The following is a 115,343-nucleotide window of genomic DNA, read 5'->3' as shown; positions in this document are numbered from 1 at the left end:
TGATCCCCGCACGGGGCGTCCCGTGAACCATGCATTAGCATCGGTTACGGTTGTGAGCCGCATGTGTATGACCGCCGACGCACTCGCGACAGCACTGTTAGTTTTAGGGCCAGAGGACGGTTACCGATTTGCGGTCGCAAATGATGTAGCGTCGCTCATGGTGGTGAGGCAGCCCGACGGTAGTGGTTTCGAATATCGCTCTACACCAGCTTTCGAGCGCGTACTAAGCGGTGGAGGTGTAGAATAGCGCCGATGGTCATCTTCCTCTTGACGACTCTCGTCATAGGTGCGGCCATGCTTGTAATGGCCGTTGGTGTTTTACTCAGCAACCGCTGTCTGCGCGGTTCGTGCGGTGGACCAGAACTCCTGAGTGCAGATGGAGAGTCGTTGCTGTGTGAGACCTGCCCGAACCGCGACAAAGTTTCCTCAACCGAGTTGTCGGCTTAGCTCTTCGGTGGTTGAATTATGCTGTTAGGCTGCCGAGTGCTCTAGCGAGCATCTCATCCTGCTCGGGCAGAACAGTCCGAAGGTCTAGTACAACTTGGCCTTGCTCAATCCGTCCAATGACGGGCGGCGTGAGGCGCCTTAACGTGGCCGCGAGATCTTTGGGCTGAATCGTTGATGATTTCATTGCCAGTAAACGGGTCGATAGTTCGCTGCCCGGAGCGCTCCCGCCGCCAATCGTGGAGACGCCATCGATAATCTGTACTTCGATGGTTGATGTGGCAATAGCGGCGGCCGCAACTCGTGCCCGTCGTTCAATCTCATCCTGCTGTGCCTTGATCATGCGAATTACCGGAACCGTATCTGGAGTCCGTCCGAAGGCATACTCTCGTAGCGTAGCGTCCATGGCGGCATAGGTCAGCTTGTCGGCACGCACCGCTCGCATAAGCGGATGAGTGCGAACCCTTTGAAGTAGCTGGTCGCGACCAACGATGACGCCCGCTTGGGGACCACCGAGCAGCTTGTCCCCACTGAAACAGATGACGTCAACTCCTGCCTCGACACTCGCCCGGACTGTTGGTTCTGCCGGCAATTCGTCGTGACTCACTAGATAACCACTTCCGAGATCTTCGACCACTGGCACGCCGAAGCGTTGGCCAACTCCGACCAGCGACTCAAGCGACGGACGCTCTGCGAAGCCTTCGATCCGGAAGTTTGAAGGATGCACCCGCAGCAAGAGACCGGTACGGTCATTAATCGCTGCTGCATAATCGTCCGCGCGGGTGCGATTCGTAGTCCCAATTTCCCGCAGCTGGGCACCGGACTGCGCGAGTACGTCAGGAACGCGAAACCCACCACCGATCTCCACTAACTCACCACGCGACACGATGACCTCACGTCCTGAGGCCAGCGCGCTTAGTAATAGTAGTGTTGCTGCGGCGTTATTGTTAACGACTACGACGGCCTCAGCACCAGTGAGCTCGCGAAGCCAGTATTGAACGTGCGTATCCCGTTGACCGCGGCCACCGCTTTCGACGTCATACTCTAAATTCGTGAAGTGTGGCGCAATGGTGGCAATCGCCTTAACCGCTGAGTCCGCAAGTGGTGCTCGACCGAGATTCGTATGAATAATTACACCGGTGGCGTTGATGACCGGTTGCAGCGATGACATAAAACTACGAGTCAGGTGCATCGCTGCCTCGGATTCAAGGTGCTCCGCAGCTTCTAATACCTCAACCCTAACTCTGTTGGATGAGCCTGGACCTTCGAGTTCAGTGCGCAGTTTCTCAGCAGCTGCCCTCAGCGCTTTGACCGTGGCGGTTCGGCCGTATGTTTGCAGTAGTACCTGCACGCCGCTACGCTGAAGTAGTTGTTCGATCGATGGAATTATTCGTGACTTCGACATTGACTGACGCTGATCTGATTCAGTTCCCTTGTTGGTCCCCGGGATTCAGGATACCATTACAGGCACATCGGTCGGCTACTGATGACATGAGCAAGACCGCTAAGTCGAACCACACCCCGGACGATGCTTCTGATGCCACGCTGCAGCACGGACCGGTAGAGAGTTTCTGGCCCTACGTGGAACCGGCGTCACAACCCTCGGCCGAGGAACTCGCGGAACTCGATCCTGACCTACGGGCGGCACTGTTTGGGGATGACTTTCATCCCTTTTCAATTACTGTTGTGTTCCCGAAACTGAAGGACGTTAAGGCTTACGAAACGGCCGTTAGGCTTGCGCGGCAGGCTTCGGAGTACCGCGAGGTGGGGAGTGGGCCCACCCTGCGGCACCGAGCACGGTATTTTCCAGCAGAAGCGTTGGCACTACACGACCTGTTTGGCATCGTAGGCGAAGATGATGCTTGCGAAATACTGATTGATGACCGACCAGTACCCTACGGGCGTGAATTGTGGCTACCATTGGTCTGGTTTCTCATTCAGCGCTGAGAAACGTGACTTTGAGGCCACTCCGCTGTCGGAAGTGGATGTAAGCGAAAGAGTTGTCCCCGCAGTGTTTACTTTCGGCTTGCGACGCTTTTGGGTCGAATACGAGTGGTATTTTTTACGTTGTTGTTCACTGTGGCCAGCGGTTAAGCTGGCCACAGCGGCAAGGGTGAAACTCAGCTGGCGGCGGTCACATTTCCAGCCTGTGGTCCTTTGGGACCGTCGACGATCTCAAACTCGACTGATTGACCTTCTTCGAGGGTCTTGAAGCCATTTCCTTCGATTGCTGAGAAGTGAACGAATACATCACTCCCCGATTCCTGCTCGATAAAACCGTAACCCTTGCTGTTATTGAACCACTTAACCTTGCCTGTGATGCGCATCGTGCCTATCCTGTCTTACGCCTGAGACGGCTGCCGTTCTACCTTGCCTATCCATTACCGCAAACTCGATTAGCACGCACGCCTAGGGACAAAAAAAAGACCGCGAGTGCGGCCTCGTGAGACGGCGCCGCCCGAACCGACGCCACGGCAATGCTAGTCACGGGTCCATCCTTTGTCAAAACAACCAAGAAAGGGTTCTTCGATGCGGGCACTCCTGAGTGTGTCGGACAAAACTGGTGTTGTGACTTTGGCCCGTAGCCTTCTTGCTCTGGGGTTCGAGCTCGTTTCGACGGGTGGTACTGGCCAAGCGCTGCGCGATGCAGGTCTATCCTTCACATCTGTTGGGACCGTAACTGGGTTACCCGAGATGATGGACGGACGGGTGAAGACGTTACATCCCGCTGTGCATGCTGGGATCCTCGCACGTCGCGACCGGGAGGATGACCTGGAGGTGTTAAGACGGCATGCCATCGAAACGATTGATGTTGTGGTTGTGAATCTGTATCCCTTTGCTAATGCTGCCAAGAGTGCGAGCACCCCATTTGACCATCTCATCGAAGAGATCGACATTGGTGGGCCGACGTTGGTGCGGGCTGCTGCGAAGAACTTCCGTGATGTGCTGATCCTGATTGATCCAAACGATTACGATTCGGCAATTCGTGAGCTTAGTCAGCCGGGAGGGCCGAGTTCGGATTTCAGATTCGGTCTTGCACAGAAGGCCTTCCACCACACGGCAGAATACGATCGGACAATTTCTGACACTTTGGAGCGTGTTCGGGTTTCTCAATCGGGCTTTGAGCGTGAGGCATCGAAACCAGAATTAACGGTGCCGTCGTCTCTGACAGTATCGCTCTCTAAGCTCAAGGCGTTACGGTATGGCGAGAATCCGCATCAAGAGGCTGCTTGGTACAGCGAGCAGGACGAGGTGGGTCTCAGTGGCGCACAGGTGCTACAAGGGAAGGAGTTGTCCTTTACGAACCTCCTTGACCTCGATGCTGCCACACGGCTTGTGCTCGAGTTCGAGGAACCTGCGGCGGCTGTTCTGAAGCACACCACCCCGTGTGGCGTTGCCACGGCTGCCTCGATTGTTGAGGCATACATTGCGGCACGTGAGACCGACCCGCTTTCGGCGTTTGGTGGGATTGTCGGTTTGAACAGGCCGATAGACGTCGCAACTGCTACGGCCATCACCTCGACGTTTATTGAAGGCGTTGTGGCACCTAGTGTAGACAGTGAAGCGGTCGGGATTCTATCTAAAAAACAAGCGATGCGTGTCCTTGTGGTTGACCTTTCCTCCGTTCGGGAGGGCCGTGTTGGACGAAGGGATGTCAGGTCGATCCTTGGTGGTTGGCTCTTGCAATGTCGAGATGTCGTTGATGAAGCGGCTCAACCCTGGAACGATGGTGTTTCCAAGCCGTTGCTCCGCGTTGTTACCAAGCGGGTCCCTTCCGATGACGAGTGGCGTGCGCTGCGATTTGCTTGGAGGGTCTGCGCCCACGCAAAGTCGAACGCCGTCATTTTTGCACGCGGTGACCGGACTGTTTCACTCGGTGCGGGTCAGATGAGCCGAGTCGATGCTGTAAACATGGCGGTTCTTAAGGCTGGCGAGAAGCTCGGAGGCACAGTCGTCGCGTCGGATGGTTTCTTTCCATTCAGGGATGGTCTTGATGCAATCGCTAAGGCTGGTGCCACGGCAGTGGTGCAACCCGGCGGATCAAAGCGGGATGCTGAAGTCGTTGCGGCTGCGGACGAACATGACATCGCGATGGTGATGACTGGCCGGCGTCATTTCTGGCACTGAATCCGAATTGGTTGCTAGTAATGGTTGGAATGGCTTGACCGAAATGTCAGAAATTATTGATTTGTGCATGCCTCAAGAAGTTCTTCAGCCGACACGGTTGCTGGACCGAACTTGGCCACGGCGAGACCGGCGGCCTGGTTGGCCAGTTGTGCAGCCTCGGTCAGCGTTGCACCAGCTGCAAGTCCGAGCGCCAGTGTAGCGATTACCGTATCACCTGCACCGGTGACGTCTGAAACTTCGCGTGCTACGGCCGGCAAAGCTTTTTCTCGTGGCTCCGCGGCACTGCCAGAGCCGTCCAACAGCCACAGTCCATGTTCGCCGCGTGTTATGAGTACGCTCTCACATCCCAATCTTGACCGAAGGCTACGTGCAGCCTGTTGTGCCTCCGTGTCGGTGTGAATGACAGAGTTAGTTGCAGTCGAAGCCTCGTGATGATTCGGTGTCAATAGTGTGCATCCGGTGTAGAAGTCGAGGTGGGGTATTTTCGGGTCGACCAGGATGGGAACCCCTCGCGCACGGCTCGCCGACAGTGCCTGTGTCATGAGTTCCGAGGTTATGACGCCCTTTAGGTAATCGGACACAACTATGATGTCGGCCTTCGCGGTAGCTTCGGACTGATGGGCGAGCAGCTCCTGAGCGTATTTGGGTGCCAGTGCTCTCTCGGTTTCGAAATCAATTCGCGCAACCTGCTTATTTCGACTGGCTACGATACGCAGCTTCCGGGTGGTTGGACGATCGGAAGCAACGATGATACCTGTGGCATCGATGGCAGTGGAACGAAGCTCGGACAATAGCCGCTGACCAGGTTCGTCTTCGCCGATGGCGCCAACGAGCGATACACGGCCACCTAGTGACCTGACATTATTTGCAACGTTAGCCGCTCCACCGACCCGGTACTCCTCGTGGTCAAATGCCATCACCGGTATCGGCGCCTCGGGAGAGATGCGCTCAACTTGACCAATTAAGAAATGGTCGATCATTACATCGCCCACGACGAGGACGGTCAGTGGCTCAAACCGCTCGACAATAGCACGTGCGCGGGTAGGCGATAGATCGGTCACGCCGGTTCTGTAGTTGGCTGGTCGCTAGTGATGGGCTCTGCCTCCGCGGCAAACGGCAGAGTGACCAATACGAGCCACAGCATCAGAAATTCAGAGTCGCCAAAGTTGTATTCGAACATGCCAGCGGCAAGCATGCTGCCAACGGCTGCCAGGCCCCCGGCTGGTAGGGACCGGTAAGAGCCGGTTCGCAGCTGGTGGACTAGGCTTCGTGTTACCGCCACAATCAGTGCGATCCACACCAGAAGTGCAGGGAGGCCTCGCTCGGCTGCGATTTGAATCGGGACGTTGTGTAAGTGAGGATTTGATTCCTGTATGGCTGCCGGGTCTCGGTAGTCGGCATAGACACCTTCCACCATATCTGGACCGACACCCATCAGTGGGTAGTCGCGTACTAGGCGAACGCCAGTCCGCATCATTGCGATCCGATCTCGCACGGTCTCATTCTGTGGATCGAAGGTCGAGTATAGGCGGGCAGTTATCTGTTCTGGGGCCGCGACTATGAAAAGGCCGGCGACGATCGGCGCCAGTAACAGTAACCGGAGGTCTTTGAGTACGAACAACAATCCAATTCCAACACAGGTGCCTACCATGGCGCTTCGCGTGAAAGTGAGAGCAAGTGCGACGAGCAAGGCCGGCATGACCAAGGCTGGCCAAGTTCGGTCGCGTCCATGGAAGAGTAGTCGCGCCGCCGCCATCCCCGACACTAACATCAACAAGCCCGAATAGGTCATGTAGTGGGTCAATGATCCCTGTGGTCGGCGTCCAAGGTTGTCGTACTCAAAAATGCCATATTGTGCGATCCCGATAATCGCGCTGGCCGCGCCTACCGAAATGATCACGGTTGCGATCGTGAGAGCTCTCTGGCCTCGTGCGAGACGATAAACACCCGGAACGATTAAGAACAGCAGTAGTTGCTTGGAGTCGATAACGCTGGTGATCGGTACCAACGATGTCACGGAAGACATCAACGTCAGAGCGGCGTAGGCCAGGAGAAACCAAAACCACTGTGGCACCGTGACCCGCTCCTGTTTCTTGATCAGCAATGCTAACCACAGCACGCCGGTAACGGTTAATAGAATATTGGCTAGGGCAATCGATATCTGCAGTGCTGCGACAAACGTGGCGAGTGCAATAAATGCTGCACGCTCAAGGCGGGGAAGTGTCGTTTCTGGGTTGAGGGACATAAACGTCAATTCAGCAGGGTGTCCGTGGTCCCGGCGAGGTTAACGGAGGTCCTGTTATCTAGCACAACTGTTTATCCGACATCCTTTAATCTTCAATGGTCGCCTCATCAACGAGCATGATCGGGATATCATCCCTGACTGGGTAGACTCGACTGCACTGTAGGCATTTAAGGCCCGCGCCCTCTTTTACTGGCTCGACAGGTGTTTTACAACTCGGACAAGCAAGAATTTCGAGTAATTCAGGGTCGACCGCCACGGTATATCTCCTGAAAAAGATGGCTTCTTTAACCGAACTATACCAGAAGCCTTCGGGTCACCTTGTGAATCACCGGCAAGCTTGCTGGCTTACTGGCCGTGTGGAACAATCGCACTGAATTATGGATATCCGCTTGGTGGGTGGCGTGGCCATTATCGTGTTCAGCGTGGCTGCTACTGGTGCGGCAGGTCAACTACCGGGTAATTCGTCGGAACCGTTGCAGGAGTACGAAGACCGGGCTCAGTCCTACGAGCTTTTTATTCAGTCGCTTCGTCTAGAAGATTCTGGCGATGTAGTTCATGCAATTGACTTATTGAGTCGTGCTTCGGAATTGGATCCAGGCGCGGCTGCCATTCCAGCAGCTCAGGCGGCTCTGTATGCCCAGATTGGGCAGACGACAGATGCCATTAGGGTAGCGGAACGTGCCCTTACCTTGGACGCTGAATACGGCGAGGCACACCGCGTGTTAGGACTCATTTTCGCCACACTCTCAGAACAAACGCACGAACAACGTGATGGCCGAAGCTCGTCAGAGGCTGAAGTATATCGAGGGCGGGCGCTAACACACTTGGAACAGGCAGTTGTTGCAGGGGAACTCGATGGGCGAATCACTTTCATTCTGGCGAGGCTGTACGTGGAGACCGGTGCCGTTGACAAGGCAATAGTGACGCTCGAGCCGTTCGTTCGTGATCGCCCAGGATTTGTTGACGGGTTGCTGCTTCTTGTCCGCGCGTATGTTGAAGGTGGTCGCCTTGCTGAAGCTGTAGAGACCCTTGAAGAAGCCATAGGAAGTCGTCCTCGGTCAGTTCGTATGCTGAACGCTCTGGCCGAGCTCTACGAGTCTATCGGACGTTGGCGTGAGGCCGCAGATACCTATGAGCGGGTGGTCTCTAGGCGTCCGAGCGATACCGAGCTGAAACGACGTTGGGCTGTATCGTTGCTCAACGCCGGAGATCGAGAGGGTGCGCGCGACGTAATCAAGAAGATCGTTGAGGTGAGGCCAACAGACGCACTGACGCTTTATCTGTTGTCTGAAGTCGAGCGCCAGTTGAAGAACTTCGATGCCGCGGAAGCTGCAGCGCAGCGGGTGATAGAGCTTGAGCCTAGTGGCACTCGCGGTATCTATGCGTTGGTCCAGGTGTATTTAGAGCAGGGACAGCAAGTGGAGTTGGTCGATGCTGTCGAATCTTTCGTGAAGCGTCTTCGAGAGAACGGGCAGGCACCGCACGAGTTAGCGATGCTTCTGTTGGAGAGCGGTGTTACGTATCAAGCGTCAGGAGATGACAGTGCGGCGGTTGCTGCGTTCGAACTGGCTCGTGACGTAGCACCAAGCGATCCCACGCCAGAAGTGTATCTCGGGCAAGCCTATCTAGAGAGCCGACGGGTCCACGATGCTGTCAAGAGTCTGTCGGTTGCACGAGAGCGTCATGTCGGCAATCTCCAACTCGACGGGATGTACGCCCACGCCTTAGTGTTATCTGGCCAAACCGATCAGGGCATAGTTGTAATGGAAACCGCTCTCTTGGACCATGCCGATGAACCCGTTGCACACATTGGCATGGCGAATCTGTTGGTTGAAACCGGGCGTGTACAAGATGCGGTGGAGACACTAATAGATGCTGAACGGAGATTCCCAGCGGACTCGTTGATTCCATTCCAGCTTGGGGTGATTTTCGAGCAACAAGCCCAGCACATCGATGCTGAACTTGCATTGCGTGCCGCGCTCGAACGGGATCCGTCCAATCACATGGCATTGAACTATCTTGGTTATATGTTGGCTGATCGGGGCGAACGCCTCCATGAATCGGTCCAGTTGATCCAACGAGCGCTTGAATCTGACCCTCATAACGGTGCCTACCTCGACAGCCTTGGATGGGCATACTTCAAGCTTGAGAAATGGGATTTAGCGGAAACCCATTTGCGCCAGGCCAGTGAGCAATTGAGGCAGAATTCTGTCGTTCAGGATCACTTCGGCGATTTGCTTTTCAAACGCGGCCGCTACACTGAAGCTATCGAAACGTGGGAGAGAGCAATTGTGGGCGATGCTGAATCGATTGACCTGCCGACCGTCGAACGTAAGATTAGGGATGCTAGGGAACGCGTTGAGCGCTGACGCCCGCGGGTGCCTGGATGCCCTTCATGGTTGTTCAAGAGATTAGAATCCCGACTCGCCGACTGCGGGTGCTTGGAATTGTCCTCCTGGCTTCCTGGACCGGGGCCTGTGCTTCGCATCGGCAAACCTTACCCTCAGGACCAGGCTCACCGTTTCCGGATTTTGAAGAAGCATTCACTGAAGTGATCACGCGGTATTGCAATTTGAATACTGTATTAGCCGAACTGAGACTATCGGGACGGGTGGGCGACAGTCGGCTACGTGGGCGGGTGCTGGCGGGCCTGGCCGAGCCCGGTGCTGTCCGTCTCGAAGGGCTGGCGCCGTTTGGCCAACCAGCGTTTATCTTCGTTGCGCAACCCGGGCGTGCGGCGTTGTTGATGCCGCGGGAATCCCGTGCTCTTGTTGGACAGTCTGCAATTGATATCGTTGATGCGTTGACCGGTATTGCCTTGACACCAGATGACCTTCGTTACGTGCTTAGCGGTTGCCTACCGGAAACGGTGCAGGCCCGCACCGGTGTGTCCTATGGACAAGATTGGTGGATGATTGAGACTTCTGACGGCAGTTTTGTTTATCTGCGGCTAGTTGGGGATGTTCGACGAATTGTTGCGGTGCGTCGTTCTGGCTGGCTCAGCGAGTACAGTGAATTATCGGGTCGAGTACCTGCTCAAGTCCGTCTGACCTCCCTGAACTCAGCGTCGGGCGCGGTGGACCTCACAGTGTTGCTGTCACAAGTCAGAATTAATACGACCTTGGACGCTGGAACCTTTGTGCTCGACATCCCCCCCGATGCTGTTCCGATGACTCTGAACGAACTTCGCGCTCGAGGACCACTTCGGGCATCGGTCGAAGGGGCCGACCAGTAGATTTATTCAAGTTGGGTTTTCCATGAGACGTCAACGGTTCGTAACTCGAGCCCACGCAAAACTCAACCTTGATCTAAGAGTCATAGGACGTCGAGCCGACGGACTTCATGAGTTACGGACGATCTATCAATCAATCGAACTGGCAGATTGTCTGACAGTCACCGTTCGTCCTGGTCCCTTCGAACTTCGATGTAATGACCCGTCTGTGCCGATCGGCCGGGACAACCTAGTGTGGGAGGCCGCCGTCCGGGCCTTCCGCATAGTGGGCCACGGTACGCCACGCGATCTCTCGGTCGTAATCGACAAACGGATTCCTCTCGAAGCGGGTCTGGGTGGCGGCAGTAGTGATGCCGCCGCAATGCTCCGCGCGCTGGCGGCTCTCTGGCCTGATGAGTTGAGTGTTTCGGTTTGCCATCGCGTTGCGTCTAGGATTGGCGCCGATGTTCCTTTCTTTCTCCTCGGGGGGACTGCACTTGGGCTGGGAGCTGGAGACGAGCTGTTTCCCCTCGTCGATCTGCCCAAGCATTGGGCGGTACTCTTAATCCCCGACTTCGGTGTTTCAACAGCGGCAGCCTACGGCTGGTTTGATCTAGCACCGCGGCGTAAGCGACCAGTGGAATCGCGAGAACCGCTTGCTCCGCGGGCGGCCGACCTGTCGAGAGTGGCTAAGCTGGTCAACGATTTGGAGCCTGCCGTGCTTGCCAAATACCCTGAAATACGGCGCATGAAGACCGCACTGCGACGAGCGGGAGCTACACATCCCTCTATGTCGGGTAGCGGTTCCTGCGTGTTCGGACTGTTTTCGCGTAGACGTGATGCCGCAGCAGCTGCGGCGGCACTACGACGCCGAGAATGGCGTGTCATTCTGACGAGGACATTGACTCGTGGGGACGTAACCTAATTGTGAGACTACACTCTAGGACCAGGGTGTGAAGATGGTTGATTCCAGCTCGAGGGTTGGGGATTCAGATGCTAGAATGGCATAAAGCATTCTCTTGTGCTTGCTTGCAGGGGGCGGATCCATCGTATAGACTCGGGATTTGCGCCAGTGTTTTCTTGCCAGCCCTAGAGTGTTAGCCTTTGCCATTTTCGTTGGTGTGTGTCGTCCTTACGGCTCGGCGGCTTTACCGCGGGTCCGTTAGGGGCGAGGCCGGTTGACGCCTCAGCGACTGGTGACGAAGATTGGGGCGTCGCCAAGCGGTAAGGCGCGGGCCTTTGGAGCCCGTATTCGAAGGTTCGAATCCTTCCGCCCCAGCCAAGTGGTGTTAGTAGAGGACCATGGGTAGCGGACAACTTAAGTTGTTTTCGGGGTCGGCGCATCCGGCGCTTGGTCAGGAGATTGCCGAGGTTTTGGGGATTCCTATGGGCCAAGCTAGGCTTCGGCGGTTTCCTGACAGCGAGGTCTCTTTTCAAATCGACGAGAACATCCGTGGCACAGATGTATTCGTTGTTCAGCCGACTTGTAAATCAGTTGACCACCATCTAGTTGAACTATGCGTAATGATCGACGCTTTCCGCCGCTCGTCAGCCTCGCGGATCACGGCGGTCATGCCGTACTACGGCTATGCGCGTCAGGACAGGAAAGACAAGCCGCGCGTGCCTATTTCAGCCAAACTTGTTGCGAATCTGCTTGGCGCCGCCGGTACCAATCGCGTTCTAACGATGGACCTGCACAAGGCTCAAATTCAGGGCTTTTTTGATATTCCGGTCGACCACCTGTTCGCAGCGCCGATTATCATTGAATACTTGTCGACTCTTGACGAGTCTGAGTTGACCCTAGTCTCACCAGACGCTGGCGGTGCTGAGCGTGCTAGGGCCTATGCCAAGAGGCTCGGCGCTGATTTGGCAATTGTTGATAAACGGCGATCGGACGATGGAACGGCTGAGGTGATGAATGTTATTGGCCAGGTTGGGGGCCGCGTATGCATCATTCAGGATGATATCGTCGATACAGCAGGAACACTCTGCAATGCGGCTCACGCGCTCGCTGACGCTGGGGCTAGAAGAGTTCTGGCATGTGCAGTACACGGCGTTCTTTCTGGACCTGCATTGGATAGGATCGAGCAATCACCGCTGGAGGAGTTGATTGTAACCAACACCATTCCGTTGGGTGAAGCTCATACAAAATCCGACAGGCTTCGCGTTCTTTCGGTGGCAAAATTATTGGGCAAAGCAATACAAAGTATTCACGAAGAGACGTCTGTGTCATCATTATTCGTTTGAGCGGTGCGTGAGTCGATGAACTCTACGCCCTGACAAAGGCACGTACTTATGGAAGCAACTTTGGAAGCGGTTACGCGGCAGACATTTGGTAAGAACGAAACACGTCGGCTTCGTCGAGACGGACGAATTCCTGCGGTTGTTTACGGAGGCGTCGGGAAGAATGGGAGTGGAACGCCAATTTCGCTCGATCCTAAACTTTTGATGCGGATTATTAACTCAGAATCTGGTATCAACACCATCATTGGCCTAACGGTTGATGGTGGAAAGGCGACGCAGGTGCTGGTGAAGGAATACCAACTCGATCCGATAGTGAATCACCTCTTACACGTTGATTTTTATCGAGTTGCGATGGACCGTGTCATTAAGGTATCGGTGCCTGTGACTCTCAAGGGCGAGGCAGTTGGTGTGAAGCAAGAAGGTGGACTCTTGGATTTCGTGAATCGAGAAGTTGAGGTTGAGTGCCTACCGGCTGATATTCCAGAGCATTTAGAAGTTGATGTAAGCGAGTTGATGATTGGCCAAGGTGTCCGGCTCCGTGAAGTGATCGAAGGGGTCAAGTGGACGCCGGTTAGCTCTCCAGACGTTCTACTCGTTCATGTGGTGGCACCGAAGGCCGAAGTTGAAGAGGAGCCTGAGGTAGTGGCTGAAGGTGAGGCAGGCGCTGAGGGCGAAGCCGCCGAGCCTGAGGTAATCAAGAAGGGCAAGGCTGAGCAGGAGGAGAGTGGCGAGGAATCCTCCTCGTAATCTTGCTACTCCGACCTTGACTGAGCGTGCGACTGATTGTTGGGCTGGGCAATCCTGGCCGTAAGTATCAAGGCACACGGCATAACGTTGGCTTCGATGTGGTGGGTGAAGTAGCGACCCGACATTCGCTTGAGTTTGAGTCAGCGCCAACCGAGGCCGTCATAGCGAGAACTCGGGGTGTCGACCCTGGACTGCTGGTGGTTAAGCCCTTAACATTTATGAACCGAAGTGGATTGGCCGTTGCCGCCTTGGTTCGTTACTATCGGATTACACTTGACGATGTGCTTATCGTGGCAGAGGATGTGGAGTTGCCCCTTGGGCGTTTGCGGGCTCGAGCAAGTGGTGGAGACGGGGGGCACAACGGCCTGGCGTCGATAATCGACGCGCTTGGAACGGAGGGGTTTTCTCGTCTTCGGGTTGGTGTGGGACGCGGGGATGTGCGGCGTGACCTCGCAGCCCACGTACTGTCGAGATTCGAAACTTCTGAGGAAACGGCTATTCGCGACTCAATCGCGAGAGCCGCTGACGCCGTCGATGCGTTCGTTGGTAATGGAATCGGATACGTTATGAATCGTTTCAATGGTCCGGAACCTGAATCGTCGGTTGCGGATAAGGAGAACAGTGAACACTCTTAGTAGTCAGGTGCGTAAGTAGCGCACTCGAAGCGCTTAGGATAATCGACGCGCGAGTCCCTAAGACTCCTTGCCACCTGTGGCGTGGCCGTCAAGTCCAAAAGGAGCTCTATGTCAACACTCAGGCAGTACGAACTAGTCTACATCGTGTCGCCAAGCGCGACTGATGAAGTCGTGGCGGAGTTGCATACGCAGGTTGAAGCGATTGTGGGAAAATTCGACGGACGTATTGAGAAGACTGAAAACTGGGGCAAACGAAGGTTGGCTTATGAGGTCAATCACTACAAAGAAGGGACGTATGTGCTTGAGCTTCTGTCGGGTTCAGGCGAAATGGTGACCGAGCTAGAGCGGCGGCTTCGAGTGGCAGAAGACGTAGTCCGCCATTTGGTGGTGCGAGTGGACGAAGAGCTTCACGTCGCCGAGCGCACTGCAACCAGACGAGCCGAAACGCGTAAGCGCCGTCGGGCTGGGCGTGGATTACCGCCGGAGGCCCCAGCTGCGCGACCTCCCGTAGAGGCAGCGGCTGAAGAAAAGGAATAAGGGGAGTTTATGGTTGGAAAACGAAGTGGTCGTGGTGGTCGCAAGGACAGCAAAAAGAAGGATGACCGTGGCGGCCGAAAAAGCGGTCTGTTTCGCCGTAGAAAAGTGTGTCGGTTTTGTGTCGAAAAGGTCGATTACATTGACTATAAGGATGCGCGGATGCTGATGCCGTTCATCCCTGAGCGTGGCAAGATCCAGCCGCGTCGCCTTTCAGGGACATGCGCGACGCACCAACGAAAATTGCAGACGGCAATTAAACGTGCTCGTCAGTTGGCGCTCATACCCTACGTAACAGATTAGGGTCTGCAGGCTGGTCGGTTACTGAGGGCACTGGGCCGTCGGAGTGAATGCATGGATATCATTCTTCGGGAACACATCGATAACCTTGGGCGGCGTGGTGATGTTGTCAAGGTCGCAAGGGGCTACGCTCGGAATTACCTCCTACCGCGGAAGCTAGCCTTGCCGGTAACGGAAAATAACCGTCGACAGATTGAACGCGAGCGGAAACTCGCCGAGGTCCGTGAAGCGGCCGATAAACAAACGGCAGAGGCTTTCGCAGCGAGTTTGGGTTCGGCCGAGTGTGTTATCGCGCGGCGTGTGGGTGAGCAGGACACCTTATACGGTTCGGTCACCGCAGCTGATATTGCGGAGAGTCTGGCGGCTCAACAGATCGATGTGGACAAGCGCAAGATTCAATTGGGTGAGCCTATTAGGGAGCTAGGTGAGTTTTCCATTCCGGTGAAGGTACACCGCGAAGTAACGGCGCAGGTCGCACTCAAGGTCATTAAAGAAGTCGTAGACGAGTAAGGAGTTAGGGAAACGTCTTCTCTCCCTCGCTGTCTTTGGTAAACTGCGTGGCTCACGGCGCTTGGCCTATACGGCTTCGTGCTAAAAGGTTCAGTGTGACCCTCATAACGGTATCTGGTGGGGTAATCGCACCGGGCAGCGACGGACACGTTAGCTATGCCTGAGACACCTGTATCTGAGCGGTCACTTCCTCACAATTTAGAGGCCGAGAAGGCCGTACTCGGAGCCGTGCTCATTGACAACGAGCAATTTAATCGTGCGGCCGAGCTAATCGATTCTCCAGATTTCTATCGGCATGCCCATCAACAAATCTTTGACAAGATGGTCAGTCTTTTTGAGCGCGATGAAGTTATTGACCTCGTTACGCTCAAGGAAGAGCTGAACCGCGCGGGTAACTTAAATGAGGTAGGTGGCCCAGCTTACATTGCAGCGCTCGTCGACGGCGTACCAAAATCAACAAACGTTGAGTACTATGCAAAAATCGTTAAGGAAAAAGCGACTCTCCGCAGCCTCATTGGCTCCGCCAACAAGATTCTCACAACGGCCTACCAGGCTGAAGTTGAGCCAGAGGTCCAACTGGACCAAGCGGAATCAGAGATCTTTCAGATTGCTGATGGTCGGCTAACAGAAGGTTTTCAAAGCCTTCGTGATCTTGTCCCGGGCGGTCTTGAAACCCTTGAAAAGCTCGAGAATCAACAAGGCTTTCTTACGGGCGTCCCAAGTGGCTTCACAGACCTCGACAGGTTGACGTCTGGGTTTCAGCCGTCCGATTTGGTGATCATAGCGGCGCGGCCGTCAATGGGTAAGACCAGCTTGGCTCTGAATATCGCGCAACACGTGGCCACCAAAACCGAAAAGACGGTTGGCGTGTTTAGCCTGGAGATGTCGAAGCAGGCGTTATTCCTTCGGATGCTCACTTCTGAGGCCAGAATCGACGCACACAAGTTCCGCGGTGGTTTTCTCGGTAGTGAGGAATATAAGAAGTTGTCGGAGGCCCTCGGAGTTTTGGGGGAGGCCCGCGTGTTTATCGATGACTCGACGTCACTTAGTGTTCTTGAGATGCGCGCTAAAGCGCGCCGACTGAAGTCAGAGCACGGTCTGCACCTGCTGATTATCGATTACCTTCAGTTGATGCAAGGTCGCGGGCGGTTCGAAAACAGGAACTTAGAACTGGCGTCGATTTCTCGTTCCCTAAAGGGTTTGGCAAAGGAGCTTGAGGTCCCAGTTGTTGCCTTATCGCAACTCAGCCGAGCGCCGGAGTCGCGTTCTGAACACCGCCCTCAGCTTTCAGATCTTCGCGAGTCGGGCGCGCTTGAACAGGACGCTGATGTAGTGTTGTTCATTTACCGTGAAGATGTGTATGACCGTAAGCCCGAGAATGAGAACACTGCTGAAGTAATCATTGGTAAGCAACGGAACGGTCCGACCGGCACAGTGCGTTTAGCGTTTCTCAAAGAAATCACGCGCTTCGAGAACCAAACGACGACACATCATTGAGTCGGCGATCGTCACTAATGGACGACAGCGTGCAGGTGGTGTGCGAAGAATGAAGTCCCGTACCTGCTTTGTGTGTCAAACCTGCGGTGCCCAGGAGTCAAAGTGGCTTGGAAGGTGTCCGGGTTGCGACGCATGGAACTCTTTCGTTGAGGAACGGGTCGGTCCAGCACCGTCGGATGACGAGGCCAGACTGGGCCTCACGTCAACGGAAGGCGCGCGTCTATATGCCGATGTCGAAATGGCCCAAATGGACCGTTTGTCACTTGGTATTAATGAGCTCGATCGAGTACTTGGTGGTGGCGCAGTACCCGGGTCGTTGGTTCTCCTTGGAGGAGAACCCGGGATTGGTAAATCGACCCTACTTTTGCAGGCGGCGGCTCGTGTTGCGGCCGTGAGCGGGCCGGTGCTCTATTGTTCCGGGGAAGAATCAGAGCATCAAATCAAAGTTCGGGGCGAACGCCTGGGTATAGGCCAGGCCCCGCTTTTCTTATTTGCTGAAACCTGTCTGGAACGGATTCTGGAGGAGATTGCACGCCGACAGCCAGCGCTCATCGTCATTGACTCTGTGCAGACTGTGTTTTCGCCCAAGTTGCAGTCGGCACCTGGAAGCATTGGTCAAATCCGCGAAGCGGCCACCCAGTTGCTGTTCAGTGCCAAGAGCCATCACATTCCAACATTTCTCGTCGGTCATGTCACCAAGGACGGCGCACTCGCCGGACCCAAGACGCTAGAGCATATCGTTGACACCGTGTTGTACTTCGAAGGGGAGCGGTATCAGTCCCATCGGATAGTTCGTGCTGTAAAGAATCGGTATGGAGCTGTGAGCGAGCTCGGCGTTTTTGAAATGACTGACGGTGGACTTCGGCCAGTGCCCAATCCTTCGCAGCTGTTTCTCGCGGAGCGGTCCGCTGGCGCACCGGGCTCGGCCGTCCTTTGTTGTGTAGAGGGCTCTCGACCAATCCTTGTCGAAGTGCAGGCTCTCGTTAGCACAAGTACGTACGGCACGGCTCGTCGTACGGCGAGCGGAATTGACCAGCATCGTCTTGGGCTACTGCTAGCGGTATTAGAGAAGCGAGTTGGTCTCAACGTATCTGGCGATGACGTCTTCGTGAACATCGCAGGTGGAATGAATGTAAACGAGCCCGCGGCTGATTTAGGAATTGTCGCGGCTGTTGCGTCAAGCGTTCGTAACCGCCCGATTGACGCGAGTACTGCCGTCTTCGGAGAGGTTGGACTGGCGGGTGAGGTGCGGGGCATTAGCCAAGCTGCACTCCGGGTCCGAGAAGCAGCACAGCTCGGGTTTCGGCGCTGTGTTGTGCCTGCAGCCAATCACGAGAAACTTGATATCGAGGACTTTGAAACGATCCCTGTACGGGCTGTTGACGAGGCACTCGATGTATTGATCGCTTGAGCTGATTACGCAGTGTCGACTTTTCCATTTCATTGGTGGCGAACCGTTTTTTTTCTGATTCCTATGATTGGTGTGTACACCATTGTGTTGGGTGTACTGTCGATTGGTTCAAGTGTCTTCGGTGGGCGTGGCGACTTTGGCCATCTTTGTGCCCGTACCTGGTCATGGTTGATTTTGGCGACGACCGGAGTGAATGTTGATGTTCATGGTCAGGATCTTCTAGCACCGCATGAAACCTATGTCTTCACCGCGAATCATCAAAGCATTTACGATATCCCAATTATTTTTTTGTCACTACCGTTCCAACTACGAATCATCGCAAAGGAGTCACTGGGTCGATTTCCAATGTTAGGGTGTCATCTGAGGCGCACTGGGCACGTGCTCGTCGATCGGTCGAGGCCGGGTACTGAGGTTTTCAGACGGGTTACGAGCATCATGCGCCTCGGCCTCTCCTTAATCGTATTTCCTGAAGGCACACGATCGATTGATGGAAGTCTCCGGGAATTTAAGAGAGCAATCTTCGTTCTGGCCATTGAGGCTGGTATGCCGGTGGTGCCGCTGACGGTCAACGGCAGTCGTCACATAATGCGCCGTGGACGACTCATGACTTGTCCGGGCCAGGTGACGCTGACCGTACACCGACCGATTATGACTAAGGGTCTATCACGTGGCCAAGCAGCGGAACTAGCCGAGCGGGTCCAGCACATCGTTTCAACAGCTTTGGGTGGTGATGATGCCGAGAGAGCCCAGAGTGGAACGGTAATCAAACAATGATGTCCGCCGCCGGCCAGGGTGCGGAGGTCAACATTTCGATCACGCCAGAGCTAGGTGCCTTTGTTCGTTTAGTGGGAATTCGAGTAACCGATTTCAGCGTTGTGATTCGTGAACCTTCGTTGGATGAGCCTTTGGCTGAGGCCGCCACTGCACTCCGGGCTACAGATGGCCATGACGACGTGACCATGGCCGTTCGCGGATTGTATCGGAGGCTCGGAATCGATCCGACGAAGCGCCGTCCCTCATCAGAGGCATTGCTCAGGCGCGTACGTCGGGGCGAACCGCTACCGCGAGTCAACGCTCTGGTTGATGTGTGTAACTGGTGTTCTGTAGAGTCTCGGTTACCCTTTGGCCTTTATGACGCCGATCAAATCCATGGTGTGATTGAATGTCGACGCGGTCGCCAGGGTGAGGCTTATTCAGGAATCCGAAAAGACGACGTCCATGTGGATGGTCGGCTGGTTCTTAGCGACCAGACCGGTGCGTTTGGTAACCCCTCGTCAGATTCGGTACGCACCATGATCACTTCCTCGACCACGAGCGCGATGGTTGTTGTATTCGCTCCACTTGATGTGGATTCGAGCGTTGTGGCTTCGACGGTAGATACAGTGACTGCGCGTGTGATGCAATTCATAGGTCCCCGCGCAATCATGTCGTGGGCTGCTAGGAAGCAACTGGAAGCCAAGTAGAGAGTTGGAACAGTCTATGCACATTGTGGCCATCGTCGCAGCGGCGGGTAGTGGTTTTCGGATGGGGGCAGAGATTCCCAAACAGTTTTTGGCACTGGGTGACACAACAGTGCTTGGCCATAGTCTGGATGCGTTCGACCGACATCCACGGGTTGATGAGATTATTGTCGTTCTACCGACCGAATTGACGGCACGCTACGCCGCAGACCTTTCCAGTCGGCGAACGCCAACACGTGTTGTTGGGGGAGGACCGCGTCGCCAGGACTCTGTAGCGATGGGCTTCGCTCTTGTTCCCCACAATGCCGATTTGGTGGCCGTGCATGACGCTGCACGCCCGTTCGTTTCCGCAGAAGTCATCGATCGTACTTTGGATGCTGGTCTTGAAAATGGTGCTGCAATTGCGGCACTTGTTGCGCAGGATACTGTGAAACTGGTTGATAGAGCAGACGGTTCACTCATTGTTGATACGACGCTTCCAAGGGACACTATTTACTTAGCTCAGACCCCGCAAGTATTTCGCCGAAGCGTGTTAGAGGATGGACTGGCGTTTGGCGCGGCTGGTATGGAAGTCACAGATGAGGCAATGCTAGTTGAGCGTGCTGGACATACGGTGTGTCTGGTTGATGGGGATCTAGGTAATGTTAAGTTGACTACGGCACGAGATTTAGAAATCGCCCGGGCGCGCGTTGGGCGGTCCGAGGCTAATGCTGAAATGCGCATAGGAATTGGATACGATTTACACCGTCTTGTCGAGGGACGTTCACTGGTTCTTGGTGGCGTAACCATTCCTCATGCGTCCGGGTTGCTTGGTCACTCGGACGCAGATGCCGTGTGCCACGCGCTAGCTGATGCAATATTGGGCGCGGCTGCAGCGGGAGATATAGGTCAACACTTCCCCGACTCAGAGCGAAAATGGAAGGATGCATCAAGCCTGGACTTATTGGCAGGGGTATACGAAATCGTACGCAACCGAGGGTTTACCGTAAGAAATGTTGACGTCGTTGTGATTGCGGAAGCGCCTAGGCTCGGTCCGTATATCGATGCGATGCGTGAGAATATCGCGGCGTCTATCGGCATTACAGTGGCCGACGTTGGCATCAAGGGTAAAACGAATGAGGGTATTGGACCTCTCGGCCACGGTGAGGCTATCGCTGTTCATGCAATAGTGCAGTTGGGGCCAGCTGACCATCTGTCGACGGAGAGCGTACCTTCATGAGACTTCGCTTTGCGCCTAGTCCGACCGGCTATTTGCATGTTGGCAATGCCAGGACAGCGCTCTTCAACTGGCTGGCTGCTAGAGGTGCCAATGGCACAATGGTTGTGAGGATTGAAGACACCGATACCGAACGCTCAACCCGAGAGTTTGAAGAGGGCATCCTTCAGGATTTGCAATGGATGGGCATTACCTGGGACGAGGGTCCCGACCTTGGTGGTCCATTTGGTCCTTATCGCCAATCAGAACGTCTCGATACCTACAAGGCCTATACCGATGAATTGCTCGGACGTGGGGCTGCTTACCACTGCTTCTGTTCATTCGACCAATTGGAGGCAAATCGTCGAGCTGCCGTGGCAGCAGGTCGGCCTACACGTTATCCAGGAACATGTCGAACATTGGCAACTAATATCGTCCGGCGCCGATTGGATGCTGGAGAACCCGCTGCGATTCGTTTTGCGGTGCCTGAGGTCGATCAGGTTGAGTTCGATGATCTCGTTCGGGGGACCGTTAGCTTCAGCGGCGAGATCATAGGCGATCCGATCATCATGCGGTCAGACGGCCGTCCAGCCTACAATTTTGCTGTTGTTGTTGACGACGCACTGATGAAAATTTCTCATGTTGTTCGCGGGGAGGATCACATCTCAAATACACCCCGCCAGCTTCTTCTTTACGAAGCGTTGGGATTCGTGCAGCCACGCTTCGCTCATCTGGCGCTGGTTATGGGGCCTGACCGAGCTCCGCTATCCAAGCGGCATGGTTCCACTTCGGTAGAGGAAATGCGTGAGCGTGGTTATCTTCCCGCAGCGCTCACGAACTACCTTGCACTTATCGGCTGGTCACCCGGCGGTGACGATGAGATTCTCCCTATCGAAGAACTAGCCAGACGATTTCGAATCGCTGATGTCAGTCGAAGCGCAGGAATCTTCGACCCTGAAAAATTAGGCTGGCTGAACCGACACAACCTTAAGGCACTGTCGGCGGAACGGCTGGCGACTTTAGTTGTCCCGTTTTTTGAGAAGGCGGGTTTCGCAGTCGGCCCTGATAGTGACGGCACGGCGTTTCTGAAGTACATCGCGCACCTGGCCGTGGGTGCAGTCGATCGTCTTGAGCAGATTCCCGAACGGCTTAAGTTTCTATTTGAGTTCGATGTTCCCGGCACACTAATGGACCCAGAGATTCAGTGCGAGGTCTCTCAACCCGAGGCTCGACGGGTGATTAAAGCGCTGGCCGCTGAGCTCGCGCACCGTTCGAGGTTAGACATGGAAGGCTTTCGCGAACTGAAGACCGCCTTGCGAAACGAGACGGACTGTAGGGGCCGTACGTTGTTTCACCCGATCCGGATCGTTTTGACTGGGCATAGTGATGGCATGGAGCTTGATTCAGTGGTTCCAGCGATTGACCGGGGTGCAGAGCTTTCCTCCACTTCCGGTTTGAGTCCAATTGTCGGGTGCCGGGAGCGAGCCGCAGCGTTTGCGGCTGCACTCGGACTTAGCTAAGGTGGCTGTCGGCGCTTGTTACTTGCAAAATGGTTATTTACGGCATTAATGCGGTTACGGAAGCGTTGCGAGCCGGCCAGGTTAAGTTGGTGAGGGTCGAGGATCCACCGCGTTCCCGTCTGCGTGCATTGGTAAGGATGGCTGAAGCCTCAGGCATTTCCGTGCGGCGCTGCTCCGATGCCCAACTCCTGCGTTCATCCAGAGGCCGACTGCACCAGGGAGTTGTTGCCGACGTTGACCAACCGCGGGCCTATACCCTCGAGGACCTTCTACAGGCTAATAGTAATCCACTGTTGGTTGTCCTCGACGGTATCGAGGACCCGCAGAATCTTGGAGCGATTCTAAGGACAGCTGAAGCTGCTGGGGTGGACGGGGTGATCAGACAGTCACGGCGGGCAGCACGGCTAGACGGGGTGGCATCAAAAGCTTCGGCTGGTGCAGTTGCACATATCCGGCTTGTTCGGGTGGTAAATATTGCGAGAACCCTCGAGACTCTCAAGGCAGCTGGTGTGTGGACGGTTGGGCTCGATGGAGCGGCCAGTCACCGGTATGACCAGGTGGACCTCACACGGCCAACTGCTCTTGTTCTTGGTGGTGAAGGAAAAGGATTACGCCGGCTGGTTCGTGACCGCTGCGATTGGCTCGTCTCAATCCCCATGGCGGGTCAGCTGGCGAGTCTCAATGTCTCTGTTGCGGCCGGTATTGCCTTGTTTGAAGCTGTGCGCCAGCGAGCCACCGCCTGAAGCTCATCCCTAAATGGGTATTGTGACTGTTCTGGTGGAAACGGAGCTAAATGCTGAGTCCATAATTGGTTGCGGGATGGCATGATACGTGCTAGAGTACCCGTTTTGTCTGGCTGGCGTAGCTCAGTCAGGTAGAGCAGCTGATTTGTAATCAGCCGGTCGGGGGTTCAAATCCCTCCGCCAGCTCCATGGGTTTTCGAATGCAAGGCGCGCTTCGATTTCGAGTTCGGGCCTCATCTTTGTTACTAAATCACATTCGGAGAGCGGCGTGCGACATGTGATTTGGCGCATCGACTTCTGCTGTATCACCATTTGCGACTTATGACTTTTTTTTGGAGGAAGGCAACCCAGAACCGACGCTGGCGATGGAACGGGTCGCTGAGCGACGATGAAGAGTTGGCGAGGTTGCGGAGCGGTCAAACGCAACAGACTGTAAATCTGTCGCCCTAGCGGCTTCGGAGGTTCGAATCCTCCCCTCGCCACCAAGAGTGAGTGGCCCCTTGGCCGAGGGGATGACGGGTTTGGTGGCTCGGGTGAGGGGGATTCGCGGGAGTAACTCAGTGGTAGAGTCACAGCCTTCCAAGCTGTTGGTCGCGGGTTCGACCCCCGTCTCCCGCTCCATCTTCGGGGATGTAAGCCAAACGAGCTTGATGATAAGTGTGTGGCGGTTAATATGCCGCTGACGGGTGACGAGTTTCATTGTCGAATTCGTGGCCGATGTAGCTCAGTTGGCAGAGCGCGTCCTTGGTAAGGACGAGGTCACCGGTTCAATCCCGGTCATCGGCTCCAGCATCTGCGGATGCTGGTTGGACGATGCCGGTAGAGTGGGGAAGAGAGGGATAAGCCATGGCGAAGGAAAAATTTGATCGATCGAAGCCACACGTCAACATCGGCACAATTGGCCATATTGACCACGGAAAGACGACGTTAACGGCAGCGATTACGAAAGTGCTGTCGGCTGGGGACGACAAGGTGTCATTCCGGTCATTCGACTCGATCGACAACGCACCGGAAGAACGAGAGCGGGGAATTACCATCGCAACGGCACACGTGGAGTACACCACGGAGAATCGTCACTATGCACACGTGGATTGCCCGGGACACGCCGATTACGTGAAGAACATGATCACGGGAGCGGCGCAGATGGATGGTGCGATTTTAGTTGTGGCGGCAACTGACGGACCGATGCCCCAGACACGGGAGCATATCCTGCTAGCGCGGCAGGTAGGAGTGCCGTATTTGGTGGTGTTCCTGAATAAGGTTGATGCGGTGGACGATCCGGAACTCCTGGAGCTGGTGGAGCTGGAAGTACGGGAACTGCTGAACACATATAAATTTCCAGGGGACGACTTGCCGGTGATAAAGGGCTCTGCCTTGAAAGCGCTGGAGGGAGACGAGGAGGCGGCCAAATCGCTTAAGGAATTGATGGCCGCGGTGGATGAATACATCCCACTTCCAGAGCGGGATGTGGACAAGCCGTTTTTGATGCCGATTGAAGATGTCTTCTCAATTTCCGGGCGCGGCACAGTGGTGACGGGCCGTGTAGAACGAGGGAAGGTGCTAGTCAGCGAAGAGATTGAGATTGTTGGCTTTGCAGAGACACAGAAGAAGGTGGTGACCGGAGTTGAAATGTTTCGGAAACTGCTGGATGAAGGCGTTGCAGGGGACAACGTGGGTGTGTTACTGCGGGGGACAGAGAAGGACGACGTGGAGCGTGGGCAGGTGTTGGCCAAGCCTGGCTCGATCACGCCACACACGAAGTTCAAGGGTGAAGTCTACGTGCTGACGAAGGACGAAGGCGGGCGTCACACGCCGTTTTTTAACGGGTATCGACCACAGTTTTATCTACGTACAACGGATGTGACGGGAGTATCAACATTACCTGAAGGTGTAGAGATGGTAATGCCGGGGGATAACGTAACAGTGGCGGTAGAGTTGATCACACCGGTGGCGCTGGAGAAAGGGTTGCGGTTCGCAATTCGTGAAGGCGGCCGTACGGTTGGGGCTGGTACTATTACCGAGATTGTGGAGTAGGGATACGGGATTGAGGACCAGTTAATGCGCGACATTATTTCGTTGGCGTGCAACGAGTGTAAGCGGCGTAACTACAGCACGACCAAGAACAAAAGGACTATGTCTGATCGTCTGCAGATTAAGAAATTCTGTCGGTGGTGTCGGACGCATACGACCCATCGGGAGACGAGGTAGGCGGAATTTTATTGTTGTAGGCCAGTAGCTCAATTGGTAGAGCACCGGTCTCCAAAACCGGGGGCTGGGGGTTCGAGTCCCTCCTGGCCTGCCATCCACGTCCTCCATCTGCTTGCAGAGGAGGAGGCGAAACGGTCGAGACGGTACGATGAGCGGTGTAATAGGGTTTTGGGATCAGTCGCGAACCTTTTTGGCCCAGGTTCGGAACGAACTGGAACGCGTGACCTGGCCGTCGAAGAAGGAAGTGTACGCGACGACCTTTGTGGTCATACTGACGTCGATCTTTTTCGGTATTTATCTTTGGGGGATCGATCTATTGCTCAACGCCGTGATTGGGCGGGTGTTCAATGCGTTTGGTGTCGCATGACAGAAGTCATAACAAAGCAGTGGTATATCGTGCACACCTACTCTGGTTTTGAGAATAAGGTGGCGGAATCGCTCGCACAGCGTGTCCAGGCCTACGAACTGCAGAACGAAATTGGCGAGGTTCTGATTCCGACTGAAAACGTACTGGAAATGCGAGCCGGCCGGGAAGTTGTTAGTTCGAAGCGTTTCTTTCCAGGCTACATATTGGTCGAGATGAATATGTCCGACCATACCTGGCACGTTGTCAAGAACACGCCGAAGGTCACGGGCTTTGTGGGCGCCGGCGTGAAGCCGACCCCCCTGACTCGAGAGGAAGTCGATCAGATTCTGCATCAGGTCACTGTTGCCGCCGAAAAGCCAAAGCCGAAGTACATGTTTGATAAGGGCGACCAGGTGCGCATCAACGAGGGACCTTTTACGAACTTTAGCGGCACGGTTGACGAGGTCAACCTCGATAAGAGCACTTTGAAGGTTATGGTGACGATTTTCGGCCGTGCAACGCCGGTAGAGCTAGATTTTTTGCAGGTGGAGAAGCTCTAGAATAGGGTTTCCGCGACACCTGTGTTGGAGTGCGAGTGGAAGTATGGCGAAGAGAGTTCTAGCCCAGGTGAAGCTTCAGATTGCTGCCGGTAAGGCAACGCCTGCGCCTCCTGTAGGCACGGCGCTCGGTCCACACGGGTTGAACATCATGGACTTTTGCAAGGCGTTTAATGCAAAGACGGCAGGTCAAGACGGGCTCATTATTCCCGCAGTCGTTACGGTTTACGCTGATCGCTCATACACCTTTATCACTAAGACCCCGCCGGCGGCGGTACTGCTTAAGCGCGCTGCTAATATCGCTAAGGGTTCAGGTGAGCCCAATAAGACTAAGGTGGGGACAATAACGACCAAGGATGTTGAGGAGATAGCCAAGGTAAAGATGCCCGATCTGAACTGCGAGTCCCTAGAGTCTGCAGTAAAGATTGTGTGCGGAACGGCACGGTCGATGGGGTTAGACGTCACCGGGTAACCCCGCAAGACTTGAAGGTGTGCAGATGCAGCGGATGACAAAGCAGTTCAAGATGGCTAAGGAGAAGGTTCCGGAGGCATTGCTGAAGCTTGAGGACGCGATTCCGCTCGTGCAACAGGTGAAGTTTGCCAAGTTCGATGAGACGGTTGAAATGGCGCTTCGTCTAGGGGTTGATCCGAAACACGCAGATCAAATGGTGCGTGGCACAGTTGTTCTTCCGCACGGACTTGGTAGGAGTAAACGCGTGCTAGCAATTGCGGTCGGCGAAAAGCAAAAGGAGGCTGAGGAGAGCGGCGCGGACCTTGTCGGTGGTGAAGAAATTGTAGAAAAAATTCAGGCTGGCTGGATCGATTTCGAGGCAGTAGTGGCCACGCCGGATATGATGCGATCAGTCGGAAAGCTTGGGAAGGTGCTCGGTCCGCGGGGGTTAATGCCTAATCCAAAGACTGGAACGGTCACCGTTGATATCGGGAAGGCCGTGAAAGAGATCAAGGCGGGGAAGGTGGAGTTTCGCGTGGACAAGACCGGCATTATTCATGCGCCGATTGGTAAAGTCTCATTTCCGAAACAGAATCTTATCGACAACGCACAGGCGATTGTGTCGAGCGTCATGAAGGCGAAACCCGCTGCTGCGAAAGGTAAGTATTTGAGAAGTCTGACGGTGTCGTCGACGATGGGTCCAGGAGTGAAGGTCGATCCCGCGGTTGCGGAAATGGCGTAAGTCATGGCAGTTACGAGAGCGGAAAAAGAGGTTGAGCAGCAACAGTTAGCGTCGCTGTTTAAGTCAGCGGATAGCGTATTGCTCGTAGACTTTAAGGGTCTAGATGTTCCTAAAGCTACGGAGTTGCGTCGACAGGTACGTGCTGCGGATGGCCAGTATCGAGTAGTTAAGAACAGGCTTGCCAAGAAGGCGATACAAGGGAGTGCTTTCGAGTCGTTGGGTGAAATGTTTCAAGGTCCAACGGCTGTAGCCTATTCCGACGCCGATCCAGTGTCGTTGGCGAAGACGCTCACCATCTTTGCAAAGACGGCCCCTGGACTTAAGGTTAAGGCAGCCATTGTCCAGGGACGGAACTTCACGCCTGCGGAGGTGGACGAACTAGCAACGCTGCCTAGCAAGCCTGAACTCTACGCCAAGCTTCTGTCCGTACTGCAGGCCCCGATGACTCGGTTGGTCACAGTGCTGGGTGGAGTTCCGCGAGATTTTATGAATGTGCTTGCACAGATTGAAGGAAAGAAAGGCGATTAATTCGTGGCGCTATCCGTGCTGCGTGCGCTCGTCTTACGTCAGGAGAATAAATGATGGCTGATGTTACGCAGGAACAAATAGTTGAATACATCAAGGGAATCTCTGTGATGGAGCTTTCGCAGCTTGTTAAAGCCCTTGAGGAAGAGCTGGGTGTGTCAGCCGCGGTGCCAGTGGCCATGGCGGGAGCGGTAGCTGCGCCGGGTGCCGGTGGTGCGGCAGCAGAAGAGCAGACCGAGTTTACGGTTACTCTCACTGAGATTGGCGACAAGAAAATTAATGTCATTAAAGCCGTTCGTGAAGTCACTAGCCTAGGATTGAAGGAAGCAAAGGATTTAGTCGAAAGCGCGCCTAAGGCTGTCAAGGAAGGTGTGCCGAAGGACGAGGCTGAAGCAATCCAGAAGAAGTTTGAAGAAGTCGGCGCCAAAGTCGAGATCAAGTAGCTGTTGCGTCTGTAGGGAGTGCTATGCCAGTTGAGGCCAGGGTGGCACTTGTCGAACGGGGTTCGTGTGCACTAGGTCTGCTAGATGGTGCCACGAGTCAGAGTTGATAACGTTTTTTTTCCACAGGAACGGTTTAATCGCCGTGCCATGAGTTCACTCAAGTATGTACAACAGCCTACCTAAGAACGTTTATCGAGAACGCATCGATTTTTCGAAGATCAACACCACAATACCGATTCCCAATCTCATTGATATCCAGCGGAAATCATACGAGCGCTTCTTGCAGATGAATCAACTGCCAGCGGAGCGCCTGGATGCTGGACTGCAATCGGTCTTCAAGTCGGTTTTTCCGATTAGCGATTTTCGTGAGAATTCGTCACTTGAGTTCATCGATTACTGGATTGGAAATTGGGAGTGTCGATGTGGTCGACTCTCCGGATTAAAGCACCTTCGGATTCCATGCGAAGGCTGTGGGGTGATGTTGATCGCAGGTTCCGATGGTTTAGGGGAAGTGCTATGTCCCGAGTGTGGACAGGCGAACCTCGCGCAGGGTGACACGTGCGAGGTCTGTGACACTTCCGTTGTGTTGAAACCGAAATATGACGTCGGGGAATGCCAAGAACGAGGGATGACCTATGCCGTGCCGCTCAAGGTCACCATTCGCTTAGTTGTGTGGAATAGGGACCCTGAAACTGGGGTCAAATCCATTCGTGACATCAAAGAGCAGGAGGTTTACTTCGGCGATGTTCCGTTGATGACTGAGAACGGCACGTTCATCGTTAATGGAACCGAGCGTGTAATCGTTTCACAGCTTCACCGTTCACCAGGAGCGTTCTTTCACTCGTCCGACAAGACGTCCTTTGTTTCGCAGATTATCCCGTATCGGGGATCGTGGGTCGAATTCGAGTACGACGCAAAAAATTTGCTTTACATACGCATCGATCGAAAGCGCAAGTTTCTGGCGACCGTTTTCTTGCGCGCTTTAGGACTGCGGAGTACCGACGAGATTATTCGAAACTTTTACACTGTCGACACGCTCCAAGTTAATCAGGGTAGTCTGCGGTGGATGGTCCAGGAGTCAATCGTTGGCCGTCGAGCGGCAACGAGCCTGGATATTCCTGGTTCCGACACCTCCGTACTCCCCGGCAAGAAGCTCACTAGTGCTGTAGTGACCGAACTGAAAAATGCAGGGGTTAAGTCGATCGAAATCTCTGCCGCAGAGCTTGATGGTGCCTTTGCAGCCGCCGATGTGGTCGACCCCGCTACTGGTGAAGTGATTCTCGAGGCCAATGAGGAGGTCACGCCGCGGGTGATATCGATGGCGGAGGAAAAGGACGTTGAAGTTCTCGAGATCTTCTTTCCGGAGAGCGACGAGATTGGCCCTGTCCTTTCGACTACCCTCAGAAAAGACATGGTTAGAACCCATGAAGAAGCTCTAATCGAGATCTATCGTCGTTTGCGACCAGGCGATCCACCAACGCTTGATAGCTCGCGATCGCTTTTTGAGGGCATGTTTTTTAATCATCGTAAATATGATTTCTCTCGTGTCGGTCGTTTAAAACTCAACACTAAGCTGAAGCTCGACACTCCTCTTGATGAGAAGATTCTTCATCCTCAGGATTTCTTCGAGGTGATTAGCTACCTCTTAAAGCTAAGACGAAATCCCGCGAACGTTGATGACATCGACCATCTAGGTAATCGCCGTGTCCGGTCGGTTGGTGAGTTGCTTGAGAATCAATTTCGGATTGGCTTGGTACGGATGGAACGGGCAATTAAAGAAAAAATGTCTATCTACCAAGAAATGACGACGGCGATGCCGCATGATCTGATCAACGCTAAACCGGTCATGGCTGCGATCCGAGAGTTTTTTGGATCTTCCCAACTGTCTCAATTTATGGATCAGACCAATCCGCTCTCGGAGGTCACCCATAAGCGTCGTTTGTCGGCGCTTGGGCCAGGCGGTCTATCACGTGAACGTGCTGGGTTCGAGGTACGCGACGTCCATCCGACACACTATGGACGGATCTGTCCGATCGAAACGCCGGAAGGTCCAAATATAGGCTTGATCTCTTCTTTGTCCTGCTACGCCCGAATCAACGAGTTCGGGTTTATTGAGGCGCCCTACCGCCGTGTCAATAACGGCCATGTAAGTGATGCAGTCCTCATTACCAACGCTGGTGGGACGCAATTCAAGATCGGCGATATCGTCGAATTGCAGGAAGTACTTGACGAGAACGCTACGGTAAAGTCGCGGAAGAAGCGTGCGGCGGAATTCGAACCGCACTCATTCTATCTGTCTGCTTGGGAAGAGGACCAATACGTCATTGCGCAAGCAAATGCCTCCGTTGACGAGCAGGGAATGCTTGCAGGTGACCGTGTCAACGCACGCCGGGCAGGCGAGTTCATTCTAGCGCCACGTGAAAAGGTTGATTTCATAGATGTTTCACCGAAACAGCTCGTATCTGTCGCGGCCTCGCTGATTCCATTCCTAGAACATGACGATGCAAATCGAGCGTTGATGGGATCGAACATGCAACGTCAGGCAGTGCCGTTACTACGGGCACGTGCGCCGTTTGTAGGCACGGGTATGGAGTACATCACGGCGCGCGATTCAGGGTCAGTCGTGAGCGCGCGTCGTGGTGGAACGGTTGATTATGTTGATTCACAGCGCATTGTGGTGCGAGTCGATAGTGGTGTTAAGACTGCTGCCGATATGAAGCCTGACACTTACCCCCTGATTAAGTTTAAACGGTCAAATCAGAATACGTGTATCAATCAGAAACCGATCGTCCGCGCCGGACAACGTGTGGAAATGGGCCAGGCGCTTGCAGATGGACCCTGCACAGAGCTCGGCGAATTAGCACTTGGTCAAAATGTTTTGGTCGCGTTCATGCCTTGGCGTGGTTACAATTTCGAGGATGCAATTCTCGTTTCCGAACGGATGGTTAGAGACGGTTACTACACGTCGATTCATATAGAGGAATTCGAGATTGAAGCTCGTGACACGAAGCTCGGTCCTGAGGAAATCACCCGAGACATTCCTAATGTATCCGAAGGATTCTTGAACGATCTCGACGAAAGCGGAATTATTAGGATTGGCGCTTATGTGAAACCTGGCGACGTATTGGCTGGCAAGGTGACGCCTAAGGGCGAAACTCAACTCACGCCTGAGGAAAAGCTGTTACGTGCAATCTTCGGCGAGAAAGCTGGTGATGTGCGCGATGCGTCTCTGACATGTCCTCCCGGTATCGACGGCATCATTGTTGGCGTGAAGATCTTTTCGCGTAAGGGCATTGAGAAGGATGACCGGGCCAAGGCGATTGAAGCTGAAGAGCTCGAGATGATGGAGAAGAATTTCAAGGATGAAATACGTATTTTTCACGACGAGGTGAAGAAGCACCTCCTCCAGATGCTCCCCGGGGAAAGGTTGAGGAAAGACCTGTACAGCGACCATGGTGACGTGAAACTTCTCGATCAAGGAACCGTTCTTACTGTTGAGATGCTTGAAGGGATGCCTTATGAAGCGATCGCGAGGATGGCGATAGCAACCGACGATCCTCGACTTGAGGAAGATTTGAATAGGCTCGAAAACCGAACCACGCGAGCGGTCGAAGTCATTAGGCAAGAGTTCGAAGAAAAAAAGGAGAAGATTCGGCGTGGCGATGAGTTGCCGCCAGGCGTGATCAAGCTTGTCAAGATCTACGTTGCTATGAAGCGAAAGCTTTCTGTGGGCGACAAGATGGCCGGGAGGCACGGTAACAAGGGGGTAATTGCGAGGATACTGCCAGAAGAGGATATGCCGTATCTGCCTGATGGAACGCCAGTTGAGATCGTGTTGAACCCTCTCGGCGTTCCATCACGGATGAACGTCGGTCAGATTCTTGAAACTCATCTCGGATGGGCCGCACATGCGCTCGGGCTATATTTTTCGACTCCGGTCTTCGATGGAGCCATTGAAAAGGAGATCAAGGGCTGGCTTGAGCAAGCGGGATACCCGACTGGCGGCAAGACTCAACTGTTTGACGGGATGACTGGAGAGGTGTTCGAGCAAGATGTGACCGTCGGCTACATTTATATCCTCAAGTTATCGCATTTAGTCGATGAGAAAATTCACGCGCGATCGATCGGCCCGTACTCGTTGATCACACAGCAGCCGCTTGGTGGCAAGGCGCAGTTCGGTGGCCAACGGTTTGGAGAGATGGAGGTGTGGGCGCTCGAGGCATACGGTGCAGCGCACATACTGCAAGAACTCTTGACTGCGAAGTCTGATGATGTCACTGGGCGTGCGAAGCTTTATGAGGCAATTGTGAAGGATGACACGTCCTTCACACCAGGCTTGCCGGAGTCGTTTAACGTGCTAATTCGTGAGTTACAGGCTCTTTGCCTCGATGTGGAATTATTGAAAACGCCGTCAAGAGTGATAGAGGGGCTTCCACCAACGGAGAAAGAACTCGAGGAAGTGTAGGTTGAATCACCATCTGGACATGGTCTACGACCGGTCCCTGAAACTACATTTGCGATGAAGGATCTATGAGACCAAGCTTTGCAGACCGCGGTTCGTTAACTACAGAATTTGACAACATCAGGATTAGTCTTGCCTCGCCCGAGCGAATACTTTCATGGTCGCATGGCGAGGTGACGAAACCAGAGACGATCAACTACCGAACGTTCAAACCTGAACGAGATGGTTTGTTCTGCGCGAAGATTTTTGGACCGGTCGTAGATTGGGAGTGCCTCTGTGGGAAATACAAGCGGATGAAGCACAGGGGTGTAATCTGCGATAAGTGTGGTGTTGAAGTTACGCAAGCGAAAGTACGAAGGGAGCGTCTCGGCCACATTCAGTTGGCGGCACCGGTCAGTCACGTCTGGTTCTTTAAAGGTCTACCAAGCCGTATTGGTCATTTGTTGGATATCTCATTGCGTGACCTTGAGCGAATTCTGTACTTCGAGGCCTATGTCGTCATCGATCCCGGTGATACTGAATTTAAGCAGAACCAACTACTGAACGAAGAACAGTTCCGCGCAACAAGGGTAAAGCCAGGTCTTGGGTTTAAAGCGCAGATGGGCGCTGAGGCCATTAAGGAGTTGCTGAAGCGCATCAGTGTGGATGAGCTAGCTGAAGAGCTCCGCGACTTAATGCGGAGTGAAACGTCGGTACAAAAGAAGTTGAAATATTCAAAACGGCTCCGAGTGGTTGATTCTTTTCGGCGTTCTGATAACAAGCCGGAGTGGATGATTCTTGACGTGGTTCCTGTGATTCCTCCCGAGTTGCGTCCGCTCGTACCACTCGATGGCGGACGGTTCGCTACATCTGACCTGAACGATTTGTACCGCCGTGTGATTAACCGCAATAACCGTCTCAAGAAGTTAATGGAGCTCAAGGCTCCCGATGTGATTATTCGGAATGAGAAGCGGATGTTGCAAGAAGCAGTTGACGCGCTTTTCGACAATGGCAGACGAGGTCGCGTATTGCGTGGCGCTAATAACCGGCCATTGAAATCGCTTTCTGACACCCTTAAGGGGAAGCAGGGTCGGTTCCGGCAGAATTTGCTGGGTAAACGCGTGGATTATTCCGGGCGTTCGGTCATTGTAGTCGGACCGGAGTTAAAGTTGAATCAGTGCGGCCTTCCAAAGAAGATGGCGCTGGAGCTTTTCAAGCCCTTTATCTACAACAAGCTTGAAGAGCGTGGGCTCGTGACCACTATTAAGCAGGCCAAGGAAATGGTCGAGCAGCACCAGCCTGAAGTGTGGGACATTCTTGAGGAAGTAACCCGTGAACATCCCGTGCTCCTAAACCGGGCTCCGACACTTCATCGGCTTGGAATCCAAGCGTTCGAACCAGTGCTGGTGGAGGGAAAGGCAATTCGAATTCATCCGCTCGTCTGCACTGCATTCAATGCTGACTTCGATGGCGATCAGATGGCTGTTCATATCCCGCTAGGTCCAGAAGCGCAGATCGAAGCTTCAGTTCTGATGATGTCCTCGAACAACATCCTTTCGCCAGCAAACGGTGCACCTATCGTGGTGCCATCACAGGACATTGTGCTGGGCTGTTATTACCTGACTAAGTCCAAAACGGGTGCCAAAGGGGAGGGTCGTCTGTTCGGCTGCGTAGAGGATGTGCTTCATGCGAAGGAGGCAGGTGAAGTTGAGACCCTGTCACCGATTCGGCTAAGGGTGAGTGGAGAACTGATGGATCTATCCTCTAGTCGCGTTGATCAGGATGTGTTGTATGCAGACGTGAAGCAGGTATCCAAGACGATTATCACTACGACGGTTGGGCGCGTCATCTTTAACAACGCACTGCCTGACGGCGTACCGTTTATTAATGGCTTGCTAAAGAAGAAAGGGCTGCAGCAGCTAGTTCAGTACTGTTATCTCCGGTTCGGTTTAGAGAAGACCGTCAGTATGCTCGATGTGATTAAGAATCTCGGTTTCCTTTCCGCGACTCAATCTGGTCTATCTATCGGTATTGATGACCTGATTATCCCATCAGAAAAGGCGCAGCTTGTTGACAATGCGAGGGCTGACGTTATCAAGGTTGAGCAACAGTATCTGGATGGGTCGATCACAAACGGTGAGCGCTACAACAAGGTAATCGCGATTTGGTCGGATGTTACCGAACGAATCGCTGACGAGATGTTTGCAGAGATGGACGAGTCGGCCCCGTCAGGCCGGAATTTCAACCCGGTCTACATCATGGCTGATTCCGGTGCTCGGGGTAGTAAGCAGCAAATTCGGCAGCTGGCCGGCATGCGCGGATTAATGGCAAAGCCTTCTGGTGAGATTATCGAGACGCCGATTACCTCAAACTTCCGTGAAGGTTTGACTGTGTTGCAGTACTTCATCTCAACTCATGGGGCGCGAAAAGGTTTGGCCGATACGGCACTTAAAACCGCTGATTCTGGCTACCTGACTCGTCGTTTAGTTGATGTCGCGCAGGATGTAATCATTTCCAAGGATGATTGTGGAACGATGGATGGGATTGATGCCCGGGCGATCGTAGAGAGTGGAGAGATCATTGAGCCGCTGCGCGATCGGATTATCGGTCGCGTTACACTCGATCCCATTCATGATCCCATCACGAACGCTGTAATTATTGATGAGGGTGAAGAGATCACGGAAAGGTTGGCTTCGGATATCCAAGAAGCTGGTATTGAGCGCGTCCGTATCCGTTCGGTGCTCACGTGTTCGTCGCGTCGGGGTGTCTGTACAAAATGCTACGGGCGTGATTTGGCAACGGGTCAGTTGGTTGAGCGTGGTTTAGCAGTTGGCGTCATTGCTGCACAGTCGATCGGCGAGCCTGGGACTCAGTTAACGATGCGAACATTCCACATTGGTGGAACTGCCTCGCGAGTGTCGGAGCAGTCAACGCTTGAAGCAAAGCATTCCGGCACTGTGCGGTTTGAAGAACTGCAGGTTGTTGAGGCGCGAGCGGGGGCGCTTGTGGTGATGAACCGAAGTGGCTCGCTGGTTATCCAGGATGCCAAGGGTCGTGATCGTGAACGCTACACTGTTGTCTACGGGGCGCACCTCAGAGTACGGAACGGTCAACAGGTTGAGCCTGGTGAGGTACTCGTTGAGTGGGATCCGTATACCTTCTCGATCGTGACTGAGCATCCCGGCATCGTACATTTCAAGGATATTGTTGAAGGGATGACCGCCCACGAGGAGGTCGACGAGGTGACCGGATTGTCTCGGCTTATCATCGTGGACTCCCCAGATGAGAAAAGGCAGCCGGCTATCGAGGTGCGAAAGAAAGATGGCAAGGCACTACGGAAATATCATATGCCCTCGCACGCGCATATGATGGTTGTCGATAGTGAGGAGGTACACGCCGGTGACGTACTGGCTAAGATTCCTCGGGAGACGACAAAAACCAAGGATATTACGGGTGGGCTACCGCGTGTGGTGGAGCTCTTTGAGGCGAGAAAGCCGCGCGAGACAGCAGTCATCAGTGAAATCGAGGGTGTTGTCCATCACGGTAGTGTTGCGAAGGGTCTACGTAAGATTATTATTGTCCCTGACGAGGCTGGTGCAGAGCCTCGAGAGTACTCACTGCCGAGAGGTGTGCACGTAAACGTTCAGGAGGGTGACCGCGTCAGAGCTGGAGAGCCGTTGATGGACGGACCAAGTAATCCACATGACATTCTCAGTGTTCTTGGTGAGAAAGCCCTGCAGAATTATCTCGTTAATGAGATCCAGGAGGTTTACCGGCTTCAAGGTGTCACTATCAACGATAAGCATATCGAGGTCATCGCTCGGCAGATGATGCGCTGGGTCAAGATTGAAGACATTGGTGATACGGAGTTCCTCGTAGATGAGCAAGTTGAGCGCGCCCATTTTATGGCGGAGAACGAACGCATAATTGGTGAGGGTGGTCGCCCAGCGGTCGGCCGCCCAATGTTGCTTGGGATCACGAAGGCCTCGCTGTCGACTGAGTCATTCATTTCGGCTGCATCGTTCCAAGAGACCACACGTGTACTAACTGAGGCTTCGATTTCGGGTAAGGTGGATCATCTTCGCGGTCTCAAAGAGAACGTGACGATGGGAAGGCTGATTCCTGCCGGCACCGGTTTGGACTATTACCGGCAAGTGAGTATAGAGCGGGATGATCCGCCGCCAACTCCGCCAGTGGAATTTGATCACGAGGCTGAATTCGTTGAGCACGAGGAAATCACCGGCCGGCAAGATGTAGCCGATGGGGCTCTAAAGAATTGACGAATAAGGGCTAGCCCAGAAGAGTCAATTTTATAGTGGTTCAAGCCGCTGGCCTTCGGCCGACGACTCCGACACGCTAAGTCGTGGCGGACGAAGGACTTGCTTCAAGTTTTTCTGTTGTGGTATCCTCGCAAGGTTGTATCGGAGTTAGGAAACCCTATCTAGCTCCGCTCCGCCTCATCGGAAGCCGAAGCCGACGTAGAGGCAGAAGAGGAAGCGGTGGCTGCGGTTTCGAGCCGTCTCCACGAAGCGCTTCTTCACCTGAGTGATTGCGCGGTAGTCCACGCACGAACACACAAATAGGGTATTCGGGTTTCCAGGCGCCAAATCGACGTTTGACGTCATTTTTAGGCCTGGAGCAGGAACGGACCGGAATGCATTCCGGGTCGGGGGGGGGGAGTTGTTGGCTTAGTCCCCGGTCGGTGGGGTGCAAGCGGTCGATGGAGTGCTTGTGCCAACTATTAGTCAACTTGTACGCCACGGACGAAAGAAGCTTACTACCAAGACGAAGAGTCCAGCGCTTCAGGAGAGTCCACAGAAGCGTGGTGTATGCGTACGGGTGTTCACGCAGACACCCAAGAAGCCGAACTCAGCACTTCGTAAAGTCGCGCGCGTTCGGTTGACCAATGGTATCGAGGTCACCTCCTACATTCCTGGCGTCGGCCATAACCTTCAGGAACACTCGCTAGTCTTGATTCGTGGGGGACGGGTTAAGGATCTGCCTGGTGTTCGTTACCATGTCGTTCGAGGAACACTTGACGCTGTTGGTGTACAGAGCAGGAAGCAGTCTCGGTCTAAGTATGGGGCGAAGCGGCCTAAAGCATAGTGACCGAGAGTTGATGATAGTCGTTTATAGGTTTTAGTAGGGATTGCGAACATGCCACGCCGACGCGAAATTGCCAAACGCGACGTTCCACCTGACCCGCTCTACAAGAGTTCGCTAGTTACGAAGTTTCTTCGAACGATTATGTTGAGTGGGAAGCGCAGTACGGCAGAGGGGATTCTGTACGGGTCGCTAGATTTAATCAAAGAACGGACCGGCGATGATCCGATCAAAGTGTTCAAGAAGGCGATAGACAATGTTAAACCAACGCTTGAGGTGAAGTCTCGCCGGGTTGGCGGTTCGAATTATCAGGTGCCGATCGAAGTGCACCAGAATCGTAGGCTGTCGCTTAGCATTCGATGGTTGGTCAGTTATGCACGTGCGCGTGGGGATGGCAAGACGATGCGTGAGAAGCTAGCGAATGAACTCATCGACGCATCGAATCTACGTGGCTCGGCTGTTAAAAAGCGTGAAGATACCCACCGGATGGCAGAGGCGAATAAGGCCTTTGCTCACTACCGGTGGTGACAGATTGATTCGTCCCCACTCAAAACGGGGAAGTTTGTTGAGGTGGCCAGCTAGGTGGCTGGCTTGGAACCTTTGTTCACTACCGGTTGTAAGCGAGACGAGAATTCTTCGACCACTAGTGGCGAGACCGTAGATATCATGGCGAGGCTGGCACCGATCGACAGGACGCGCAATATCGGCATCATGGCGCATATTGATGCTGGTAAGACAACGACCACTGAGCGCATTCTGTTTTATACGGGTATCACCTACAAGCTCGGCGAAGTGCATGACGGAACGGCCGTGATGGACTGGATGGCGCAGGAGCAGGAGCGTGGGATTACCATTACATCCGCAGCCACTACCTGCCTTTGGCGTGATCATCGAATCAACATCATCGATACGCCTGGCCACGTCGATTTTACTGCCGAGGTTGAACGTTCACTGAGGGTGCTTGATGGTGCGGTGGCCGTGTTCGATGCTGTCGCTGGTGTTGAGCCTCAGACGGAGACCGTTTGGCGTCAGGCCGACAAGTATCGTGTTCCACGGATTTGTTTCGTAAATAAGATGGACCGTGTGGGGGCTGATTTTGCTCGCACACTTGATCAGATTAGGACGAAGTTGCAAGCGAATCCGATTGCCTTGCAGATTCCGTTTGGCTCTGAAGCTGAATTTCAGGGCGTGATTGATTTGATCAGTATGAAGGTGATTCGTTATGCCGATGAGACCTTGGGAGCGGAATCGCTCATTCAGGAAATTCCTGAATCGATGATGCCTGAGGCGACGATTTACCGAGAGCAGTTGGTAGAGAAGGTCAGTGAAGCTAACGATGAACTGCTAGAGAAGTACCTTCGCGGTGAACCGATGGCTGATGATGACATCATCGCTACACTACGTCGTCGCGTCATCGAGTCGGTGCGTAGTGAACAGGCGCCATTCGTACCAGTTTTGTGTGGTGCCGCGTTTAAGAATAAGGGAATTCAGCCGCTCCTTGATGCCGTTGTGAATTATTTGCCGTCCCCCACTGACGTGCCCTCCGTTACCGGCCTAGACCCGACACAGGCTGAAGAGACGGTTGTTGAGCGGGAAGCGAGTGACGACGCTGTGTTTTCAGCACTGGCTTTTAAGATTCTTACTGACCCATTCGTTGGGCAACTGACCTTCTTTCGGGTCTATTCTGGGGTTATGAAGACCGGCGCATCGGTCTACAACCCAACGAAAGACCGCAGCGAGCGTCTTGGGCGACTTTTAAAGATGCACGCTAATAAGCGTGAGGAGATCAACGAGGTTTACGCGGGTGATATTGCGGCGGCGGTTGGTTTAAGGAGCATGGCAACGGGTGACACGCTATGTGACCGAAGATATCCGATCACACTTGAGGCGATGGAGTTTCCTGAACCAGTTATTTCACTCGCAATTGAGCCGCGTACCCGTACTGACCAAGAAAAGCTTGGACAGGGCATGGCGAAGCTGAGTGCCGAAGACCCAACCTTTCAGGTTCGGACGGACCACGAGACGGGCCAAGTTGTTATCTCCGGTATGGGTGAATTGCATCTGGAGATCATCGTTGACCGGCTTCAGCGGGAGTTCGGCGTGGCGGCCAGCGTCGGCCGGCCGCAAGTGGCTTACAAGGAAACCTTAACAAAGCCATCCGCAGGAGAGGGTCGGTATGTGAAGCAAACTGGTGGACGTGGGCAGTATGGTCACGTGAAGATCCGGATTGAACCAGGTAAGCCCGGTACTGGCTTTAAATTCGTTAACGACATTGTGGGCGGTGCCATCCCAAGAGAGTTCATTAAACCTGTAGAGGGAGGTATTCGCGAAGCGATGACGACCGGTGTTCTTGCCGGGTACCCCCTCGACGATTTAAGCGTTTCACTCTATGACGGTTCTTTTCATGCGGTAGATTCCTCAGAAGTAGCATTCAAAATCGCTGGGTCAATGGCATTTCGAAATGCAGCGAAGAAGGCTGGGCCGATTCTACTCGAGCCCGTTATGCGCGTTGAAATTGTAGTGCCAGAGGATTACTTAGGCGACACGATGAGCGACATGAAAGGGCGTCGGGGGCGTATCCACTCGATGGAAGCGCGTGGTGGTACGCAAATCGTGACCGCGTTTGTGCCGCTGTCAGCCATGTTTGGCTATGCCACTGACTTACGGTCCCGCACGCAAGGGCGTGCAACGCACTCGATGCATTTCTTTCAGTACGAGCCGGCCCCTGAACAGGTGAGCGAGGAAGTCGTTGCGCGCGTTCTTGGTCGGTAACGGATGTTAGTTGGACGATGTCGGTAAAGTGGGGAAGATGAGATGGCCACGTTCAGTGACAAGATTCGAATTCGCCTGAAGGCGTACGACTACCGGGTACTTGATCAGTCGACCACGGAGATCGTCGATACGGCGAAGCGGACCGGGGCCCAGCTCGCCGGTCCTATTCCGTTACCCACGGAGAAGAATAAGTGGACGGTTCTACGATCACCGCACGTCGATAAGAAGTCCCGCGAGCAGTTTGAGATCCGTACTCACAAACGACTCATTGATATTTTTGAGCCGACGCCACAGACGGTGGATGCACTAATGAAGCTTGATTTGCCTGCGGGCGTGGATGTTGAGATTAAGGCCTTTGGTAAGGAGCACAAGTAATTCACGTCCTAAGGACTATGAGGGCCATGATGGTCACAGGCATTATTGGAAAGAAAGTTGGGATGACGCAGCTCTTCGATGAGGGTGGCAGGGTCCGACCTGCGACCGTCATTAAAGCTGGGCCTTGTGTTGTTGTACAGGCGAAAACGTCGACCAAGGACGGATACGAAGCAGTGCAACTCGGTCTAGTCGAGGAGGGGCCAGCTAGAGTGACAAAACCGATTGCCGGTCATTTCAATAAAGCAGAACTTCCACCGACGAGGATTCTCCGGGAAGTTGCAACGGTGCCCGGCGAGGAACCGATGAAGCCGGGCGATCAAGTGCTGGCGTCGATGTTCGCCGGCGGTGATCGCGTGGATGTAATTGGCACGGGCCGCGGTAAGGGGTTTCAAGGAGTGATGAAGCGGCACGGATTTTCGGGAGGGCGTGCGACCCACGGGTCTATGTTTCATCGTGCACCGGGGTCAATCGGTGCTTCGTCGTATCCGTCTCGCGTTATTAAGGGAATGCGGGGACCAGGCAGGATGGGAGGTCGTCGTGTGACTGTACGTAGTCTGCAGGTGGTACGAGTCGATGAAGAAAACCACTTACTGATCGTCCAAGGCGCTGTACCTGGAGCGCCAGGTAGTTATGTGCTTGTTCGAAAGGCAATTGCTGCGAGACGACCGGTTCAGGTTGGACCGAAAGACGCATCTAAGGATAAGAAGTAGCTTGGCTCCGATAACGGCGAGTTGGAGACGTGCATGACTGTAGACGTTGTGAATGAACAGAACAAGAAAGTTGGTTCTGTCAATCTCGATCCTAAGATATTCGGCGAGCGTGTGAACACTGGGCTTATTTGGGAAGCGGTTGTGTATCAGAATGCGGTCGATCGGCGGGGCACCCATGCGACCAAAACCCGAGGTCTCGTTAGTGGTAGCGGCAACAAACCTTGGCGGCAAAAGGGCACCGGACGAGCGCGAACGGGCGATATTAGGAATCCGATATGGCGAAAAGGTGGGACGGTGTTTGGGCCAAAGCCTCGGTCCTATGATTACGCAATGCCGCGAAAGATGCGGCGAGGAGCGCTGCGCGCAGCCTTGTCCCAACGGATTTCTGAGAGTAGCGTGACTGTGGTGGATAAGTTGGCGCTTAGTGAGGTCAAGACAAAACTTGCAGGCGAATTACTCGATCGGCTTGGTGCACATCGGAGCGTCCTAATGATTGACGTGACGCCGGATAGCAAGCTGCTACTGTCGGTCAGGAATATCGAAGGTGTGCGCCTGGTTGGTGTAACTCATTTGACGGCGCGCGACGTTATGGAGTCGAGCCGTGTGATTACGACTCAGGCCGCAATCGAGGCGCTACAGGCAGGGTTCGCACAATGAAACTTACAGAGGTGATCCGACGGCCACTTATCACGGAGAAAACGACTGTTATGCGGGAAGACGGCCTGACGCTCGCGTTTCAAGTTGCGATGAATGCAACGAAGATTGAGGTCAAGCAGGCTGTTGAGCAGTTATTTAAGATTAAGGTGGCCAGTGTTAGGACCTCGATCACCCATGGCAAGACGAAACGGCAAGGGCGGTTTGTCGGGCAGCGTCCAGATTGGAAGAAAGCGTACGTCCGTCTTCGTGACGGTGAAAAGATGCCGGAGTTCCTTGAGGGTGCCTAGGTTTAATAAAGGGCAAAATGGCTATTCGTAAATACAAGCCGACATCGGCCGGCCGACGGTTTCAAACGGTGCAGACCTTCGATGAGATTACGTCTGTTGGTCCGTATAAGCCGCTCACTGAACCGTTGCATCGCACAGGCGGTCGGAATAACACCGGGCAGCAGACCTCTTGGTGGCGTGGAGGTGGACACAAGCGTCGGTATCGCATTATTGATTTTAAGCGTTCAAAGCGTGACGTGCCGGCGACGGTTTCAACAATTGAATACGACCCGAACCGGTCGGCGCGCATCGCCCTAGTGACCTATGCTGATGGAGAGAAGCGATACATTCTTCAACCAGAAGGCGTTAAGGTCGGCGATACGATAGTCGCGGGGGATCAAGTCGACATTCTTCGGGGAAATGCACTACCGCTAAAGAATATTCCTCTGGGAACGCAGGTGCACAATGTTGAGTTACGCCCAGGCAAGGGTGGGCAGATTGCGCGCAGTGCTGGCTCTTCTGTCCAGCTGGTTGCAAAAGAGGGTGCATACGCGTCGATGAGAATGCCTTCGGGTGAAGTGCGTCGTATTAATATTGAGTGTTTTGCAACTATTGGTCAGGTCGGCAACCTGGACCATGAAAATGTGTCGATTGGTAAGGCAGGGCGCAACCGCTGGAAGGGGAAGCGTCCGCACGTTCGTGGGTCGGCCATGAATCCGGTAGACCATCCGCTAGGTGGTGGTGAGGGTAAGACCGCTGGTGGTCGACACCCGGTGTCTCCTTGGGGCATGCCTACAAAGGGTTACAGAACCCGTAACCGCAAGATGACCGACCGATTCATTATAAAACGGCGGGCAAAGCGCAAGTCGAAATAGCGAAGGACACTATGAGTAGATCGCTGAAAAAGGGCCCGTTTGTCGACTTATCGTTGCTTGAGAAGGTCGAGATCATGAATCGTGGTGGTAATAAGAAGGTCATCAAGACTTGGTCTCGGCGTTCGACAGTCGTGCCGGAGATGGTCGGTCACACGATCGCTGTGCATAACGGGCGCAAGTTTATTCCGGCCTATATCACCGAAAACATGGTGGGTCACAAGCTGGGCGAGTTTTCACCGACTCGCCAATTCAAGGGCCACACTACCAAGAGTGAAAAGGCTGCCACCGTGGCCGCCAGTGCGCCTAGGATGCCGCCAGGAGCCTCGTCGTGATAGAAGCTAGCGCCACTGCTCGCTACGTTCGCACTTCGGCGCAGAAGGCCAAACTTGTCCTCGACGTGATTCGAGGTCGCAATGTTAATTCCGCGCTGGCCGTACTTCGTTATACGCGTAAGGCGGTCGCTCGAGACATTGAAAAGGTACTTCGTTCCGCCATTGCAAATGCTCAGCAGAGGGACGGTTTTAATGGCGATGTTGAACGGTTGGTGGTTACGGCCTGCTACGCCAACGGAGGTCCGTCGCAGAAGCGTGTCCGTCCTGCGCCGATGGGTAGAGCTTTTAGGATTGTGAAGCGGACGGCGCATTTAACCGTGCAAGTGGGTGAGCGAACAGTTGGGTCAGTTGAAGCTGTTCAATTGGAATCGGAAGAGGACGATACTGAGGAGCGTCAGGTAGCACAGTCTACGTCAGTGTCGAAGAAGAAACGGTCCCCGCGTAAGTCAGCGGTGAAACGGCAAAAAAGTAACTGACGTTGAGGACATAGAAATGGGACAGAAGGTCCATCCGTACGGATTTCGGCTTGGCTTCAATAAGACTTGGAGCTCTCGGTGGTATGCGGATAAGGATTACGCAAAGTTGCTGCATGAAGATTTGGCGCTTAAGCGGGATCTGAAAAAACGATTCTCGCATGCGGGAGTGTCGAAGATTGAAATAGAACGGGCCGCTAATAAGCTGAAGATCGACATTCACACGTCTCGACCAGGCATCATCATTGGCCGAAAAGGTGCTGAGGTCGACAAATTGAAAATTGAGGTGCAGAAGCGAACCAACCGTGAAGTATTTATCAATATCCAGGAGATCCAAAAGCCCGAGCTTGACGCTCAGTTAATCGGAGAGTCGGTGGCGTTACAGCTAGAGAAACGAGTGGCGTTCAGGCGTGCCATGCGGAAGGCTGTTGAGTCAGCGCTCAGATTTGGGGCGAAGGGTATCAAGGTCCGCGTGTCCGGGCGACTCAACGGCGCTGAGATTTCGCGATCCGAGTGGTATCTTCACGGACAGCTTCCACTGCAGACACTACGTGCTGACATTGACTATGGATTCGCCGAGGCTGGTACGACCTACGGGAAGATTGGTGTGAAGGTCTGGCTCTATAAGGGCGAGCGACTGAAGCCCTTGATTGGCCAGGAGGAAGAGTATAGTGCGCCACGTCGTCCGCGGCGAATGGGTTAACGATCATGTTGATGCCGAAGAAGGTTAAGTATCGGAAGCAGCAGCGAGGTCGCATGGCTGGAAAGGCATGGCGTGGTTCGACTGTTTCGTTTGGCGATTATGGTTTGAAGGCTCTCGAACCGTGCTGGATGACTGCTCGTCAGATCGAAGCAGCTCGTGTTGCCATGACGCGTTTCATCAAGCGTGGAGGTAAGGTCTGGATCCGGGTTTTCCCGGATAAGCCAATTACCAAGAAGCCTCAAGAAGTGCGGATGGGTAAGGGTAAAGGTTCGCCTGAAGGGTGGGTTGCCGTTGTTCGTCCTGGGCGAATTCTCTTTGAGATGGAAGGAGTCAACGAGGCCGATGCCCGTGAGGCGATGCGGCGTGCTACGGCAAAGTTGCCGATCCGGACTCAATTTGCGACCCGCTTCTTAGAGTAGGTGTCATGACGAAAATTGCTGACTTTCGTGAACTCACGGACGAAGACCTTCGGCATCGGGAACGTGACCTAGATGAACAGGTGTTTCGGTTACGTATTCAGAAGGGGATGGGGCAACTAGATTCATCTTTCACACTTCGAGAAACTCGTCGCGACTTAGCACGAGTGAAGACGTTATTGCGTGAGAACGAACGTAATCAAGAGATTACAACGAGATCAACCGATGAGGTAGTGGGCGAGTGACGTAATGGCAACTAAATCTGAGGTTCAAGGAATCGTTGTCAGCGACAAAATGGAAAAGAGTGTCGTTGTAGCGATTGAACGGCAAATACGGCACGGCCTATATGGTAAGACGCAGCGGCGCACATCAAGATTCGTGGCACATGACGATACGAATAACGCCAAAGTTGGTGACCGTGTGGCTATTGCTGAAGGACGACCAATGAGTCGGCGCAAGCGATGGGTCGTGACGCGAGTGCTTAAGCGGAGTCGTGGTGTTTAGAGGAGTGGGGCAGCCCCGATGATTCAGATGCAGTCGGTCTTAGATGTGGCCGACAATTCTGGTGCACGAAAGATCGCGGTCATCAATCCGGTTGGTGGCTCCACGGGTCGTTTTGCGTACCTCGGTGACATCGTGACGGCGTCAGTGAAGGAAGCTGTGCCAGATTCGGCCGTGAAGAAAGGGCAGGTTGTAAGGGCGGTGATCGTGCGGACACGTAAAGAGCAACGTCGACGGGACGGCAGTTATATCCGTTTTGATCGAAATGCGGCAGTACTGATCAACGAACAAAAAGAACCACTAGGGACCCGTGTATTTGGTCCGGTTGCTCGGGAGCTGCGTGAACGTAAGTTTATGAAAATTGTGTCTCTCGCGCCTGAGGTGTTGTGAGTCTCGCGACCAGTTGCACAGTTGTGTTAGTGACTTGGGTAAGGTGAAAGGTTTTCATGTCCCGCTTGCAGACGCCGATTCGACGAAACGATAACGTGATGGTGGTCGCAGGACGAGACCGCGGTAAAAGTGGTCGAGTGCTTCGAATTATTCCAGATACCAACCGCCTCGTTGTTGAAGGAGTGAACTTCGTCAAGCGTCATACGAAACCGAACCCAGGAAAAAACATTAAGGGGGGCATCGTTGAGCGCGAAGCATCACTACACGTGTCCAACGTGCAGCTTATCTGTCCTGAGTGTGGTGCCGCCACTCGGATTGGAAGGCGTCTTGGTGAAGGACGAAAGGTACGTGTTTGCCGGAAGTGCGAAGGGGTAGTCGACAAATGAGCCGGATGCGGGAACGGTACGTCAGCGAAGTGATGCCCGCTCTCCGTAAGGAGTTTGGCTATCGTAGTGTGATGGCTATTCCAAAGCTTGAAAAGATTGTTGTCAACATGGGGTTGGGTGAGGCGACGCAGAACGTCAAGCTCATTGATGTTGGTGTTGACGAGTTAAGTCGGATTACTGGCCAGCGCGCCGTAGTTCGACGGGCAAAGAAGTCAGTAGCGCAGTTCAAGGTAAGGCAAGGACAGCCAATCGGGTCGATGGTGACTCTGCGTGGGCAGCAAATGTATGAATTCCTTGACCGTTTGATTTCTGTGGCCTTGCCGCGTGTTCGAGACTTTCGTGGCATTTCGTTGCGAGGTTTTGACGGTCGGGGAAACTACACGTTGGGTTTGAAAGACCAATTGATTTTTTTAGAGATCGATTACATGAAGGTCGATACGACGCGCGGAATGAACATCTCAGTTGTAACTACGGCGGGAACAGATGAAGAAGGCCGGAAGCTCCTGCAATTAATGGGGATGCCCTTTCGGACGAGTTGACGGTGACCATACATTTAACAGTGTGTAGGTAAAGAGTAATGGCAACGACAGCCAAGAGAGTGAAAGAGAGTAAGACCCCTAAGTTCGAGGTGCGTCGGCGTAATCGCTGTTGGCGGTGCGGACGCCCAAGAGCCTACATGCGAAAGTTCGCATTGTGTCGTCTTTGTTTTCGTATGTTGGCGCTCCGGGGCGATATTGCTGGCGTGATTAAGAGTAGTTGGTAGAGGGCCACGTCGGTGTAGTGGAACGGTGCTTGGAAATTCGCGCCGTTATTAGTGGGTAACGTGAGAGTCAAGATATGACTGATCCAATCTCGGATATGTTGTCACGCATTCGGAATGCCACAGTCGCTCGCCATCAGCGCGTAGACGTTCCATCTTCGAAACTTAAGATGGAAATTTCGCGGATTCTTCATAACGAAGGCTATATTCAGGGATACAAGGAACTTGATGCAAAGCCTGGCGTTAATGGTGGAGCTCAGAAGACTATCCGCATTCTGCTGAAGTACGGACCCAGAGGTGAGCGGGTTATCACTGGAATTAACCGTGTGAGCCGACCGGGTCGTCGGGTTTATTTTCGGCGCGATGCGGTGCCGAAGGTGCTCGCTGGGTTGGGTACCAATATCTTAACAACCTCGCAAGGTGTGATGACTGGCCGCGAGGCCACGCGTACAGGCATTGGCGGCGAAGTCCTGTGCAACGTTTGGTAGCAGGTGTCTAGGGAAGTTGAATCATGTCTCGCATAGGCAAGAAGCCAATTGTTGTGCCCAAGGATGTGACGGTCAAGGTCGGTAAAGCCGTTGTCGATGTGAAGGGACCAAGAGGCCAGCTCGCGCAGGCCATTCCACCGGGGATCGGCTTTCAGTTGGAAGGCAACATTCTTCAGGCGCAAATCGTCAGAGATGAGCCAGGTTTAAACAAGTTCCACGGGTTGGCGAGGAGCCTTGTCAACAACGCGGTACAAGGTGTGGTGGATGGCTTCACGCGTGAACTCGACATCGTTGGTATCGGATACCGGGCCGAGCTCAAGGGACGGCAGGTGGTATTTACACTCGGTTACTCTCATCCTGTCGTGTTCGATTTGCCAGACGGAATCGACGTGAAAATTGACCGTCAGACTCACATTGCCGTGCAGGGTATTGACAGGCAATTGGTTGGCCAGGTCGCGGCCGACATTCGTTCCCTTCGCAAGCCCGATCCGTACAAGCAGAAAGGCATTCAATATACCGGCGAGAAACTAAAGAAAAAAGTCGGGAAGACTGGTGCGTGAGGGTGAATGGGGCATGAGAATTAAAACGAAGAAGGATCGGCGACAGCGCATTCAGTTCAGAACGCGAAAGCGTGTGACCGGCACAGCTGAACGGCCAAGGCTCACTGTTTTCAGAAGCGCGCAGCACATTTATGCGCAAGCGATTGACGATGTTTCTGGCACAACGGTAGTGGCTGCATCAAGCATTGAGCCTACCGTCAGGGCAGCGTTTGATAAGGAAACTGGTGGGGGTAATGTGGCCGGCGCGAAGGCGGTCGGGAAGGTCGTCGCAGAGCGGTTGATCGCGAGCGGTGTGAATAGCGTCGTTTTTGATCGGGGAGGATTTCTATATCACGGGCGTGTGCAGGCGATGGCCGAGGCCGTGCGCGAAGCAGGGCTGCGGTTCTAACCAGACACAGAAGGCGGAGCGGTCGCCGCGGTTGAGAGATTATGTTTGAGACGAGAGAAAAAATTGATCCGACGGAACTTGATTTGAGAGACATGGTTGTGTCAATCAATCGAGTCACGAAAGTCGTTAAGGGCGGTAAGAATCTGAGCTTCAGTGCTTTAGTTGTTGTCGGCGACGGACTGGGTGCTGTCGGCTTCGCAGTTGGTAAAGCAAAAGAGGTCCCCTCGGCTATTAAGAAAGGTATTGAGGCGGCTCGAAAGGCGCTGATCCGAGTGCCGCTACAGGGGACGACTATTCCACATACTGTGGTTGGCCGCTATGGTGCGGGTAAGGTTCTGTTAAAGCCAGCTCCTGAAGGTACAGGCATTATTGCAGGTGGAGCCGTTCGGGCTGTAGTTGAATCAGCCGGTATTCAGAACATTCTTACTAAGTCGATTGGCTCTCCGAATCCGCATAACGTTGTACGTGCTACTTTCATGGGTCTCACGAGTTTACTAGATCCGGTTACGGTGGCTCGTCTCAGGGGAAAGAGTGTTGAGGAATTAGGCGAGGCCTTTGTCCCAACGAACGATTAGGTCGACGTGCCCGTTGAATGATGCGGGAGGATGGGTAACCCATGGCGAAGCGGACGAGAAAATCAGTGGTCCCCAAGGTAAAGGTGACGTTGGTGAAGAGCACAATTGGTTACGACAACCGGCAGGCAGCTGTTGTGCGTGGTCTTGGGCTACGTCGGCTAGGGCACTGCGTCGAATTACCGGACGCACCATCGATTCGAGGCATGGTTCATAAGGTGCGCCACCTGGTACGGGTCGAAGAGGTCGGTTCCTAATCAGATTCACCTTCAGGAAATTGGTAATGGACTTAAGCAATCTTCAACCACCTAAAGGTCGCACCCGAACGAAGAAGCGAGTTGGTCGTGGTCAAGGTTCCGGTAATGGCAAGACTGCTGGTCGTGGACACAAGGGGCAGAAATCTCGCTCTGGTTATCGCCGGAAAGTTGGTTTCGAGGGCGGTCAGATGCCTTTGCACCGCCGGGTTCCGAAACGTGGATTTAATAACCCATTTCGGGTTGAGTACACCGTGATTAATCTCGATACCCTTATGGAGCGGTTTGAGCCTGGCGTCGACGTAACACTTGACCTACTTCGCGAACACGGGCTGATTCATGGCAGTAAGCGGAAGGTCAAGATTTTGGCACGTGGCGATCTGACGAAAGCACTCACGGTGCACGCACACCGATTCAGCGGTAAGGCGGCTGAAAAAATCACGTCCGGTGGCGGTCAAGCGGTTGTGATAGAGAGCTCAGTGAAAACGACAGAGTAGTCATGATAGAGAGCATCAAGAGCGTCTTTGCCGTTCCGGAGCTTCGGAATCGTGTGTTATTCACGTTCGCGGTGCTCGGTGTATATCGTGTGGGCAACCACGTACCGACGCCAGGTGTAAACACTGAAGCTCTTGCGATCTTGGCGGAGCAGGCCGCTAACACTATGTTCGGGCTCTACGACATGTTCTCGGGCGGGAATCTATCAAGGGTAACGATTTTTGCATTGGGCATAATGCCTTACATCAGCGCGTCGATCATTCTACAACTGCTGACCGTTGTCTGGCCGTATCTTGAACGGTTGTCGAAGGAGGGGGAGCTTGGTCGACGGAAGATTACACAGTACACGCGTTACGGCACCCTGTTTCTTTGCGTCGTTCAATCGCTTGGAATTTCAATTTTTCTAGAGCGTCAGACAAATATTGCAGGCGGTTTGCCACTAGTCTATGAGCCGGGTTGGAGCTTCCGTCTATTGACAGTGTTAACGTTGACGACGGGCACTATCTTCATCATGTGGCTCGGCGAGCAGATTACTGAGCGCGGAATCGGTAATGGGATGTCACTTATTATCTTCGCGGGCATCGTGGTGGGTCTGCCGAGTGCGGTAATTACAACGGTCGATCAGCTCCGCTCAGGACAGATTGGCTTGTTTCGTTTGATTGCACTTGTTGGGCTCATGATGGCTGTGGTGGCTGCAGTTGTCTTTATCGAGCGAGGCCATCGGCGAGTCGTAGTGCAATACGCTAAGCGCGTTGTTGGTCGGCGGATGACTGGTGGTACCAGTACGCATATTCCGTTGAAGGTGAACACGGGTGGAGTTATTCCAGTCATCTTTGCTTCCTCGATTCTAGCGTTTCCTGCAACGATTGCGGGTGTGTTACCGGCTGGGAGCTGGGGGCAGACAGTCACCGACCAACTGACCTATGGTATGCCTCTGTATTACCTTCTCTACGTATCCGGCATCATTTTCTTTGCCTATTTTTATACGGCCATCATTTTTAATCCTGATGATGTCGCTGAGAACATGCGTAAGTATGGTGGATTCATTCCTGGAATTCGGCCTGGGAAGAGGACAGCCGAATACATTGACACAATTTTGACGCGGATTACCCTGGCTGGCGCGATCTATTTGGCGATGGTCGCTGTTTTGCCAGATCTTCTTATTGTAGGAATCCGAGTCGCACCGATTCCATTCATTGGGGAACAACTTGATGCGGTTCTTCCGCAGTTTATTACCCAGGGAATGAACGTGACGTTTTATTTCGGAGGCACGTCCTTGCTCATCATCGTTGGCGTGTCGATGGATACGGTGCAGCAGGTTGAATCGCAGCTCATTATGCGGCACTACGATGGCTTTATGAAGAAGACTCGTATTCGTGGGAGACGAGGCTAGGGCCTACCTGAGTTTGCGGAGATGGGATGCAGCTTAACATTGCAATGCTCGGACCACCAGGGGCAGGGAAGGGTACGCAGGCTTCGCAACTAGGGGAAGTGCGAAATGTGCCAAGAATTTCGACGGGCGATATCTTGCGAGAAGCTGCACAACTGGAGACCGAGTTTGGTCGTGCGGTGCAGGCAACCATGGATGCTGGTGGCTTGGTGAGTGACGAGGTGATGATCGGAATTGTCCGTGAGCGATTGGTGAGGGAAGATGCACTGGAGGGCTTCGTGCTAGATGGTTTTCCGAGGACCGTAGCTCAGGCTGAAGCGCTGGATACGATATTGGTTGATCGCGATCCACTGATTGTCCTTGACATTTCTGTTTCCTCTGATGAGTTGGTACGTCGACTTGCTGCTAGGCGTGTCTGTGGAGAGTGCGGGGAAATTTTTGGTGACCATTTGGGAACTGAGTGCGGGAAATGCGGTGGTGCGTTGGTGCAACGAAGCGATGACCGCGAGTCGATTGTGCGCGAGCGGTTGAAAGTTTACGCTCGCGACTCGGAACCTTTGACGAGTTATTATCGTGGCCGTAGAACATTCGCTGAGATTGATGGAAGTCGAACGCCGGATGTAGTCGAGCGATTGGTGCAGGAAGCGATTGATCGTTTTCAGGGTTCGCCGGAGCGGGACCGCTCGTGACTAATGCGAGGATAGGCGAGTGATTGTGTGCAAATCGCCTGAGGAACTGATACGGATGCGTGCGGCGAATCAGGTTGTGGCAAGCGTGCTGGATGAGTTACGGACGATAGCCGCGCCTGGCGTTACCACGGCCGAACTGGATGCGACTGTCGAGGCTCGTGTACGTGAGGCCGGTGCTACGCCGGCTTTCAAAGGTTACCGGGGTTTTCCAGCGAGCTTGTGTGCTTCGATTAATGATGAGGTAGTTCACGGGATTCCGTCACCGAGAAAACTAATGGCAGGTGATATCGTGTCGCTTGATGTCGGCGTTTTACTAGATGGTTATTACGGAGACTCTGCGGTGACGGTGGCCATTGGGACGGTTTCGGACGAGGTGAAGCAGTTATTACGGGTAACACGTGAGGCTCTAGATCTTGGTATTGAGCGAATGCGAGTAGGGTCGAGAGTTTCGGATATCGGCCACGCCATTCAATGTCACGTAGAAGCCAATGGTTTTTCGGTGGTTCGGGAGTTCGTAGGTCACGGTATCGGCACGAAGTTGCATGAGGAGCCTCAGATTCCGAACTATGGTGAACCTGGTCGAGGTCCGAGACTGGCCGAAGGCATGGTTTTGGCAATTGAGCCAATGGTGAATATTGGCAAACCAACTGTACGCGTACTCGATGATCAGTGGACGGCTGTGACTAGGGACGGTAGCCTGTCTGCTCACTTTGAGCACACGGTTGCCGTAACCTCAAGCAGCGCAGAAGTCTTGACACGGAGGCCGGGCGATTCGCAGACCGTAACAGCGTGAGGAAGCGGAAATGAAGGTTCGAACATCTGTCAAACGTATGTGTGCCAAGTGTAAGATTGTTCGGCGACGAGGTGTCGTTAGGGTTGTCTGCAGCAATCAGAAACATAAGCAGCGACAGGGTTGAACGAGAAGTAGCAATGGAGTGCAACGGTTGCACGTGAGAGCGAAGGACACAGATGGCACGTATTTCAGGCGTTGATTTACCCATAACGAAACGGATTGAGATCGGTTTGACTTCTATTTATGGAATCGGCCGAAAACGGGCAACTGATATTCTTGAGGTGGCTGGTGTCAGTGGCGATGTTCGGGTCAAGGATCTCTCTGAAGACGACGTTCGTAAGATCAGTCGCGTGATCGAAGAGCAAGGTCAGGTTGAGGGTGACCTGCGTAAGGAAATCTCTGTGAGCATTAAACGGCTCATGGAAATCGGTTGCTATCGGGGAATGCGTCACCGACGAAACTTACCTGTACGTGGGCAGCGGACTCACACCAACGCTCGGACTCGTAAGGGGCCGAGGAAAGGTGCGGTCGCTAAGAAAAGGACGGTTTAGCGCGAAAGGTCTCAAGGCATGGCGAAGAAAGAAGCGATTGAAAGTGCACTTTCAGAACCGACGAAAAAGTCTGTTAAACGGAAAAAAACTTTCAAAAAGCGCGGCGTGAAGCGTGTCGTGCAGCATGGCCACGCGCATATTCAAGTGTCGTTCAATAACACCATTATTACGATCACCGATGCTGACGGTAATGTAGTCGCTTGGTCTAGCGCAGGTGGTATTGGTTTTAAAGGGTCGCGCAAGGGCACTCCGTTTGCAGCAACCCAGGCAGCTATTACCGCTGGGAAGGCGGCTAAGGGAGTGGGTATGCGGTCGCTTGAAGTACGTGTAAAGGGGCCTGGTGCTGGAAGAGAGTCGGCGGTTCGTGCTCTCCAGACGATCGGATTGGATGTCAGGTCGATCCGTGATGTGACTCCGGTGCCGCACAATGGTTGTCGCCCTCAGAAACGTCGGCGGGTCTAACAGTTATGGGAATTGTTATTGGAATGAGACGGTAAGGACACGACATGGCACGATACACAGGTGCGGTTTGCCGGCTTTGCCGGCGTGAGGGCATGAAGCTCTTTCTAAAGGGCGAGCGGTGTTATATGGAGAAGTGCGCCATTGAAAAGCGTAACGTTCCGCCAGGTCACCACGGCAAGGGTCGGAAGGCTAAGCTCATGGGGTACGGTTTGCAGCTTCGTGAGAAACAGAAAGTGAAGCGTACCTATGGCGTACTAGAAAGTCAGTTCAGACGCTATTTTGAGTCTGCCGATCGCCATCGGGGCATAACCGGTGAGACCTTACTTCAGCTACTTGAGCGTCGATTTGACAACGTGATCTACAGGCTCGGATTAGCGACCTCACGACCCCAGGCGAGGCAACTCGTGCGTCATGGACACTTCTTTATTAATGGCTGCCGTGTCAATGTGCCGTCGTACTCGGTGGGAGTTGGTGATGTATTGAGCGTGCGCGAGTCAAAGGCCAAGAGTAAGTCGATTCAACACGCGATGGAGGAAGTTAAGGGGCGGGGAATTCCCGAGTGGCTCGAGTTTGATGCAGAACAGCTCTCCGGCCGCGTTGCGTCGTTGCCGACACGACAGCAGATTAATCTGCCCGTGCAAGAGCAGCTTATAGTCGAGCTTTACTCCAAGTAATTCTCGACAACCGTCAGAATTCGGTAGAAACGATTTGAGAAAGGACTGATGTCGATGTTGTGGAAAGGTTTCCAACGGCCAAAGCGCTTGGAGTTTGAGCGGGAAACGTTGACTGACCGATTCGGTCGGTTTTCTGCGCAGCCATTCGAGCGTGGATTCGGCACTACTGTCGGGAACGCAGTGCGCCGCGTATTACTCTCATCAATCGAAGGCGCAGCGGTCGTCGCGGTAAAGATCGAGGGTGTACAACACGAGTTCTCTCCGATTCCAGGTGTTGTTGAGGATGCGATAGATATTATTCTGAATGTTAAGCAGGTGCCACTGCGGATGCATGTAGAGCACCCTAAGACCCTGTCGCTCACGTCGGAGAAGGTTGGTGAGATAAAAGCCCGTGACATTCAGACGGACTCTGATGTGGAAATCCTTGAACCGGATGCTCACATCGCAACGATTGGCGAAGGTGGCCGATTACAAATGGAAATGAGGGTTCGTCAAAACCGGGGTTATGTGTCGGCCGATAAGAATTTTGATGATGATTTGGGGATCGGCTGGATTCCAATCGACTCCGTCCACTCGCCGATCAAGAAGGTTAATTACCTTGTCGAAGCAGCCCGGCTGGGACAAACCACTGATTACGAAAAAGTAACTTTGGATGTCTGGACTAACGGCTCGATTACGCCGCGTGATGCAGTGTCGTTGGCTTCGAAGTTGATTCAAGATCACCTAAAGATCTTTATCTCCCTAGATGATCCAGTTGAGCAAGCACAGGACCTCTCAGTTGAACAGCCAATACTGACCTCAAACGAGAACCTCGAGAAGAGTGTAGAAGAATTGGAGCTCTCGGTACGATCATACAACTGCCTGAAGAATGCTGAGATTAGTACGATCTCTGAGCTTGTGCAGAAGACGGAAGCCGAAATGCTTAAGACTAAAAACTTCGGAAGGAAGTCTTTGAACGAGATTAAGGAAATCCTTACAAACATGGGACTTAGCCTTGGTATGCGGCTCGATCAGACAGTGCCGCAGCCTGAGGCGAAGCCACAATCTGAAATCGACCCTGCGGTCTGAAGCGCGTAGTGGACGAATGCGTGCAACATAGAACTGTGAAGGTTATATGCGTCATCGAGTAGCACATCGAAAGTTGGGACGGGTTAGCGAGCATCGGAAGTCATTGCTCAGAAATCAGGCTGAGGCGTTGCTGCGTCACGAGCGAATTCAGACGACTGTGTCCAAGGCAAAGGAATTGCGACCGTTCGTGGAGCGTCTGGTTACGATTGCTAAGCGTGGACTGGCGAGTGACGATGTGGTGCGTGGCGTAAATGCACGAAGACTCGTTCGTCGTGACATTGCTGATCAGGTGATTGTGAGTAAGCTGTTTGATGGAATTGCGCCACGCTTCGAGAAGCGGGCAGGTGGTTACACGCGTCTCCTTCGGCTCGGGTTACGGCAGGGTGACAAGGCAGAAATGGCGCAAGTGGAACTGGTGGGTAGCGAGTACTCGCCAGCGTCAACAGAACCGTTGCAACCTGAAGTTACGACTTCACAGAAATCAAGCCAAGGAGTTGGAGGGCGGCTCCGAGCTGCCGCGCGACGAATCCAAGGTAAAGGTGACGTGGACGGTTCTACCGAGAAATCCTAAAAGGTTTAGGAGAAACCCAAGGTCTCCTTGATATCTGGCTGCTGGGTCAGCCGTTGCCGGCTGTTTTCTATGAGCTTTCGGCCTTTGCTGCTGAGATGATGTCACTGTGGAGGTGAGCCGGCACCTCTTCGTAGTGAGAGAACTTCATTTGATATGCTCCTCGGCCACCGGTCGCGGACGTGAGTTGCTGTTCATAGGTCAACATTTCCGCAATTGGGACCTGAGCTTTAATCGCGGTCATTGCGCCGCGAGGCTCCATCCCACCTATGCGGCCGCGTCGACTATTGAGATCGCCCATTAGATCGCCAGCAAATTCGCTCGGAGAGTAGATTTCAACGTTCATGATCGGTTCCAGAAGTGTGGGCTTGGCGCGTGTCATTGCATCCTTAAACGCCAAGGAACCTGCCATCTTGAACGACATCTCGTTTGAGTCTACTGGGTGGAACGAGCCATCGAACACCGTTGCCTTAAAATCGACGACTGGGTAGCCCGCGAGATATCCACGCATCCGTGACTGCTGGATGCCTTTCTCGACTGCTGGTACAAACTGTCTCGGGATAGAACCACCAAAGATCTCATTAGCGAACTCGAAATCGCTACCCCGAGGTAACGGTTCCATGCGGATCTTGCAGTCACCGAATTGTCCGTGACCGCCAGTCTGTTTCTTGTGGCGTCCGTGGGCCTCAGTTGAAGCCAAAATCGTTTCGCGGTACGCAATCCGTGGCAGCTTGAGATTCACCTCGACGCCAAAACGACGTTTTAGTTTGGCTACCGTAACCTCAATGTGTACCTGCCCCTGGCCCGAGAGCAGGAGTTCCTGAGTTTGGTCGTCTCGCCCGTACTCGATTGTCGGGTCTTCTTCCCTAAGGCGTTGCAGTGATGTGCTGATTTTCTCTTCGTCGCCACGACTTTTCGGTTCGATCGCGTAGGACAATACTGGAGATGGGAACGTGAACGGTGGAAACCTGCTCGAGTCACCTTTATCCGCCAGAGTATCGCCTGTGTGTGTGTCTTTTAGTTTTGCAACGGCACCGAGATCCCCAGCACGGAGTTCATCCACAGAAGTTTGAGTCTTGCCTTGGAGTAGCAGTAAGCTGCCGAAGCGCTCAGCCGAATCCTTTGTGAGGTTATGTACCGTTGCATCAGCTTGAATGGTGCCGGAAACAACGCGGAACATTGTGATGCGTCCGGCGAACGGATCGGCAATAGTCTTCCATACATAGGCAGCGATTGGTCCCTCGCTTGAGGCAACCTTCTGTTCGGACTCTTTGTCACTGTTTGCACTAGGGAACGGACGATCGGCTGGGGATGGAGTATATTTTACGAGAGCATCTAGGAGCGGTACGACGCCGATATTAAGCGTAGCCGAGGTGCACACTAGAGGTGCAACTTGGCCTGCGAGGACTGCTGTGCGGAGGCCGGCTTCGAGTTCTTCTTGTGTGAGCGTTCCAGCCTCGAAGAACTTCTCCATAAGGTTGTCATCGGCTTCCGCCACCATTTCAATCAAAGCCTCTCGTGCAGTCTTCGCCGAAGCAACGATATCGTCTGGAATGTCTTCAACTGAAGGTTTGCCGTTGCTGCCTGAGGCGAACACGAGTGCCCTCATGGCAACGAGGTCGACGACTCCCCGGAACGATTTTTCACTACCGATTGGCACTTGGATTGGCACGATGGTGCGCCCAAGCACGTCCTGAAGCGACGTAAGGGAACGAGTCAAGCTAGCTCGCTCCCGATCAAGGTGGTTAAGTACGACCACTCTAGGAATACCGAGTTCTTGTGCCTCAGCCCAGGTCTTTTCCGTTTGTACTTCAACTCCTGAGACAGCGTCCACCACGACAACAGCGGCATCGCTGACGCCCATTGCAGTTCTTGCTTCGCTGAGGAAATTAGCGATCCCTGGGGTGTCAAGAACGTTGATTTTAGTCTTGTTCCACTCAGCGTAGGCAGCACTCGCGGCTAGGGTATGTTTCCTCTCGATAGCCTCCTCGTCAAAGTCGGTGACCGTGGTGCCTTCGTCTACCATCCCCAAGCGGTTCACCATGCCCGCATCAAACAACATGGCAGAGGTCAGCTGCGTCTTTCCGGAGCCACTATGCCCGACGATCGCAACATTCCTAATGCTCGGTGTGTCGTAGACCCTCATTGCGGTTACCCTCCCTCGTTCAAGAGACCCAAACCTAACCAGTGTGCATAGGTAGGCAGCCCAGCCCCAAACCCGAAAGGACATCATATATCAGGCCTCCGCTGTCGGACAGTAGAAGGAGTCCGAGAGGATTTCATCTTGACACTGCGGCGCGCGTTCCCTACGATGCAGGTCGCTTTGGGGGGGGGTAGTTCGTTGGTGGGTCTATCTGGCGTTTGGCGTGAGGTACGTTGTGCTCGGTTTCGTTCCTAAGGAAATCTTCTTAACCAAGGGTGTAGGCAGACATCGCGAGAAGCTCACGTCTTTTGAGCGGGCGCTGAGGTCGGCTGGCATCGCGGCGTGCAATCTTGTACGGGTCTCGAGTATCTTCCCGCCAGGCTGTAAGATTTTGTCACGCACTGAAGGCGTGCGGCGGCTTCAGCCTGGGCAGGTCACTTTTGTAGTCATGTCGGACGCAGCCTCCCGGGAACCACACCGACTTATAGCTGCTACGATCGGTTTAGCAATTCCACGAGACCCGATGCTTCACGGCTATCTTTCTGAGCACCATAGCTATGGCGAGAACGAGGACACCGCTGGCGACTATGCCGAAGAGTTGGCTGCCGAGATGCTGGCGACTGCGCTGGATCTCGACTTCGATCCTGATAAGAGCTGGGACGAGAAGAAAGAGGTATACCGGCTCTCCAATCAGATCGTCAACACTAGAAACGTTACTCAGTCTGCCGTTGGTGACAAGCAAGGGCGATGGACCACAGTGATTGCTGCTGCGGTGCTCGTTGGCTGAGTTTCTCAACGCTAATCAATTCACGGTCTATCTTCTTGTTGTTTAGGTAAGTTGGTTTCTCGTCTGGATGCTATCGCGCCGACCAATACAACTGGCCGATGTTTTATGAAGCATATTAAGATCGACTGGAGACAGTGAAGGCTAATAATAGTTTCTCTTGGGTCGAGCTGCTGATCGTTATCGCGGTTGTAGGCATAGTTGGAGCCATTTCAGTTCCGAGCTGGCTTCGTGCTCGTGTAGCGGGCAGTGAGGCGGCCATAGTTGCTTTGCTGCACGCTATTAACAGTGCTCAGTCGCGCTATGCAGCTAGCTGCGCTAACGGCTACTATGCGCCGAACTTAGCTTTGTTGGCTACGCCACCTGCCACGGGTGGCGACCATGGTTTCCTTGGCCAAGATTTTGAAAACGATCCTTCGCTGAAGAAGTCATATAGCATCACATTAACTGCTGGTTTGGAAGCACCCGGCGTTCCTGCTCCGTGTAACGATACGGTGCCTGGCACGGTCGTGACGACTTACTTCGTAACCGCTGTTCCGACGAACGATGGAGATCATGTTTTTGGTACGAATCAGAGCGGAAGGGTTTATCAATCGAGCGGGCCCATGAAGGTGACGTTTAGCGGGGTCCCGAGTGGAGCGAGCGAGATTCAGTGAATATGGTGGTGTTCTTATGAGTTTAGCAGCCTTTCGGTTAAGTGCGGTGTTCGTGTTGGTTGGGTTTGGCGCCTCAGTCGCGTCTACTTATGTGCACGCTCGGATATTCAGCGATCCGACCTACGTCAGTTTTTGCGATGTTAGCAGCACACTCAATTGCACGCAGGTGTACCTTAGCCAATACGGTAGCATCGGCGGTGTCCCAGTTGCCTATCTTGGTCTAGTGTGGTTCATGTTTGCTGGCGCCCTCATTCTGGCAGCCTGGCGAAGCACGTCTTTAATCAGGGCACATCTCGCAGCGTATCTGTTCTTGTTGTCGACTGTGGCGCTGGCGTTTGTGTTTTATCTAGCCTACGCCTCGTTTGTCGTCCTAGGGACTATCTGCATGCTGTGTGTTGCTGTATACGTGGCGGTTGCAGGACTTTTCGTCGTGTCGGGGGCCTCCACAACGACGACGATATCCCAAGTGCCAGGCCTAATAGTGGAGGATATTCGGGTCCTAAGAGGATTTCCGATCGGATTTGCCTTAATGATTTCATTGGTTCTTGGGTCAGTGTTGGGTGGGGCATGGCTTAGAACGACGACAGAATTAGAGGGGGTTACAACGGCGCCAGCGACCTTGTCGGTTAGCGAGCGGGAGGAGTTTATTCGCTGGTGGAGTTCACAACGTCGCGTGGAATTACCGATCGTAGATGAAGATGCTGAAGTTCTTGTCTTGAAGTTTAACGACTACATGTGTCCACCATGCAAGCAGACCTATCTGAACTATAAGTCAGTGTTCGCGAAGTACGAGGCCATACGACCTGGAGCTGTCAAGCTGTTGACCAAGCATTATCCACTCGACCCGGAGTGTAATGAGACAGCACCTAACGGCATACACTATGCGTCTTGTGAGGCTGCCGCTGCGGTGCTGCTGGCCGGGCGTGGTGGCGAGGAAAGGGTTGGGGCACTCGAAGACTGGCTTTTTGAGCACCAAGCCACCTTGTCAGCGAGCAGCGTTCAAACCGCTGCTCGTGATGTCGGTGGGGTAGATGACTTTGAAGCCGAGTACTCATCGATACTTGAGAGGGTGCGCGACGATATTGCACTTGGTGTGAGTCTTCGTGTCGAAGCGACACCGACATTCGTTATCAACGGTGTAGCTATTACTGGTGGCTTAACGGTGCAGTACTTTGATGCGGCGATCGCTTTCGAGCTCGAACGAGCCGGAACAACTCAATAGGATCGTTTGAGGCAGGTTGATGTCTGCACTGTCTACTCAACCAGTTAGGGTCTTAAGCCTAGTCGTTTCAATGCGGCGTTGATCTGTCTAGTTGTTACGTCGTCTACGACGATCGTTGTTCCGATCGACGACGGCAGGACAAAGTGTAACTTTCCCTCCTTAATCTTCTTATCACGATTGATCATGTCAATGACCTGCTTTGAGGAGAGGTCGGCGACTGATGGCATAGGTCCAAGTTTGGTAACTAACTCTGACAATGCCTTACGGGGTTCTGGCGCGAGTGTTCGACGTCGTACTGCGATATCGGCCGCTGCTAACATGCCGTAGCCGACAGCCTCGCCGTGTTTGAAGCGACGGTATTTTGTTACTGCCTCGATCGCATGACCGACCGTATGGCCAAAATTTAATATGCGGCGAAGTCCGGCTTCCCGCTCATCTGTTTCTACGATTGAACTCTTAATTCGACAACATTCTGCAATGATCGGTTGGAGAGCCATCTGGTTATGATCGAACAGCGCTGACAGATCGCGTTCAACGCGTTCGAAGAGATCACGGTCCGCGATCATCCCGTATTTGATGACTTCATAGAGGCCAGCTCGGAACTCCCGCCGAGGCAATGTGGTCAGTAGTTCGGGATCGATGAGTACTGACGCCGGCGGGTAGAATGCACCAATCAGATTCTTGCCAAGTGTGTGGTTGACTCCAACTTTACCGCCAATCGCACTGTCAACCTGTGCGAGAAGAGTGGTCGGGACATGGAGAATAGTGATACCTCGAAGAAACGTTGCGGCTGCGAACCCCGCCACGTCTCCTACGATGCCACCGCCGACCGCTACTAGGGTCGCCTGACGGTCTGCCCCAGTGTGGATTAACGATTCATAGATTCGGCTGACTGTATGTAGTGTTTTGAAGCGTTCGCCGTCAGGAATCAGAATAAGTTCTGCATCAGGAAGTGCGGTGCTAATAGATTGTCCGTGAATCCGCCAGATGGTGGAGTTAGAGACGATGAATCGCCTGCCTTTTGGCGCTGTCTGGTCAACTAGCGATGAAAGACGCGATGTCAGGCCGGTCGCGATATGAATCGGGTATGTGTGTGTGCCAGAGGTTATGTTGATGCAAGTCGGTTTCATCGGTGGAAGAAATCCTTCGACTAGGGATCAGATGGTAGGATAGCAGTAATTTGGAGTTTTCGTGCGTCCCACTCGGTGACCTGAGCGCGTCTTACGATACGTCACCGGATGGGCAGATGTAGTCGGGCTGCGCTATTAATTTATTATTCGCAATCCGACACGTTTAGGAAGAGTGAGGCGGCGGCTCGATGGCGGACAAGAAGATCGCTTTTGTTACGGAAATCACACCAAGGTCGAAGGATTTTTCCAGATGGTATCTCGACGTTGTGAAGCGGGCTGAGCTCGCAGATTACTCACCAGTTAAAGGATGCATGATCATCCGGCCGTACGGTTACGCAATCTGGGAGTTGATGCAGCAGGCGCTGGATCGTCGATTCAAGGCCACCGGCCACGTTAACGCGTATTTCCCTTTATTCATTCCCGAGAGTTTGCTACGTAAAGAAGCGGCTCACGTTGAGGGTTTTGCGCCACAGGTGGCTTGGGTGACCCGAGGTGGTGATGAGGAGTTAGAAGAGCGACTGGTCATCCGCCCGACTTCCGAAGCAATAATCGGCATGATGTACGCTAAGTGGATCCAATCGTGGCGTGACCTGCCGATCCTAATTAATCAATGGGCGAACGTGGTTCGGTGGGAAAAGGTAACACGGCCGTTTTTACGAACCACGGAATTCCTCTGGCAGGAGGGACACACCGCCCATGAGACGGAGCAAGAAGCGGAAGAGGAAGCACTCCGTATGTTGGGAGTCTACAAGGATTTCGCTGAACAGGAACTTGCGATGCCCGTGATTGAAGGCCGCAAGAGTGAAAGTGAAAAGTTCGCTGGAGCGGTGCACACCTACTCGATTGAGGCACTTATGGGTGACGCACGTGCTCTCCAGGCAGGCACCTCCCATCATTTGGGCCAAAACTTTGCCAAAGTGTTCGATATTACATTTCAGGCGCGGGACAAGTCAGTGCAGCACGTGTGGCAGACCTCGTGGGGAATGTCAACGCGTCTCGTTGGTGGCGTGATCATGATGCACGGCGACGATTCTGGGTTGATTTTGCCGCCTAGAATCGCACCTTATCAAGTTGTCATCGTGCCGATCTTGCGTGGTAACTGGCAGGAAACCATCTTGCCTTACGCTGAATCGGTTCGCGACGAACTCAATGCGGCAGGCGTTCGGGTAACTTTGGATGCTCGTGACTCGTATACGCCGGGGTGGAAGTTCGCCGAATGGGAACTTAAAGGGGTGCCAGTGCGCCTCGAAGTCGGACCGAAGGATATAGAAAAATCACAGGTCCTGTCGGTTCGCCGTGATAACCGTAATAAGGTGGCTTTTGCTCGTAAAGAGGTTGTCTCCGGGGTTCAGACGCTTCTCAGCGAGATTCAGCAGGAGTTGTTCGACCGTGCGTGTCGGTTCCGTGAGGAATATACGGTCAGGACGACGTCGTATGAGGAATTTAAGAAGATTATGGCGGGCCGGCCGGGATTCGTTATTTCGCCGTGGTGTGGGGAAACGATCTGCGAGGCCGCCATCAAGGCTGAAACTCAGGCGACCATTCGGAACCTACCCATGAGTGGTTTGGAAGCCTCCGTAACCTGTGTTCGCTGCGAAGCTCCGGCACGAGAACAGGCATACTTTGCCAAGTCCTACTGACTTCCACTCAACGAGACTTCCGTATTAATCGTCGTCGGGCTGGCCCTTCTGGAAGACCCACGCGATGCCGATGCTGATCCCATATAGGACCATCATTGGCGCGGCCATAGCAGTTTGCGTCACTGGATCGGCGGACGGTGTCAGAACAGCTGCAATGATGAAGATAATCAGGATTGCATACTTTGTATTCTTGATTAGAAACTTTGGCGTAACGAGTCCAAGCTTCGCGAGGAAGAACACGAGCGTTGGTAGTTGGAACACGATCCCCATTGCCAGCATCATCTTGACGTAGAGAGAAAACACCGGAGCGATTTTTGGCATGAAGTCCATGTAGTCGGTCGAGAATCCTGCGAAGAAGCTCCAGGCTAATCGGAACACTACAAAGTGCGAGAACAGCGCGCCTCCGAGGAAGAAGATCGAAGTGAATACAACAAACGGGATCGCCCACTTCTTTTCACGCGGGTAGAGGCCGGGTGCAATGAATAGCCAGATCTGGGACACGAGGATCGGCATTGCCAGTAGGAGACCGGCGAGCGCCGCCATCTTCATCCAGAGAAAGAAAGCTTCTCCAGGCTCTGTGTATATGAGTTTCCCGCCAGGCGGCAGTGCCTCCTGAAGCGGCACCATGATGAATTCAAAGATGAACTTGATAAATGCAAACGCAACAACGAAGCCGCCGAGAATGCCGTAGACCGCATAGACGAGCCGCTTCCGAAGCTCGTCTAGATGCTCTAGAAATGACATCCGACCGCCAGCCGAGCTTCCCTCGTCGTCAGCGAGCTGAGGGCCCTCAAGCGATTGCGGTTGGACGGGTGCGGGATGCGGGTCTTTTTCTGACTCCGACGACATCGAGTTCCGTCAGGGACAATCAGACGCCCGATTTTGACGGGCTCTGTTCTGAAGCCGCGTTCGTGTCGGCCGGTACGGATGCTGGCTCGGGCGCGGCGGCTGAGGAAGCTTGCGCTTCCTCGGGAGCTGGAATCGGCGTTTCTGATTTCTTTGGCTCTGGTGCGCGGGTATCCTCGACCCGAATTTCCTCTTCCAGTGTATTACGCAGGTCGTTTGATGCGCGCTTGAACTCACCGATACTTTTGCCCAGCGATCGACCCAGTTCCGGCAATTTTCGTGGACCGAAGATGATCAAGGCGATAACGAAGATGATAATGAGTTCGGGCATTCCAATTGAGCCAAACATGTTCTAGCGCTCCTTAAACCCTTCATTTTGGGTCGCTTCGGTCGGACAATCCACGTCCCCGGGACGATGCGCAGCGCGGCAATCAGTTCGTGATTGAACTGTCAGCGCGTAAAAACATACCACTCGCATTATAGGAACGTGCTCAGATCCGGTCAAGCTAGGCTCGACACGGCCATGTTCGGAACTCATTGCGAGATATGAGCTTATTTTAGTACGATCCCAAGCATGCGGATTATACGGTCGCTTCCGGTGCTAGTGATGGTCGTAGTTGTTTCTGCGCTTGCTGGCGGTCTGTTTGGCGGCCGGGTGTTGGCGACGCAGGATCAAGTGGCGGAGCAGTATAAGGCCTTCTCCAATGCCCTTGCGGTAATCGAAACTAACTACGTTGACGAGGTCGACACTGATCGACTGATTTACAGTGCGATCAATGGGATGCTGCAAACACTCGATCCGCACTCGAGCTTCATGGACCCGCGTACCTATTCACAGATGCGAGAGCGTCAAGAGGGGCGCTATTATGGTCTTGGCATTACGATTCAAGTAATAAACGGTGATATTAAAGTTATCGCGTTGTTCGAGGGGTCGCCAGCCTATATGAAGGGCATCAGGCGCGGCGATGTGATCGCCGAGATTGAAGGTGAGTCCGCGAAAGGCTGGACCAGTGACCAGGCGGTAAGAAGCCTCCGAGGCCCTAAGGGTTCAGTGGTTAATATCGCCATTCGCCGTCTTGGCTACGACGTCCTGATACCTCTTGAAGTGATGCGCGACGAGATCAATATCCAAACGATTCTTGGTGCATTCATGGTTAGTGAGTCGACAGGTTATATCCGTCTACGAGACTTTTCCGAGACCACCGATCGTGATTTAGGTGTGGCCCTTGAGGAATTGGCTACACAGGGGATGCAGCAACTACTTCTAGATCTCCGTGACAATCCCGGTGGGCCACTCGATCAAGCTATTCGTGTTGCGAACCGATTTCTTCCACGCGGTGACATGATCGTCTACACGAGGGGGCGAGTACAGAACGCAGATCAAGATTATTATGCTAGAGAGGACAGTGATTTTGCCGTTCTCACTCTGATCGTTCTAGTGAATCGTAACAGTGCCAGTGCTTCGGAGATCGTTGCGGGGGCCATTCAGGATCATGATCGAGGTCTCATTGTCGGGGAGACCACTTTCGGGAAAGCGCTCGTGCAGTCGATCTACCAGGTAAGCCAAGGTGCTGGATTGGCTCTTACAACAGCTCGTTACTACACCCCAAGTGGTCGGTTGATCCAACGACCTTGGGATGGCACATTCGACGAGTATCTGAACTATTCCTTGCAGGACCAGGAAAGGGAGCGCGACCATTCAATCACTGACCTAAAGTACACCGATTCAGGTCGACATGTTTTCAGTGGTGGTGGTATCGAACCAGATCGATTTATGGCCGGGCCCCTTGAAGGGTTCGACCCCACCCCTTTGGGTCGCCGCTTGTTCACGCGACAGGCGTTTTCTGACTACGCTCAGAGGTATTCGGCGGCTGGGGATACGCGAATCACTGAACAAGGTCAGGACCGCATCAACGTTGACAGAGATTTTGAGGTTACAGACGAAATGCTGTCTGATTTCATGGATTTTGTGACCCAGAGACGGATAGCGATTGATGACGAGGAACTGGTTGAGGACGAGGCATTTGTGAGGGCCATGATCAGGTATTACATCGACTTAGACCTCTTTGGCGTTGGTGATGCGAGGCGGCATTTAGTCGAGATTGATCCGCAGGCGACGTTCGCAATGAGCCTGTTTGCTGATGCAGAGGCACTGACGCAACTGTCTGTGGCAGGCCAGTCCATCCATTAGTGGCCGGGCGATGCCACGGTCCTTCCGTGGGCTGGCGTCCTGGCTCCAGATACTATATTTAGTGGCGAAAATTCAGCTTGCCCCAAGGCCTAGCCCCTTGGTACACTCCCGTCGTGCCCGTGCAGCATCGAGGCTCTCTGCCGTAGGGTATGAGTGGGCGGGGGACGGGCGTCTAGTAACCCGTGGAATCGGGTGGCGTTTCCTTAGGGGGCGCTAACCGACGTGTATTTTCCCTGGTGGCACCTGCCTTCGTTTCGGCCGCCGAGGTAGCTTTCGGGACAACGTATCGAGCGTCCCCAGCCGCTCGATTGGCAAGGTGAAATGACCGTTAATAACGCAGCTGGTGTTTCGTACGTTTCTGTTCTGGCCCCAGTCCGTAGCCATTGAAGGATTCTTGATGTATTTGCAAAACCTTGAGATTTCTGGCTTCAAGAGCTTTCCCGATCGTTCCAAATTGAAGTTTGACGATGGGATGACTGCGATCGTCGGCCCCAACGGGTGTGGTAAGAGCAATGTTGTTGATGCCATCACTTGGGTGTTGGGTGAGCAGAGCGCAAAAAGTCTCCGTGGTGATCGGATGCAAGACGTCATCTTTAGTGGTAGCGATGGTCGGAAGCCGATTGGTGCTGCTGAAGTCAAGCTTCTCCTTCGAGGTGTCACCGCAGCTAGCGTTGGACGGTCTAATGGGCACAGCCAAGGTGGTGGGAAGAACGGGCATGACAAATCCGATGTGAATCGGAAGAGCAATGGCCACGGCAACGTCACGAATATTTTTCTTGATGAGGGTGAGTCAGTGTCTGGCTCCGAAGCCGACTTAGGGGCTTCTGTGTCCAGCGTGGCACGTGATGTGGAGGTCTCCCGTCGGCTATATCGTTCGGGTGAAAGTGAATACTTGATTGATGGCAAGATTTGTCGCCTGCGAGACGTGCAGGACCTATTGATGGATTCTGGTGTTGGGGTGAAGGCTTATGCCGTCATCGAGCAGGGGAAAATTGGCCAGATTTTGAGCGCGCGTCCGATCGACCGACGCCAGTTAATTGAAGAGGCTGCCGGCGTCACGAAGTATAAAAGCCGTCGTCATGCTGCTGAGTTAAAAGTTGAAGCTGCGAAGCAAAACCTCGCTCGTGTGGACGACATCGTCCACGAGGTTGACAAGCAACGAAATGCACTCAAGCGTCAAGCAGCGAAAGCACGACGGTACCGGCGGCTACGGGAGGAGTTACGTCGATGGGAGAAGGTGCTATTCACTCGTCGGCACCGAGCGCTCGCCCTGACCGTCGCAACTGCTGATGCTAACTTAGCCGACGTACGTACTGATGAGCAGGCCGCTTCGGCTCACCTGGCCGAACTTGAGAGTCGGCAAGAACGGCAACGGATCGAATTGACCGAAAGTGAGATTCAGGCGACATCGACGCGAGACACGGCTCACACCCGAGAATTGGAAATCGATCGGTGTCAACAGCAGTTGGAATTTTGTCGGCAGCAGGTCGACGAATTGAACGTCTCCTCTGAAGAGCTTCGTGAGAGGTTGATGAAGCTCGAGGCTCAACGTGCCCCAGCTAGTGAAAAGCTCGAGAGACAGCGAGTTGATGTGACCAGGGCTGAGACAGCGTGCCATGAAGCTGAACAGACAATAGTTGCGGACGAGAAAGCGTACACCGCCGCCCGTCTCGAAATTCAAAATAGTGAAGCTAATGTCGAATCTTCCCGGGACGAATTGTTTTCATTAGCTGATGCAGCTACCGCCCTGCGCCATGAAGTCGAGCAAGCGGTCGGGGCGCGCGAACGGGTGGTGGAAGATCTTGGCAAACTTGATTTAGAGAAGGTTGACTTGGCGTCCGAACGGGACAATTTGACGGTCAATAGCCAGCTGGCGTCGGATGGTCATGTTGAGGCGCAGCAGGCGGTGGATCGGGTCGAGGTTGCTCACGCTGAAGGAAGTGGAGAGCTGGACGGCATTCAGCGTGAACTGCAAACAGTCACTGAGGAGCTACGATCGGATGAACACGAACTGGCCGCTCTAACCGCGACGCTGAAGTCGTTAGAGGAGGTTGAGGCTGCTAGGGTAGGGTATGCCGATGCTGCGCGGCTGATTTTAACTGAGTCGAACGGTGAGATTAGCCACATGGGTTCCGTGGCAGATTATCTTGAGGTTGACGACAAGTACGAACTTGCTGTCGAAGCCTGTCTTGGTGAGTTGCTTCAGTACGTCGTGGTGGCTCGTAGTGAGCACGCCGTTGCTGGACTCAAGTTTGTTCGTGAAAAGGATGCTGGACGATGTGGATTCCTCGTGATTGCGACCGACGACAATAGCGGGGCCAAGGCTCACGTTGCCAGTTCTCCCGAGTCACTTCCCTCTGGACTATTACCCTTGATGTCGGTTGTTCGCGTCAGTGGACCATGCGCGCCTGCTATTCGTTCAGTGCTCGGTCGTGCTTACTTCGCTGATTCATTGGAGCAGGCTGTGGAAGCGGCCACGGTCGTTACTGGATCGATTGCGACACTATCCGGCGAGGTCGTCCGTGGAGTTCATTTGGTGTCTAGTGGTGCCAAGTCCTCGGCCAAGGGTCTTCTTGCGACAAGGCGTGAGATTAAGGTTTTGCGTCATACGATCGTAGAGAAACAAACGAGTGTCGAGACGATAGGGCGGCGATTGGACGAGCTTAAGCGACGTGTCTCGGCAGCGGTCGAAGTTTTGGCAAAGCTCGATGAGGAACGACAAGTCCATGAAAAGACGGCCCTGGAACTTAGTCTCCGGTTAGCCACATTGGGCGAGGAATCAGAACGGGTCACGCGTAAGAGTGAGTTGCTTGATGCTGAGTGTCGGCGTGCTGAGGAAGAGCAGGCTTCTGCGGAGAGCTGTCAACGGCAGGCGCGGGAGTCACTTTTCAAGCTCGATGACGAGAAGCAAAAGGCGGAGGAAGTGCTCACAGTGGCCCAGGAGAAGCTATCTAAGGCGCGCACGTCGTTTGACACAGTGGGCCAAAGCTTTGCTGACAGCAAGGCCTCCCATGCACGCTTCGTCGAGAGAGCTTTGGCCGAAAAGGCTGCAGTGAACCGTCTTCAGGAGGAGACTACGGAATTAGAGTCACGCGTTCTGAGTAGTCGAGACGACCTGTCCCGCGCAAACAGTCGGAAACAGTTATTGCAAGCGAAGATCATTGAATCAGAGCGCTCTCTCGATGATGGAGTTCGGGAGCTGGAGAGCATCAGGGGGCAGGTGCGAACAGCCGACGACCTTCTAGTCGAGTTGAGAGGCCATGTTGAGACAGAAGATGTGACCATTCGATCGGCACGCGAGACGCTCGAGGAGGTTCGGGATCGCTTAAGTAAATTTGAGGTATCACAGGCGACTGCTCAGGCAGAGCTCTCGCATCTGGCGACTTCGTGTTTGGAGACATTGCAGGTCGATCTAGATTCAGTCATTAACGAGGTTGAGCAGCTTGAAGCTGATGGTGAGGTTATGCCTGACGACGGCTTTGCACAGTTGCCTCCTGCCGGTGCGGTCGCTGAGGTTAGTGAAGACGATTACGGGCATGAAGTCGGCAGTGACAGTGCAGAAACGACTGACACTAGTGTTCCTGTCACGACAGAGGACGTGATCGCCGGGCTAAAGGGAAAAATCGAACAGTTGGGCGCCGTCAATATGATGGCGATCGAGCAGTTTGACGAACTGGATACCCGCCACGACTTTCTGACTACGCAACGCAAGGACTTGGTCGATTCGATTGCCGCGACGGCAGAAGCAATCCGACGTATCAATAAGACGACGAGAGAACGTTTCCGTGCTGCATTTGACGCGATCAACATGCACTATCAGAAGACGTTCTCCACACTATTCGGTGGTGGCAAGGCAGGTTTGGTCCTTCTCGACGAGGCTGATTTACTAGAGAGTGGTATCGAAATCATCGCACAGCCACCCGGTAAGCGGCTTCAAAGTGTGCAGTTACTTTCTGGTGGCGAGAAGGCTCTTTCGGCGATGGCATTTATGTTTGCAATTTTTAAGTACCGGCCAAGTCCGTTTTGTCTACTGGATGAGATCGATGCGCCGCTTGATGATGTCAACATTGGTCGGTTTATTGAGATGTTGCGTGAGATGGTTGACGAGACTCAGTTCGTGCTCATCACTCACAACAGAAAGACGATGGAGCATGCGGATCGACTGTACGGTATTACGATGGAAGAACCCGGAGTATCCAAGTTGATTTCCGTCCAGTTTAACTGAGTTAGTGGTCCTTCGCTTTGGTTCAGGCGAAGCTCAGTCGAATTCCTGGTGTGCTCGGTGGTTCGGTTTACGGCCGGTAAGGCATTCTTGCACCGGCCCTGCTGCTCCCGCATGTTCAAGAAGCCGTGAATGAAGACAAGGCCACCCGCTATCATAGGCTCAGGCGTAGGGCGCTGTCGTCGGTAGTTGGGTTAACAGGCCTGCTGTTTACGTTGATGCTTCTGACAGGAGCATCGAAGGCTCTTCGTGATTTTGTAGTGCCAGCTACACCAATTGACATAGCTTGGCTTTCCGGTGTTGGGCTCTTTGCCCTGTGTATCGCCTTGTGCCACGAAGTAATAACTTTGCCTTTCCGAGTCTATCTTGGAAGGCTAGAGTGGCGGTACCGTCCTGCAATGGCATCGTCGGGTGGCGCAGTGCAAGAGTATTTAAAGGGTACAGCCGTGCTGCTTAGTTTTGGCCCAGCTGGAGCGGTAGTGATGTATGCGGCCATTTGGGCTTGGCCGTCCGGTTGGTGGATCATCGTTGGTGCTGGCTTTGGATTAGTCGTGATGCTCTTGGTGAAAGTCGGCCCACTTGTGTTGCCTTGGTTTACGACTGTTACGCCGGTAGTTAGGCCGCAATTGGGTTTGCGTCTTGAGCGTTTGGCAGCCCGCGCTGGCGCAGCCGAGATTAAGGTTTACCAGTATCGCATGGGAAACGGGTCACAGCGTTCCAATGCGGCGCTCGTTGGAGCAGGGCAGAGCCGACGTATTCTTCTGTCCGAAACACTGGTCAGAGACTATTCCGACGGTGAAATTGAGATTGTGCTCGCACACGAGCTTGCACATCATTTGCATGCGGATATATGGAAAGGGCTATTGATGGACCTTGTAATGATTATGGTCGGCTGCTACGCGTCATCACGAGCGCTGGTTGTGCTTGGACCATCACTCGGTCTACTTGGCCCAAGTGATCCGGCTGGGCTCCCACTCGTGATTCTCACTGGAGGCACAGTTGCACTTGCGATGGTGCCATTTGCCAACTTTGTGTCTCGACAACAGGAACGACGGGCCGACCGGTTCGCACTCGAAGTGACCAAGAGTCCAGAAGCCTTTGTTTCGGTGATTCGACGCATTGGTGAAGAACACCTCGCTGAACGGCCATCCCGCTGGTTAGCATTCTTGTGTTACGCCCATCCGCCTGTTCATGAGCGGATAGCAGCAGCAGGAACTCTAACCCAAGCCTAGGGGAGCTTCTTGCAAGAAGGGCAACGCTGAAATGGTCTTCTAGGATGGAGAGGGGAGACGGATCGTCAGGCCTTTTTCACTGACTGTGGCTTCGACGACCCCCCAGCGTCGCCATCGCTGCCTTCTTGTAAAAGTACTTTTCGGCTAAGTCTAACTTTGCCTGAGGGATCAATGTTGATCACTTTAACCCTCACCTGTTCACCGTCTTTCAGTTCATCACGCACATCTTTCACTCGATGGAGCGCGATCTCTGATATGTGGAGTAGCCCGTCAATGTTTGGCATTATTTCTACAAACGCTCCAAAATCAGTGATTCGTTGGACTTTACCTACATAAATCTTGTTAAGTTCAGGGCTCGCCGTAAGTTCCTGAATGATATCGATTGCTTTCTGTGCCGCTGTCTCGTCGCTCGACGCCACGTTAATCTGTCCATCATCTTCGACATCGATCTTGACACCAGTGCGCTCGATGATGCTGCGGATCATCTTTCCACCGGGTCCAATGACATCTCGGATTTTATCAGTGGGGATCTTGATTGTAACGATCCGCGGGGCAAACGTAGAGGTGTCTTCCCGTGAAACACTGAGTGTTTCTGCCATCTTATTGAGAATGTGAAGTCGCCCAGTTCGGGCTTGTTCGAGTGCCTCGCGCATGATTTCTGTCGTAATGCCAGTGACCTTAATGTCCATCTGGAGCGCGGTAATCCCATCGGTCGTGCCCGTGACCTTGAAATCCATGTCACCGTAGTGATCCTCTGCTCCAGCTATGTCACTCAAAATTGCGTAACGGCCGCTCTCCTCATCCATGATGAGACCCATTGCTACGCCCGCTACCGGTGAACGCAGTGGAACACCAGCATCCATAAGACTGAGTGAGCCTCCACAGACGGTAGCCATCGACGATGAACCGTTCGACTCCAGAATGTCTGAGACCACACGGATAGTGTATGGAAACTTATCCTCGTCCGGGATCATCGGTGCCAACGCGCGTTCAGCGAGGGCCCCATGTCCGATTTCCCGCCGGCCTGGGCCACGCAGAAACTTAACCTCGCCGACCGAAAACGGTGGAAAGTTATAGTGCAACATGAAGCGCCGATAGGACTCACCGGCTAGCGATTCGATCTTTTGCTGGTCATCAGCTGTGCCGAGCGTCGTCGTCACCAGGGCCTGTGTTTCACCTCGCGTAAAGACGGCGGAGCCGTGTGTCCGAGGTAGTGTGCCGACCTCGGTCCAAATCGTCCGAATCTCATCGAAGGTTCGGCCATCGAGACGCTTATTCCGTTCAAGAATTTCGGCACGTAGCACCTGTTCATTCAGTAGCTCAAAAATCCGTTTGGCGTCAGCACGTTTGTTTGCGTCGTCCTCTGGTATCGATTCCAAAAGGTCGTTTAGTACGCGGTCCACCTGCTCGTAGTTCTCGATCTTGTCCTTTACCCGCATTGCTTCGGTGAGAGGGCTAAGCACCTGACTCTCGATCTCCTGCTGTAACTCCGGCACCAATGGTGCAGGTGAAGCTGCTAGTTTGGGTTTACCGATCTCGCTGGCCATTGCGTCAATCTGCTCTACGATTTGTCTGATGGCGTTATGTCCCGCTTCTAGAGCTTGGACAATTTCGTCCTCCGAAACCTCCAAAGCTCCAGCTTCTACCATCACGAGGGCCTTGTCACTACCAGCCACCACGAGATCGAGTTTGCTCTTCGCACGCTGATCATAGTTTGGATTGATGACAAATTCGTTATTCACTAGACCAACGCGCACTGACGCGATCGTGTTTTCAAAGGGGATGCGGGAAAATGACAATGCTGCTGAAGCACCGGTCAGAGCTAACACGTCAGAATCATTTTCACCGTCGGATGACAAGACGAATGCGATGACCTGGGTCTCCCGTCTCCAACCCGCAGGAAACAACGGCCGAAGGGGACGGTCAATGACTCGGCTGGTCAGCACTTCTTTCTCTGACGGCCTGGCTTCTCGCTTGAAGAATCCACCTGGGATTCGCCCAGAAGCGTAGGCGTACTCTCGATAATCTACCGTCAGCGGAAGAAAATCGATCCCTTCACGTTCTGTACTCGCGCAACAGGCGGTAACGATAACAACGGTGTCACCGTAGCGCACGATGGCGGAACCATCTGCCTGCTTAGCTAGTTTTCCTGTTTCGATTGAAAGTGTCTTGCCGCCGATCGTTAACTCACGCCTGTACATAGATTTCGTCGCCTCGGATAGTGCAGTCGGCGACCCGCGCCGCCGTCACAGATATGTGGTCGGATAGGGACGTCCAACTGTCGGTCTTGAGCCTACTTACGGATGCCCAACCGTTGGATCAAGTCTGAATACCGCTTGGCATTCTTGTGTTTTAAGTAATCCAGTAAGCGTCGACGTTGTCCGACAAGTTTAAGTAGGCCCCGTCGCGAATGATGATCTTTCGCATGCATCTTGAAGTGTTCGGTTAAATAACTAATCCGACCACTGAGGAGGGCAACCTGAACCTCTGCGGACCCAGTGTCTTTGTCGTGGGTCTGGTAGGAACCGATCACATCAGTTTTTTGCTCCCGCTGCAGAGTCACGTTATTACCTCCGCGTACAGTCCAGAGTGAACCCTGCGGGTTCGTACGCCAACTCCAGACCGCCGCCCCTGTTCGCTACTTTCCTTCATCTAGGAACCTACAATGTTAGACCAGAACAACCCGGGGATGCAAAGCACCCTCCATCTTTTCTGCAATCGCGACGAGTTGCCCTGATTCGTCGAACAGTCGAACTCTACTGGTTGCTATCCCGGTAACTTCATCAATGTGCGTCAACTCGTCTTGGTTAATAGGCTGACCGTTGGAGGCACAGCGCCTTCCTCGACTCGTGAGGATCGCAGATGGTAAGGCTCTCAGGAGTCCGGATAATGGCAGAATGCGGTCGACGATAGGAGAAGGGGCGGGATTAACCATGTTCTTCACCTCACTGCTACCCTGTACGGCGCGTTCAAGCGGTATAGCATGTGCGAGATCAAATTCTCCGCTTCGCGTTCGTCGCAACGCTTGAAGATGAGCACCGCAGCCAAGCATCTGTCCGATGTCGTGCGCTAGGGACCGTACGTAAAATCCTGATGAGCAGGTTATCTCGACTTGCAGTCGACTATTCTCGGCCTTGAGTAGTCTGAGTTGGTCTACAGTTACCTGTACCGGCACCGTCACTACAGGCCCACCGCGCCTAGCGATCGTATAGGCACGTATGCCGCCGATCTTCTTCGCAGAGAAAGGGGGTGGACACTGATCAAATGTGCCTCGAAAATTATTCAGAACTGACTCGATTACTTGGTCTCCCAACTCATGGGACAAGTCTAGCGAGGGATCCCCATTTGACCCTGCCGGTATTCCGAGTGCGTCATAGGTGTCTGTCGAGAAACCCAGTCGAATGGTAGCGTTATAAGTTTTTGAGTCTCTTGAAAAAAACTGAGTTAGACGAGTCGCGCGGCCAATCACTAGTGGCAACACACCCGTCGCCATCGGGTCCAAGGTGCCGGTGTGGCCGACCCGCTTGACTCGGAGAACTCGCCGGACTTGAGCCACAATGTCGTGTGACGTGGGTCCTTCGGGCTTATCAATGACCAACACGCCGTCCATTATCTTGACCTGATTAACGGCTTCTCCTTCTCAGGAGTTCCACCAACGGCAGGTCCGAGGGCTGTCCTCACCGCTTCCATAACCTGATCAATCACGGCCTGCCGCTTATTTTCGGCAGTGCTTTCTAGTGTGAACCCTGAGGCGTTCGCATGCCCGCCACCCCCAAATGCCGCGGCAACGAGCCCGACGTTTACGTCTCCCTTTGAACGTAGGCTGACACGCAGTGGTTGACCTGGTGCGGACTTGAAAAGAATGACGGCTTGGACTGTGCGTGTTGTTAGCGGGAGATTAACGAGGCCGTCAAGGTCATTTGGGGTGGCGTTGCTTTGCGTGAGGAGCCTTTCGTCGATGTTGAGCACTGCTACTCGTTCTTGGTCTTCTAACTGCATCTCGTTCAACATTGTGGCGATTACTTCTAGACGGCCGACCCTGTATTGGTCGAACACTTGGTTCGCCAATGCCCTTGGGTCTGCTCCTGCGCTCGTAAGACATCTGCAAATTTCGAATGTTCGTGTCGAGATCGGGCCGTGGTGAAACGAACCGGTATCAGTGAGAATTGCGATGTAGAGATGCGTTGCGATGTCTGCTGTGATCGGGACTTGGAGGCCCTGGAGAACTGAAAAGACTAGTTCGCCACACGCAGCAGCTGACTCATCAAAATAGTTGACGTTACCAAAAAAGGTATTTCCAGGGTGATGGTCAATGCTCAGGACGAACCCGTCATTTAAGCCTGTCAGTTCTGTGCGGGATAATTCTGGACACTCCATGACGATGGCTACGTCCCACCTGCCTGTCGCTGCCGACGCGACCTCGATCTCGTCAACACCGGAAAGTTCACTGTAGATATCCGGCACCGGGCCTGCGCTAATGAGGCGAACTTGTTTATCAAGCGCCTTCAAAGCGAGTCCCATCGCCACCTGTGAACCGATCGCATCGCCGTCTGGCCTGGCATGCGAGACCACGACAAAGTTGTGGTGAGACCTAATGGCATCGCAGACGTCCTGAACAGTGTGATTCGTAGCCTTACTCGTCGTGTTCTTGGTCTTCATCGTCATTTTCACCTGTGTGAGTACTCGGTGATATTTGTAATTCTTCCAGTAATTGCTCCACACGTTCCTGATGGCCAATTGACTCATCGAAGTGAAATGTAAGCCTAGGTGTCCGCTTTAGAGTCAGTCTTTGGCCGATCTGGCGCCTGAGAAACGGGGTGGCACGCTCCAGCGCACGTCTTGATTGCTCGCGCTGATCGTCGTCACCGAGAGTCGTGAAGTACACGCGTGCATGCTGCAGATCGGGCGTCACCTGGACGCGCGTCAGGGTAACGAAGCCGACGCCGGGATCATTCACTCGACGTGCGAGGAGTTCACCGAGTTCTGCTCGCACTAGGTCCGCAACACGTTCGGGACGCGAGCCTTGGGCCATAATTGAATCCGGTCTCAAGTCAAGAAATCAACATGAGTACGGGTGACCATCATGGGCGCAGCGCGTTCAATTTCATTTTCAACCGAGGCGAGAGCCTCACGTACAGCTGTTGGCGTCGTGCTGACCGCTACAATCGCGAGCGCTGCCCGTTGCCAGAGATCCTGATGGTCGGTTTCAGCGACTGAGACGTTGAATTTCTTAAGCCGGTCCTTCACGCGTCGCAATACCATGCGCTTAGTTTTGAGAGAGTTGGCATCGGGGATATGAAGCTCCACTGATAACAAGGCAACGATAGACATAATCCGGCGGAGTGGTTTTGACTCCTGGGTGTTCTGGGCACTGGGCGAGCGCGCCTCAGACGGTTGCGGCCACTTCTTCCACTGTGAACGCTTCGATTACATCACCCACCTTGACATCCTTGAAGCGTTCAAATGCGATACCGCACTCCAAACCGGTCTTCACTTCATTTACGTCGTCCTTGAAGCGGCGGAGTGAACCAATACGACCTTCGTGCACGACAATGTTGTCACGTAATAAGCGTGCGTGCGCGTCACCCGTTCGAGCAATTAGCCCTTCAGTGACCATGCAGCCAGCGACGAAACCGAACTTAGGCACCTTAAATGTTTCTCGAACTTCAGCAGTGCCGAGTCTCATTTCCTTCTTCGTTGGTTCGAGTAGGCCTGCCATTGCCTTCTTGATTTCGTCCGTAACATGGTAGATAACCGAATGCATTCTCATGTCGAGTCCGTCGCGCTCTGCCACCTCGTTAGCATTACGATCCGGACGCACGTTGAAGCCTATCACTATGGCATTGGAAGCTGACGCTAGTAGAGCGTCAGATTCGTTGATTGCGCCAACCCCCGAATGGATGATCCGGATCTTAACTTGCTCATCGCTTAACTTTGCGAGTGTGTCAGCTAGCACTTCGGCTGAACCTTGAACGTCCGCCTTGATAATAATGGATAGCTCTTTGACATTACCCTCGGCGACCTGTTCCTGAAGTGATTCCAATGTGAGTCGAGGACTCTTTGAACCGAGCTCTCGCTCCTTCGCTTGAGTTTGGCGTAAGTTAGCGATTTGTCTTGCTTTGCTAGCATCGGGAAGCGCTTGGAATGCATCGCCAGGCAGGGGGAGTCCCCCTAGGCCAAGCACCTCCACTGGTGTCGAGGGTGTTGCGGATTCGACTTTCTGTCCTTGGTCGTTAATAAGTGCGCGCACCTTACCTACAACGGTGCCAGCGATGAATGTGTCGCCAACGCGTAGTGTGCCATCTTGCACGAGAATCGTCGCAACTGGTCCACGCCCGCGATCGAGTTTTGCTTCAAGCACAGTTCCAGCTGCATTCCGCTTCGGATTGGCTTTTAGCTCCCCGAGGTCGGCAACGAGTAATATCATCTCAAGAAGAAGGTCGATATTTTCCCGCTTCTTTGCAGAGACGTCGACCGTTACAGTCTTGCCACCCCAGGCCTCAGGCGTGAGATCAAGATCCGAAAGTTCGGTTTTAACCCGATCGGGATTAGCGTCAGATTTATCAATCTTGTTGACCGCCACGATGATCGGTGCGTTAGCGGCTCGCGCGTGATCGATCGCTTCTTTCGTCTGAGGCATGACGCCGTCATCGGCTGCCACAACGAGAACGACCACATCAGTGACCTTCGCTCCCCGCGCGCGCATCAGCGTAAAGGCGGCGTGACCTGGTGTGTCGAGGAATACGATGCGCTTATCTTTCACGTCCACGGTATAGGCACCAATGTGCTGTGTGATACCGCCAGCCTCCCGCTCAGCGACTCGTGTTTCTCGGATACCGTCGAGCAGCGTTGTCTTTCCATGATCGACGTGCCCCATTACAGTGACCACTGGCGCTCGAGGGAAAAGGTCCTCTGGCTGCGCGTCTTCCTGTTCTACGTGGAGCATTTCTTCTTCGAAGGTCCGCATCTCGACGTCTGCACCAAACTCACGCGCGATCATCGTTGCGGTGTCCGTGTCGAGTGTTGTGTTAATCGTCATCATGATGCGCTTCTCAATTAGCTTCTTCAGCACATCCTTGGCACGCGTGTCGAGCTTGTCGGCTAGGTCCTTGACCGTCATGCCCTCAGCGAGGGTAATCGTATGAGTGATGTCGGGCAGCGGTGTTTCTACGACTGCCGTAGCCGCGCGTGGATGCTTGCGTTTGCCAGAACGCCCACCGGGCCGAAATGGTGGGCGCCGTCCACGGCGTGGTGGCAATCCACCGGGTCGTTGAGGTAGCGCCGCTGGCCGTGCCGGCTTCGCGGGAAGTGGTCTCGGTCCACCGATCGGCGCGCGAGATGGTGCCACAGTTACACGAGGCGAGCCTTTTGGACTCACCGGACGCGTAATCGGCTGTGCCGGCGGCGTCGGGGTTGCCGGGCGCTTCTTGGGTTTCTCTGGCGCGGCGACTTTCGGCGCGGACGGGGTGCCCTCATCCTCGACTCGTAATCTGAGTGTTGGCGGAACGACGCGCGATGTCCTCGGAGACTTCAGCTCCACTGGTTTTTCACTTAGTGGTGCAGGTGCTTTGGCCGTAATGAGGGTCGCAGTCGGTTGCGGCTCGATAGCCTCTGAATCCTCAGCCTTAGGCTCCTCAACTTCGTCTACTGGCGGCTTGAGTTTAGCCTTCACCAGTCGCGGTGGTGGTAATGGTTTCGCTGCTGGTTTCTTTGGCTCGATTTTTTGAGCACTCGACTTGGCGGTCTTGCGGCGCCTTACTTTCGGCTTGCTGGTGAACGTCGCACTTGGCACGCTCAGACCACGCTCACTCGCGACGCGCTCAACGAATTGACGCGCAACCACCTCTTCGATCGTGCTAGAAGCGCTCTTTACGTCAATGCCATGATCACGCTTTAGCAATGCCACCACATCTTGGCTTGTGGTATTCAGCAATTCAGCGACTTTATAAATTCGAACGGTAGCCAACGTATCCTCGTCTCGGTCTTTGTAGTCGGTATTCGTATCTATTTCGACGGTTCTTGTTTCTCCACTGTTTCGCTGGTGGATGTGTCGACAGTAATAGGGTCCACCACGTTCTCTGATTTAATGTCGGTTTGGTCGGCTGCCACTTCACTAGTGGCGGCCTCCGGCGTCTCGGATATGGTGTCAGATGAAGCCGACGCCGGAGTCTCACCTCCGTCGACCGGGGTCTCTACCTGGTCTGGACCGGAACCAAAAAGCGCATCAAGGGCCTCAGCTGGCCGACGTGCGCTCACAGTGTCCAGGGCCACCTTCTGAATGGCCTTTGCAAGCTCATCGCTAATACCGAGAATCTGTTCCAATTCCTGAGTTGCCAGGTGGATCAGGGGCTCGGCCGTATTCAATGATGAATCTTGTAGTGTCTGCCACATGCCCTCATCGAAACCCCGAAGGGAGAGTAACGCTGCTGCTATATCGGCTTGGGCGCGCTCAGCGTCGAATCCTTCGAACTGCGCCTCGACCTCACGCCGTTTTTCTTCTTCACTCTTAATGTCGATTTTCCAACCAGTCAATTTTGCGGCTAAGCGAACATTTTGACCCTTTTTTCCAATCGCGAGGGAAAGCTGTCTATCCTCGACGACAACCTCCATTACCTTCTCAGCCTCGTCGATGACCGTGACTCGCTGTACCCGCGCAGGACTGATGGCATTAGTCACCAGTACGACTGGGTCATCTGACCATTCAACGATATCGATCTTCTCGCCCCGAAGTTCTCGGATGATCGACTGAACGCGAGTACCTTTCATTCCAACACAAGCACCCACCGGGTCTACGTCCCGCTCACGTGAAAAGACTGCCACCTTTGCTCGATCACCGGCTTCGCGCACGGCACCTCGGATTTGCACCGTTCCGTCATAGATTTCTGGTACTTCTTGATCGAATAGCTTAATGAGAAGGGCTGGATCGGTGCGCGACAGTGTAATCTGTGGTCCCTTTGCGACCCGGTTGACCTCCTTGATCACAGCCCGGACACGATCGCCCGCAGTGTAGTTCTCGACCCGTGACTGTTCTTTCCGGGGTAGAAGCGCTTCGACCCAACCCATTTCAACGATGACGTCGCCGCTCTCGAATCGCTTGACAAGACCGTTGATGACCTCACCAACTCGGTCGCAGTACTCCGCGTAGATATTTTCTCGTTCAGCTTCCCGGACCTTTTGAAAAATGACCTGCTTGGCCGTCTGGGCTGCGATCCGTCCAAGCACATCAGTTGCTTTCGGGAATTCAATCCGCATGTCGACTTCCGCTTCGGCGCCATAGAGTTCCTGCGCCTCCTCCAATGAGATTTCAGTTTCGGAATCCGTCACCTCATTGACAATTTGACGCACTGCAAATAGCTCAACCTCACCAGTCTCGGCATTGAACTTCGTACGAAGATCCTCATTCGACTTGTAGTACTTACGCGAGGCTGCCAAAACCGCATCCTCTATTGCCGCAATGATGACGTCTGGTTCGAGGCCTTTTTCCTTCGCGAGTGCCTCAATAGTGTGTTGTAGCGGATTACTCATGATGGTTTCTTATCAAAATTCTACTTCCAGTTTTGCTCGACTAATAATCTCGAACGGCACCCGATGTAGTCGGGAGTTACTCTCCAAAAGGACTGTGCCGTCGGTTACCTCTTGGATGCGTCCTTTTAGAAAAGTTTGTCCATTGATAGCTTCAGAGACGACAATCTGCGCCAACCGACCAACGAACCTCTGATATTCACCTGGTGTTCGTAATGGTCGGTCCAGCCCAGGCGATGACACCTCAAGGATGTAAGCGTGATCCAGCGCATCCTCGACATCGAGCACGGCGTTGAGATCTTGGCTAACCTTCTGGCAGTCATCGACGCTGATACTATCGTCGTCCACACCCGAGTCCTGGCGGTCCAACACCACCCGCAGGACCCAGCCTATCGATTCTCTTCGTAGTTGGACGTCGAATACCTCCACGCCATGACCGCTGGCTACGCGCTCAGCTATGGCGAATATCTGCCGCCGCTTCTCCGTGAGTGAAAGACCCACAATTCAACTGACGGTGCCACTTAAAACACAAAAAGTGGGCACGCGCCCACTCCATCTCGATCCCCGAGGACCGAGAACAGCGATGTTATCACGACGGAATTACTACGGCAATGGACGGGCAAAAAGATCGTAGTCATGACCGCCAAGAATTTCGGCGTCCACGAGTCGACCCGGGGCAAACTGAGAAGGATCGCATTCGGTAAGGTAGGTGACAGAGTCAATCTCCGGGGCTTGGCCCGCCCATCGAGCCTGCACCACAAGAGGATGTTCTTTGGAACGGCCCTCGACGAGTACACGAATCTTTTGCCCGACGCGTTCCGCTTGGCGACGTTCCACGATTTTCCGCTGGCGTAGCATCAATTCCTGCCGTCGACGAGCTTTCGTGTCACTGGATACGTCATCGGTGAGAGCGAAGGCCCGTGTGCCTTCTTCGTGAGAATAGATAAAAACGCCGATATGATCGAAGCGTACATTCTCAATAAAATCACAAAGTACACGGAAATCCTCGTCAGTTTCACCGGGAAAACCTACGATGAATGTCGTGCGCAGTGCCACTTCGGGTATCCGGTGGCGAATAGATTCAAGTAGCAGTTCATAGCTCATCCGCGTGCCCGGTCGTCCCATCCGTTTCAACAGCCGGTCTGCAGCGTGTTGTAAAGGCAGGTCGATGTAATTACAGACTTTGTCGCAATCTGCAATTGCGTCAATCGTATCGGCACCAATCGTTGTCGGATAGAGATACAACAAGCGGATCCACTCCAGGCCATCAATATCATTCAACGCATGTAGCAGTCTGGATAGTGCTCCGCGGTCGTTGCGATCCAACCCGTACATCGTTGTGTCCTGCGAGATTAGGATAAGCTCCTTCACGCCACGCTCTGCCATCGTACGAGCCTCAGTTACGATGGAATCGGGAGGGCGGCTTCGATAGCCCCCGCGCAATGTCGGAATGATGCAGAACGCACAAGAGTAGTCGCAACCTTCCGCCACTTTCACATAGGCTAGATGGGATGCCGTAGTTCGTCGCCGTGGTGTATCAGCGTCGTAAAGGTATTTCAGCTGTTTCACGCTAGGTGCTGAGCTCGTTGCTTCTAAATGATTGCGGAACAATTGCACTTGGGTTCCAGACCCTTGAGGCTGCTCATTTAGAGCTCTAACAATGTCAGGAACACCATCAGTGCCGAGTACCACATCGATTTCCGGCATTTCCTGCCGCAAGTCTGCTTTATAGCGCTCTGCCAGACAACCGGTGACAACAAGACGACGGCAGGTGCCGTTCTGCTTGTGACGAGCCATTTCGAGAATGGTTTCGATCGATTCCTCCTTCGCCTTATCAATGAAGGCGCAGGTATTTACTACGATGACGTCAGCCCCGTCCGCTCGGTTCGTCACTTCATGACCGGCCTGCTCGGCGAGGCCGAGCATCACTTCAGTATCCACGAGGTTCTTCGGGCACCCGAGCGAGACAAAACCAATTTTCATAAATCAGAAGTGGCGGAGCGTGATCCACCGGTACCCAATCGGCCGACTGGATGTTTTGTGAGTACAGTTTGGTCCACTACGGATACATTCGATAAAGCATTCGGGGATAAGGGATCGTTTCCCGTAAGTGTTCCAAACCGCAAATCCAGGTCAGGACACGCTCGATTCCCATTCCAAACCCCGAGTGCGGCACGGTTCCGTAACGCCGTAGGTCAAGATACCACTCGAAGGATTCTTTCGGGAGATTGTGTTTCTCAATCCTAGCAAGTAGCTCGTCAAGGTCATCCAAGCGTTCTCCGCCACCAATGATTTCACCATATCCTTCAGGTGCGAGGAAATCCACTGAAAGTGACAGCTCTGGTCGTTCTGGATCAGATTTCATATAAAAAGCTTTAATTGCAGATGGGAATCGATGTACGACGACCGGCCGGTCGAACTGTTCTGCGAGCACGGTCTCATCAGTGCCGCCGAAATCACCACCCCACTCGAACTGTTGTCCTTTTAGCTTCAGGAGGTCCACGGCCTCATCGTAGGTAATTCTGGGGAACGGTGCTCGCACCCGTTCAAGGGCAGCGATGTTACGGTTGAGCATCTCTAACTCTTGCCGCCGTGTCTCCAGCACCCGTGCCACGATAGTCACCACAAGGGCCTCGCCAAGTTCGATCGCATCATCGAGCGTTGCGAATGCCATTTCCGGCTCGACCATCCAAAATTCCGTTAAGTGGCGGCGAGTCTTGGATTTCTCAGCCCGGAACGTCGGGCCAAAGCAGTAGACTCGACCCAGTGCCATGATGTTCGCTTCGTTGTATAGCTGTCCACTTTGCGCTAGGTATGCCGTTGTCTCGTCGAAGTACTGGACAGGGAAGAGGGTAGTCGTTCCTTCGCACGCAGCCGGGGTGAAAATTGGTGTATCCGCAAGTGTGAAGTTCCGATTGTTGAAGAAGTCGCGTACAGCGTCTACGACGGCATGACGGATCCTCAGAATCGCCTGCTGCCGCGGCGACCGGATCCACAGGTGCCGTCGGTCGAGCAAGTAGTCCACGCCATGTTCCTTGTTGGTGATTGGGTATCCGGTTGACTCTCCGATGACACTAAAATGTGTCACATCAATTTCGTAACCACCCGGGGCTCGCTTGTCGGCACGGACTGTTCCCTTAACAGCGAGTGATGTTTCTTGGCCAAGATGATCAGCACGGTGGAAGGCTTCCTCGCCAACCACAGATTTCGACATCACGGCTTGGATGAAACCTGTGCCATCCCGCACGGTCAAAAAATGAATCTTTCCACTTGAGCGGCGCTTGTGTAGCCAACCACGAAGAGTGACTTGCTGTCCTTCAAAATCCGCGATTTTCTCAATGTAGGCGGTCATAGAATTGGTCAGTCCGAGCTTATTAAGTCAGCCTAGTAACTACTCAATATGAGTGCGGACCCGACAGACGGTGCCAAGGTCTGTTTTCCAGATCTCGACTATGGCCTACCATGAGGGCCCACGTACAATCGTAGCCGATCTCTTGCACGGTCATCAGATCTGTCGACCAGTCGATGGAACCCCCGAATGGGACCGGGTGCTCGTCGTGTTCCCCATGGTCATCCCTGTTTACCCGATTTCTTGTAGGAAGGGAGCGAGTGCACCACGAAGGGAATCAAAGCGCGGGTTCCGGTCAAATGTTCGGCGCAGGTAGTGAATTGTGCGAGGGATATACTGGATGTAGACAGGATTTCGGCGAATGGATGTCTGATATCCGAATGTGCCGAGGGCCTTGAGGTTTCGCTGAAGAGCCATCGCATCGAACTGCCGTCGGAACTTGTCCGCAGGTAGGGAAACGTGCGTATTGGCTAAGAAGCGATCAATCAAGTCTTCAATCGTTTCTTCCTTCAGGTCGGCGTAAGAATCACGTAGCAACGAGACAAGGTCGTAGGTGGCCGGACCCAATCGCGCGTCCTGAAAATCGATGACATATAGGCGTTCGTTATGCAGCATCAAGTTGCGGCTATGGTAGTCGCGGTGGCAGAGGACCTGAGGTTCATTAGCAAGCTCCTCAGACAAATTTTGGAATTCTTGAGAGATGTCCCGGCGCGCCTCGTCGTTTAGCGTCACACCACGATAGCCCTCTAGAAAGTGTTCAGCGAAGTAATTAAGCTCCCACATGAACTTCTTGACATCGAAATTGACCGTGAAAGGTAATACTCCTGGTGCGGCCATTGCTAGACCCTTCCGTTGTATCACCGTAATGAGATCGACCGCTTCTTGGTAGACTGCTATATGGTCATTGGTGGAACTGGTGCCTAGGTGGGCCTGCAGCGTAACGTCACCTAGGTCCTGTAGTGCCAATACTCCGAGATCGGAAGCATGTTCAAGGACCACGGGTACCGACACCTCCATCTGCTCCAACAGTGAGGCCACCTTGATAAACGAAAGTGTTTCAGACCTAAACGATTTATCGTACAAGGCTAGGACAAACGATTCGCCACTCCTAGGAATCACACGAAAGTAGCGTCGATTGGAGGCGTCACCAGTCAAAGGAACGGTTGGAGCACCTACTTCTGCGAGCTGGCTCTGTTCAAGGAACTGTTTGACGCGATTACGCCACGGCTCGTTGACGGGTTGAGATGGTTGCTGTGTCATGCTCCAGTCGCACCTTCCGGCGGTGAAGCTGGTTTGGCGACTAGAGGAGTCACTAGAGGCTCTGCCGAACCAGGTTGCAGCAAGAGGACCTGTTGTGTAAACCGACTGCCCGATGGGAGTTCCACCCCGTCGGTGAGAATACAGTCAGTCAGCTCACAATTCGCCTCTACGGTGACTCGGTCCCAGATGGCTGTCCGAACTAGCTTGGCCGAGGGATCAACGCTACTACCGGCACCAGTAATTTTTGAAAGTCCGCCCTCGGGAGCAAGTGCGAGCGAGGTTTCCAAATAGTCCGCCGGTGTACCAATGTCGAGGAAACGCCCAGAGATTCTATGCGCACGAATGCTACGAGGTTCGGAAGCTATCAGACCCGTATATAGTCCGCCCACTGATGAAGCGGGTTCTCCCAAAGTTAGTTGATCAAACACGCTTGGCTCAACCAGTTGCACACCAACAAAATGCTTAGAAGGCGCTTGGTGACCCGGTGGTAAGAACTCGCGGACCCATCCGCTATCGTCTACGGTGACTCCACCGTACCGGGTGGGATCGGGATTGTCGGTAACTGCCAGAGTGACCCTAGCGCCGCTCTGCTTATGTTCGTCGGCCAATCGTTCAAGAGACATGTCGGTGAGGGTGTCACCGTTGACAATAAACGTTGAACAGGGGTCCAGTAACGGTAGCATCGTGCGCGGTCCACCAGCCGAGCCAAGTAAACGCGGTTCCCATGTGTAACGTATGCGGAGGCCGAGTTCGCTTCCATCGCCAATAACACCTGTAATCGTGTTTGGGAGGTAGTGAAGATTCAGCACTGCATCCCGAACACCCTGACCAACTAACCAGCGCAGTAGACGATGCACGAGTGGCTCGCCTGCAACCGGGATGGCCGGTTTGGCACGGATGTTGCTGAGAGGACGAAGGCGCTTGCCGAGACCTGCGGTCAACACTAAGGCCTGAGTCGGAAGCATATTTGTCACGTTACACTTCCGAATATCATGTGTGGACTCGCGGTCGTGTCAGCGTTTCCTGTCTGCATGAAAAGCTCGTAATAGGTTTCGGTTATGTAGTCAGACTGCGCCCGACCCAGTTGCACTGTAAGCGCCTCGATGCCCTGTGCCGAACCTTCAAGTTCGACAAAGGTCCCAGTTGGTGTTTCATCGATGGCTACTATGACATCACCGCTCCTGAACTCTTCGCGATACTTCTCATAGCGAAATGCGATTGTGAAACCGATTCGTTCAAGCATTCTGAGTACCGTGGGACCGTCACCAACAGGTGTTTCCAGTTCTTCGCGTAATTTCATCGTCGATGAAATCGTCGGGCCCTTAAATGTTACGGTGGCTTGTTCAGACTCTACACGAACACGCAATGTCGAATTTTGGCGATTCAGTGTGCCATCGTCGGTATCTAGTAAGGAATCCTGCTGAAGCCTTCGTCTGCGCATCAGCCTTGCGCCGGTCTTAAGTATCGCTTCTCTGGCCTCATCTGGCTTGGAGTACCTGAGTTTGACTTCGCGTTCCAGAGGACGGTTCATCCTTCAGTGTTCCGTGTCTATAACTTGGTCCAGAAAATTATAGCGATAACCTGCCCGCGGCGCTTGCCCTCCACCGCGCATCTAGGTCAACCGCGTACCGTAAGAACAGCCACGGAGTGCTGGCGAACCAACGCCATTAGCGAAGACCAATACTTTGTGTGTGCTACCTAGTCCACCTGGCATGAACAGCGTCTTTGCGGCGAGACGTTGTTTGAGCTCGTCAAGACTATTATCTGGCTGGCTTGAAAGGATGTCCGCACTGCCGAGTCCAAGTAGGAAATAGGTTTGGTCGAGTGAGCCGAGACACAGAAGTCCGCATTGTTCGGCGCAACGAGTCAACGATGTGAGGTCGACGTGCGACGTAAGATCCCAGTCGCCTGGTTCATTTAGCCATAAAGCTCTGCTCGGTGCTTGGACGTGTTGACGGTATGCAGCCAACGTTCCGTGACGTTGTGCGGAGCCGTAGAGCTGCAGCGCATCATGGCCGTAGTCGATGAGCACGATAAAGCCTTCATGAAGCTGATTGGCCGCTGTCTGGACCCAATCTAGTGCAAGTAGATTAATTTCGGCAGAGGAGTTAATCGGTAACGTGACCTTAAGCTTGTCTAAATACTTCAACAAGGTTGGCGTCTGAACAGGCTGTAGCCGTTCGACTAGGCGATCACCGTCCGCGTCCACGCGGATCTCACGCAGTCCGTCTGCGGTCATTGTGACCCGATGAACGGGAAATGCGTCGAGGAGCTCGTTGGCGAATATGACACCGCGGATCGCGTGAGGTAGCTCGTCATTGCTGTAAACGAGTTTGTCAATATGGGTTCCGAGCACAGCAGGCTGCTCGGAACGGGCGTTGATGCTGCGTTCTACGAGATGGAGTCGGATAGAGTCGTAGAAACTCGGGACCAAGCTTGCCGCACTCAACACGTCTCGGGATAAGCGTCCATTACCAGCGCCAGCCTCGACAATGTCGAACAGTGGTTCTTCTTTATCAGATTGATTGACGAGCGACCACATCTCCTCAAACTGCACGGCCAGCAACTGACCGAAAAGAGTTCCAACGTCGACGCTGGTGAAAAAATCACCTGCACGGCCAGAGCGTTGGGACGCGCGTGTGTAGTAACCAAGCTCGGGATGGTACAGCGCCAACTCCATGTACTCCACGAAGGTGAGCGGGCCGTTCTTACGGGCCCGCTCCACTATTAGGTCGCGGAGCACCATGGGTCTAGTGAAGATGATTCACTCTTTAGTCGCTTGAACGAAGGTCTCCGTGCCGTCTCGCCAAATCAGGAAGAAGGCCGGTTCTCCGGAGTCGACGAGTTGCAATTCTCGCACCGCACTACGGGCACTATCGACCTCGACTCGGTTAACCTCGACGATGATATCCCCCTGCCGCATGCCAGCCTGTGCTGCGGCGCCTCGAGGTTCGAGTTCTCTAATGATTGCACCTGTAATATCACTTGGAACTCCAAGCCGCCGTGACAACTCACCGTTGAGGTCGGAGAGCGTCATTCCGAACCCAGTACTCTGATCCTCATTGTTATTGCTGGCCGAACGTGGCTGGGCTTCGGCTTCCAGGTCGAGTTCCCCGATGGTCACTTCTAGGGTTGTTCGCTCCTGTTCCCGCATAACTGTGATTGGCACTTCGGTCCCCGGAACCGTGCGGGTTACTTTGCTCTGCAAGTCGCTTGTATCGGTCACAAGATCCCCGTTGTACTCGACAATCACGTCGCCAGGTTCGAGGCCCCCTAGTGCTGCCGGCCCGTCAGGTTCAACGCTTGCGACCACCGCCCCTTGTGTATTGGGTAACCCGAATAGTTCGACGGCTTCCCGCTGCACAGCAGTGATGTTCACACCAATCCGCCCACGGGTCACTTTGCCACCATGAAGTTGTGGTAGCAATTCGAGGACTGCATTTATCGGGACCGCGAAACCGATACCAAGATTACTGGCGCGGTCGCTCACGATCGCGGTGTTGATGCCAACTACTTCGCCGCGAATGTTGAGCAACGGGCCGCCTGAGTTGCCAGGATTGATCGCCGCATCAGTCTGGAGAACATCTTGTTGCCGACCAGGAGCCACAGGAAATGGCCGACCTATCGCACTGATTACGCCGACAGAGACCGTGTGCGCCAGGTTGAACGGGTTACCGATGGCCATGACCCAGTCCCCAGGTTGTATCTGACTCGAATCGCCAAATCTAGCGACTGGGAGATCATGTTCTGGTTGATCGACGAGTTCGATAAGAGCACTGTCGGTTAGCTGGTCTCGTCCCACGACGCGAGCTTCGTAGAAGGCACTTTCATCGTTGAAAAAACCCACCTCAATTTTCGTGGCGTCTTCGACAACGTGATTGTTAGTTAAGATTAACCCTGTTGCGTCGATCACAAAGCCGGTACCGGCACCTTGGGTGAATTCCTCACGAGGGCGTTCCTGCTCTGGCGCCGGTTGTCCAAAGAAGCGTCGAAATAGGTCGTCGCCCCCACCAAAGAAGTCCGTCAGGTCCTGTGTTAATCGACGTGATTCGGTCCTGATGGTCACGACCATTGGCGTTTGGGCGGTCGCGATGCGACGAAACGTCTGAGCGTCGATTGTTCCTGTTATCGGGTCACTGTTTGTCGGCGGCAGGCTAACCGATTGAGCCGACGAACTTGACGACAGGTCTAACCGTGACGTGAGCACCATGCCAACGGCCATAGAGACAACAGCAATCAGCACCATGGAAAAGACGGTTGTTCTTCGCGTGGACATCGATTCCTCCCAAACTTTCAGCCGACCTACCGCGGCGTTATGCGTGAGCGCCGTTGCGACAGTTGATTTGATCGTCGCGTACTTAGCCGAGTGTAACAATCTCTGTCTGTCGTGGCCCGGTTACCAGAGCCTCCCGCTCACCGATGTACATGTTTATCTCGGTTCGCACACCGAATTCGCTACTGTAGACACCTGGTTCGATTGTGAAGCCCGTGCCAGGCAGCAGACATCTATCATCGTGAGTTTCGTAGTCGTCCAGATGCACCCCATCGCCGTGGACCTGTTCACCGAGGCTGTGTCCGGTACGATGTAATACCCAATCTCCATAACCAGCAAGCTGGATCACTTCTCGGGCAGCGCGATCGACTTCCCAGCCCATCAGTGCTTGTTCAGCTTGGACCCGTGCCTCAATTAGTTCAACTGCTTTATCTCGGGCTGCAGTGATGACGCTGAAGGCTGTCTGCATTGGTTTTGGTACAGACCGGCCTGTGTAGCCCACCCACGTGATGTCAGCAAACACTGTGTCGGGCTCGTCCAACTTTCCCCATAGATCAAGGAGTAAGAGCATATCGGCGCTGACAACTCGGCTATTATTTGCTTGCGGAAGATAATGTGGGTCGCCGGAGTGCTCTTGGACGGCAACAACCGGTGCCGAATCGCTGACCAGTCCTTCCTCAGCGAACCAGTCAACCATTTGCTGCTGTAAATCGTGTTCAGTTGGCCCAGTCCGGTTTCGTAATGCCCGGCCGGTTTCATCGAACGCTCGGTCTTTGATCCGGTGAAGTCGCTCGGAGGCTTTCCGATGGGACGCGAGCGCCCGTTCGTTCCACCGTGCAACAAAGCGCTGTACCAAGTTACCTGACGAAGCAGGCTCAATGTTGAAGCGTCGCAGCAGTTCGACTGTGCCTGCATCGATCCGGGACAGGTATGGGATGGCGCAGTTTGGCGAATATTCCATTGCAAGACGTCGCTGGCCGGAGACTAGTGTCCGCAGCCCGACCTCGAGCTGCTGTCGATCTGCATAGACTTGTTTTGAGCCTGGCAGCGTGTCGAGGTTGTGTCGCTCAATCGCGTGCACCAGTCCTCGCGGTTCGCCCTCCGCCGGAATCAAGTAGTACCAGCGGCGGGTCTCCATTTTGCCGGTACCGGATAAGCCAACTAGCCGCCTCGCGATCTCGTTGGAACCGTGGAAATCGTACAGGAGCCACCCATCTAGCCCGTCGTCGCAAAGCGCTGTCTGAATGGCCGAAATGTCCAATGGCATCAGTTGGAGTATAGCAGTCTACCTGCAGAGCGCTTGGTTCGCAGGCTTCTTGTGATAGGACGTCGATTGGCTAGCGTTGGTTGGGATGTTCGGCAACTAACGGGTGATGTTACCGACGGTTAGTGTTCAGGCTGTCATACTGGCGTTCGGGGATTTTTTGCCCCAGTCACCGTCGTATTGGGAGAAAGAGGAAGGACTTCCTATAATGGGAGAATGAGATCTGGGGGAATGGGGGGTGGTTTGTGTTGGCGTCCGACGGGACGTTTGGGCCGACAACGACTGGTGAAATTGTTGATGCCCTCCTTACGCTTGTCTGTGGGGGTTGGGCTGGTAGCGCTGTGGTTGACCATTGGCGTTCTGGCCCAGCAAGTGACGCAGGATGCAGCGCAGCAGCCACCCGTTACGTTTAGACTCGAAGTTAATTATGTCGAAGTGGATGCGGTTGTTACTGATGAGAACGGAAATTTCATCGATGACTTAGCCCTGAGTGACTTTAAGGTCTTCGAGGATGGGAAAGTACAAGAAGTCAGCGCTTTTTCTCTTGTCAATATTCCGATAGAGCGTGCCGAGCGCACGCTGGTTTCGTCTGAGTTGATCGAGCCCGACGTCAGTTCGAACGAGCGGCCGTTCGAAGGCAGATTGTTCGTTCTCCTTCTCGATGATTTACAGACAACACCACTACACACGGCCTACGTTAAAGCAGCTGCCAAGGAATTTATCGAGCGCCACATCGGTGCTAATGACCTCACTGCTGTTTTCTTTGCGAGCGGGCGTACCGATGTGTCACAGGGATTCACTGGTCATCAGCGCCTACTCTTGGAGGCCGTGGATAAGTTTGCAGGGCAAGGTGCCCGTTCCAGCGTGATGGGGCGGAACGATACTTATTTCCGATACCTCAGCCAGGAAGATTTTCATAACAGTCGCGTTGTAGACGAACTCGACTTTGAGCGGGGCACCAAGGCGCGTGCCACGCTAGGAACGCTCCGGGAACTTTCGGACTGGCTTTCGGGTGTGCGCGGTCGCAGAAAAGCCGTGGTCTTTATGAGCCAAGGGATCGACTACGACATCTACGACGTTTTCAATTCGCCATACGCTTCAACGATTGCGTCTGAGTTGGAGCGGACCATAGGTGCGGCTGCCCAGGCAAATGTCGCGCTCTATACCCTCGACCCTCGTGGTATGACAACTATTGGTTCAGACCAGATCGAAGCTTCGCTCATCCAAGACGACCGATTTACTGGCGGCGAGACGGGACTTCGGAACGATTCACTCCGGTACAACCTCAGATTGGCGCAGGACAACTTACAGGATCTGGCCGACGGGACAGGTGGCATGGCGTTTATAAACTCGAACGACCTGTCGAACGCGTTCACCCGAATCGTTGAGGATAACAGTTCTTACTATGTATTTGGCTACTATCCAACCAACGACCGGCGTGATGGTCGGAACCGAGAGATTGAAGTACGTGTCACCCGTCCTGGCCTTGTTGTCCGCTCGCGGAAAGGGTACCAGGCGCCACGAGGTAACGAGCCTAGAATGGAGCTCGCCGAGATAGAAGGTGCCTCTGACGAACTCCGTGAGGTGATGACGAACCCGTTGCCGGTAAGCGGGCTCACGTTACGCGTCTCGGCGGCACCGTTTCTGGGAGAGCGCCCAAAGTCGTCAGTTGCCTTCATGGCTGAAATTGGTGGGCAAGCTCTGACCTTCACTGAGAAGAACGGACACTTTGAGGACACGATTGAGTTGTCGCTCACTATTCTCGATGAGGAAAACAAGATCGCTGGTGGTGAAACCCTCTCGATACCTCTCGAGTTACCACCGGAAGCGTACGAGGCGGTATCAAATCACGGCTTGAAGTTGAATTCCCGATTTGATCTCGAGCCGGGGCGGTACCAGGTGCGGGTGGCGGCAATTGAAACGGGTAGCAGTCGGAGTGGAAGTATCTTGTATGACCTCGAGGTTCCAGATTTTTCTGAAGGACCGATAGAGATGAGTGGTATTGCGATAGCGTCCGTTCATGCGAGTCGGACGCCGGCGGTCAAATCCGATGAGCAGTTTCAGGATGTGTTGCCGACCCAACCAACCACGCTTCGTGATTTTGAGTTAGGTGATCAGCTATTCGTGTTCGTAGAGATTTATGACAACGAAGTGGACCGTGAGCACACGGTGGACATTACTACGACGATCACGGCTGACGACGGACGCGTCGTCTTCAATGTGAACGACGTCCGCTCGAGTGATGAGCTAGAGGGCAAGCGCGGCGGGTATGGGCACGCGCTCCAAATTCCACTGCAAGGAGTTGACCCTGGTCTCTATATTTTGCGTACGGAGGCACGTTCGCGGATTGATCGAAACGCAGTGGTCATGCGTGAGGTACCGTTTCGCTTACATCCGACTCCATGAGGATGGGTTGCGAAAGCCCCCGCGGTTTGTTTTAACAAGGCCCCGTACGTGAAACGGGGCCAGCAGACGCTCGCTGGCCCCATGTCGTTTCCCGCCGTGCCAATACGCTAGCTTTCAGTTTCCCCGCCCTCGGACTCCTCTTCTGGTTCAGGATCCGGGAGTTCTTCGACCAGCTGGGCATTAATCTGTCCGTTGGCGTGACTGAAACTATATTGATTCTGGTTCATGCGGTTGTCGCGGGGGACGCGTAGTTCGATCGTGGCCACCTCACCAGGCATAAGTGGTTCGCGTAATCGCTGCGTGTCACCGGGCAGTGGATTTCGGTCGGAATCCCACCAGAACTCGTCGACCTTCAGGCCAGCAATCGCCCCGGTCGCTCGATTCTGCAGAACAATCCTGGTGACGACCTCGCCGCTTTCAACCGTGGTGTCCGGCGCGAGGTACGCGATATCAGCGGGACCGCGAATCGGCGCGATGAACCGAGGCCGTTCCTCAGCTTCGCCCTCGACCCCGGCACTAGCCACTGGGGTGGTTGGCAAGGCCGCTACTGCAGCCTCCTCGGCTGGCGTGGCACCGGCATCATCGCCATTCGACCCACCACATCCGATCGTCGTCAAGCCGATACTGACCAAGGCGACGGCAAATATGAGATTGAGGCGCTTCATAACTCCCTCCCGAGTTGCGTAATTTCCACTAAGCAGACGGATTATAGGACCAGTGGACAGAAACCACAATGTTTGGCGAAATACCTCCGCAGCAGATCACATTTCGCCGTTCCATTCCTCGGGTTCTGGATTAGCTGCCCGGAAGACCTCTAAATGCCACCGGCCGCCACCCCAGGGTTCAACGACTTCAGCGGCTACCTTATCGATAACGAGATCGGAGAATGAACGCCCCTCTGGGTCACCGCTGAGATGGTAGGCAGGGTCGTCCCAAGCGAAGATTGGGTAGAGCACAAGTGTAAGGAACAGATCATAACCATCGTCTAAGACCACAAGTTGTCCACAGGGGCGCTTGATAGTCGAGTGATAGACGAGATACTTCTCAGCGTTCTCCGCGCGGATATAGCGCTTGAGTTCGAACTCACGTGCGACGATTTCTTCGACGGCAATCTTCTTATCCCAGCAGTCAGGACAATAGCGGGCCTTGCCGCGAGGCTCGGACACCTCCTTAACGCCACAGAGTGCACACCCTGACTGAGCGACCGACTTCCGAGACATTCGGAAATTCTAAACCGACCGTTGCGATGCGGCAAGTGTCTACGCTATCGGACAGTCGTCCGCGTATCAACGTGGAAGATTTGTCTACTGGTGGGTGCGGTGATGTGCAGAAGGCTTTGGCCGCGTATTCGCCTCTAGCTGTGTGGGGTATGGTCCGGCTCCCGATACGCTAATCCGTGCTGTCCGCTGTCAACGCAGCGAACTTCGGGAGGTCGATATTACCGCCAGAGATGATCGCGACAATCTTTCCGCTACCGGCGCGCCCGGTTAGCGCAGCCGCCACGGCGCAGGCCGCAGCGCCCTCCGCGATCACTCGCGTACGTTCTGCAATTAAACGCATAGCGTACGCGACTTCTTTGAGTGAAACGACAATGGAATCGTCGACGAGACTCGACAACAGCGGCCACATTGATGGGAGGACGGTTTTTCCACCAGCGCCGTCCACGAACGAAGCCTCCCAGTTGGGAAACCGACTGGCTGTTCCAGCCTGGAACGATGTAGCCAGCGGTGAAGCGGTCTCTGGTTCGGCCGCTAGAATCTTTGTGTCGGGCTTTAGTGCCTGTAGCGCGCTACCAATACCTGCGATCAATCCGCCGCCACCAATCGAAGCAACGACCGCGTCGACGTCTGGCAGGTCTTCAAGAATTTCAAGTCCAGCGGTCGCATTTCCTGCGATGAACCGGTTGTCATCGAACGGGTGGACGAACACGCCATCCATTCGTTCCGACGCGTGATTCTCAACCGCTTGCCAGCATTCGTCGTGGCTGGCCTTGACTAACTGGGCACCGAAGCGTTCGATCGCAGCAAGCTTAGTGATTGGTGCTGTGTCCATAGCCATCACCGAGCATTTGGCACCGCACGTCCGAGCGGCCAGCGCCACTCCTTGCCCTGCATTGCCTGCACTAACGGTCCAGACACCTTGCGACAGTTGATCCGGTGTTAGTTGCCGGACGGTGTTATAGGCGCCTCGAATCTTGAAAGAACCAATTGGTTGTAAGGTTTCAAGCTTTAGATACAACTCTGAGGACTTCGTTCGTCCTAGGGGTGAATTGTCTGGTACCGGTAGGCGAACCAATGGTGTCCGCACGGCCACGGCATATATCGCGCCCTCGGCGTCGCGAATATCTTCAAGGGAAATATGTCGGTTCGTTGCCATGGAGGAGTGGTCTTACGTCACCATAACCTATCGTCCCCGCCCATACTTTCGAAGGATTCTCTTTACACGCTCGATGGAAATCGCTTCTGCGGTTCGGCCATTGCCAGTAACGGTGGTTGCTTGGAGCAGGGAGTTGTAGACTGCCTCCTCCGTCGCCTCCAGTGTTGCTTGAAAGAGCGGTGACACGGCATCGGGTTGCAGTATCGAGCGTGGGCGGGGCGTCCGTTCACCGAATCGAGACCGCATTTCGGAAGACGTCGTGAAGGCGATCGCGAAATCGCCACTACCGTTGCCGTAAGACGAACCCGTGCGCGCGAGGCCGAACACCGCCCTTGCCGCGATCCGCTTTAAATCTCGTGCGTCCACCGGAGCGTCGGTGGCCACAACAATCATGACTGACCCGCTGCCTTCGTTGGTTGCATCGACGGGCGATGTTGACGGAAGTGTTCCCGCCTGTGGCGGTGGTGAGTATGAATAACGGCCTAACTCTTCACCAATCGGCACTCCGTCCATCATCAAAACGCCGCCGTAGTTGCTTTGGACCAAAACACCGACGGTATAGCCACCGAAGCGTGCGGGCAAGTGCCGTGAAGAAGTGCCGATGCCACCCTTCCAACCAAACGCACGTGTGCCGGTACCAGCACCAACCGACCCTTCGGTGACAGGTCCACTAGTCGCGTTGTCGATGGCTGCCCAGACATGGAGGGGAGTAACGTGCTGTCCTCGAATGTCATTCAATCCACCGTCGTTGGTCTCACCGACCACAGCATTAACTGACCTTACGTCCTCGTTACCTTCGCGCCGGAGAGTATGCGCAACCGTTGCTTCCACGGCCGTGCCGACACTCAGCGTGTTGGTCAGTACAATTGGAGTTTCGATAGTGCCCAGTTCCTCGACCTGTGTGGACCCCGCCAGCTTGCCGAACGCGTTACCAACAAACACGCCACCGGCTACCTTCTCTTGGAAAAGATTGCTGCTGTGCGGCACGATGGCGGTGACGCCGGTGCGAATATTCTCGCCAGCAATGATTGTAGTGTGTCCAACGCTTACCCCGGCGACGTCAGTTATAGCGTTTAACTCACCCGGCGGAAACACCCCAGGTGTAATGCCTAAGTCGCGCGCGCGCACGCGGTCATCAGCGGTCTGGGACAGGACAACTGGCCACAGGCCGACAGTGATCACTACAATCGTTAGAAACAGTTCTAGGCGTCTACGCATACCAACCTCCATAAATCCTTGAACCATCTTGCCACGAGCAGTCGAAGAGCGCTACCGAGACGTCCATCGCGTTCATTGGCAAGCCTCAGCTGGCTGTTGTTGCGTCTAGGTTAACGTGCGCTTGCGTTCCTGTTGAGCCTCATGGGAGGATGGCCTCGTAATTGGCACGTGATCGTGCTGTGGGAATTCGGTTCCTATACAACCCTGATTCTGAGGTCCACCATGTTGAAAAGTTCACCTTCGTCACGGCAATCAGATCTTCCACGCCTGAGTCGTCGAGAGTTCTTCGGTACTACAATTCTCGGTGGAACTGTCGGGGCATGTGCTAGTCGTGGCAGCGCCGCTCCATCGCGCTTACCTAATGCCGAAGCGGCCATCGCCGCGAGACAAGCGCTTAGTGACAACATCTATACCCGGATGCTTGGACTTAAGCCTCATTTAGCAGCGATGGATCACATCACCGCATTGGGTGGTTCTCGTATGCCAGCTGAAGTCATGCAAGCGATGCACGAGGCTAATGAGCAGTTCGTTGATATGCACGAACTGATGCGAGCAGCTGGTGCGCGTCTGGCGGAGGTTCTTGGTGCTGATGCTGCATTAGTTACCAGCGGTTCATTTTCGGCCATGATTCTTGGTGCAGCGGCCTGTTTGACAGGTAATGACGAAGCCAAGATTGACGCCTTGCCACATCCCACGTGGTCCAAACGTGAGTGTTTGACTCAGACATCGGGAAGGTTCGGTTACGACCGGGCCTATCGTGCCGCAGGCATGACGATGGTAAACGTTGAGACACGAGAACAGTTTGCCGATGCGATTACTTCGAACACAGCGATGATTTCCGGCCTCGCTCGGCTTGACTATGAAACCGCAGACCAACCTGAATCTATGCAAGTTCATGAGTTACTAGAGTTCGGACGTCGAGCTGGTGTTCCGGTGATTGTGGATGCTGCATCCGAATTGCCACCTACGACGACCCTGACTCGTTGGGTTGATGCTGGTGCAGACCTGGTTGTCATTAGTGGAGGGAAGGGTATTCGTGGACCACAGTCGACCGGAATCCTGGCCGGTCGACGGGATCTGATCGAAGCAGCCACATTACACGCAGCACCCAATGCGAACTTAGGACGTGGTATGAAGGTTGGCAAGGAAGAGATCATGGGTTTTCTTGTAGCGCTCGACCGGTACGTTAAATTAGATCACGATCGAGTGTATGCCGCTTGGCGACGAAAGGCCGAGTACATTGCTAACGAACTCCAGGGGATACCAGGCCTTGTGGCTGATGTCCCACAAGATGACCGTGGTAGACCTCGAGTGGACTTAACTTGGGACGGAAACAGCGTATCGCTGTCCTCAGCAGAAGTCCGTGAGGGGCTCAAGAACGGAGATCCCCGGATCGCTATGACTGGTCAAGCCATCCAGACGCGGTGCATGAATGACGGGGAGGAGATTTTGGTTGCTCAGCGGGTTCAACAGTTCTTCCGCGATGAGGCGCAGCGACTGTCATGAGTGTGAGGAAGGTAGTGCGGCTATGACGCATGCGGTGTGGGTTCGACAGACCGGAGGGCCCGAGGTGCTCTCCTATGAAGAGTATGACCCGGGTCCTCCCGCTGCAGGCGCCGCACGGGTCAAGGTATCGGCAGCCGGCGTTAATTTCATCGATGTTTACTTCCGCACTGGCCTTTACCCGGCGGATTTACCCATTGTCGTCGGGCGTGAGGGAGCTGGTACGGTTGAGGCGGTGGGCTCTGGAGTCGAGGGGCTATCGCCAGGCGACCGAGTCTGTTGGGCGATGGAGCCAGGGTCGTATGCGGAGGTTGCCAATGTGCCGGCCGACAGCCTGATTGCCGTTCCGCCCGGTGTGCCGGATGAGGCAGCGGCTGCGGTGATGCTCCAGGGGATGACCGCACATTACCTTGTGTATGCCACGCGTCCGGCCGTTGCCGGCGACACGGCGCTTGTGCACGCCGCGGCTGGTGGCGTTGGCTTGCTCTTGATCCAGATGCTTAAGCGGGAGGGTGTCCGAGTCATTGGCACCTGCTCAACGGCTGAAAAGGCAGCGCTTGCCATGGCAGCGGGAGCTGATCAGATCATTAACTACACGACTGATGATTTTGTCGATGCTGTTACTGGATGGACGGCTGGTCGCGGCGTTGATGTAGTTTACGATTCGGTCGGTGAGTCGACCTTTGAGGGGAGCCTGCGCTCCCTAAAACCGCGCGGCATGATGGTGCTCTTCGGGCAGTCTAGTGGTCCGGTGCCGTCGTTCGATCTCAATCGACTTAATCCACTAGGCTCGTTATTCGTGACCCGTCCGTCGCTCGTACACTACATGCGTGACCGTGCCGAACTTGAGCTACGGGCAGGGGCCGTGCTAAGTGCCGTCGCTGATGGGTCTTTACGCGTCAGAATTGGCCAACGCTTCACACTCACCGATGCGGCAGAGGCGCACCGAGCTTTGGAAGGCCGGCGGACTTCTGGAAAAGTGATACTCGTCGGCTGATATCCGCCCTTACGTGATTTCCATACCAAGAAACCTACCGCCGCCGATTCTTTGGCGGTGGGTTCTAGGCCGGGACCTAGGTAGTCCTCTATGATTACTGCGAGTAAGGCCCCTGAATAACAATCTGTTGCAGCGCCTCATAGACGGCTGGCAACTCTTCTTCACCAGCTGGAAGTTCGTTAAGGCTGAGGACGTATGCGATAACTGCAGCGTACTCTTCGTCGAGAAGACTCCCCGGATTGTCTTCAGGCATCGTAACGGTAATTAAGTCGAATAGTTCGGAGATTGGAACGTTGGTCCAACTGCCCATATAGGCTTCACCGACAAACTCGTCATCCACGTGGCATTCACTGCAAATGTTCTCCCAGAACCGAGCGCCTCGTGCGGCTTGAGCCTCGGTATATACGCCGTCGTGAATCGTTTTCGAATCGGCATCTTGGTCAATTGCGTGGATGGCTGAGGCTGTAAACAGTAAAATCATCACCGAAAGTGCTCTTAAGAATGTCATGTGCTCGCTTCTCCGGGTCCGTCCGTTCATTATTCGCCGCATAGATGGCGTGAGGCTGTAACTGCCTCAACGTTAGCCGAATCACGACGCCGATTCAACCTCACGGTTACGAGATACTGCAGCTGCCGAAGACAGGGCCTTGGTAAGTGGCAGAGGCCCTGGCACGACTAGATGCGGATGACATGGTTACCACTGGTCTCGGCGGTAGCCGAAGTAAGTGATGGTCGTCATACCCAGTACGTAGTGTTCCACGTAATGGTAGTCACCGTCGGTGCGGTTCAGGCCGTCAAAGATGGAGCGTGCGTCAGGGTCGAGGAGGCGGACGTAACCTGACCCGTCCATAGCGACGAAGGTCACGAACGAGCCATGCTCGAACCGTGTCACTTGAACGTTTTCATGCGTCGCCCAGTAGTAGTGGTTACCGATACGTTGAATAAGGCACGCCTCAACTTCGGCATCCTCTGGTGCGATGTCCTCTACTGTCCGGACAACACCGTTCTCACTAACCCTCAGTGTCGGCAGTCCATTTAGGACAATTTCGGTTTGTGCACCGACCGGTGAGACAAATAAACCGATCGCTAACACAGCCCGACCAACTGAAAGCTTTATTAGGCTATTACTCGTCACGAGCGTCAGGATATCGCGAATTCACTCTAGGTTGCACCGTGTGCGGTCACGACTGATAAAAGTTGAGGCTACGGCGATCCAGTGAGGTTAGGGGCCAAGTGGAGGCCTTCGCTGTTCCGTCGCCTTTCATTGAACGGCTAGTGCTGCACACGGTATGATTCGTGTTGGTTTGTGTGTTCATTGGTGTGAGGAGGCGAGTTATGTTTTCTGTTAACAGAGGTGTCTTGGCGATTGGTCTTGTGCTCGCAGTGGTTTTACCGTTCAGTGATGCAGTGGGGCAGTCCGGACAAGCCGACATCAAAGCGCATCGTGACATTGATTACATTGATGGCGCTGATTATCCCGATGCTCGTGACCGGCTTGATGTATTCATGCCTAGCGATGCCTCCGGTGCGCCAACTGTAGTATTTTTTCACGGTGGGGGTTTGGTAAACGGCGACAAGGCCCAAGGCGAGTTCCTGGCTAAGGCACTTGTCCCACGAGGGATCGGTGTCGTTTCGGCCAACTATCGCCTGTCTCCAACCGTAAAACACCCCGCACATCTCCAGGATGCTGCTGCGGCGTTTGCCTGGACCGTGGCGCATATCGCGGACTTTGGTGGTAATCCTGAGAAGGTTTTTTTGGCGGGCCATTCCGCTGGCGCATACATTGCCGCGCTTCTGGCGCTCGATGACTCCTACATTCGTGAGGTTGGTTTGGCAAAGTCCTCGATTCATGGCTCGATACCGATTAGCCCATTCCTTTATGTTGAGGAAGTTGCACCTGACCGCCCAAAAACAGTGTGGGGGACTGAGGTAGCGGTGTGGCATCAGGCATCAGCATCCTCCTACATTGGTGGCGGTAAGCCACCGCTGCTGTTTGTCTATGCTGACGGAGACGCTGATTGGCGACGCGAACAGATTCTCCGGGCCGCGCGAGAGCTTGAGTCTGCTGGGCAATCCAGTGTGGAGACTGTTGAGATTTCTGATCGGACCCATGCTTCTGTTGTTGAGAGGCTGGTCGAACCTGACGACCCTGGTACCCTGCAGATCGCTGACTTCGTCCTTCGGTCGGATGGGGGAGTGCACTAGTTCTAGGCTGAGAGGCGGGGGGCAAGCCCTCGCCTTTCCCTTCGTTTCATCGGCAACCAGAAGCTTTTGGACCGGCTTGGCCAACAAAGCTCAGGATCCTCCAAGAACCCGCCCGTAAGTCGCTCTGCTAGTTGATTCGGTGCTTTGAGTTCCTCATCCAAACACTATCGATTCGTATAGTTTATAATATGAGTTGACAACACTAAGATAATATGCTATTAATATAATCACTATTTAACTACTGAATGTGAGGAGAGGTGTCCTCAAGAATGGAGGAAGCTATGATGCTCGCTAGATGGAGTCCATTAGACGACTTTTCTGACCTCCACCGGGAGGTGGACCGTTTGTTCGGCCGGAGTTGGAGCAATGTTGCAACAGGGGTGAACGAAGGAGCCTGGGTGCCGGCGACCGAGGTGACATCCGGAGAGGATGGATGGCAGCTTCGCATTGCCCTACCGGGGGTGAACAAGAATGATGTTAACGTCGATTTGCATGGCGAGACCCTAACTATTAAGGGAGAGCGGACCGACACTAAGCGGAACGATGAACTCCATGTTTCAGAAATCCGCTATGGCCGGTTTGAGCGAGCCTTCACGCTACCAGCAAAGGTCGAAGGCGATAAAGTGAATGCCCGTTTCGAGAACGGCATGCTGGAGTTGACGCTGCCACTAGCTGCGAGTGCAAGGTCGAGACGTATAGAAATTGGTGCTGCAGCAGGGAAAGATATCGATGTAGAAAAGATTGCTTAAGATTATCGGAGATGTTCAGCGGGGCAGGGCGTTCGCCTTGCCCCATCCAATCTCCTAAGGGCCCGTGCTGGTCGTGGACCTCCACGAACAGGTACACTTCTCGTTGTGACGCGATTGAAAGTCAATCAACCAATTGTCATCTTGCTAATTTGTGCCACGGTGGTGTGTTGTGGCAGGGAGCACCAGGGGCTGAGGACGAGTGGTCCGGCCGAACTGGAGTCGGCGGCCATTGGTATACATTCTGATTCGCCAGTACAGACCGAACTTCTTTCCGATGTTGCTATTGTGCAACCCGGTGAGGTTTTCAAGTTGGGGGTGCTCCTAACGATGGAGCCTGGCTGGTACGTGCACTGGATCAATCCTGGCGAGTCGGGCGAGGCTATTTCGATTGATTTCAATTTGCCGGCGCGGTTCGAGGTGGGTGCGCTTCGGTGGCCTGTCCCGCTTCAATTTGAACAGCCCGACGGCACCGTTGGCTACGGCTACAAGGATGAAGTGCTGATCCATGCAGAAGTTCGCGCGTCGAATCGTGATGTCGACGACGGTGAGGTTTGGCCTCTGGCGGCCGACGTGCGCTGGCTGGCGTGCGAACAGGAGTGTGTCACGGGGCACTCTACATTGCAGTTATCGCTTCCCGGTTCGATTTCTGGTACGCGATTAGTAGACCTCATCAATGCGTCGCGTGTAGAGGCGTGGCTTCCTCGGTTACCGTTGGCTGCTGGCTCATCGCTTGCACCGTTTACTGTGACCGTGTCGCGCCTAAGTTCTTCGGATTTCGTGTTGATGTTAACCTGGCGTTCGGTGGCGAATAATGTTCAATGGTTTCCGGTGTCAGCGACGGCAGCGGCCGCTCCTGTGAGCAGTTTGCATAGGGTAGGTCAGCGAACGCGAATCGAGTTGTCGGCACCTACTGGCCACACTACCTCCGACCTTCAAGTTATCGGTGGCGTTGTCGCCTATACGAATGCTTCGGGTGAACGCCAAGCAGCCGAGTTGTCAGTAGCGGTCAACGAACTCTCCCAACCGTAAACCCCGAAAGACTGCTCCCGCCAACGCGGCAACCTCGGACTCAGTGTTGGGTGCCGGACGGTCTGCCGTGGGGTGCCGACGGGGTGAGCAAACTACGCCCTAACCATAGGATGCCTGCAACGATGACCAATAGCATCGTCCAGCGAATCGCGCTGGCAACGAAGAGGGCGTCATAACGTGGCTGTTGAAACTGGAACTGGATAAGTTCGCTTGAGCGATCAGTCATCCAGTGCCAACCACTGTGGGCAATGAACACCGAGAGGACAATGATGCCCATCTGTTGTGCGCCTACCCAGCGCAATAGGATGGAGAGCACCGGATACAGGAAGGCGAGAACGAGTAGTAGCCCCAACTCGATGCCGATGTTGAAGGCGAATCGTGATACGAATACATGCGTCCCACCAAACTGCAACATCTCCGGCAGGGCAAATGAGAGGGCGAAGCCATGTACCAGGCCGAAGCCAAACGTGCTCATTGAACGGCGCTCGAGTTTGGTGCCGACCATGTTTTCAAACGCCATGTAGAGAATTGAAACGGCGACGAGAGTCTCGATTAACGGCTGGAACCAGAGGACGTTCGGCGCCAGCCTGAAGGCTGAAGCGGTAAGCGTCACGGAATGGGCCACGATGAATGCGGTAACAATGATTGCGAGTGGTCGCATCCGCCGGAACGGAATAACCACGCACGCCAGAAAGACCAAGTGAGTGAGACCGTTGAGAATGTGTGCGAATCCAAGTGCTACAAACCGTTGAAACGCTTGATACCAAGTTGGGTTTAGCCAGATACGGCCCGGGTCGCCGGCGTATTCGAACAGTCGGTCTGAGCCTTCGGGCGTGAGAAACCGCATTACCATGTTGACTCGCAAATCGGGTCGCTCGAGTGAGGTGTTGATGGAAAAACTCGAGCGTTCTGACCGAATGGGATATTCAAACAAGACATCGAGCATGCCTTGTTCCCAGTAGAGTTCCGTGTCGTTTGGCAGTTGCGGGCTTCGGATGTGGGCGAGCGCCGTGTCAAGAGTTCTAAATGATCGATCGGACGGAAGCGATACCCGAACCGCCTCTATTCGCGGGGATTCCAGCTGATCACCATCTTCGTAGATGGTGAGGTCAGGTGAAATCCGAAGCCGTGCAGCGTCACGAAGTGGCGGGTTAGCTTCCTCGAAATTGAGATAGCCGATCCCGAAGGTGGGAAGAGTCTGATCGCGTAGTGCAGCCAGCGGTACTCGGACAAGCATCTGCAATTGCTGGCTCTCAGGCCTGACGAGCACTTGAACGGTTACATCACGAACGATTATTTGCGCAGCCACTTCGGCCGGAACGGCTATTAGCCACCACATCATTAGAGTGACCATCATGCGAGTCGTTACGTATCGATTGCACTTGGATGACATCGTCTGGACCTTGTGAGGTGAGCCCATTAGTGTGGTATCGCCGGTCTACGCGCTAGCTTCTGGTGGTGTTAAACCAAGGAGCGAAGCCTGAATGCCGGGATAGGCGGACCATCCCAACTGCTTGTTCTATTACTTCTCCGCACAGAAGAAGCCAAGGTTCTTCATATGTAGTGCTACTCGCGAGGCTTGATCCGGTAGCCTTCGTCCGTCTGTTCCCGGTAGCTCCGATGACATGTGGCGCATGTACCCCGTAGGTCGCCAAAGGCGCTCTGGGCGCCGTCATGATTGTTCTCTCCAGCTGCGGCAGTTATCGCCCGGGCCGCTACCACGGCATCCGCAGCGATTGCAGCAGCCTCTTCGACTTCTTGAGCCTTCCAGTACGCTTCAACCTGTTGAAACATCGACTGGAGCCTTCGGCCATCCTCCTCGGTTTCTGGCCAGTATCTTGCTCCAATATGTCCCTCGGTGTCGCCGAGCGTTAACCCGACCTCTTTCATCGTTGCGTCAAATCCTTCTTCGGTAAGTGTTTCTTGAAGGGCTCTAGCTCCCAGGCTGACTAGAGCAACGATACTGATGATGGCGATGAGTAGGCGAGCATTCATTCCGATTCTCCTAAAATTCTAGTAAGCGATGGCGTAACAATCACGACGGGGGTCGGCAGCAGCCAGTCGGTTTCCAGAGAATGGGTCGATCATGACAGCGGTCGCGCACCCCGAGACCCCAAGTGGGCGCACTTCGTTTACATGATGTCCTCGGGATCGTAGCTCATTGGCGATGTCTGCCGAAATCGTTGATTCCATGTCCATTTGGTTAAAGCCAGCGGCATGCGGCCAAAACGATCCCTGGAGGTGACGTGTACGGACACGCGGCCAGGCGAACGCTTCGTGTAGATTCGGATACCAGTCATCCCAGAACTCGACGATGTTCAAGAATCCCTGCAGGATCGTCTGGTCTTGATTGTCGCCACCAGGCGTACCGACTGCGAGAAAAGGCTCGCCGTTATGAGCCACGATACTCGGTGTTAGCGTGTAACGCGGTCGTGCGCGGGGTCGCAGTTGGTTCGCACGTTCCCGGTCAAGCCAGAACTGTTCTCCGCGGGTGCTCATGCCGATGCCGGTTTGTCCGAGAATCACCGCACCGCCGATCCACCCACCGCTAGGCGTGCTGTCAAAAATGTTGCCGTCCTTATCGATGATCGCCATATGCGTGGTGTCTTTCAGCCCACCCGATGATGGGACGAAGGACCCGCCGTTGGCGTTGTCGGTAGCTTGGCCATCCTCGATGTTGGCGACCCAGAAGTTCCAGTCGTTGACCTCGGGGTCGTGCGGCAGTGGGTTACCGGCCTTGAAGGCCGTCGAGGCACGGCCGATGTCGATTCCGGCCGCTCGAACCGCCGCGTAGGTCTTCGATAACAGCCCAGTGCGAGGCACCGCTACAAAATCAGGGTCAGCGTAGTAGGAGTCTCGGTCGGCGTAGGCGAGCTTCATTGCCTCGATGACTATGTGAATGTAATCAGCACTGTTGTGTCCCATCGACTGGAGGTCGTACTGCTCAAGAATATTAAGTGTCTGTAGCAATACTGGTCCTTGGCTACCGAAATCCTGTTTGTAAACGGTATAACCGCGATAGTCCACGTGGGTTGGCTCTTCGACCTTGGCGTAAAACTCTGCAAAGTCACTGTGCTCAAACAGCGAGCCATGCGTCTGAAGAAAATCGACCATCTCGTGGGCAATGTCGCCCTTGTAGAATCGGTCGCGAGCAGCGACGATTGCCCCCTCACGGCCAAGGTGGGCGTGTTGCTGTTCAGCTTCGACCATCTTCTTTAGCGTGTTCGCGAGGGTGGGCAACTTAATGGTCTCACCAGGTGTGTAAAGGCTCCCACCGGGTTTTAGCCAGTAGCGTCGGTTTTCTGGCCAAGCTTGGAAAAATTCTAGATTGCGCTCAATCGAGCGAGCAGTGCGTGGCCGCAGGGGAAATCCATGTTCTGCATAGTCGATAGCCCGTGCTGAGACCTCCTCGAAAGTCATGGTGCCCCAACGTTCGAGAACAGTCAGTGCTCCGTGCAGTGCACCGGGAACGACCGCCGGGTCGAGCCCTTCGCCGTTGAGGTCCCGATTCCGTTCGAGATACCAATCGATTGTGGCGCGCTCGGGTGCCCAGCCCTGACCAACGACTGAGATGACTTTGCCTTCCGCTTTCGGATAGACCAGGATCAACGCCTCACCACCCAGTCCGTAAAGGTCCTGTTCCACGACGCCACCCACGAGTAGTGACGTAACGCCGGCATCGAAGGCGTTTCCGCCCTGAAGAAGTATTTCGAATGCTGCGGCAGTCGTTAGCGGATGACCTGCGGACACGCCGGCGGTCCGACCGGAGACGGATGGTCGTTGCGCCTGCCCTGGCCCAGTTGCCAACCCCGCGATTAGCGCAATTGTTAGTAGGGCGGTACACGACGTGCGTCCCCTGGAGGACTGCCACACGCCAGGAATTCTTCTAAGGCATCGGATTGTCTTGCGCATCTATCACCTGCTGTCGATTAGTGAGATGGAAGGGGCATTCCGTATATCTAAACGGTGCCACTGCCATGACTCTTCTGGCGCGAATCTATACGGAATGCCACCCTGAGATCAAACATTGAGGCAGTTCCCCCTAGCCATATGCTCCCGAGCGCCAGGGCTTGAATCGGCCGGTGATGGGTGTAGACTAGGCCTAGATTCACGACAGTATTAGCTGAGAATTCTTTTCGGATGTGATCCCAGACCCTCGTCATAACGGCGAGAGGGTAGCTGGATGTTACGTCGTTTCGTTCGAGGTGGATGCTATGAAGTGTAGGCTCATGCTTGTTGTTTCGGCGGTCGTCATTTCAGTCGCAGTCGTGTCGGTGGTGCAGGCCGGGGCGCAGGATTCACCGCGTCCGGTTGTTGGACGGTCAATGGTTGTGACCGGGCACGGTATCGTAGCTGCTAGTCAGCCGCTCGCGGCGCGAGCAGGCGTGCAGGTTCTTGAGCGTGGTGGAAACGCAATCGATGCAGCCATTGCGGCCAATTCGACGATTGGCTTGATGGAACCGACTGGAAACGGAATCGGAGGCGACCTCTTCGCGCTCATCTACATGGCAGAGACTGGCGAGCTTCATGGGCTGAACGCTAGCGGTTGGGCGCCATCTGGACGCACAGTTGAGTTCCTTCGCTCGAAGGGCTTCGAGGAGGTTCCCGGTCGCGGTATCTACTCGGTCACGGTGCCAGGCGTGGTGGCCGGATGGGACATGATGCGCGAACGGTTCGGTTCCCTGCCGTTCTCGGAGTCGTTGGCCCCAGCGATCTACTATGCCGAAAATGGCTTTCCGGTTTCACCGGTCATTGCTAACGGGTGGGGCCGTTCCAGCGAAATGCTCGGAGCTCATCCAAATTCGAAGGCCACATTTCTTCCAGGTGGTCAGGCGCCGAAAATGGGGGAGATGTTTCGTAATCCCGACCTTGGGGCGTCGTTGCGGCGGATTGCTGAACATGGGCGTGATGGATACTACAAAGGCCAGACGGCCGAGGCGATCCTGAAGATTTCCGAGGAGATGGGTGGGACGTTTACGGCTGACGACCTCAGTGAGTTTAGACCGCAGTGGGTCACGCCAATCTCCACGATGTATCGAGGTTGGAAGGTCAGTGAGATTCCGCCAAACACGCAAGGAATTGCGGCTCTCATCATGCTGAATCTCATGGAACAGTACCCAATTGGAGAGTACGGTTTTCACAGTGCCAAAGCACTGCATGTGGCGATTGAGGCCAAGAAGCTCGCTTACGCTGACATGCTTGGGTATGTTGGTGACCCCGATTTTTCCAAGATCCCTGTTGAGCCGATGCTGAGTAAAGCGCATGCTGCGGAGCGGGCAAAGTTAATTGACCCGACACAAGCGGCCTGTGAAGTCGCACCTTCCTACTTTCCTGGAATTACGACAGCGGAAGGCAATGACACGATCTATATGACGGTGATCGATAAGGATGGCAACATCGTGTCGTTGATCCAGAGCAATTACAGCGGTTTTGGTTCTGGCCTCGTCCCTCCTGGTGTTGGGTTCATGCTACACAATCGCGGTGCACTCTTTACTATGGAAGATGGTCATGCCAACACCGTCGAGCCACGTAAGCGGCCGCTCCACACGATCATTCCAGCGTTTATGGAGAAGGACGGCGTGCAGATTGGGTTTGGCATTATGGGCGGTTGGAACCAGGCTCAAGCACATGCCCAGTTTGTCGCGAACATCGTCGACTTCGGTTTTAATATTCAGGAAGCGCTTGAGGCCGGCCGGTTCACCAAGGGCAGCTTCACCGGCTGTGACGTCAATATTGAGTCGCTAATTCCATCCAGCGTGCGTACCGAACTGACGGCGCTGGGGCATGAGCTCAATGTTCGTCCGCCGAGGACTGGTGGATTCGGTCATGGTCAGGCCGTGATGGGTACGCCGGCGGGTATCCACTTTGGGGCGTCAGAGCCAAGGCATGATGGGGCTGCGGTACCGCAGGCGCCTTCGATATTTGACCGGTAGGGCACAGATGATTCCTCATCAAATCACGCGGGTGCTGTTCGTGGCGGCTTTGGTCGTCGCGACAGCACCCTACGTGCTGGCTGAGCGGTTGGATCAAACCCAGGCCGAGGGACTTGAGGCCAGGGTTAGAACGGAGCTCGTGACGGAACGGGCATTCCGGGCCGTCACGGTTGTTGTGGATGGGGATGTGGCAACCCTGAATGGGATCGTGGGAAGTATCGGTGTTAAGGAGGACCTGATCGCGACCGTTTTGGAGGTCGACGGGGTGGGTTCGATTCTTAGCAACATCGAAATTTTTGAAGCCGAGAGCGATGCGAAGCTCGGCGAGCAAATCGCAGCGTTCATTAGGCGGTATGAATACCATTCCGTGTTCGACAATATAAATATCAACGTCGAAAATGGAGTGGTTGTTGTGAGTGGGGAAGTTACCGAACCCTTCAAGAAAGAGGGCATCGAGAAAGCCGTGTCCTATGTTGGTGGTGTTCGACTGGTTGAAAATCGGATTGAAGTGCTGCCGGTGTCGGGCACTGACGACCGTATTCGGGAAGACATTGCCCTGCGCATTTATAACGACCCGCTCTTTTCTAAATATCAGGAGGGGAACCGCCCTCCGATTCATATCGTCGTGAAGCGAGGCCGGGTGAGGCTCACGGGCGTTGTGCTTTCCCCGGTCGAGCGTGCATTTGCAGGTACAATCGCGCGCCAAGTCTTTGGCGTCAGGTCGTTTCGCAATGAATTAAAAGTAGAGTCGGAGCGGTAAGCTTCGATGGCTATGTAGTAGTGCTTCAGTTAGGACTTCCATGCGTACTGTAGTGCCGGGCACTCGGTGTTCTCTCTTTCTCGTTCTTGTCACCCTCCTCGTCTTCTCGAACTTGAGTAACGCACAGATGTCCGCAAGCCTGCTGGGCTCTGTGGTCGACGTGCAGGGGAACCCGCTGTCGGGTGTGACGCTCAAGCTGCTGTATCAAGGAAATGTGACTCGTGAGATCGAGGTGTCGACTGATGACGCTGGGAAGTTTTCCAGGCTGGGTCTACAACAGGGGTCGTATGAAGTCACGGCGCAAAAGGATGGTTTCGACGTCGAGACGATGAGTTTCTCTCTGAATGTTGGGCGACGTGCGCTACTGACCCTGACCCTGCTGCCGGAAGGTGCGCGGCGCATGGCCGAACTGGCCCGATCAGAGGAGGTCGAAGACCCACGAGAATCGGCCGTAAGGGCGGCTCTCCAAGCTGGTGCCGCTGCTAGCCTGGCCGGGGACCATCAAGAGGCCATCACTTTGTTCAAGTTGGCGGTCCAGACACTTCCAGAGTGCCACGAGTGTCATTATCGGCTTGGTCGAACCTATGCTCAGCTTGAGGACTATACGAATGCGGAGGTTGCGCTTGAACGAGTGCTTGAGATCGACCCCGAGTATGCGCCAGCTTACCGGACGCTAGCCGTGGTTTACAGTGCACAGCAACGGTTTGATGAGGCGGCCGCGGTAAGGGCTCGAGCGGCTGAGCTCACCTCGGCATCTTAGGTCGGCGAGTGGATGATTTATGTGGCTAGCCGGGCTTGTCTAGGGCGGGCCGACGTGGTGGGGGCGGGATTGAGGTCGGACACTTGCAAGGTGGTCAGGTTCCCCGGGTGGTTGTAAACTTGGGGTCCGAACGAGCGGGTGTCTTTACAGGCGTGAGGAGGTTACCTATGTTCTGCGTGCAGAGGTCCGGTCGGGGCCTTGTGCTGCTAGTGGTGCTTGCGGTGCTTGCTTGGCCGAGTGTTGCCGCGGCCCAAATGTCTGCCCGAGTGCGTGGCGTCATCATGAACGTTGATGGTGAGCCGGTCGAGGGTGCCACCGTCACGTTTACTTTCCAGGGTGGTGTAAACCGAGAGCAAGCGGCGACAACCAACGCCGAAGGTGAGTATATGCAGATGGGGCTTCAAAGTGGCCCCTACCGTATCGTTGCCGCGAAGGACGGTGTCGGCGAGCGTACCGAGGAGATCACCTTGCGTGTTGGTCAGCAGGAGGAGCTCGACTTTCAGCTTGTGCCGGTCGGCATGCGGGCTATTTCTGACCTTACCGACGAGGAACGAGCCGAGTATGAACGGGCGGAGGCGCTCTTGGTGACGTTAGAAGCGGCCGTGGATGCAGCCGCGGCCGGTAATTATGATGTGGCAATCGCCAATTTTGAGGAAGGCCTTTCGGCAAATCCGGACTGTTTCCAGTGCTACCACGGGATCGGCATGGCCTATCTCGCGCAAGAGGAGTACGGCGATGCCGAGGCGGCCTTTAACAGTTCGCTTGAGGTCAATCCAGACTACGCTGAAGCCTATGAGGGTCTTGCCACGATCTACAACAGTCAGCGGCGGTTTGATGAGGCGGTGGCGGCCAGTGAAAGGGCAGCTGAGCTGTCGGGTGGTGGTGGAGTCGGCGGCCTCGCAGACCCGGACACCGTCTTTAACCAGGGGCTCATCAACTGGAATGCTGGCAACATCGAGGAGGCCAAAGCGCAGTTTGCCGAGACGCTCGAGCTTGACCCGAACCATGGTGAAGCCCATTACTGGGTCGGCATGGCAAATTTGAACGAAGGGGACCTCGCCGGGGCCAAGGTAGCCTTTGAACGCTACGTCGAGCTTGAGCCGGACGGGCGGTTTGCGGACCAGGCCAGGGGCATGGTTACGCAGCTGCCATGACCGAGGCGCTCGCGCCGGTGACTTTGTGACGTCTTGTTAAATTTGGTGGTTGATGGATTGGTTTAGGGGAGTCGTGTCATCGAGGAGGATTCACATGCGAACCAAACATTCGGTCGTGACGGGAGTTCTGTGTTGCGTGGTGCTAGTCGGAGCAGGAAGTGCCTTGGCTCAGAGTCAACGGACCATGCGACCCGTGATTCGAGGCACAGAATATGCAGCAACGTCGATGAAGGCCCCTGCCACAGCGGCGGCGATGCGTATTCTCGACGCCGGTGGCAATGCCTTCGATGCGGTGGTGGCAGGCCAGGCGGTGCTGGCATTAGTCGACCCGGGCAGCAATGGTCTCGGGTCAGACGCTGTGATCCTGATTTATGACGCGAAGTCCGGGGATGTACTTTCGATTAACGCCGAGGGGACAGCCCCGCAACTGGCAACGATCGAGTGGTATGAAGAACACAATCATGGCGAGATTCCGGTGAGTGACGGGCTGTTGTCAGCATCAATCCCAGCGGTGATTGATGCTTGGTATGTCTTGCTCGACCGCTGGGGCACCATGACGTTCGCGGAGGTGCTCCAACCGGCCATCGAAGTTGCGGAAGAAGGCTTTCCACTGAGTGAACGTCTTGCAGGGTCGATCGCGCGGTCAGAAAAGATTCGGAAGTATCCGACGACCATGAACGTCTACTGGCCGGATGGTCGGGCACCCGAAGCTGGAGAGATCTTCAAGAATCTCGATGCCGCGAACCTTCTGAAAAAACTTGTGGAAACTGAGGCACAGAATACTGGTGCGGGTCGCCATGCTGCACTGAAAGCTGCACGCGATCGATTTTACAAGGGTGACATCGCACGAACGATGGCAGCCTTCTTCGAGGAGCACGGTGGACTCTATCGCTATGAAGACTTCGCCAACTACTCCGTTAAGGTTGAAACACCCGTGTCAATTGATTACCGCGGGTACACGGTTTACAAAAATCCTTCAGCGACCCAGGGTCCCACGGAACTATTCACGCTCAAGCTACTTGAGGGTTATGACCTACAAGCGCTTGGCCATAACAGCGTTGAGTACATACACACGAGTGCTGAGGCGCTCAAACTCGCCATGGCCGACCGGGAGAAATACCTTGGTGATATGGACTTCATCACTATTCCTTACGAAGGCCTCTTGTCTGAGGAGTACGCACGCGAGCGGCGAGCTCTCATTGATCCGGACCGAGCGTCGTTCGAGTTGCGGCCAGGAACACCGGAACGGTTCATGGGGAGTTCCGGACTCCTAGACCGGCCCGTTCACGTGAACTTGGAGGGTGAGTCTGACCACGAGGGCGATACCAGCTACATCGCCGTGGTGGACAAGGACCGCAACATGGTGAGCTTTGAGCCGAGTTTGCACAGCGGGTTTGGTACCGGTGTGGTTGTCGGCGACCTCGGGTTTATTTTTAACTGTCGTGGGGATTATTACTCGCTGGTGCCTGGAGAGGCGAATGCGCTCGAGCCCGGCAAGCGACCCCGCAGCACGCTGCAGAGTACGCTCGTGATGAAGGATGGCGAACCACACATGGTGCTGGGGAGTCCGGGTGGTGATGATCAAATCCAGCGGACTATTCAGACACTACTGAACATGGTCGAGTTCGACATGAATGTCCAGCAGGCGATCGAAGCGCCGCGGTGGTCGACTCGAAGCTTTCCAGCTTCGCCGTTCCCTCACACGATGTATCCGGGCGACCTTTCGGTTGAGGCAACTGTTCCGGAGGATGTCCAGAACGGTCTCGTGGCTAAGGGGCATGACCTCACAGTCAGGGCGGCCTGGAGCCTTGGGGCGATCGGTGCGATTCTGGTGAACGGTGCAACCGGAGTACTCGATGCGGGTGTTGATCCCCGAACGGAGGGTTACGCGCTGGCTCGCTGACTGTGAAAGGGTGTAGTGGATTGTGCAGGAGTGGGTTGCTGCACAACGTTTCACAAAGGGAACGCGATCAGTCTACATGTGGATAATTACCGTAGCGTGTATCTGATTTCACAAGTGTTTCCGAGTGCCACGATAGATGAAGTCTCTTTTTCTCTGTCAGTTAACGGTGAGGCGAGAGTTATTGGTCGGTTACGGGGGCGGCAACACGGAAATAAGTGTTTGACAGGCCGCTCACGATGACCCTATAAAGACATAACGGTTTATTCGAATATGCGTTGTGTTGTCTCATTTTTTCGACTTGCCGGGCGGCCTATTCTAACTGGGTGTGTCGTTAGGGCATCGTTGTTAGCGGTGTCCTAAGGGTTCGCGTCGATTTTGGCTCGTATAGTTTCGTTATATGGGAGTTGC

112 protein-coding genes, 6 tRNA genes and 3 pseudogenes (1 of these 121 running past the window's edge) are annotated in these 115,343 nt (G+C 54.2%); 87 read left to right on the top strand and 34 right to left on the bottom strand.

Features of this window, described 5'->3' with window-relative positions; translation table 11 throughout:
• Positions 1-247, top strand: partial view of an FAD:protein FMN transferase gene (locus QGH09_04965; protein ID HJO17531.1) — the 3' end only. 806 nt of this gene lie to the left of the window's left edge; 247 of the gene's 1,053 nt are visible here — the last part of the coding sequence; the start codon falls outside the window, past its left edge; it ends in the stop codon at positions 245-247.
• Between the two features lie 5 nt (positions 248-252).
• Positions 253-447 carry a hypothetical protein gene (locus QGH09_04960; protein HJO17530.1) on the top strand — a complete coding sequence of 65 codons (195 nt, stop codon included), beginning with the start codon at positions 253-255 and terminating at the stop codon, positions 445-447.
• A gap of 16 nt (positions 448-463) precedes the next feature.
• Here the strand turns inward: QGH09_04960 and selA are convergent, their stop codons facing one another.
• Positions 464-1,849, bottom strand: coding sequence for an L-seryl-tRNA(Sec) selenium transferase (selA, locus tag QGH09_04955; GenBank protein HJO17529.1), 1,386 nt, complete (start codon positions 1,847-1,849; stop codon positions 464-466).
• A gap of 86 nt (positions 1,850-1,935) precedes the next feature.
• Here selA and QGH09_04950 point away from each other — a divergent pair, with 86 nt between their 5' ends.
• On the top strand, positions 1,936-2,391 hold the full coding sequence (locus QGH09_04950; GenBank protein HJO17528.1) for a hypothetical protein: 456 nt from the start codon (positions 1,936-1,938) through the stop codon (positions 2,389-2,391).
• A 173-nt stretch (positions 2,392-2,564) separates the two neighbouring features.
• Here QGH09_04950 and QGH09_04945 read toward each other — a convergent pair whose 3' ends face one another.
• Positions 2,565-2,771, bottom strand: a complete 207-nt coding sequence (locus QGH09_04945) for a cold-shock protein (GenBank protein ID HJO17527.1) — start codon at positions 2,769-2,771, stop codon at positions 2,565-2,567.
• Between the two features lie 202 nt (positions 2,772-2,973).
• Between QGH09_04945 and purH the strand changes: the two genes are divergently transcribed.
• The gene (gene purH, locus QGH09_04940; GenBank protein ID HJO17526.1) at positions 2,974-4,572 is read left to right on the top strand and encodes a bifunctional phosphoribosylaminoimidazolecarboxamide formyltransferase/IMP cyclohydrolase; all 1,599 of its coding nucleotides are present in this window, start codon (positions 2,974-2,976) and stop codon (positions 4,570-4,572) included.
• Between the two features lie 53 nt (positions 4,573-4,625).
• On the opposite strand, the gene rfaE1 is transcribed toward purH, so the two are convergent.
• Positions 4,626-5,633, bottom strand: a complete 1,008-nt coding sequence (rfaE1, locus tag QGH09_04935; GenBank protein ID HJO17525.1) for a D-glycero-beta-D-manno-heptose-7-phosphate kinase — start codon at positions 5,631-5,633, stop codon at positions 4,626-4,628.
• A complete protein-coding gene (locus QGH09_04930; GenBank protein HJO17524.1) occupies positions 5,630-6,817 on the bottom strand; it encodes an O-antigen ligase family protein in 1,188 nt (395 codons plus the stop codon). Before QGH09_04930 ends, rfaE1 begins: the two co-directional genes overlap by 4 nt.
• A 377-nt stretch (positions 6,818-7,194) precedes the next feature.
• Here QGH09_04930 and QGH09_04925 point away from each other — a divergent pair, with 377 nt between their 5' ends.
• From QGH09_04925 to rplQ, 65 genes and pseudogenes are all read left to right on the top strand, one after another.
• Positions 7,195-9,186 (top strand): tetratricopeptide repeat protein, encoded by a 1,992-nt coding sequence (locus QGH09_04925; protein ID HJO17523.1) that lies wholly within the window; start codon positions 7,195-7,197, stop codon positions 9,184-9,186.
• A gap of 26 nt (positions 9,187-9,212) precedes the next feature.
• Complete coding sequence (locus QGH09_04920) at positions 9,213-10,052, top strand: hypothetical protein (protein HJO17522.1); 840 nt, start codon at positions 9,213-9,215, stop codon at positions 10,050-10,052.
• 22 nt (positions 10,053-10,074) lie between these two features.
• Positions 10,075-10,953 (top strand): 4-(cytidine 5'-diphospho)-2-C-methyl-D-erythritol kinase, encoded by an 879-nt coding sequence (gene ispE, locus QGH09_04915; protein HJO17521.1) that lies wholly within the window; start codon positions 10,075-10,077, stop codon positions 10,951-10,953.
• 282 nt (positions 10,954-11,235) lie between these two features.
• Positions 11,236-11,310: transfer RNA gene (locus QGH09_04910), tRNA-Gln, on the top strand.
• Positions 11,311-11,330: 20 nt separating this feature from the next.
• Positions 11,331-12,275 (top strand): ribose-phosphate pyrophosphokinase, encoded by a 945-nt coding sequence (locus QGH09_04905; protein HJO17520.1) that lies wholly within the window; start codon positions 11,331-11,333, stop codon positions 12,273-12,275.
• Between the two features lie 48 nt (positions 12,276-12,323).
• Complete coding sequence (locus QGH09_04900) at positions 12,324-13,019, top strand: 50S ribosomal protein L25 (GenBank protein ID HJO17519.1); 696 nt, start codon at positions 12,324-12,326, stop codon at positions 13,017-13,019.
• 26 nt (positions 13,020-13,045) lie between these two features.
• Positions 13,046-13,654 (top strand): aminoacyl-tRNA hydrolase, encoded by a 609-nt coding sequence (gene pth, locus QGH09_04895; GenBank protein HJO17518.1) that lies wholly within the window; start codon positions 13,046-13,048, stop codon positions 13,652-13,654.
• Between the two features lie 108 nt (positions 13,655-13,762).
• The gene (gene rpsF / locus QGH09_04890; GenBank protein ID HJO17517.1) at positions 13,763-14,191 is read left to right on the top strand and encodes a 30S ribosomal protein S6; all 429 of its coding nucleotides are present in this window, start codon (positions 13,763-13,765) and stop codon (positions 14,189-14,191) included.
• Between the two features lie 87 nt (positions 14,192-14,278).
• Positions 14,279-14,491, top strand: a complete 213-nt coding sequence (gene rpsR, locus QGH09_04885) for a 30S ribosomal protein S18 (GenBank protein HJO17516.1) — start codon at positions 14,279-14,281, stop codon at positions 14,489-14,491.
• 51 nt (positions 14,492-14,542) lie between these two features.
• The gene (gene rplI / locus QGH09_04880; GenBank protein ID HJO17515.1) at positions 14,543-14,998 is read left to right on the top strand and encodes a 50S ribosomal protein L9; all 456 of its coding nucleotides are present in this window, start codon (positions 14,543-14,545) and stop codon (positions 14,996-14,998) included.
• A gap of 156 nt (positions 14,999-15,154) precedes the next feature.
• Complete coding sequence (gene dnaB, locus QGH09_04875; protein HJO17514.1) at positions 15,155-16,495, top strand: replicative DNA helicase; 1,341 nt, start codon at positions 15,155-15,157, stop codon at positions 16,493-16,495.
• A gap of 49 nt (positions 16,496-16,544) precedes the next feature.
• Complete coding sequence (gene radA / locus QGH09_04870; protein HJO17513.1) at positions 16,545-17,906, top strand: DNA repair protein RadA; 1,362 nt, start codon at positions 16,545-16,547, stop codon at positions 17,904-17,906.
• Between the two features lie 63 nt (positions 17,907-17,969).
• On the top strand, positions 17,970-18,680 hold the full coding sequence (locus QGH09_04865) for a lysophospholipid acyltransferase family protein (GenBank protein HJO17512.1): 711 nt from the start codon (positions 17,970-17,972) through the stop codon (positions 18,678-18,680).
• Positions 18,677-19,369 (top strand): phenylalanine--tRNA ligase beta subunit-related protein, encoded by a 693-nt coding sequence (locus QGH09_04860; GenBank protein HJO17511.1) that lies wholly within the window; start codon positions 18,677-18,679, stop codon positions 19,367-19,369. Before QGH09_04865 ends, QGH09_04860 begins: the two co-directional genes overlap by 4 nt.
• Before the next feature lie 16 nt (positions 19,370-19,385).
• Positions 19,386-20,585 carry a 2-C-methyl-D-erythritol 4-phosphate cytidylyltransferase gene (gene ispD / locus QGH09_04855; GenBank protein ID HJO17510.1) on the top strand — a complete coding sequence of 400 codons (1,200 nt, stop codon included), beginning with the start codon at positions 19,386-19,388 and terminating at the stop codon, positions 20,583-20,585.
• Positions 20,582-22,081, top strand: coding sequence for a glutamate--tRNA ligase (gltX, locus tag QGH09_04850; protein ID HJO17509.1), 1,500 nt, complete (start codon positions 20,582-20,584; stop codon positions 22,079-22,081). The genes ispD and gltX overlap by 4 nt, the downstream gene beginning before the upstream one ends.
• Positions 22,082-22,110: 29 nt before the next feature.
• Entirely contained in the window at positions 22,111-22,824 is a 714-nt protein-coding gene (gene rlmB / locus QGH09_04845) for a 23S rRNA (guanosine(2251)-2'-O)-methyltransferase RlmB (protein ID HJO17508.1), read from the top strand.
• Positions 22,825-22,936: 112 nt separating this feature from the next.
• A tRNA-Thr gene (locus QGH09_04840) sits at positions 22,937-23,013 on the top strand.
• A gap of 209 nt (positions 23,014-23,222) precedes the next feature.
• Positions 23,223-23,309 (top strand) — tRNA-Tyr (locus QGH09_04835).
• Between the two features lie 61 nt (positions 23,310-23,370).
• A tRNA-Gly gene (locus tag QGH09_04830) sits at positions 23,371-23,445 on the top strand.
• Positions 23,446-23,537: 92 nt separating this feature from the next.
• Positions 23,538-23,613, top strand: a tRNA-Thr gene (locus QGH09_04825).
• A gap of 57 nt (positions 23,614-23,670) precedes the next feature.
• Positions 23,671-24,858 carry an elongation factor Tu gene (tuf, locus tag QGH09_04820; GenBank protein HJO17507.1) on the top strand — a complete coding sequence of 396 codons (1,188 nt, stop codon included), beginning with the start codon at positions 23,671-23,673 and terminating at the stop codon, positions 24,856-24,858.
• A 24-nt stretch (positions 24,859-24,882) separates the two neighbouring features.
• Positions 24,883-25,032 carry a 50S ribosomal protein L33 gene (gene rpmG, locus QGH09_04815; GenBank protein HJO17506.1) on the top strand — a complete coding sequence of 50 codons (150 nt, stop codon included), beginning with the start codon at positions 24,883-24,885 and terminating at the stop codon, positions 25,030-25,032.
• 18 nt (positions 25,033-25,050) lie between these two features.
• A tRNA-Trp gene (locus tag QGH09_04810) sits at positions 25,051-25,126 on the top strand.
• Positions 25,127-25,180: 54 nt separating this feature from the next.
• The gene (secE, locus tag QGH09_04805; GenBank protein ID HJO17505.1) at positions 25,181-25,399 is read left to right on the top strand and encodes a preprotein translocase subunit SecE; all 219 of its coding nucleotides are present in this window, start codon (positions 25,181-25,183) and stop codon (positions 25,397-25,399) included.
• Entirely contained in the window at positions 25,396-25,938 is a 543-nt protein-coding gene (nusG, locus tag QGH09_04800; protein HJO17504.1) for a transcription termination/antitermination protein NusG, read from the top strand. The genes secE and nusG overlap by 4 nt, the downstream gene beginning before the upstream one ends.
• 43 nt (positions 25,939-25,981) lie before the next feature.
• Positions 25,982-26,407, top strand: coding sequence for a 50S ribosomal protein L11 (rplK, locus tag QGH09_04795; GenBank protein HJO17503.1), 426 nt, complete (start codon positions 25,982-25,984; stop codon positions 26,405-26,407).
• A gap of 34 nt (positions 26,408-26,441) precedes the next feature.
• Complete coding sequence (rplA, locus tag QGH09_04790) at positions 26,442-27,128, top strand: 50S ribosomal protein L1 (GenBank protein HJO17502.1); 687 nt, start codon at positions 26,442-26,444, stop codon at positions 27,126-27,128.
• Positions 27,129-27,131: 3 nt separating this feature from the next.
• A complete protein-coding gene (gene rplJ / locus QGH09_04785) occupies positions 27,132-27,656 on the top strand; it encodes a 50S ribosomal protein L10 (GenBank protein ID HJO17501.1) in 525 nt (174 codons plus the stop codon).
• A gap of 53 nt (positions 27,657-27,709) precedes the next feature.
• Entirely contained in the window at positions 27,710-28,096 is a 387-nt protein-coding gene (rplL, locus tag QGH09_04780; protein HJO17500.1) for a 50S ribosomal protein L7/L12, read from the top strand.
• 163 nt (positions 28,097-28,259) lie between these two features.
• A pseudogene (gene rpoB, locus QGH09_04775) lies at positions 28,260-32,498 on the top strand (DNA-directed RNA polymerase subunit beta).
• A 128-nt stretch (positions 32,499-32,626) separates the two neighbouring features.
• On the top strand, positions 32,627-36,817 hold the full coding sequence (gene rpoC, locus QGH09_04770; protein ID HJO17499.1) for a DNA-directed RNA polymerase subunit beta': 4,191 nt from the start codon (positions 32,627-32,629) through the stop codon (positions 36,815-36,817).
• A gap of 451 nt (positions 36,818-37,268) precedes the next feature.
• Complete coding sequence (rpsL, locus tag QGH09_04765) at positions 37,269-37,643, top strand: 30S ribosomal protein S12 (GenBank protein HJO17498.1); 375 nt, start codon at positions 37,269-37,271, stop codon at positions 37,641-37,643.
• Between the two features lie 51 nt (positions 37,644-37,694).
• Entirely contained in the window at positions 37,695-38,168 is a 474-nt protein-coding gene (rpsG, locus tag QGH09_04760) for a 30S ribosomal protein S7 (GenBank protein HJO17497.1), read from the top strand.
• Between the two features lie 63 nt (positions 38,169-38,231).
• Positions 38,232-40,412, top strand: a complete 2,181-nt coding sequence (fusA, locus tag QGH09_04755; GenBank protein HJO17496.1) for an elongation factor G — start codon at positions 38,232-38,234, stop codon at positions 40,410-40,412.
• Positions 40,413-40,454: 42 nt separating this feature from the next.
• Entirely contained in the window at positions 40,455-40,787 is a 333-nt protein-coding gene (gene rpsJ / locus QGH09_04750; GenBank protein ID HJO17495.1) for a 30S ribosomal protein S10, read from the top strand.
• A gap of 26 nt (positions 40,788-40,813) precedes the next feature.
• A complete protein-coding gene (gene rplC / locus QGH09_04745; GenBank protein ID HJO17494.1) occupies positions 40,814-41,497 on the top strand; it encodes a 50S ribosomal protein L3 in 684 nt (227 codons plus the stop codon).
• Positions 41,498-41,530: 33 nt separating this feature from the next.
• Complete coding sequence (rplD, locus tag QGH09_04740; GenBank protein ID HJO17493.1) at positions 41,531-42,154, top strand: 50S ribosomal protein L4; 624 nt, start codon at positions 41,531-41,533, stop codon at positions 42,152-42,154.
• Positions 42,151-42,441 (top strand): 50S ribosomal protein L23, encoded by a 291-nt coding sequence (locus QGH09_04735; protein ID HJO17492.1) that lies wholly within the window; start codon positions 42,151-42,153, stop codon positions 42,439-42,441. Before rplD ends, QGH09_04735 begins: the two co-directional genes overlap by 4 nt.
• Before the next feature lie 17 nt (positions 42,442-42,458).
• On the top strand, positions 42,459-43,295 hold the full coding sequence (gene rplB / locus QGH09_04730; GenBank protein HJO17491.1) for a 50S ribosomal protein L2: 837 nt from the start codon (positions 42,459-42,461) through the stop codon (positions 43,293-43,295).
• 11 nt (positions 43,296-43,306) lie between these two features.
• Positions 43,307-43,627, top strand: coding sequence for a 30S ribosomal protein S19 (gene rpsS / locus QGH09_04725; GenBank protein ID HJO17490.1), 321 nt, complete (start codon positions 43,307-43,309; stop codon positions 43,625-43,627).
• Positions 43,627-43,962: pseudogene (rplV, locus tag QGH09_04720) on the top strand (50S ribosomal protein L22). The gene rpsS and the pseudogene rplV overlap by 1 nt, the downstream one beginning before the upstream one ends.
• 157 nt (positions 43,963-44,119) lie before the next feature.
• The gene (gene rpsC / locus QGH09_04715) at positions 44,120-44,803 is read left to right on the top strand and encodes a 30S ribosomal protein S3 (GenBank protein ID HJO17489.1); all 684 of its coding nucleotides are present in this window, start codon (positions 44,120-44,122) and stop codon (positions 44,801-44,803) included.
• 5 nt (positions 44,804-44,808) lie between these two features.
• Positions 44,809-45,222: a 50S ribosomal protein L16 gene (gene rplP / locus QGH09_04710; protein HJO17488.1), complete on the top strand. Its 414-nt coding sequence runs from the start codon at positions 44,809-44,811 to the stop codon at positions 45,220-45,222.
• Positions 45,223-45,227: 5 nt separating this feature from the next.
• Positions 45,228-45,464, top strand: a complete 237-nt coding sequence (gene rpmC / locus QGH09_04705) for a 50S ribosomal protein L29 (protein ID HJO17487.1) — start codon at positions 45,228-45,230, stop codon at positions 45,462-45,464.
• 4 nt (positions 45,465-45,468) lie between these two features.
• Positions 45,469-45,723: a 30S ribosomal protein S17 gene (rpsQ, locus tag QGH09_04700; protein HJO17486.1), complete on the top strand. Its 255-nt coding sequence runs from the start codon at positions 45,469-45,471 to the stop codon at positions 45,721-45,723.
• Positions 45,724-45,741: 18 nt separating this feature from the next.
• Positions 45,742-46,110 carry a 50S ribosomal protein L14 gene (gene rplN, locus QGH09_04695; GenBank protein ID HJO17485.1) on the top strand — a complete coding sequence of 123 codons (369 nt, stop codon included), beginning with the start codon at positions 45,742-45,744 and terminating at the stop codon, positions 46,108-46,110.
• 56 nt (positions 46,111-46,166) lie between these two features.
• Positions 46,167-46,496 carry a 50S ribosomal protein L24 gene (gene rplX, locus QGH09_04690; protein HJO17484.1) on the top strand — a complete coding sequence of 110 codons (330 nt, stop codon included), beginning with the start codon at positions 46,167-46,169 and terminating at the stop codon, positions 46,494-46,496.
• The gene (gene rplE / locus QGH09_04685; protein ID HJO17483.1) at positions 46,493-47,035 is read left to right on the top strand and encodes a 50S ribosomal protein L5; all 543 of its coding nucleotides are present in this window, start codon (positions 46,493-46,495) and stop codon (positions 47,033-47,035) included. Before rplX ends, rplE begins: the two co-directional genes overlap by 4 nt.
• Positions 47,036-47,073: 38 nt before the next feature.
• Entirely contained in the window at positions 47,074-47,259 is a 186-nt protein-coding gene (locus QGH09_04680) for a type Z 30S ribosomal protein S14 (protein ID HJO17482.1), read from the top strand.
• 74 nt (positions 47,260-47,333) lie between these two features.
• Complete coding sequence (gene rpsH / locus QGH09_04675) at positions 47,334-47,744, top strand: 30S ribosomal protein S8 (protein HJO17481.1); 411 nt, start codon at positions 47,334-47,336, stop codon at positions 47,742-47,744.
• 23 nt (positions 47,745-47,767) lie between these two features.
• On the top strand, positions 47,768-48,304 hold the full coding sequence (gene rplF, locus QGH09_04670) for a 50S ribosomal protein L6 (protein HJO17480.1): 537 nt from the start codon (positions 47,768-47,770) through the stop codon (positions 48,302-48,304).
• Positions 48,305-48,317: 13 nt separating this feature from the next.
• The gene (gene rplR / locus QGH09_04665) at positions 48,318-48,692 is read left to right on the top strand and encodes a 50S ribosomal protein L18 (GenBank protein HJO17479.1); all 375 of its coding nucleotides are present in this window, start codon (positions 48,318-48,320) and stop codon (positions 48,690-48,692) included.
• Between the two features lie 41 nt (positions 48,693-48,733).
• Positions 48,734-49,267: a 30S ribosomal protein S5 gene (rpsE, locus tag QGH09_04660; GenBank protein HJO17478.1), complete on the top strand. Its 534-nt coding sequence runs from the start codon at positions 48,734-48,736 to the stop codon at positions 49,265-49,267.
• Between the two features lie 65 nt (positions 49,268-49,332).
• The gene (rpmD, locus tag QGH09_04655) at positions 49,333-49,521 is read left to right on the top strand and encodes a 50S ribosomal protein L30 (GenBank protein HJO17477.1); all 189 of its coding nucleotides are present in this window, start codon (positions 49,333-49,335) and stop codon (positions 49,519-49,521) included.
• Between the two features lie 26 nt (positions 49,522-49,547).
• Positions 49,548-50,015, top strand: coding sequence for a 50S ribosomal protein L15 (rplO, locus tag QGH09_04650; protein HJO17476.1), 468 nt, complete (start codon positions 49,548-49,550; stop codon positions 50,013-50,015).
• 2 nt (positions 50,016-50,017) lie between these two features.
• Positions 50,018-51,406 carry a preprotein translocase subunit SecY gene (gene secY, locus QGH09_04645; GenBank protein ID HJO17475.1) on the top strand — a complete coding sequence of 463 codons (1,389 nt, stop codon included), beginning with the start codon at positions 50,018-50,020 and terminating at the stop codon, positions 51,404-51,406.
• A gap of 26 nt (positions 51,407-51,432) precedes the next feature.
• Complete coding sequence (locus QGH09_04640; GenBank protein HJO17474.1) at positions 51,433-52,092, top strand: adenylate kinase; 660 nt, start codon at positions 51,433-51,435, stop codon at positions 52,090-52,092.
• A gap of 19 nt (positions 52,093-52,111) precedes the next feature.
• Entirely contained in the window at positions 52,112-52,885 is a 774-nt protein-coding gene (gene map / locus QGH09_04635; protein HJO17473.1) for a type I methionyl aminopeptidase, read from the top strand.
• Positions 52,886-52,895: 10 nt separating this feature from the next.
• Positions 52,896-53,009: a 50S ribosomal protein L36 gene (gene rpmJ / locus QGH09_04630; GenBank protein HJO17472.1), complete on the top strand. Its 114-nt coding sequence runs from the start codon at positions 52,896-52,898 to the stop codon at positions 53,007-53,009.
• A 52-nt stretch (positions 53,010-53,061) separates the two neighbouring features.
• Complete coding sequence (gene rpsM / locus QGH09_04625; protein HJO17471.1) at positions 53,062-53,436, top strand: 30S ribosomal protein S13; 375 nt, start codon at positions 53,062-53,064, stop codon at positions 53,434-53,436.
• A gap of 18 nt (positions 53,437-53,454) precedes the next feature.
• Positions 53,455-53,898, top strand: a complete 444-nt coding sequence (rpsK, locus tag QGH09_04620; protein HJO17470.1) for a 30S ribosomal protein S11 — start codon at positions 53,455-53,457, stop codon at positions 53,896-53,898.
• Positions 53,899-53,942: 44 nt separating this feature from the next.
• Positions 53,943-54,572, top strand: coding sequence for a 30S ribosomal protein S4 (gene rpsD / locus QGH09_04615; GenBank protein ID HJO17469.1), 630 nt, complete (start codon positions 53,943-53,945; stop codon positions 54,570-54,572).
• A 54-nt stretch (positions 54,573-54,626) separates the two neighbouring features.
• Positions 54,627-55,640, top strand: a complete 1,014-nt coding sequence (locus QGH09_04610) for a DNA-directed RNA polymerase subunit alpha (protein ID HJO17468.1) — start codon at positions 54,627-54,629, stop codon at positions 55,638-55,640.
• Positions 55,641-55,686: 46 nt separating this feature from the next.
• Positions 55,687-56,058 (top strand): annotated as a pseudogene (rplQ, locus tag QGH09_04605) (50S ribosomal protein L17).
• Positions 56,059-56,278: 220 nt separating this feature from the next.
• Here the strand turns inward: rplQ and fusA (QGH09_04600) are convergent.
• The gene (gene fusA, locus QGH09_04600) at positions 56,279-58,441 is read right to left on the bottom strand and encodes an elongation factor G (protein HJO17467.1); all 2,163 of its coding nucleotides are present in this window, start codon (positions 58,439-58,441) and stop codon (positions 56,279-56,281) included.
• Positions 58,442-58,586: 145 nt separating this feature from the next.
• Between fusA (QGH09_04600) and QGH09_04595 the strand changes: the two genes are divergently transcribed.
• The 3 genes from QGH09_04595 (at position 58,587) to QGH09_04585 (ending at position 61,013) form a co-directional block, all read left to right on the top strand.
• Positions 58,587-59,138 (top strand): arginine decarboxylase, pyruvoyl-dependent, encoded by a 552-nt coding sequence (locus QGH09_04595; GenBank protein HJO17466.1) that lies wholly within the window; start codon positions 58,587-58,589, stop codon positions 59,136-59,138.
• A gap of 134 nt (positions 59,139-59,272) precedes the next feature.
• On the top strand, positions 59,273-59,791 hold the full coding sequence (locus tag QGH09_04590) for a type II secretion system protein (GenBank protein ID HJO17465.1): 519 nt from the start codon (positions 59,273-59,275) through the stop codon (positions 59,789-59,791).
• Positions 59,792-59,807: 16 nt separating this feature from the next.
• A complete protein-coding gene (locus tag QGH09_04585; protein HJO17464.1) occupies positions 59,808-61,013 on the top strand; it encodes a vitamin K epoxide reductase family protein in 1,206 nt (401 codons plus the stop codon).
• A gap of 44 nt (positions 61,014-61,057) precedes the next feature.
• Here QGH09_04585 and aroB read toward each other — a convergent pair whose 3' ends face one another.
• Positions 61,058-62,143 carry a 3-dehydroquinate synthase gene (aroB, locus tag QGH09_04580; protein ID HJO17463.1) on the bottom strand — a complete coding sequence of 362 codons (1,086 nt, stop codon included), beginning with the start codon at positions 62,141-62,143 and terminating at the stop codon, positions 61,058-61,060.
• Between the two features lie 188 nt (positions 62,144-62,331).
• Here aroB and proS point away from each other — a divergent pair, with 188 nt between their 5' ends.
• Complete coding sequence (gene proS / locus QGH09_04575) at positions 62,332-63,783, top strand: proline--tRNA ligase (protein HJO17462.1); 1,452 nt, start codon at positions 62,332-62,334, stop codon at positions 63,781-63,783.
• A 24-nt stretch (positions 63,784-63,807) separates the two neighbouring features.
• On the opposite strand, the gene tatC is transcribed toward proS, so the two are convergent.
• Both tatC and QGH09_04565 read right to left on the bottom strand, forming a co-directional pair.
• Positions 63,808-64,632, bottom strand: coding sequence for a twin-arginine translocase subunit TatC (tatC, locus tag QGH09_04570; GenBank protein HJO17461.1), 825 nt, complete (start codon positions 64,630-64,632; stop codon positions 63,808-63,810).
• Positions 64,633-64,651: 19 nt separating this feature from the next.
• Positions 64,652-64,978 carry a TatA/E family twin arginine-targeting protein translocase gene (locus QGH09_04565; protein HJO17460.1) on the bottom strand — a complete coding sequence of 109 codons (327 nt, stop codon included), beginning with the start codon at positions 64,976-64,978 and terminating at the stop codon, positions 64,652-64,654.
• Positions 64,979-65,203: 225 nt separating this feature from the next.
• On the opposite strand from QGH09_04565, the gene QGH09_04560 reads away from it, so the two are divergent.
• The 3 genes from QGH09_04560 to QGH09_04550 all read left to right on the top strand — a co-directional run bounded on the left by QGH09_04560 (position 65,204) and on the right by QGH09_04550 (position 72,274).
• The gene (locus QGH09_04560; protein HJO17459.1) at positions 65,204-66,820 is read left to right on the top strand and encodes a S41 family peptidase; all 1,617 of its coding nucleotides are present in this window, start codon (positions 65,204-65,206) and stop codon (positions 66,818-66,820) included.
• Positions 66,821-67,217: 397 nt separating this feature from the next.
• Positions 67,218-71,045 (top strand): chromosome segregation protein SMC, encoded by a 3,828-nt coding sequence (gene smc, locus QGH09_04555; protein ID HJO17458.1) that lies wholly within the window; start codon positions 67,218-67,220, stop codon positions 71,043-71,045.
• Between the two features lie 125 nt (positions 71,046-71,170).
• Complete coding sequence (locus QGH09_04550) at positions 71,171-72,274, top strand: M48 family metalloprotease (GenBank protein ID HJO17457.1); 1,104 nt, start codon at positions 71,171-71,173, stop codon at positions 72,272-72,274.
• 65 nt (positions 72,275-72,339) lie between these two features.
• On the opposite strand, the gene pnp is transcribed toward QGH09_04550, so the two are convergent.
• The 17 genes from pnp to QGH09_04465 all read right to left on the bottom strand — a co-directional run bounded on the left by pnp (position 72,340) and on the right by QGH09_04465 (position 91,945).
• Positions 72,340-74,475: a polyribonucleotide nucleotidyltransferase gene (gene pnp / locus QGH09_04545; GenBank protein HJO17456.1), complete on the bottom strand. Its 2,136-nt coding sequence runs from the start codon at positions 74,473-74,475 to the stop codon at positions 72,340-72,342.
• A gap of 92 nt (positions 74,476-74,567) precedes the next feature.
• A complete protein-coding gene (gene rpsO / locus QGH09_04540) occupies positions 74,568-74,837 on the bottom strand; it encodes a 30S ribosomal protein S15 (protein ID HJO17455.1) in 270 nt (89 codons plus the stop codon).
• Between the two features lie 105 nt (positions 74,838-74,942).
• Positions 74,943-75,884, bottom strand: a complete 942-nt coding sequence (gene truB, locus QGH09_04535) for a tRNA pseudouridine(55) synthase TruB (protein HJO17454.1) — start codon at positions 75,882-75,884, stop codon at positions 74,943-74,945.
• On the bottom strand, positions 75,884-76,933 hold the full coding sequence (locus QGH09_04530) for a DHH family phosphoesterase (protein HJO17453.1): 1,050 nt from the start codon (positions 76,931-76,933) through the stop codon (positions 75,884-75,886). The genes truB and QGH09_04530 overlap by 1 nt, the downstream gene beginning before the upstream one ends.
• Positions 76,908-77,306 carry a 30S ribosome-binding factor RbfA gene (gene rbfA / locus QGH09_04525; GenBank protein ID HJO17452.1) on the bottom strand — a complete coding sequence of 133 codons (399 nt, stop codon included), beginning with the start codon at positions 77,304-77,306 and terminating at the stop codon, positions 76,908-76,910. Before rbfA ends, QGH09_04530 begins: the two co-directional genes overlap by 26 nt.
• A 14-nt stretch (positions 77,307-77,320) precedes the next feature.
• Positions 77,321-77,605 (bottom strand): DUF503 domain-containing protein, encoded by a 285-nt coding sequence (locus tag QGH09_04520; protein ID HJO17451.1) that lies wholly within the window; start codon positions 77,603-77,605, stop codon positions 77,321-77,323.
• A gap of 55 nt (positions 77,606-77,660) precedes the next feature.
• Positions 77,661-80,240, bottom strand: coding sequence for a translation initiation factor IF-2 (gene infB / locus QGH09_04515; GenBank protein ID HJO17450.1), 2,580 nt, complete (start codon positions 80,238-80,240; stop codon positions 77,661-77,663).
• Between the two features lie 38 nt (positions 80,241-80,278).
• Positions 80,279-81,799 (bottom strand): transcription termination factor NusA, encoded by a 1,521-nt coding sequence (gene nusA, locus QGH09_04510; protein ID HJO17449.1) that lies wholly within the window; start codon positions 81,797-81,799, stop codon positions 80,279-80,281.
• A 12-nt stretch (positions 81,800-81,811) separates the two neighbouring features.
• Entirely contained in the window at positions 81,812-82,297 is a 486-nt protein-coding gene (locus QGH09_04505) for a hypothetical protein (GenBank protein HJO17448.1), read from the bottom strand.
• A 102-nt stretch (positions 82,298-82,399) separates the two neighbouring features.
• A complete protein-coding gene (gene rimO, locus QGH09_04500; GenBank protein ID HJO17447.1) occupies positions 82,400-83,779 on the bottom strand; it encodes a 30S ribosomal protein S12 methylthiotransferase RimO in 1,380 nt (459 codons plus the stop codon).
• A gap of 76 nt (positions 83,780-83,855) precedes the next feature.
• A complete protein-coding gene (gene asnS / locus QGH09_04495) occupies positions 83,856-85,148 on the bottom strand; it encodes an asparagine--tRNA ligase (protein HJO17446.1) in 1,293 nt (430 codons plus the stop codon).
• Positions 85,149-85,376: 228 nt separating this feature from the next.
• Positions 85,377-86,405 carry a phosphotransferase gene (locus QGH09_04490; protein HJO17445.1) on the bottom strand — a complete coding sequence of 343 codons (1,029 nt, stop codon included), beginning with the start codon at positions 86,403-86,405 and terminating at the stop codon, positions 85,377-85,379.
• Positions 86,402-87,370 carry an NDP-sugar synthase gene (locus QGH09_04485; GenBank protein HJO17444.1) on the bottom strand — a complete coding sequence of 323 codons (969 nt, stop codon included), beginning with the start codon at positions 87,368-87,370 and terminating at the stop codon, positions 86,402-86,404. The genes QGH09_04490 and QGH09_04485 overlap by 4 nt, the downstream gene beginning before the upstream one ends.
• A 5-nt stretch (positions 87,371-87,375) precedes the next feature.
• Positions 87,376-87,936: a class IV adenylate cyclase gene (gene cyaB, locus QGH09_04480; GenBank protein HJO17443.1), complete on the bottom strand. Its 561-nt coding sequence runs from the start codon at positions 87,934-87,936 to the stop codon at positions 87,376-87,378.
• Positions 87,937-88,017: 81 nt separating this feature from the next.
• A complete protein-coding gene (locus QGH09_04475) occupies positions 88,018-89,151 on the bottom strand; it encodes an SAM-dependent methyltransferase (GenBank protein ID HJO17442.1) in 1,134 nt (377 codons plus the stop codon).
• A gap of 18 nt (positions 89,152-89,169) precedes the next feature.
• Positions 89,170-90,681 (bottom strand): trypsin-like peptidase domain-containing protein, encoded by a 1,512-nt coding sequence (locus tag QGH09_04470; protein HJO17441.1) that lies wholly within the window; start codon positions 90,679-90,681, stop codon positions 89,170-89,172.
• 82 nt (positions 90,682-90,763) lie between these two features.
• Positions 90,764-91,945 (bottom strand): M24 family metallopeptidase, encoded by a 1,182-nt coding sequence (locus QGH09_04465; GenBank protein HJO17440.1) that lies wholly within the window; start codon positions 91,943-91,945, stop codon positions 90,764-90,766.
• A 294-nt stretch (positions 91,946-92,239) separates the two neighbouring features.
• Here QGH09_04465 and QGH09_04460 point away from each other — a divergent pair, with 294 nt between their 5' ends.
• Complete coding sequence (locus QGH09_04460; protein HJO17439.1) at positions 92,240-94,348, top strand: VWA domain-containing protein; 2,109 nt, start codon at positions 92,240-92,242, stop codon at positions 94,346-94,348.
• A gap of 107 nt (positions 94,349-94,455) precedes the next feature.
• Here the strand turns inward: QGH09_04460 and QGH09_04455 are convergent, their stop codons facing one another.
• The 4 genes from QGH09_04455 to QGH09_04440 form a co-directional block, all read right to left on the bottom strand.
• Entirely contained in the window at positions 94,456-95,013 is a 558-nt protein-coding gene (locus QGH09_04455) for a hypothetical protein (protein ID HJO17438.1), read from the bottom strand.
• Between the two features lie 96 nt (positions 95,014-95,109).
• A complete protein-coding gene (locus QGH09_04450) occupies positions 95,110-95,568 on the bottom strand; it encodes a hypothetical protein (GenBank protein HJO17437.1) in 459 nt (152 codons plus the stop codon).
• A gap of 169 nt (positions 95,569-95,737) precedes the next feature.
• Entirely contained in the window at positions 95,738-96,724 is a 987-nt protein-coding gene (locus tag QGH09_04445) for a threonine/serine dehydratase (GenBank protein ID HJO17436.1), read from the bottom strand.
• 27 nt (positions 96,725-96,751) lie between these two features.
• Complete coding sequence (locus QGH09_04440; GenBank protein ID HJO17435.1) at positions 96,752-97,942, bottom strand: P1 family peptidase; 1,191 nt, start codon at positions 97,940-97,942, stop codon at positions 96,752-96,754.
• Between the two features lie 222 nt (positions 97,943-98,164).
• On the opposite strand from QGH09_04440, the gene QGH09_04435 reads away from it, so the two are divergent.
• Entirely contained in the window at positions 98,165-99,448 is a 1,284-nt protein-coding gene (locus QGH09_04435) for an aminotransferase class V-fold PLP-dependent enzyme (GenBank protein ID HJO17434.1), read from the top strand.
• A 22-nt stretch (positions 99,449-99,470) separates the two neighbouring features.
• Complete coding sequence (locus QGH09_04430; protein ID HJO17433.1) at positions 99,471-100,442, top strand: quinone oxidoreductase; 972 nt, start codon at positions 99,471-99,473, stop codon at positions 100,440-100,442.
• 94 nt (positions 100,443-100,536) lie between these two features.
• Here QGH09_04430 and QGH09_04425 read toward each other — a convergent pair whose 3' ends face one another.
• Positions 100,537-100,950: a cytochrome c gene (locus QGH09_04425; GenBank protein ID HJO17432.1), complete on the bottom strand. Its 414-nt coding sequence runs from the start codon at positions 100,948-100,950 to the stop codon at positions 100,537-100,539.
• Positions 100,951-101,136: 186 nt separating this feature from the next.
• On the bottom strand, positions 101,137-101,577 hold the full coding sequence (locus tag QGH09_04420; protein HJO17431.1) for a hypothetical protein: 441 nt from the start codon (positions 101,575-101,577) through the stop codon (positions 101,137-101,139).
• A gap of 200 nt (positions 101,578-101,777) precedes the next feature.
• On the opposite strand from QGH09_04420, the gene QGH09_04415 reads away from it, so the two are divergent.
• From QGH09_04415 to QGH09_04405, 3 genes are all read left to right on the top strand, one after another.
• On the top strand, positions 101,778-102,647 hold the full coding sequence (locus QGH09_04415) for an alpha/beta hydrolase (GenBank protein HJO17430.1): 870 nt from the start codon (positions 101,778-101,780) through the stop codon (positions 102,645-102,647).
• 281 nt (positions 102,648-102,928) lie between these two features.
• Positions 102,929-103,396, top strand: a complete 468-nt coding sequence (locus QGH09_04410) for an Hsp20/alpha crystallin family protein (GenBank protein HJO17429.1) — start codon at positions 102,929-102,931, stop codon at positions 103,394-103,396.
• 105 nt (positions 103,397-103,501) lie between these two features.
• Positions 103,502-104,425: a protein-disulfide reductase DsbD family protein gene (locus QGH09_04405; protein ID HJO17428.1), complete on the top strand. Its 924-nt coding sequence runs from the start codon at positions 103,502-103,504 to the stop codon at positions 104,423-104,425.
• A 40-nt stretch (positions 104,426-104,465) separates the two neighbouring features.
• Here the strand turns inward: QGH09_04405 and QGH09_04400 are convergent, their stop codons facing one another.
• From QGH09_04400 to QGH09_04390, 3 genes are all read right to left on the bottom strand, one after another.
• Positions 104,466-105,782, bottom strand: coding sequence for a HupE/UreJ family protein (locus tag QGH09_04400; GenBank protein HJO17427.1), 1,317 nt, complete (start codon positions 105,780-105,782; stop codon positions 104,466-104,468).
• A gap of 209 nt (positions 105,783-105,991) precedes the next feature.
• Positions 105,992-106,420 (bottom strand): cytochrome c, encoded by a 429-nt coding sequence (locus QGH09_04395; GenBank protein ID HJO17426.1) that lies wholly within the window; start codon positions 106,418-106,420, stop codon positions 105,992-105,994.
• A gap of 18 nt (positions 106,421-106,438) precedes the next feature.
• Positions 106,439-108,337 (bottom strand): gamma-glutamyltransferase family protein, encoded by a 1,899-nt coding sequence (locus QGH09_04390; protein HJO17425.1) that lies wholly within the window; start codon positions 108,335-108,337, stop codon positions 106,439-106,441.
• A gap of 302 nt (positions 108,338-108,639) precedes the next feature.
• Between QGH09_04390 and ggt (QGH09_04385) the strand changes: the two genes are divergently transcribed.
• From ggt (QGH09_04385) to ggt (QGH09_04365), 5 genes are all read left to right on the top strand, one after another.
• Positions 108,640-110,358 carry a gamma-glutamyltransferase gene (gene ggt, locus QGH09_04385; GenBank protein HJO17424.1) on the top strand — a complete coding sequence of 573 codons (1,719 nt, stop codon included), beginning with the start codon at positions 108,640-108,642 and terminating at the stop codon, positions 110,356-110,358.
• A gap of 7 nt (positions 110,359-110,365) precedes the next feature.
• Positions 110,366-111,118, top strand: a complete 753-nt coding sequence (locus QGH09_04380; GenBank protein HJO17423.1) for a BON domain-containing protein — start codon at positions 110,366-110,368, stop codon at positions 111,116-111,118.
• A 40-nt stretch (positions 111,119-111,158) separates the two neighbouring features.
• On the top strand, positions 111,159-111,878 hold the full coding sequence (locus tag QGH09_04375; GenBank protein HJO17422.1) for a tetratricopeptide repeat protein: 720 nt from the start codon (positions 111,159-111,161) through the stop codon (positions 111,876-111,878).
• Between the two features lie 167 nt (positions 111,879-112,045).
• Positions 112,046-113,032, top strand: a complete 987-nt coding sequence (locus QGH09_04370) for a tetratricopeptide repeat protein (GenBank protein HJO17421.1) — start codon at positions 112,046-112,048, stop codon at positions 113,030-113,032.
• 94 nt (positions 113,033-113,126) lie between these two features.
• Positions 113,127-114,935, top strand: a complete 1,809-nt coding sequence (gene ggt, locus QGH09_04365; GenBank protein HJO17420.1) for a gamma-glutamyltransferase — start codon at positions 113,127-113,129, stop codon at positions 114,933-114,935.
• Positions 114,936-115,343: the final 408 nt, after the last annotated feature.

Source organism: Vicinamibacterales bacterium (genome assembly GCA_036012125.1).
In the GTDB taxonomy this organism is placed as follows: domain Bacteria; phylum Acidobacteriota; class Vicinamibacteria; order Vicinamibacterales; family UBA823; genus UBA11600.
This window is presented reverse-complemented; position numbering and strand designations above follow the sequence as displayed.

Coding starts and splice junctions, on each gene's coding strand:
- QGH09_04415 (HJO17430.1), top strand. CDS start 101,778: ATGTTTTCTGTTAACAGAGGTGTCTTGGCGATTGGTCTTGTGCTCGCA.
- QGH09_04930 (HJO17524.1), bottom strand. CDS start 6,817: ATGTCCCTCAACCCAGAAACGACACTTCCCCGCCTTGAGCGTGCAGCA.
- QGH09_04445 (HJO17436.1), bottom strand. CDS start 96,724: ATGGCAACGAACCGACATATTTCCCTTGAAGATATTCGCGACGCCGAG.
- ispE (HJO17521.1), top strand. CDS start 10,075: ATGAGACGTCAACGGTTCGTAACTCGAGCCCACGCAAAACTCAACCTT.
- cyaB (HJO17443.1), bottom strand. CDS start 87,936: ATGAACCGTCCTCTGGAACGCGAAGTCAAACTCAGGTACTCCAAGCCA.
- pnp (HJO17456.1), bottom strand. CDS start 74,475: ATGTACAGGCGTGAGTTAACGATCGGCGGCAAGACACTTTCAATCGAA.
- QGH09_04430 (HJO17433.1), top strand. CDS start 99,471: ATGACGCATGCGGTGTGGGTTCGACAGACCGGAGGGCCCGAGGTGCTC.
- QGH09_04925 (HJO17523.1), top strand. CDS start 7,195: ATGGATATCCGCTTGGTGGGTGGCGTGGCCATTATCGTGTTCAGCGTG.
- rpsC (HJO17489.1), top strand. CDS start 44,120: ATGGGACAGAAGGTCCATCCGTACGGATTTCGGCTTGGCTTCAATAAG.
- QGH09_04640 (HJO17474.1), top strand. CDS start 51,433: ATGCAGCTTAACATTGCAATGCTCGGACCACCAGGGGCAGGGAAGGGT.
- QGH09_04470 (HJO17441.1), bottom strand. CDS start 90,681: ATGTCCACGCGAAGAACAACCGTCTTTTCCATGGTGCTGATTGCTGTT.
- rplD (HJO17493.1), top strand. CDS start 41,531: ATGACTGTAGACGTTGTGAATGAACAGAACAAGAAAGTTGGTTCTGTC.
- QGH09_04425 (HJO17432.1), bottom strand. CDS start 100,950: ATGACATTCTTAAGAGCACTTTCGGTGATGATTTTACTGTTTACAGCC.
- rpsF (HJO17517.1), top strand. CDS start 13,763: ATGTCAACACTCAGGCAGTACGAACTAGTCTACATCGTGTCGCCAAGC.
- QGH09_04370 (HJO17421.1), top strand. CDS start 112,046: ATGTTCTGCGTGCAGAGGTCCGGTCGGGGCCTTGTGCTGCTAGTGGTG.
- QGH09_04920 (HJO17522.1), top strand. CDS start 9,213: ATGGTTGTTCAAGAGATTAGAATCCCGACTCGCCGACTGCGGGTGCTT.
- secE (HJO17505.1), top strand. CDS start 25,181: ATGAGCGGTGTAATAGGGTTTTGGGATCAGTCGCGAACCTTTTTGGCC.
- rpsQ (HJO17486.1), top strand. CDS start 45,469: ATGGCAACTAAATCTGAGGTTCAAGGAATCGTTGTCAGCGACAAAATG.
- tatC (HJO17461.1), bottom strand. CDS start 64,632: ATGTCGTCGGAGTCAGAAAAAGACCCGCATCCCGCACCCGTCCAACCG.
- rpsM (HJO17471.1), top strand. CDS start 53,062: ATGGCACGTATTTCAGGCGTTGATTTACCCATAACGAAACGGATTGAG.
- QGH09_04900 (HJO17519.1), top strand. CDS start 12,324: ATGGAAGCAACTTTGGAAGCGGTTACGCGGCAGACATTTGGTAAGAAC.
- QGH09_04860 (HJO17511.1), top strand. CDS start 18,677: ATGATGTCCGCCGCCGGCCAGGGTGCGGAGGTCAACATTTCGATCACG.
- gltX (HJO17509.1), top strand. CDS start 20,582: ATGAGACTTCGCTTTGCGCCTAGTCCGACCGGCTATTTGCATGTTGGC.
- QGH09_04680 (HJO17482.1), top strand. CDS start 47,074: ATGGCAACGACAGCCAAGAGAGTGAAAGAGAGTAAGACCCCTAAGTTC.
- QGH09_04450 (HJO17437.1), bottom strand. CDS start 95,568: ATGTCTCGGAAGTCGGTCGCTCAGTCAGGGTGTGCACTCTGTGGCGTT.
- smc (HJO17458.1), top strand. CDS start 67,218: ATGTATTTGCAAAACCTTGAGATTTCTGGCTTCAAGAGCTTTCCCGAT.
- QGH09_04380 (HJO17423.1), top strand. CDS start 110,366: ATGATTCCTCATCAAATCACGCGGGTGCTGTTCGTGGCGGCTTTGGTC.
- fusA (HJO17467.1), bottom strand. CDS start 58,441: ATGATGTCCTTTCGGGTTTGGGGCTGGGCTGCCTACCTATGCACACTG.
- rplN (HJO17485.1), top strand. CDS start 45,742: ATGATTCAGATGCAGTCGGTCTTAGATGTGGCCGACAATTCTGGTGCA.
- QGH09_04490 (HJO17445.1), bottom strand. CDS start 86,405: ATGACACAGCAACCATCTCAACCCGTCAACGAGCCGTGGCGTAATCGC.
- purH (HJO17526.1), top strand. CDS start 2,974: ATGCGGGCACTCCTGAGTGTGTCGGACAAAACTGGTGTTGTGACTTTG.
- QGH09_04520 (HJO17451.1), bottom strand. CDS start 77,605: ATGTCTATCGTTGCCTTGTTATCAGTGGAGCTTCATATCCCCGATGCC.
- tuf (HJO17507.1), top strand. CDS start 23,671: ATGGCGAAGGAAAAATTTGATCGATCGAAGCCACACGTCAACATCGGC.
- ggt (HJO17420.1), top strand. CDS start 113,127: ATGCGAACCAAACATTCGGTCGTGACGGGAGTTCTGTGTTGCGTGGTG.
- rplK (HJO17503.1), top strand. CDS start 25,982: ATGGCGAAGAGAGTTCTAGCCCAGGTGAAGCTTCAGATTGCTGCCGGT.
- rpsG (HJO17497.1), top strand. CDS start 37,695: ATGCCACGCCGACGCGAAATTGCCAAACGCGACGTTCCACCTGACCCG.
- QGH09_04950 (HJO17528.1), top strand. CDS start 1,936: ATGAGCAAGACCGCTAAGTCGAACCACACCCCGGACGATGCTTCTGAT.
- rpsS (HJO17490.1), top strand. CDS start 43,307: ATGAGTAGATCGCTGAAAAAGGGCCCGTTTGTCGACTTATCGTTGCTT.
- rimO (HJO17447.1), bottom strand. CDS start 83,779: ATGAAAATTGGTTTTGTCTCGCTCGGGTGCCCGAAGAACCTCGTGGAT.
- QGH09_04400 (HJO17427.1), bottom strand. CDS start 105,782: ATGATGGTCACTCTAATGATGTGGTGGCTAATAGCCGTTCCGGCCGAA.
- QGH09_04395 (HJO17426.1), bottom strand. CDS start 106,420: ATGAATGCTCGCCTACTCATCGCCATCATCAGTATCGTTGCTCTAGTC.
- QGH09_04410 (HJO17429.1), top strand. CDS start 102,929: ATGATGCTCGCTAGATGGAGTCCATTAGACGACTTTTCTGACCTCCAC.
- rpoC (HJO17499.1), top strand. CDS start 32,627: ATGAGACCAAGCTTTGCAGACCGCGGTTCGTTAACTACAGAATTTGAC.
- QGH09_04485 (HJO17444.1), bottom strand. CDS start 87,370: ATGCTTCCGACTCAGGCCTTAGTGTTGACCGCAGGTCTCGGCAAGCGC.
- rpmG (HJO17506.1), top strand. CDS start 24,883: ATGCGCGACATTATTTCGTTGGCGTGCAACGAGTGTAAGCGGCGTAAC.
- rplE (HJO17483.1), top strand. CDS start 46,493: ATGAGCCGGATGCGGGAACGGTACGTCAGCGAAGTGATGCCCGCTCTC.
- rlmB (HJO17508.1), top strand. CDS start 22,111: ATGGTTATTTACGGCATTAATGCGGTTACGGAAGCGTTGCGAGCCGGC.
- QGH09_04960 (HJO17530.1), top strand. CDS start 253: ATGGTCATCTTCCTCTTGACGACTCTCGTCATAGGTGCGGCCATGCTT.
- QGH09_04560 (HJO17459.1), top strand. CDS start 65,204: ATGCGGATTATACGGTCGCTTCCGGTGCTAGTGATGGTCGTAGTTGTT.
- rpsK (HJO17470.1), top strand. CDS start 53,455: ATGGCGAAGAAAGAAGCGATTGAAAGTGCACTTTCAGAACCGACGAAA.
- rplL (HJO17500.1), top strand. CDS start 27,710: ATGGCTGATGTTACGCAGGAACAAATAGTTGAATACATCAAGGGAATC.
- rbfA (HJO17452.1), bottom strand. CDS start 77,306: ATGGCCCAAGGCTCGCGTCCCGAACGTGTTGCGGACCTAGTGCGAGCA.
- QGH09_04455 (HJO17438.1), bottom strand. CDS start 95,013: ATGAAGCGCCTCAATCTCATATTTGCCGTCGCCTTGGTCAGTATCGGC.
- rpsD (HJO17469.1), top strand. CDS start 53,943: ATGGCACGATACACAGGTGCGGTTTGCCGGCTTTGCCGGCGTGAGGGC.
- QGH09_04905 (HJO17520.1), top strand. CDS start 11,331: ATGGGTAGCGGACAACTTAAGTTGTTTTCGGGGTCGGCGCATCCGGCG.
- ispD (HJO17510.1), top strand. CDS start 19,386: ATGCACATTGTGGCCATCGTCGCAGCGGCGGGTAGTGGTTTTCGGATG.
- aroB (HJO17463.1), bottom strand. CDS start 62,143: ATGAAACCGACTTGCATCAACATAACCTCTGGCACACACACATACCCG.
- ggt (HJO17424.1), top strand. CDS start 108,640: ATGAAGTGTAGGCTCATGCTTGTTGTTTCGGCGGTCGTCATTTCAGTC.
- rpsH (HJO17481.1), top strand. CDS start 47,334: ATGACTGATCCAATCTCGGATATGTTGTCACGCATTCGGAATGCCACA.
- nusG (HJO17504.1), top strand. CDS start 25,396: ATGACAGAAGTCATAACAAAGCAGTGGTATATCGTGCACACCTACTCT.
- nusA (HJO17449.1), bottom strand. CDS start 81,799: ATGAGTAATCCGCTACAACACACTATTGAGGCACTCGCGAAGGAAAAA.
- QGH09_04735 (HJO17492.1), top strand. CDS start 42,151: ATGAAACTTACAGAGGTGATCCGACGGCCACTTATCACGGAGAAAACG.
- QGH09_04565 (HJO17460.1), bottom strand. CDS start 64,978: ATGTTTGGCTCAATTGGAATGCCCGAACTCATTATCATCTTCGTTATC.
- asnS (HJO17446.1), bottom strand. CDS start 85,148: ATGACCGCCTACATTGAGAAAATCGCGGATTTTGAAGGACAGCAAGTC.
- proS (HJO17462.1), top strand. CDS start 62,332: ATGGCGGACAAGAAGATCGCTTTTGTTACGGAAATCACACCAAGGTCG.
- QGH09_04460 (HJO17439.1), top strand. CDS start 92,240: ATGCCCTCCTTACGCTTGTCTGTGGGGGTTGGGCTGGTAGCGCTGTGG.
- rpmC (HJO17487.1), top strand. CDS start 45,228: ATGACGAAAATTGCTGACTTTCGTGAACTCACGGACGAAGACCTTCGG.
- radA (HJO17513.1), top strand. CDS start 16,545: ATGAAGTCCCGTACCTGCTTTGTGTGTCAAACCTGCGGTGCCCAGGAG.
- QGH09_04375 (HJO17422.1), top strand. CDS start 111,159: ATGCGTACTGTAGTGCCGGGCACTCGGTGTTCTCTCTTTCTCGTTCTT.
- rplB (HJO17491.1), top strand. CDS start 42,459: ATGGCTATTCGTAAATACAAGCCGACATCGGCCGGCCGACGGTTTCAA.
- rplC (HJO17494.1), top strand. CDS start 40,814: ATGATGGTCACAGGCATTATTGGAAAGAAAGTTGGGATGACGCAGCTC.
- secY (HJO17475.1), top strand. CDS start 50,018: ATGATAGAGAGCATCAAGAGCGTCTTTGCCGTTCCGGAGCTTCGGAAT.
- rpsJ (HJO17495.1), top strand. CDS start 40,455: ATGGCCACGTTCAGTGACAAGATTCGAATTCGCCTGAAGGCGTACGAC.
- rpmJ (HJO17472.1), top strand. CDS start 52,896: ATGAAGGTTCGAACATCTGTCAAACGTATGTGTGCCAAGTGTAAGATT.
- rplR (HJO17479.1), top strand. CDS start 48,318: ATGAGAATTAAAACGAAGAAGGATCGGCGACAGCGCATTCAGTTCAGA.
- rplP (HJO17488.1), top strand. CDS start 44,809: ATGTTGATGCCGAAGAAGGTTAAGTATCGGAAGCAGCAGCGAGGTCGC.
- rplX (HJO17484.1), top strand. CDS start 46,167: ATGTCCCGCTTGCAGACGCCGATTCGACGAAACGATAACGTGATGGTG.
- QGH09_04585 (HJO17464.1), top strand. CDS start 59,808: ATGAGTTTAGCAGCCTTTCGGTTAAGTGCGGTGTTCGTGTTGGTTGGG.
- rplJ (HJO17501.1), top strand. CDS start 27,132: ATGGCAGTTACGAGAGCGGAAAAAGAGGTTGAGCAGCAACAGTTAGCG.
- rplF (HJO17480.1), top strand. CDS start 47,768: ATGTCTCGCATAGGCAAGAAGCCAATTGTTGTGCCCAAGGATGTGACG.
- rpsE (HJO17478.1), top strand. CDS start 48,734: ATGTTTGAGACGAGAGAAAAAATTGATCCGACGGAACTTGATTTGAGA.
- QGH09_04865 (HJO17512.1), top strand. CDS start 17,970: ATGATTGGTGTGTACACCATTGTGTTGGGTGTACTGTCGATTGGTTCA.
- QGH09_04610 (HJO17468.1), top strand. CDS start 54,627: ATGTTGTGGAAAGGTTTCCAACGGCCAAAGCGCTTGGAGTTTGAGCGG.
- dnaB (HJO17514.1), top strand. CDS start 15,155: ATGCCTGAGACACCTGTATCTGAGCGGTCACTTCCTCACAATTTAGAG.
- rplA (HJO17502.1), top strand. CDS start 26,442: ATGACAAAGCAGTTCAAGATGGCTAAGGAGAAGGTTCCGGAGGCATTG.
- truB (HJO17454.1), bottom strand. CDS start 75,884: ATGGACGGCGTGTTGGTCATTGATAAGCCCGAAGGACCCACGTCACAC.
- QGH09_04945 (HJO17527.1), bottom strand. CDS start 2,771: ATGCGCATCACAGGCAAGGTTAAGTGGTTCAATAACAGCAAGGGTTAC.
- rplO (HJO17476.1), top strand. CDS start 49,548: ATGGACTTAAGCAATCTTCAACCACCTAAAGGTCGCACCCGAACGAAG.
- rplI (HJO17515.1), top strand. CDS start 14,543: ATGGATATCATTCTTCGGGAACACATCGATAACCTTGGGCGGCGTGGT.
- QGH09_04465 (HJO17440.1), bottom strand. CDS start 91,945: ATGCCATTGGACATTTCGGCCATTCAGACAGCGCTTTGCGACGACGGG.
- QGH09_04440 (HJO17435.1), bottom strand. CDS start 97,942: ATGCGTAGACGCCTAGAACTGTTTCTAACGATTGTAGTGATCACTGTC.
- QGH09_04435 (HJO17434.1), top strand. CDS start 98,165: ATGTTGAAAAGTTCACCTTCGTCACGGCAATCAGATCTTCCACGCCTG.
- selA (HJO17529.1), bottom strand. CDS start 1,849: ATGTCGAAGTCACGAATAATTCCATCGATCGAACAACTACTTCAGCGT.
- QGH09_04390 (HJO17425.1), bottom strand. CDS start 108,337: ATGCGCAAGACAATCCGATGCCTTAGAAGAATTCCTGGCGTGTGGCAG.
- QGH09_04530 (HJO17453.1), bottom strand. CDS start 76,933: ATGAAGACCAAGAACACGACGAGTAAGGCTACGAATCACACTGTTCAG.
- QGH09_04475 (HJO17442.1), bottom strand. CDS start 89,151: ATGGTGCTCCGCGACCTAATAGTGGAGCGGGCCCGTAAGAACGGCCCG.